Annotated in this window: 104 protein-coding genes, 5 tRNA genes and 1 pseudogene (2 of these 110 only partly in view); 54 read left to right on the top strand and 56 right to left on the bottom strand. The window is 25.5% G+C overall.

From position 1 onward, the window contains the following. On the bottom strand, positions 1-536 hold the start of the coding sequence (locus tag H0H59_RS01095; protein ID WP_185862324.1) for an anthranilate synthase component I family protein. It extends 874 nt beyond the left edge of the window; 536 of the gene's 1,410 nt are visible here — the first part of the coding sequence; the start codon lies at positions 534-536; its stop codon lies off the left edge, out of view. Positions 537-723: 187 nt separating this feature from the next. Here H0H59_RS01095 and H0H59_RS01100 point away from each other — a divergent pair, with 187 nt between their 5' ends. From H0H59_RS01100 to H0H59_RS01145, 10 genes are read left to right on the top strand one after another with little or no spacing between them, the layout of a single operon-like run. Continuing rightward, positions 724-2,514, top strand: coding sequence for a putative porin (locus tag H0H59_RS01100; RefSeq protein WP_185862325.1), 1,791 nt, complete (start codon positions 724-726; stop codon positions 2,512-2,514). A 28-nt stretch (positions 2,515-2,542) separates the two neighbouring features. Beyond that, positions 2,543-3,238 (top strand): glycoside hydrolase family 73 protein, encoded by a 696-nt coding sequence (locus H0H59_RS01105; protein ID WP_185862326.1) that lies wholly within the window; start codon positions 2,543-2,545, stop codon positions 3,236-3,238. Between the two features lie 25 nt (positions 3,239-3,263). After that, positions 3,264-3,677, top strand: a complete 414-nt coding sequence (gcvH, locus tag H0H59_RS01110; RefSeq protein ID WP_185862327.1) for a glycine cleavage system protein GcvH — start codon at positions 3,264-3,266, stop codon at positions 3,675-3,677. Positions 3,678-3,690: 13 nt separating this feature from the next. Further along, positions 3,691-5,919 (top strand): heavy metal translocating P-type ATPase, encoded by a 2,229-nt coding sequence (locus H0H59_RS01115; RefSeq protein ID WP_185862328.1) that lies wholly within the window; start codon positions 3,691-3,693, stop codon positions 5,917-5,919. Positions 5,920-5,935: 16 nt separating this feature from the next. Beyond that, on the top strand, positions 5,936-6,085 hold the full coding sequence (ccoS, locus tag H0H59_RS01120; protein ID WP_185862329.1) for a cbb3-type cytochrome oxidase assembly protein CcoS: 150 nt from the start codon (positions 5,936-5,938) through the stop codon (positions 6,083-6,085). Between the two features lie 13 nt (positions 6,086-6,098). Beyond that, positions 6,099-8,288, top strand: coding sequence for a cytochrome-c oxidase, cbb3-type subunit II (ccoO, locus tag H0H59_RS01125; RefSeq protein ID WP_185862330.1), 2,190 nt, complete (start codon positions 6,099-6,101; stop codon positions 8,286-8,288). A 6-nt stretch (positions 8,289-8,294) separates the two neighbouring features. Beyond that, a complete protein-coding gene (locus H0H59_RS01130; RefSeq protein ID WP_185862331.1) occupies positions 8,295-8,462 on the top strand; it encodes a CcoQ/FixQ family Cbb3-type cytochrome c oxidase assembly chaperone in 168 nt (55 codons plus the stop codon). Between the two features lie 14 nt (positions 8,463-8,476). Further along, on the top strand, positions 8,477-9,361 hold the full coding sequence (locus H0H59_RS01135; RefSeq protein WP_185862332.1) for a cbb3-type cytochrome c oxidase N-terminal domain-containing protein: 885 nt from the start codon (positions 8,477-8,479) through the stop codon (positions 9,359-9,361). 38 nt (positions 9,362-9,399) lie between these two features. Beyond that, on the top strand, positions 9,400-9,849 hold the full coding sequence (locus H0H59_RS01140) for a FixH family protein (protein WP_185862333.1): 450 nt from the start codon (positions 9,400-9,402) through the stop codon (positions 9,847-9,849). 40 nt (positions 9,850-9,889) lie between these two features. Beyond that, positions 9,890-12,169, top strand: a complete 2,280-nt coding sequence (locus tag H0H59_RS01145) for an NADP-dependent malic enzyme (protein WP_185862334.1) — start codon at positions 9,890-9,892, stop codon at positions 12,167-12,169. Here H0H59_RS01145 and murI read toward each other — a convergent pair. The 7 genes from murI to H0H59_RS01180 all read right to left on the bottom strand — a co-directional run bounded on the left by murI (position 12,156) and on the right by H0H59_RS01180 (position 17,037). Next, on the bottom strand, positions 12,156-12,968 hold the full coding sequence (gene murI, locus H0H59_RS01150; RefSeq protein WP_185862335.1) for a glutamate racemase: 813 nt from the start codon (positions 12,966-12,968) through the stop codon (positions 12,156-12,158). The two genes, H0H59_RS01145 and murI, sit on opposite strands and share 14 nt — an antisense overlap. A 76-nt stretch (positions 12,969-13,044) precedes the next feature. After that, positions 13,045-13,284, bottom strand: coding sequence for a 30S ribosomal protein S20 (gene rpsT / locus H0H59_RS01155; protein ID WP_185862336.1), 240 nt, complete (start codon positions 13,282-13,284; stop codon positions 13,045-13,047). Positions 13,285-13,312: 28 nt separating this feature from the next. Beyond that, positions 13,313-13,384 (bottom strand) — tRNA-Glu (locus H0H59_RS01160). Between the two features lie 234 nt (positions 13,385-13,618). Next, positions 13,619-14,860: a 3-phosphoshikimate 1-carboxyvinyltransferase gene (locus tag H0H59_RS01165; RefSeq protein ID WP_185862337.1), complete on the bottom strand. Its 1,242-nt coding sequence runs from the start codon at positions 14,858-14,860 to the stop codon at positions 13,619-13,621. Between the two features lie 3 nt (positions 14,861-14,863). Next, positions 14,864-15,193 (bottom strand): nucleotide pyrophosphohydrolase, encoded by a 330-nt coding sequence (locus tag H0H59_RS01170; RefSeq protein ID WP_185862338.1) that lies wholly within the window; start codon positions 15,191-15,193, stop codon positions 14,864-14,866. A gap of 3 nt (positions 15,194-15,196) precedes the next feature. After that, on the bottom strand, positions 15,197-16,162 hold the full coding sequence (locus H0H59_RS01175) for a transketolase family protein (protein WP_185862339.1): 966 nt from the start codon (positions 16,160-16,162) through the stop codon (positions 15,197-15,199). An 8-nt stretch (positions 16,163-16,170) separates the two neighbouring features. Then, positions 16,171-17,037, bottom strand: a complete 867-nt coding sequence (locus tag H0H59_RS01180) for a transketolase (RefSeq protein ID WP_185862340.1) — start codon at positions 17,035-17,037, stop codon at positions 16,171-16,173. A gap of 82 nt (positions 17,038-17,119) precedes the next feature. Between H0H59_RS01180 and smpB the strand changes: the two genes are divergently transcribed. Both smpB and H0H59_RS01190 read left to right on the top strand, forming a co-directional pair. Next, on the top strand, positions 17,120-17,560 hold the full coding sequence (gene smpB, locus H0H59_RS01185) for an SsrA-binding protein SmpB (protein ID WP_185862341.1): 441 nt from the start codon (positions 17,120-17,122) through the stop codon (positions 17,558-17,560). Between the two features lie 48 nt (positions 17,561-17,608). Next, positions 17,609-18,832, top strand: coding sequence for an OmpA family protein (locus tag H0H59_RS01190; protein ID WP_185862342.1), 1,224 nt, complete (start codon positions 17,609-17,611; stop codon positions 18,830-18,832). A gap of 32 nt (positions 18,833-18,864) precedes the next feature. Here the strand turns inward: H0H59_RS01190 and tatC are convergent, their stop codons facing one another. Beyond that, positions 18,865-19,665, bottom strand: coding sequence for a twin-arginine translocase subunit TatC (gene tatC / locus H0H59_RS01195; RefSeq protein ID WP_185862343.1), 801 nt, complete (start codon positions 19,663-19,665; stop codon positions 18,865-18,867). A gap of 70 nt (positions 19,666-19,735) precedes the next feature. Between tatC and H0H59_RS01200 the strand changes: the two genes are divergently transcribed. Continuing rightward, positions 19,736-20,746, top strand: coding sequence for a redox-regulated ATPase YchF (locus tag H0H59_RS01200; protein WP_185862344.1), 1,011 nt, complete (start codon positions 19,736-19,738; stop codon positions 20,744-20,746). Here the strand turns inward: H0H59_RS01200 and H0H59_RS01205 are convergent. Both H0H59_RS01205 and dapF read right to left on the bottom strand, forming a co-directional pair. Further along, entirely contained in the window at positions 20,736-21,806 is a 1,071-nt protein-coding gene (locus tag H0H59_RS01205) for a zinc-binding metallopeptidase family protein (protein ID WP_185862345.1), read from the bottom strand. The genes H0H59_RS01200 and H0H59_RS01205 overlap by 11 nt on opposite strands. Before the next feature lie 11 nt (positions 21,807-21,817). Then, a complete protein-coding gene (dapF, locus tag H0H59_RS01210) occupies positions 21,818-22,612 on the bottom strand; it encodes a diaminopimelate epimerase (protein ID WP_185862414.1) in 795 nt (264 codons plus the stop codon). A gap of 97 nt (positions 22,613-22,709) precedes the next feature. Here dapF and H0H59_RS01215 point away from each other — a divergent pair, with 97 nt between their 5' ends. Next, entirely contained in the window at positions 22,710-24,215 is a 1,506-nt protein-coding gene (locus H0H59_RS01215) for a Do family serine endopeptidase (protein ID WP_185862346.1), read from the top strand. Here the strand turns inward: H0H59_RS01215 and H0H59_RS03095 are convergent. The 3 genes from H0H59_RS03095 to tgt are packed head-to-tail and all read right to left on the bottom strand — an operon-like array spanning position 24,212 to position 26,417. After that, the gene (locus tag H0H59_RS03095; RefSeq protein ID WP_317167924.1) at positions 24,212-24,841 is read right to left on the bottom strand and encodes an LptF/LptG family permease; all 630 of its coding nucleotides are present in this window, start codon (positions 24,839-24,841) and stop codon (positions 24,212-24,214) included. The genes H0H59_RS01215 and H0H59_RS03095 overlap by 4 nt on opposite strands. Positions 24,842-24,879: 38 nt before the next feature. After that, on the bottom strand, positions 24,880-25,296 hold the full coding sequence (locus tag H0H59_RS03100) for an LptF/LptG family permease (protein ID WP_262887141.1): 417 nt from the start codon (positions 25,294-25,296) through the stop codon (positions 24,880-24,882). Further along, positions 25,293-26,417: a tRNA guanosine(34) transglycosylase Tgt gene (gene tgt, locus H0H59_RS01225; protein ID WP_185862347.1), complete on the bottom strand. Its 1,125-nt coding sequence runs from the start codon at positions 26,415-26,417 to the stop codon at positions 25,293-25,295. Before tgt ends, H0H59_RS03100 begins: the two co-directional genes overlap by 4 nt. Positions 26,418-26,497: 80 nt before the next feature. Between tgt and rsmH the strand changes: the two genes are divergently transcribed. The 14 genes from rsmH to hisS are packed head-to-tail and all read left to right on the top strand — an operon-like array spanning position 26,498 to position 42,274. After that, complete coding sequence (rsmH, locus tag H0H59_RS01230) at positions 26,498-27,412, top strand: 16S rRNA (cytosine(1402)-N(4))-methyltransferase RsmH (RefSeq protein ID WP_185862348.1); 915 nt, start codon at positions 26,498-26,500, stop codon at positions 27,410-27,412. Then, on the top strand, positions 27,409-27,738 hold the full coding sequence (locus tag H0H59_RS01235; RefSeq protein ID WP_185862349.1) for an FtsL-like putative cell division protein: 330 nt from the start codon (positions 27,409-27,411) through the stop codon (positions 27,736-27,738). Before rsmH ends, H0H59_RS01235 begins: the two co-directional genes overlap by 4 nt. Before the next feature lie 6 nt (positions 27,739-27,744). Next, the gene (locus tag H0H59_RS01240; protein WP_185862350.1) at positions 27,745-29,715 is read left to right on the top strand and encodes a penicillin-binding protein; all 1,971 of its coding nucleotides are present in this window, start codon (positions 27,745-27,747) and stop codon (positions 29,713-29,715) included. Then, positions 29,712-31,193 carry a UDP-N-acetylmuramoyl-L-alanyl-D-glutamate--2,6-diaminopimelate ligase gene (locus H0H59_RS01245; protein ID WP_185862351.1) on the top strand — a complete coding sequence of 494 codons (1,482 nt, stop codon included), beginning with the start codon at positions 29,712-29,714 and terminating at the stop codon, positions 31,191-31,193. Before H0H59_RS01240 ends, H0H59_RS01245 begins: the two co-directional genes overlap by 4 nt. Position 31,194: 1 nt before the next feature. Further along, on the top strand, positions 31,195-32,379 hold the full coding sequence (gene mraY, locus H0H59_RS01250; RefSeq protein ID WP_185862352.1) for a phospho-N-acetylmuramoyl-pentapeptide-transferase: 1,185 nt from the start codon (positions 31,195-31,197) through the stop codon (positions 32,377-32,379). Positions 32,380-32,383: 4 nt separating this feature from the next. Next, positions 32,384-32,857, top strand: a complete 474-nt coding sequence (locus H0H59_RS03110) for a Mur ligase family protein (RefSeq protein ID WP_317167920.1) — start codon at positions 32,384-32,386, stop codon at positions 32,855-32,857. Positions 32,858-32,859: 2 nt separating this feature from the next. Next, complete coding sequence (gene murD / locus H0H59_RS01255; protein WP_317167921.1) at positions 32,860-33,762, top strand: UDP-N-acetylmuramoyl-L-alanine--D-glutamate ligase; 903 nt, start codon at positions 32,860-32,862, stop codon at positions 33,760-33,762. Continuing rightward, positions 33,737-34,930 (top strand): FtsW/RodA/SpoVE family cell cycle protein, encoded by a 1,194-nt coding sequence (locus H0H59_RS01260; protein WP_185862353.1) that lies wholly within the window; start codon positions 33,737-33,739, stop codon positions 34,928-34,930. The genes murD and H0H59_RS01260 overlap by 26 nt, the downstream gene beginning before the upstream one ends. Beyond that, positions 34,920-36,026 carry an undecaprenyldiphospho-muramoylpentapeptide beta-N-acetylglucosaminyltransferase gene (murG, locus tag H0H59_RS01265; RefSeq protein ID WP_185862354.1) on the top strand — a complete coding sequence of 369 codons (1,107 nt, stop codon included), beginning with the start codon at positions 34,920-34,922 and terminating at the stop codon, positions 36,024-36,026. The genes H0H59_RS01260 and murG overlap by 11 nt, the downstream gene beginning before the upstream one ends. Further along, positions 36,026-37,396: a UDP-N-acetylmuramate--L-alanine ligase gene (murC, locus tag H0H59_RS01270; RefSeq protein WP_185862355.1), complete on the top strand. Its 1,371-nt coding sequence runs from the start codon at positions 36,026-36,028 to the stop codon at positions 37,394-37,396. The genes murG and murC overlap by 1 nt, the downstream gene beginning before the upstream one ends. A gap of 58 nt (positions 37,397-37,454) precedes the next feature. Further along, positions 37,455-38,132: a cell division protein FtsQ/DivIB gene (locus H0H59_RS01275; protein ID WP_238785033.1), complete on the top strand. Its 678-nt coding sequence runs from the start codon at positions 37,455-37,457 to the stop codon at positions 38,130-38,132. Positions 38,133-38,136: 4 nt separating this feature from the next. Continuing rightward, positions 38,137-39,513: a cell division protein FtsA gene (gene ftsA, locus H0H59_RS01280; RefSeq protein ID WP_185862357.1), complete on the top strand. Its 1,377-nt coding sequence runs from the start codon at positions 38,137-38,139 to the stop codon at positions 39,511-39,513. After that, on the top strand, positions 39,513-40,829 hold the full coding sequence (ftsZ, locus tag H0H59_RS01285; protein ID WP_185862358.1) for a cell division protein FtsZ: 1,317 nt from the start codon (positions 39,513-39,515) through the stop codon (positions 40,827-40,829). Before ftsA ends, ftsZ begins: the two co-directional genes overlap by 1 nt. Before the next feature lie 32 nt (positions 40,830-40,861). Then, complete coding sequence (hisS, locus tag H0H59_RS01290) at positions 40,862-42,274, top strand: histidine--tRNA ligase (RefSeq protein WP_185862415.1); 1,413 nt, start codon at positions 40,862-40,864, stop codon at positions 42,272-42,274. On the opposite strand, the gene pnuC is transcribed toward hisS, so the two are convergent. Beyond that, positions 42,275-42,904 carry a nicotinamide riboside transporter PnuC gene (gene pnuC, locus H0H59_RS01295; RefSeq protein ID WP_185862416.1) on the bottom strand — a complete coding sequence of 210 codons (630 nt, stop codon included), beginning with the start codon at positions 42,902-42,904 and terminating at the stop codon, positions 42,275-42,277. It lies immediately after the preceding gene. Positions 42,905-42,909: 5 nt separating this feature from the next. Further along, positions 42,910-43,506: a 4'-phosphopantetheinyl transferase family protein gene (locus H0H59_RS01300; RefSeq protein WP_238785034.1), complete on the bottom strand. Its 597-nt coding sequence runs from the start codon at positions 43,504-43,506 to the stop codon at positions 42,910-42,912. A gap of 98 nt (positions 43,507-43,604) precedes the next feature. Between H0H59_RS01300 and H0H59_RS01305 the strand changes: the two genes are divergently transcribed. Continuing rightward, complete coding sequence (locus tag H0H59_RS01305; RefSeq protein ID WP_185862360.1) at positions 43,605-44,624, top strand: Mrp/NBP35 family ATP-binding protein; 1,020 nt, start codon at positions 43,605-43,607, stop codon at positions 44,622-44,624. On the opposite strand, the gene H0H59_RS01310 is transcribed toward H0H59_RS01305, so the two are convergent. Then, positions 44,625-45,419, bottom strand: coding sequence for a purine-nucleoside phosphorylase (locus tag H0H59_RS01310; RefSeq protein ID WP_185862361.1), 795 nt, complete (start codon positions 45,417-45,419; stop codon positions 44,625-44,627). A gap of 96 nt (positions 45,420-45,515) precedes the next feature. Beyond that, positions 45,516-46,538 (bottom strand): UDP-N-acetylmuramate dehydrogenase, encoded by a 1,023-nt coding sequence (gene murB, locus H0H59_RS01315; protein ID WP_185862362.1) that lies wholly within the window; start codon positions 46,536-46,538, stop codon positions 45,516-45,518. A gap of 51 nt (positions 46,539-46,589) precedes the next feature. Here murB and H0H59_RS01320 point away from each other — a divergent pair, with 51 nt between their 5' ends. After that, positions 46,590-46,895, top strand: coding sequence for a YtxH domain-containing protein (locus tag H0H59_RS01320; protein WP_238785035.1), 306 nt, complete (start codon positions 46,590-46,592; stop codon positions 46,893-46,895). 374 nt (positions 46,896-47,269) lie between these two features. Next, positions 47,270-48,028 (top strand): 23S rRNA (guanosine(2251)-2'-O)-methyltransferase RlmB, encoded by a 759-nt coding sequence (gene rlmB, locus H0H59_RS01325; RefSeq protein WP_185862363.1) that lies wholly within the window; start codon positions 47,270-47,272, stop codon positions 48,026-48,028. On the opposite strand, the gene pheS is transcribed toward rlmB, so the two are convergent. Then, complete coding sequence (gene pheS / locus H0H59_RS01330; protein ID WP_185862364.1) at positions 48,012-48,989, bottom strand: phenylalanine--tRNA ligase subunit alpha; 978 nt, start codon at positions 48,987-48,989, stop codon at positions 48,012-48,014. The two genes, rlmB and pheS, sit on opposite strands and share 17 nt — an antisense overlap. 2 nt (positions 48,990-48,991) lie before the next feature. Continuing rightward, positions 48,992-49,354, bottom strand: coding sequence for a hypothetical protein (locus H0H59_RS01335; protein ID WP_185862365.1), 363 nt, complete (start codon positions 49,352-49,354; stop codon positions 48,992-48,994). 14 nt (positions 49,355-49,368) lie between these two features. Between H0H59_RS01335 and H0H59_RS01340 the strand changes: the two genes are divergently transcribed. Continuing rightward, positions 49,369-49,887 (top strand): CvpA family protein, encoded by a 519-nt coding sequence (locus tag H0H59_RS01340; protein WP_185862366.1) that lies wholly within the window; start codon positions 49,369-49,371, stop codon positions 49,885-49,887. Beyond that, complete coding sequence (locus H0H59_RS01345) at positions 49,884-50,873, top strand: long-chain-fatty-acid--protein ligase (RefSeq protein WP_185862367.1); 990 nt, start codon at positions 49,884-49,886, stop codon at positions 50,871-50,873. The genes H0H59_RS01340 and H0H59_RS01345 overlap by 4 nt, the downstream gene beginning before the upstream one ends. Here H0H59_RS01345 and H0H59_RS01350 read toward each other — a convergent pair. From H0H59_RS01350 to der, 3 genes are read right to left on the bottom strand one after another with little or no spacing between them, the layout of a single operon-like run. After that, on the bottom strand, positions 50,870-53,164 hold the full coding sequence (locus tag H0H59_RS01350; RefSeq protein ID WP_185862368.1) for an inorganic phosphate transporter: 2,295 nt from the start codon (positions 53,162-53,164) through the stop codon (positions 50,870-50,872). The two genes, H0H59_RS01345 and H0H59_RS01350, sit on opposite strands and share 4 nt — an antisense overlap. A 26-nt stretch (positions 53,165-53,190) precedes the next feature. Next, on the bottom strand, positions 53,191-53,778 hold the full coding sequence (ruvA, locus tag H0H59_RS01355; RefSeq protein WP_185862369.1) for a Holliday junction branch migration protein RuvA: 588 nt from the start codon (positions 53,776-53,778) through the stop codon (positions 53,191-53,193). A 55-nt stretch (positions 53,779-53,833) separates the two neighbouring features. Continuing rightward, complete coding sequence (gene der, locus H0H59_RS01360; protein ID WP_185862370.1) at positions 53,834-55,168, bottom strand: ribosome biogenesis GTPase Der; 1,335 nt, start codon at positions 55,166-55,168, stop codon at positions 53,834-53,836. A 95-nt stretch (positions 55,169-55,263) separates the two neighbouring features. Here der and trmD point away from each other — a divergent pair, with 95 nt between their 5' ends. Continuing rightward, positions 55,264-55,932 carry a tRNA (guanosine(37)-N1)-methyltransferase TrmD gene (gene trmD, locus H0H59_RS01365; RefSeq protein WP_185862371.1) on the top strand — a complete coding sequence of 223 codons (669 nt, stop codon included), beginning with the start codon at positions 55,264-55,266 and terminating at the stop codon, positions 55,930-55,932. Here the strand turns inward: trmD and argH are convergent. Further along, on the bottom strand, positions 55,910-57,298 hold the full coding sequence (argH, locus tag H0H59_RS01370; RefSeq protein WP_185862372.1) for an argininosuccinate lyase: 1,389 nt from the start codon (positions 57,296-57,298) through the stop codon (positions 55,910-55,912). The two genes, trmD and argH, sit on opposite strands and share 23 nt — an antisense overlap. 94 nt (positions 57,299-57,392) lie before the next feature. Here argH and gyrB point away from each other — a divergent pair, with 94 nt between their 5' ends. Genes gyrB through truB form a run of 3 tightly spaced genes read left to right on the top strand, consistent with a single transcriptional unit; the run spans position 57,393 to position 60,810 of the window. Further along, entirely contained in the window at positions 57,393-59,321 is a 1,929-nt protein-coding gene (gene gyrB, locus H0H59_RS01375; RefSeq protein WP_185862373.1) for a DNA topoisomerase (ATP-hydrolyzing) subunit B, read from the top strand. A gap of 6 nt (positions 59,322-59,327) precedes the next feature. Further along, positions 59,328-60,113 carry an undecaprenyl-diphosphate phosphatase gene (locus H0H59_RS01380; protein ID WP_185862374.1) on the top strand — a complete coding sequence of 262 codons (786 nt, stop codon included), beginning with the start codon at positions 59,328-59,330 and terminating at the stop codon, positions 60,111-60,113. Further along, on the top strand, positions 60,100-60,810 hold the full coding sequence (truB, locus tag H0H59_RS01385; protein WP_185862375.1) for a tRNA pseudouridine(55) synthase TruB: 711 nt from the start codon (positions 60,100-60,102) through the stop codon (positions 60,808-60,810). Before H0H59_RS01380 ends, truB begins: the two co-directional genes overlap by 14 nt. Here the strand turns inward: truB and rpsP are convergent. Further along, positions 60,807-61,145, bottom strand: a complete 339-nt coding sequence (gene rpsP / locus H0H59_RS01390; RefSeq protein ID WP_185862376.1) for a 30S ribosomal protein S16 — start codon at positions 61,143-61,145, stop codon at positions 60,807-60,809. The genes truB and rpsP overlap by 4 nt on opposite strands. A gap of 130 nt (positions 61,146-61,275) precedes the next feature. Here rpsP and H0H59_RS01395 point away from each other — a divergent pair. The 4 genes from H0H59_RS01395 to H0H59_RS01410 all read left to right on the top strand — a co-directional run bounded on the left by H0H59_RS01395 (position 61,276) and on the right by H0H59_RS01410 (position 63,942). Further along, positions 61,276-61,346, top strand: a tRNA-Gln gene (locus H0H59_RS01395). Positions 61,347-61,383: 37 nt separating this feature from the next. Then, positions 61,384-62,781, top strand: coding sequence for a dicarboxylate/amino acid:cation symporter (locus H0H59_RS01400; protein ID WP_185862377.1), 1,398 nt, complete (start codon positions 61,384-61,386; stop codon positions 62,779-62,781). A 7-nt stretch (positions 62,782-62,788) separates the two neighbouring features. Then, a complete protein-coding gene (locus H0H59_RS01405; RefSeq protein ID WP_185862378.1) occupies positions 62,789-63,841 on the top strand; it encodes a diphosphomevalonate/mevalonate 3,5-bisphosphate decarboxylase family protein in 1,053 nt (350 codons plus the stop codon). A 26-nt stretch (positions 63,842-63,867) separates the two neighbouring features. Further along, a tRNA-His gene (locus tag H0H59_RS01410) sits at positions 63,868-63,942 on the top strand. Between the two features lie 9 nt (positions 63,943-63,951). Here H0H59_RS01410 and H0H59_RS01415 read toward each other — a convergent pair. After that, complete coding sequence (locus tag H0H59_RS01415) at positions 63,952-65,139, bottom strand: pyridoxal phosphate-dependent aminotransferase (protein WP_185862379.1); 1,188 nt, start codon at positions 65,137-65,139, stop codon at positions 63,952-63,954. 83 nt (positions 65,140-65,222) lie between these two features. On the opposite strand from H0H59_RS01415, the gene rsmG reads away from it, so the two are divergent. Both rsmG and H0H59_RS01425 read left to right on the top strand, forming a co-directional pair. After that, positions 65,223-65,843 carry a 16S rRNA (guanine(527)-N(7))-methyltransferase RsmG gene (gene rsmG, locus H0H59_RS01420; RefSeq protein ID WP_185862380.1) on the top strand — a complete coding sequence of 207 codons (621 nt, stop codon included), beginning with the start codon at positions 65,223-65,225 and terminating at the stop codon, positions 65,841-65,843. Positions 65,844-65,848: 5 nt separating this feature from the next. Next, positions 65,849-66,808, top strand: coding sequence for an amidohydrolase family protein (locus H0H59_RS01425; protein ID WP_185862381.1), 960 nt, complete (start codon positions 65,849-65,851; stop codon positions 66,806-66,808). A gap of 1 nt (position 66,809) precedes the next feature. On the opposite strand, the gene lysS is transcribed toward H0H59_RS01425, so the two are convergent. Then, on the bottom strand, positions 66,810-68,309 hold the full coding sequence (gene lysS, locus H0H59_RS01430; RefSeq protein WP_185862382.1) for a lysine--tRNA ligase: 1,500 nt from the start codon (positions 68,307-68,309) through the stop codon (positions 66,810-66,812). Positions 68,310-68,340: 31 nt separating this feature from the next. Between lysS and lipB the strand changes: the two genes are divergently transcribed. Further along, positions 68,341-69,054 (top strand): lipoyl(octanoyl) transferase LipB, encoded by a 714-nt coding sequence (gene lipB, locus H0H59_RS01435; RefSeq protein ID WP_185862383.1) that lies wholly within the window; start codon positions 68,341-68,343, stop codon positions 69,052-69,054. Positions 69,055-69,059: 5 nt separating this feature from the next. Here lipB and mtaB read toward each other — a convergent pair whose 3' ends face one another. The 10 genes from mtaB to H0H59_RS01485 all read right to left on the bottom strand — a co-directional run bounded on the left by mtaB (position 69,060) and on the right by H0H59_RS01485 (position 79,652). Continuing rightward, on the bottom strand, positions 69,060-70,397 hold the full coding sequence (gene mtaB / locus H0H59_RS01440; protein WP_185862384.1) for a tRNA (N(6)-L-threonylcarbamoyladenosine(37)-C(2))-methylthiotransferase MtaB: 1,338 nt from the start codon (positions 70,395-70,397) through the stop codon (positions 69,060-69,062). Between the two features lie 13 nt (positions 70,398-70,410). Then, entirely contained in the window at positions 70,411-71,055 is a 645-nt protein-coding gene (locus tag H0H59_RS01445; protein ID WP_185862385.1) for a peroxiredoxin, read from the bottom strand. 78 nt (positions 71,056-71,133) lie between these two features. Further along, entirely contained in the window at positions 71,134-72,948 is a 1,815-nt protein-coding gene (gene dnaG, locus H0H59_RS01450) for a DNA primase (RefSeq protein ID WP_185862386.1), read from the bottom strand. 23 nt (positions 72,949-72,971) lie between these two features. Beyond that, positions 72,972-73,619: a ribulose-phosphate 3-epimerase gene (rpe, locus tag H0H59_RS01455; RefSeq protein ID WP_185862387.1), complete on the bottom strand. Its 648-nt coding sequence runs from the start codon at positions 73,617-73,619 to the stop codon at positions 72,972-72,974. A 5-nt stretch (positions 73,620-73,624) separates the two neighbouring features. Further along, positions 73,625-74,434 (bottom strand): enoyl-ACP reductase FabI, encoded by an 810-nt coding sequence (locus H0H59_RS01460; protein WP_185862388.1) that lies wholly within the window; start codon positions 74,432-74,434, stop codon positions 73,625-73,627. Positions 74,435-74,440: 6 nt separating this feature from the next. Further along, positions 74,441-75,697, bottom strand: coding sequence for a methionine adenosyltransferase (gene metK, locus H0H59_RS01465; protein WP_185862389.1), 1,257 nt, complete (start codon positions 75,695-75,697; stop codon positions 74,441-74,443). A gap of 30 nt (positions 75,698-75,727) precedes the next feature. Next, on the bottom strand, positions 75,728-76,801 hold the full coding sequence (locus H0H59_RS01470; protein WP_185862390.1) for a bifunctional 3-deoxy-7-phosphoheptulonate synthase/chorismate mutase type II: 1,074 nt from the start codon (positions 76,799-76,801) through the stop codon (positions 75,728-75,730). A 15-nt stretch (positions 76,802-76,816) separates the two neighbouring features. Continuing rightward, on the bottom strand, positions 76,817-77,665 hold the full coding sequence (locus tag H0H59_RS01475; protein ID WP_185862391.1) for a prephenate dehydrogenase: 849 nt from the start codon (positions 77,663-77,665) through the stop codon (positions 76,817-76,819). Next, positions 77,662-78,816: a pyridoxal phosphate-dependent aminotransferase gene (locus H0H59_RS01480; protein ID WP_185862392.1), complete on the bottom strand. Its 1,155-nt coding sequence runs from the start codon at positions 78,814-78,816 to the stop codon at positions 77,662-77,664. Before H0H59_RS01480 ends, H0H59_RS01475 begins: the two co-directional genes overlap by 4 nt. Next, positions 78,816-79,652: a prephenate dehydratase gene (locus H0H59_RS01485; RefSeq protein ID WP_185862393.1), complete on the bottom strand. Its 837-nt coding sequence runs from the start codon at positions 79,650-79,652 to the stop codon at positions 78,816-78,818. The genes H0H59_RS01480 and H0H59_RS01485 overlap by 1 nt, the downstream gene beginning before the upstream one ends. Before the next feature lie 251 nt (positions 79,653-79,903). On the opposite strand from H0H59_RS01485, the gene H0H59_RS01490 reads away from it, so the two are divergent. After that, positions 79,904-81,238, top strand: a complete 1,335-nt coding sequence (locus H0H59_RS01490; RefSeq protein WP_185862418.1) for an Nramp family divalent metal transporter — start codon at positions 79,904-79,906, stop codon at positions 81,236-81,238. Here H0H59_RS01490 and rplI read toward each other — a convergent pair. Genes rplI through mnmE form a run of 5 tightly spaced genes read right to left on the bottom strand, consistent with a single transcriptional unit; the run spans position 81,231 to position 85,298 of the window. Beyond that, entirely contained in the window at positions 81,231-81,683 is a 453-nt protein-coding gene (gene rplI, locus H0H59_RS01495; RefSeq protein WP_185861886.1) for a 50S ribosomal protein L9, read from the bottom strand. The genes H0H59_RS01490 and rplI overlap by 8 nt on opposite strands. Before the next feature lie 3 nt (positions 81,684-81,686). Further along, positions 81,687-81,989, bottom strand: a complete 303-nt coding sequence (rpsR, locus tag H0H59_RS01500) for a 30S ribosomal protein S18 (RefSeq protein ID WP_185861887.1) — start codon at positions 81,987-81,989, stop codon at positions 81,687-81,689. Positions 81,990-81,991: 2 nt separating this feature from the next. Then, the gene (gene rpsF / locus H0H59_RS01505; RefSeq protein WP_185861888.1) at positions 81,992-82,336 is read right to left on the bottom strand and encodes a 30S ribosomal protein S6; all 345 of its coding nucleotides are present in this window, start codon (positions 82,334-82,336) and stop codon (positions 81,992-81,994) included. 60 nt (positions 82,337-82,396) lie between these two features. Continuing rightward, on the bottom strand, positions 82,397-83,902 hold the full coding sequence (gene gltX / locus H0H59_RS01510) for a glutamate--tRNA ligase (protein WP_185861889.1): 1,506 nt from the start codon (positions 83,900-83,902) through the stop codon (positions 82,397-82,399). A 13-nt stretch (positions 83,903-83,915) separates the two neighbouring features. After that, positions 83,916-85,298 carry a tRNA uridine-5-carboxymethylaminomethyl(34) synthesis GTPase MnmE gene (gene mnmE, locus H0H59_RS01515; RefSeq protein ID WP_185861890.1) on the bottom strand — a complete coding sequence of 461 codons (1,383 nt, stop codon included), beginning with the start codon at positions 85,296-85,298 and terminating at the stop codon, positions 83,916-83,918. Between the two features lie 73 nt (positions 85,299-85,371). Between mnmE and H0H59_RS01520 the strand changes: the two genes are divergently transcribed. The 5 genes from H0H59_RS01520 (at position 85,372) to H0H59_RS01540 (ending at position 92,201) form a co-directional block, all read left to right on the top strand. Next, positions 85,372-86,268, top strand: coding sequence for a N5-glutamine methyltransferase family protein (locus H0H59_RS01520; RefSeq protein ID WP_185861891.1), 897 nt, complete (start codon positions 85,372-85,374; stop codon positions 86,266-86,268). Between the two features lie 6 nt (positions 86,269-86,274). Continuing rightward, on the top strand, positions 86,275-88,284 hold the full coding sequence (gene ligA, locus H0H59_RS01525) for an NAD-dependent DNA ligase LigA (RefSeq protein ID WP_185861892.1): 2,010 nt from the start codon (positions 86,275-86,277) through the stop codon (positions 88,282-88,284). Positions 88,285-88,438: 154 nt separating this feature from the next. Then, entirely contained in the window at positions 88,439-90,841 is a 2,403-nt protein-coding gene (gene lon, locus H0H59_RS01530) for an endopeptidase La (protein ID WP_185861893.1), read from the top strand. A 29-nt stretch (positions 90,842-90,870) separates the two neighbouring features. Further along, positions 90,871-92,109: a diaminopimelate decarboxylase gene (gene lysA / locus H0H59_RS01535; protein ID WP_394798653.1), complete on the top strand. Its 1,239-nt coding sequence runs from the start codon at positions 90,871-90,873 to the stop codon at positions 92,107-92,109. Between the two features lie 7 nt (positions 92,110-92,116). Further along, positions 92,117-92,201, top strand: a tRNA-Ser gene (locus H0H59_RS01540). A gap of 6 nt (positions 92,202-92,207) precedes the next feature. Here H0H59_RS01540 and metG read toward each other — a convergent pair. Further along, positions 92,208-93,890 carry a methionine--tRNA ligase gene (gene metG, locus H0H59_RS01545; RefSeq protein ID WP_185861894.1) on the bottom strand — a complete coding sequence of 561 codons (1,683 nt, stop codon included), beginning with the start codon at positions 93,888-93,890 and terminating at the stop codon, positions 92,208-92,210. Positions 93,891-93,918: 28 nt separating this feature from the next. Between metG and H0H59_RS01550 the strand changes: the two genes are divergently transcribed. Further along, a complete protein-coding gene (locus H0H59_RS01550; RefSeq protein ID WP_185861895.1) occupies positions 93,919-94,812 on the top strand; it encodes a 5'-3' exonuclease in 894 nt (297 codons plus the stop codon). On the opposite strand, the pseudogene nadD reads toward H0H59_RS01550, so the two are convergent. Beyond that, a pseudogene (gene nadD / locus H0H59_RS01555) lies at positions 94,809-95,401 on the bottom strand (nicotinate (nicotinamide) nucleotide adenylyltransferase). The gene H0H59_RS01550 and the pseudogene nadD sit on opposite strands and share 4 nt — an antisense overlap. Before the next feature lie 64 nt (positions 95,402-95,465). Continuing rightward, a complete protein-coding gene (locus H0H59_RS01560) occupies positions 95,466-96,575 on the bottom strand; it encodes a porin (RefSeq protein WP_185861896.1) in 1,110 nt (369 codons plus the stop codon). Between the two features lie 90 nt (positions 96,576-96,665). On the opposite strand from H0H59_RS01560, the gene H0H59_RS01565 reads away from it, so the two are divergent. From H0H59_RS01565 to ribB, 3 genes are read left to right on the top strand one after another with little or no spacing between them, the layout of a single operon-like run. Beyond that, positions 96,666-98,540 carry a DNA translocase FtsK 4TM domain-containing protein gene (locus H0H59_RS01565; RefSeq protein WP_185861897.1) on the top strand — a complete coding sequence of 625 codons (1,875 nt, stop codon included), beginning with the start codon at positions 96,666-96,668 and terminating at the stop codon, positions 98,538-98,540. Next, a complete protein-coding gene (locus H0H59_RS01570) occupies positions 98,540-99,661 on the top strand; it encodes an LptF/LptG family permease (RefSeq protein ID WP_317167908.1) in 1,122 nt (373 codons plus the stop codon). Before H0H59_RS01565 ends, H0H59_RS01570 begins: the two co-directional genes overlap by 1 nt. Before the next feature lie 10 nt (positions 99,662-99,671). Beyond that, positions 99,672-100,295, top strand: coding sequence for a 3,4-dihydroxy-2-butanone-4-phosphate synthase (ribB, locus tag H0H59_RS01575; protein WP_185861899.1), 624 nt, complete (start codon positions 99,672-99,674; stop codon positions 100,293-100,295). Positions 100,296-100,312: 17 nt separating this feature from the next. On the opposite strand, the gene H0H59_RS01580 is transcribed toward ribB, so the two are convergent. The 11 genes from H0H59_RS01580 to dnaE all read right to left on the bottom strand — a co-directional run. Beyond that, positions 100,313-100,386 (bottom strand) — tRNA-Asp (locus tag H0H59_RS01580). A 9-nt stretch (positions 100,387-100,395) separates the two neighbouring features. Further along, the gene (trxA, locus tag H0H59_RS01585; RefSeq protein ID WP_185861900.1) at positions 100,396-100,716 is read right to left on the bottom strand and encodes a thioredoxin; all 321 of its coding nucleotides are present in this window, start codon (positions 100,714-100,716) and stop codon (positions 100,396-100,398) included. Between the two features lie 66 nt (positions 100,717-100,782). Next, positions 100,783-101,862: a M20 family metallo-hydrolase gene (locus H0H59_RS01590; protein ID WP_185861901.1), complete on the bottom strand. Its 1,080-nt coding sequence runs from the start codon at positions 101,860-101,862 to the stop codon at positions 100,783-100,785. Continuing rightward, positions 101,853-102,638, bottom strand: coding sequence for an acetylglutamate kinase (gene argB, locus H0H59_RS01595; protein WP_185861902.1), 786 nt, complete (start codon positions 102,636-102,638; stop codon positions 101,853-101,855). The genes H0H59_RS01590 and argB overlap by 10 nt, the downstream gene beginning before the upstream one ends. Then, on the bottom strand, positions 102,635-103,591 hold the full coding sequence (locus tag H0H59_RS01600) for an N-acetylornithine carbamoyltransferase (RefSeq protein ID WP_185861903.1): 957 nt from the start codon (positions 103,589-103,591) through the stop codon (positions 102,635-102,637). Before H0H59_RS01600 ends, argB begins: the two co-directional genes overlap by 4 nt. A 12-nt stretch (positions 103,592-103,603) precedes the next feature. Continuing rightward, positions 103,604-106,843 (bottom strand): carbamoyl-phosphate synthase (glutamine-hydrolyzing) large subunit, encoded by a 3,240-nt coding sequence (carB, locus tag H0H59_RS01605; RefSeq protein WP_185861904.1) that lies wholly within the window; start codon positions 106,841-106,843, stop codon positions 103,604-103,606. Between the two features lie 18 nt (positions 106,844-106,861). Further along, positions 106,862-107,959 carry a glutamine-hydrolyzing carbamoyl-phosphate synthase small subunit gene (gene carA, locus H0H59_RS01610; RefSeq protein ID WP_185861905.1) on the bottom strand — a complete coding sequence of 366 codons (1,098 nt, stop codon included), beginning with the start codon at positions 107,957-107,959 and terminating at the stop codon, positions 106,862-106,864. Continuing rightward, positions 107,949-109,100 carry an aspartate aminotransferase family protein gene (locus H0H59_RS01615; RefSeq protein ID WP_185861906.1) on the bottom strand — a complete coding sequence of 384 codons (1,152 nt, stop codon included), beginning with the start codon at positions 109,098-109,100 and terminating at the stop codon, positions 107,949-107,951. Before H0H59_RS01615 ends, carA begins: the two co-directional genes overlap by 11 nt. A gap of 11 nt (positions 109,101-109,111) precedes the next feature. Then, positions 109,112-110,092: an N-acetyl-gamma-glutamyl-phosphate reductase gene (gene argC / locus H0H59_RS01620; RefSeq protein ID WP_185861907.1), complete on the bottom strand. Its 981-nt coding sequence runs from the start codon at positions 110,090-110,092 to the stop codon at positions 109,112-109,114. Beyond that, the gene (locus tag H0H59_RS01625; RefSeq protein WP_185861908.1) at positions 110,089-111,846 is read right to left on the bottom strand and encodes an argininosuccinate synthase domain-containing protein; all 1,758 of its coding nucleotides are present in this window, start codon (positions 111,844-111,846) and stop codon (positions 110,089-110,091) included. Before H0H59_RS01625 ends, argC begins: the two co-directional genes overlap by 4 nt. Before the next feature lie 153 nt (positions 111,847-111,999). Further along, positions 112,000-115,343: the 3' portion of a DNA polymerase III subunit alpha gene (dnaE, locus tag H0H59_RS01630; protein ID WP_185861909.1), read on the bottom strand. Its footprint extends 961 nt past the window's final position; the window shows 3,344 of its 4,305 coding nt (coding positions 962-4,305); its start codon lies off the right edge, out of view; its stop codon occupies positions 112,000-112,002.

Consider the following 115,343-nt stretch of genomic DNA (forward strand, 5'->3'; position numbering starts at 1 on the left):
TCTATTAAATCATCTATATTAGTTTTTTTTTGAATATTATTAAATTGATGTTCAATTAAATACATTTTATTATAAAAATGATGAAATACAATTAAATTTTGATAAAAACCAAGTCGTATTTTTGGAATATTATATATTTTTTTAATTGGAACGTTAAATTTAATATTTTCAAAATATTGAATACTATCATAAGATATATATCCATATAAACCAGAATAGAAAATAGAAGTATTTTCATTTTTAAATTTTGTAAAAAAATCCTCAATTAAAATCTGAAGATCTAATCTATCATTTATAAATATGTGTTTATGAACACAATTTGGATATGATATTTTTAATACATTTTTACTTAGAATAAGTTCTGAAATTGGATTAATACAAAGAATAGAAAAATGATTTTTTGAAATTTGAGAATCAGAAAATTCTAATAATAATATATTTGGAAATATATCTCTTAATTTTAAATATAATTCTATTGGTGTAGTACTATCAGCCAAAATTTTTTTCTGAATAGTTCTAAAACTAAATTTAAACATGGCTTATGGTATTTTTATATGATAAAAAAAAGGACATCATAAAGACAAGCCTCATAAATATTGCTGGTACAACATCTACCTTAATTTAAAAGAATACCATTTACTTATAGAAATGACACTTACCTTATACAAATATAAATAAATTTTCATATCTATAGTGCAATTTATAATTCAATTATATATATATATGAAAATATTCATTCTTGTTTTTTTACTTTATATATTCCCTTATAATAAAAAAGAAATTATAGATATATCAAAAAAAAATTCTATAGAAGAATACCATCCTATTGATCAGGATTACAAATTTTGGACAGAAAAAAAAAACTTTAAAAAAACTTTTTTAGATACAAAATCGTTTTCTATAAAAAAATATTATTCTCATAATTTTTTTAAACATGACGATTTTGGTTCATTTTATAGTAATGGGCAAAATTTATTTATTCCTATAAATACGGAAAAAATATCTCTTTTTTCTAAAAAAATGTTTCTTTTTAAAGATCCTTTCTTTTCTTGTGAAAAAATACAATATTTTGATGTTAAAACTCCTACTTCAGAAATTTTTTATTCCAAAAATTCTTTTAAAGAAAAAATATCAGGATTTTTTTTTTCTCAAAGTCCAAATGAAAATACCAATTATTCTATAGAATATAGAAATCTTAATCATAAAAATGAACCTAATTTTGAAAAAAATCAAAAAATTTTTTTAACTACTTTTAGTTATCAAGATAAAGATAATTATTCATATAAATTATGGGGACATTATATTTTACAAAAATTCGATCTTAAAGAAGAAATCATAAAAAAATGGAACATTAGGAAAAATATTTTTTTTGATAAAAAAAAATTTATTTATAATAGATTTTATATAAATTTTATTCAAAAAATTAAAGAAAATAGGAATAAATCGTTTTTTTTAAAAACCTACATAGAATATGAAAAATATTCCAAAGATCATTTAATATATTATAAAAAAAATAAAATAAATCATTTTCATTTGAAAAATGGTTTATTTTTAATTTTTAATCAAAAAAAATTTAATTTAGAAATAGGATCTATTTTAGATAAAATCTATTATGAATTATTTTCTATTAATGAATATAATACAAAAATAATTCCTAAAAATAAGTATATAAAAAACTTCTCTATAGAAACAAAAATAAATTATCCTATTAATAACATTTTTAAATTTCATTCAAACGTTAAATGGATGATGGATAATTTTAAAAAACCTACTTCTTTACAAGGAAAGATTATTTTAAACACATTCTTTTTATCTAAAATAAATTTTTTAACTCAATTAAAAATTTATAAAAATACTATTAATAGTGATTTTATTCCTATTTATCTTTTATTAAAAAATAAAGATTGTTATAACAATCAACGAAAAAATATGCTTCTTTTTAATAAAGAACAAACAATAGATTTTTCTTTATTTTACGATAAAAATTATCATATTTCTTTTTTTATATCTAGACTAGATCATGTATTTCAAAATAAAACAGAAGAAATGGAAAAATTTTTATATCGTAAATCCCTTAAACTATACAGTTTAAAATTGACAACAATACATGATATATGGAAATTTCAATTACACAATACTTTTTTATATCAAAAAAATAATTCTGATCCGTTTATTTTTCCTATTCCAAATTTTTTATCAAGAAATACAATCTCTTATAAGGATAATTATTTTAATAAAGCTTTATCTATGCAAACAGGTTTTTCTATTCATTATTTTAGCAATTTTTATTATAAAAAAATTAATTATCCATTTGATTTACATTCTTTTTCTTCTGAAAAAGAATGTTTCCCAAATAAAATTGGAGGAAATCCTTTTATAGATTATTTCTTAAATTTAAAAATATATAAAACTGTATTCTATTTAAGCATTCAAAATATAGGATTAAATTATATTTCAAAAAATAATAAAGAATTATTTATTAAAATTGGATTTTTATGGAATCTTTTTACTTAAAAAAAAAATAAACATATAATTCATACAAATGAAAAATTTTTTTTATTTTATATTATTCTTTTTTATTATTCTATTTTTTTCTTATTCAGAAGATATAAAAAATAAGGAAAATAAAATAGAAAAAGAAAATGTAATAGAATATATTAAGAAATATGCTGTTTTTGCTATTGAAGAAATGGAAAAATTTGGAATACCAGCTAGTATTAAATTAGGACAAGGAATTTTAGAATCTTCTAGTGGAAACAGTTCTTTATCCAAAGCTACGAATAATCATTTTGGAATTAAATGTGGGAAAAATTGGATAGGAGATATTTATTACCATGATGATGATCTACCACAAGAATGTTTTCGAAAATATAATACTGTACAAGAATCTTTTCATGATCATTCTAAATTTTTACAACAACCACGTTATTATAGATTATTTTTATTAAAAAAAAATGATTATCAATCTTGGGCTACAGAGTTACAGAAAGCAGGATATGCTACATCCTTTAATTATGCAGATTTGTTGATAAATAAGATCGAAAAACATTTTTTATGGAAATTTGATGAAGAAATTTCTTGTGGAATAGAAGAACGAATAAAATTATATTTAACCTATATTATGCAATATAAAAAGAAAGATTCTTTTTTTGATAAAAAAAAACGTTTTATTTATCAAATTTTTCTTTTTTTTAAAAAAAAATTAACCTATTCTAAAACAAAAATTCATCATTTTTAATTTAAAAATTTATTACGAAATATATATGAACTCTAATCATTTAAGGTATAGTAAAAATCATGAATGGATTGGATTAAAAATCCAAAATGAAATACAAAATAAAAAAGCTTATGTTGGAATTACTAATTTTGCTAAAAAGGAGTTAGGTGATATTATTTATCTAGATATAGAAGATACTATTATAGGAAAAATAATAAAAAAAGGAGAAATATTTGGAACAATAGAAGCGGTAAAAACAGTTTCCGATTTATTCATGCCTGTTTCAGGGTGTATACTTGAAATTAATAAAAAATTATTATCCAAACCAGAACAAATAAATAAAGATTCTTATAATAAAGGGTGGATGATTATAATAGAAATTTTATATATAAAAGAATATAAAAAGTTAATGTCTTTAGAAGAGTATAATAAATACATACAGAATCCCCCCATAAAATAAAGAAAAATACAATATGAGAAAGCATGATATTTTTTATTACCTTGATGATAAAAAAGTTGCAGAAAAAATAATTGATTTTAATCATAAAAATATTACGACTGTTCGTTTTTTAATACCTTCTATCCATTGTAGTTCTTGTGTTTTTATTTTGGAAAATTTATCTAAAATTCATAAAAATATTTTTGATTCTACTGTTGATTTTTCGAATAAAAAAATTAGTATAACATTTAATAATGTAGAATTTAAACTAAGTGATTTAGCGATTATGCTTGATAAAATGGGATATAGACCTGATGTAAATTTTGAATCAATAGAAAATAATCAAAAAAACACATTTGATAGAAAATTAATAGGGAAATTGGCAATTTCTTTTTTTTGTTTTGGAAATATTATGCTTTTAGCTATTCCAGAATATGTTGGAGCTTATAAAGATACATGGTATCTAGATCATAGAAATTTTTTTCGTTATCTCATGTTCATTTTATCTTTACCAGTCGTAATATTTTCTTTTGTTGATCATGTTAAATATGCCGTTTTAGGATTAAAAAAATATATTTTCAATATGGATATTCCTATTTCTATTGGGATATTTGTTCTTTTTTTTTGGAGTTCTTATGAAATTTTTTTTGATTTAGGTTCTGGATATTTTGATAGTCTTTCTAGTTTTTCTTTATTTTTATTGATAAGCAGAATATTGCAAATTCATACTCATAATAAAATTTTTTCTTTCAACAAAAATTATAAATCTTTCTATCCAATTTTAATTAAAAAAATACACAATAATAAAAAAGAAGAAAATATTTTACTTTCTTCTTTAAAAAAAGGAGATATGATTTTAATTAGAAATGAGGAAATCATTCCTGCCGATTCTATCTTGATAGAAGGAAATGCTATACTAGATAATAGTTTTATTACAGGGGAATCCTATTTAATAAACAAAAAAGTAGGAGAACGTATTTATGCTGGGTCTAAACAAAAAGGACAAGCTATTTTAATAAAAATTATTAAAAGTGTGGATCATAGTTATTTAAGTTTATTGTGGAATAAAAATAAATCTAAAAATTATTCTAAAAACTATTTAAATTCAATCTATACTAGATTCAGTAAATATTTTACTCCTACAATTTTGATGATTTCTATAATAACTGGAATGTACTGGTATTTTATAAAAAATGATATACAAAAAATATTTCAGACCACTTTTTCAGTTTTAATTATTACTTGTCCTTGTGCTTTAGTTCTTTCTACTCCATTGATATTTGGAAATATCATACGATTTTTTTCTAAAAAAGGTTTTTATATAAAAGATATTTTCACAATGGAAAGAATTTCTTCCATAAAAACTTTAATTTTTGATAAAACTGGTACCATAACGGATATAGATAAAGAAAAAATATGTTTTGTGGGAAATATTGAATATGAGGAAAAAAAAATTATAGCTTCTTTATTAAAAAATTCAAGTCATCCTTTAAGTCAAAAAATATTATCAGAATTATCTATAAAAAATTTTTATTCTATAGAAAATTTTAAGGAAATAATAGGGGAAGGGGTAGAAGGAGTGATTCAAAATATGCCAGTTAAAATAGGATCTACAAAATACTTAGGAATTAAAACCATAAAAAAAAATGAAAAAAATAAAACAAAAGTTTCTATTTCTATAAATAATAAATTTATAGGATATTTTTTATTTAGAAATTATTATCGTGAAGGAATAGAAAAAATATTTAAAGATTTAAAAAAATATAAAATAATTATTCTTTCTGGAGATCATAATAAATTGGAAGAAAAATATTTAAAATCTATTTTACCAAAATTCAGTAAGGTTATTTTTAATCAAAGTCCAGAAGATAAACTCAATTATGTTAAAGAACTACAAAAAAAAGGAGAAAAAATTATGATGTTTGGAGATGGAATTAATGATTGTGCCGCATTAAATCAAAGTGATGTAGGAATCGCTGTATCTGAATATACTACGAGTTTTTTCCCAAGTTGTGATGCTTTTTTGCAATCTAATTGTTTGAATAAAATTTTCTTTTTTTTGAAAATATCCAAAATATCTATAAAATTAGTGTTAATCAATTTTATGATTAGTTTATTTTATAATAGTGTAGGAATTGTGTTTGCTATTACAGGAAATTTAAGACCTTTTATCGCAGCTATTTTAATGCCTTTAAGTTCTTTATCTGTTATTTTTTTTTCTATTGTATCTACTTGGATAATTTCACGAAGATTAATATTTTAATATAAATTTTTTATTTATGGATATATTAATTATAATGATATTATCTAGTATTTCTTTAGGGGCTATTTTTCTTATATTTTTTTTAATTGGTCTTTATAATGGACAATTTGATGATTATGAATCTCCTAAGATTAGAATTTTAGTCGATGATATGGAAAAAAATTAATAATGATTTTCTGATGAAATTAAAAACATATTATTATAATAATCGTATTGTAAAAGCTTTTTTATACGCTACGATATTTTGGGCACTTATGGCATTTATAGCTGGATTATTTATTGCCTTATTATTATTTTATCCTGAACTTCCTGAATTTATTTTTAGAAGTAGACTTCAGTATTCTCAAGGAATCATGGGATTTGGACGATGGAGAATGTTACATACAAATACTGCTGTTTTTGCTTTTGTAGGAAATATAATTTTTACAGGGTATTACTATGCTTTGCAACGTTTATTAAAAACGAGAATTTTTAGTGATATTCTTAGTTGGATTCATTTTTGGGGATGGCAAATATTTATTCTTTCTACTTGGATTACTTTTTTGTTAGGAATAAATACAAGTAAAGAATATGCGGAACATGAATGGCCTATAGATATAGGAATTTTTTTTATTTGGATTATTTATGGAATTAATATGATAGGGAGTATTTTAAAAAGAAGAATTAAACATTTGTATGTCAGTATTTGGTTTTTATTAGGAACATGGGTTGCTGTAGCTATGTTACATTTATTTAACAATCTTGAATTACCTATATCTCTTTTATCTTTTAAAAGCTATTCTATATATGCTGGTGTACAAGATGCTTTAATGCAATGGTGGTATGGACATAATGCTGTTGCTTTTATTTTGACTACCCCTATATTAGGATTAATGTATTATTTTGTTCCAAAAGCATCTAATCAACCTATTTTTTCTTATAAACTTTCTATTATTCATTTTTGGTCCTTAATTTTCATATATATTTGGGCAGGCCCTCATCATTTAATGTATACATCGCTTCCTAATTGGGCTCAAATGTTGGGGACTATTTTTTCTATCATGTTGATCGCTCCTTCTTGGGGGGGGATGTTGAATGGATTGCTAACCTTAAGAGGATCTTGGGATCAAATGAAAACAAATCCTATTTTAAAATTTTTTGTAGTAGGAATCATTTGTTATGGTATGGCAACTTTTGAAGGACCTATGTTAGCTACTAAAACTCTTAATTCTATAGGTCATTTTACTGATTGGGTAATAGCTCATGTTCATTTGGGAACTTTAGGATGGAATGGTTTTATGGCTTTTGGAATTATGTATTGGTTGACTCAAAAAATATGGAATACAAAATTGTATTCTATATCATTAGCTAATATACATTTTTGGTTAGGGGTTTTAGGGATTGTATTATACATTTTTCCCATGTATTTTGGATCTATATTACAATCTGGAATGTGGAAAAAATTTAATCCAGATGGGACTTTAACTTATAAAAATTTTTTAGACTCTGTTTTATCTATTATTCCATTTTATAAAATAAGATTTATAGGTGGAATAATTTACTTTTTAGGTTTTGTTTTAATGATTTTTAATATTATTAAAACAATAAAAATGGGGTATTCATTTAATAATGAAGAATTTAAATGTAATCCATTTTATAGGGATGAAAAAGAAAAAAATGAAAAATTTCATAGTTGGTTAGAAAAAAAACCAATACAATTAACAATTCTTTCTTTTATAGCGGTAGCTATTGGAGGTTTTATAGAAATAATTCCTACTTTAGTAATTAAATCTAATATTCCTACTATTCATAGTGTTAAACCTTATAAAGCTTTAGAATTAGAAGGTAGAGATTTATTTGTTAGAGAAGGATGTAACGCATGTCATAGTGCACAAATTCGTCCGTTTAGAGATGAAGTTGTTCGTTATGGAGAATATTCTAAAGCTGGAGAATTTGTCTATGATCATCCATTTCTTTGGGGTTCTAAACGAACAGGACCAGATTTGGCTAGAGAAGGAGGTAAAAATCCTAATTCTTGGCACTATAATCATATGTATAATCCTCGTACTACTTCACCTGGATCTATTATGCCAAGATATCCTTGGCTTATTTATAATAAATTAGATAGATCTAATACAGAAAAAAAATTGAAAGCAATGGTAAAATTAGGAGTTCCATATACTTTGGAATATATAAAAAATGTAAATAAAGAAATGGATAGTCAAGCAAGTAAAATTGTATTTGATATTTATAAGGAATATCCTAATTTAAAGATAGAAATAGATCAACAAAAAAAAGTAGAAAATAAAAAATTTGTTCCTTTAGAAAAAAGAGAAATTATAGCTCTTATTGCTTATTTACAACGCTTAGGAACAGATATTAAATCTTAAATATGAATGATAAGTTTTTTTAAACAATATTTTACAGAAGAAAAAAATGTAGGATTTTTTCAATCTTTTATGTTAATTTTATTTTTATTAGTTTTCTTTTTAATTTTATTTTTTGTGTATTCAAAACCTAAAAAATATTATAAAGAAATAAGTTTAATTCCTTTAGAAGAATAAAAAAATAAAAGATAATGAGATCTAAAATTCCTTCTTTTATTATGATTCCTTCTTCTTTATCTGTTATAATATTTATGTTTTATGTATTTTTTAGAAGTTATAATTATATATCTTATTTAACCCATCCTATCACTGTATCTTTTTTTATTATAATTACGATATTATTGTGTATTTTGGAATGTGTTAATAATTTGATTTTTAAAGAAAAATTACAATTTCTTACAGAAGAAGAAAAAAGGAAAATTTTTGAAGAAAACGAAGGAAATTATTTTTATAGGTTTTATAGATTTATATTTCATAATCCTAAAAAAATGAATAATGGAGTAAAAAAAATAGATCATGGATTTGATGGAATTATAGAATTAGATAATAAATTACCAATGTGGTGGGTTCATCTTTTTTATCTTACAATTGTTTTTTCCGTAATTTATTTTTTTTCTTATTTATTCATGGATTTTTCTAATCCCTATAAAGAATATAATATAGCTTACAAAAATCAGTTGAAAAAAATAGAAATTTTTGAGAAAAATACTCCACAAGCAACTATAGAAAATGCTGTCTTTAATAAAAATTTAATTAATAGTGGAAAAACTCTTTTTGTGGAAAATTGTGCTACTTGTCATCAATCGGATGGAAGTGGAAATATAGGTCCTAATTTAACAGATGATTATTGGATAAATATAAAAGAAAAGGATTTATTTAAAAATATATTCTCTATAATATGGAATGGGAGCGATAATAATCCTACTATGCGTGATTTTGGAAAATCAGGAGAAATTAAAGGAAACGATATTGAAAAAATATCTAGCTATGTATATTTTATAAATCAATATTCTAAAAAACCTTTAACATATAAAGGGGCTCAAGGTAAAAAAATAATAGAATGGAGAAAAATATAATTTTTTTTATAAAGTTGGGATCATGTAAAATTTGAATTATGAAAATAAAATTCAATTGGGATACCGGAATTGTATTATCTTTATTTATTTTTGTAATCTTTATTCTTTATATTGCCTTTTTTTTCCCCCATGCAGAAAGCCAACTCGTATCAGATAGATATTATGAAGAAGAAATGAAATATCAGGATATTATAAATGAGAAAAAAAATGTATTAACACTACCTAAAAAAATAAAAGTTACCATTTTATCTTCTGGTATAAAAATTATATTTCCTCCTATTAATGATAATATTAATGGATTTTTTATTTTATTTAGATCTTCTTCTAAAGATTTAGACATAAGACGATCTTTTAAAATATTGAAATATTCAAATAAAATATTGTTTATTTCTAAAAATTTTTTAAAAAAAGGATATTATAAAATTATAATTAGATGGGTATCAGATAAAAAATATTTTTTTGAAAAAAATATTTTTTGGGAAAAATAACATTTTTTTTTTCTGTTTTCAGAATTCATAAATTAATATTATGAGAAAAAATATAAGTAATTTTCGTGAAGAATCTTTAAATTATCACAGTCAATTCCCTTCCGGAAAAATACAAATAACCCCTACAAAAAAATATAGTAGTCAAAGAGATTTATCTCTTGCTTATTCTCCAGGTGTTGCAGAACCTTGTAAGGAAATAGCTCGTTATTCTAACGAAGTATATAAATATACATCTAAAGGAAATCTTGTTGCAGTTATTACTAATGGATCAGCTGTATTAGGTCTTGGAGATATTGGGGCATTAGCTTCTAAACCTGTTATGGAAGGTAAAGCTCTTTTATTTAAAATATTTTCTGGAATTGATGTTTTTGATATAGAAATAGACGAATCTGATCCAGAAAAGTTTATAGAAATAGTAAAAGCGATTGCTCCTACTTTTGGAGGGATAAATCTAGAAGATATCAAAGCCCCAGAAGCTTTTAAAATAGAAAAAAGACTTAAAAAAGAGTTAAATATTCCTGTAATGCATGATGATCAACATGGAACTGCTATTATTTCTGGTGCTGCATTACTTAATGCTATTACCTGTGTTGGTAAAAAAATTAATAAAATAAAAATGGTTGTTAATGGAGCAGGTGCTGCTGCAATTTCTTGTACAAGAACATATAAGAAACTTGGCGTTAAATCTGAAAATATTCTTATGTTTGATAGTAAGGGTTTATTACATACTTCCAGAACAGATTTAAATAAAGAAAAAAAAGAATTTGCTGTGAGTACTTATAAAATTAAAAAATTGGAACAAGCTATTAAAAATGCGGATGTATTCATTGGGTTATCTATAGGGGGAATATTAACAGCTGATATGTTAAAAAGTATGTCTAAAGATCCGATTGTATTTGCTATGGCTAATCCTGATCCAGAAATAGATTACAATCTAGCAATAAAAGTACGTCCAGATATTATTATGGCTACTGGAAGGAGTGATTATCCAAATCAAGTAAATAATGTTTTAGGATTCCCTTATATTTTTAGAGGAGCACTAGATGTTCATGCTCATGTTATTAATGATCAAATGAAACTTGCAGCTGTATATGCTATAGCCTCTTTAGCAAAAGAACCTGTTCCAGAACAGGTAAATATTGTTTATAATAAAAAAAATATTTCTTTTGGAAAAGAATATATTATACCAAAACCTTTTGACAATCGTTTGATTACTCGTGTATCCCCTGCAGTAGCTCAAGCGGCTATGGATTCTGGAGTAGCAAAAAATCCTATTTCCGATTGGAAAATTTATAAAGAAAAGTTACTTGATAGAATGGGATATGAAAGTAAAATACTTAGAATGATTCAAAATAGAGCACGTACAAATCCTAAAAAAGTTGTTTTTTGTAATGGAGAAGAATACGAAATTCTTAAATCTGTTCAAATTCTTCATGAAGAAGGAATTGTTTCTGTTCCTGTTGTTTTAGGAAATGAAGATAGAATAAAACATTTAATTAATGAAAATAATTTAAACGTTGAATTAGAAATTATAGATCCAGAAAAAGAAGAAAATATAAAAAAAGTAGAATATTTTGCTAAAATTCTTTGGAAAAGAAGAAATAGAAAAGGCTTGACATTATATGATTCAAAAATACGTATGCGAACTAATGATCATTTTGGAGCTATGATGGTAGATCAAGGAGAAGCAGATGCAGTTATAACAGGATATTCACGAAGTTTTTCATTAAGTTTGCGGCCTATGTTAGAAGTAATTGGAAAAGAAAATTCTGTTAAAAAAATAGCGGGAATGATGATTTTATTAACTAAAAGAGGCCCTCTATTTTTAGCAGATACGGCAGTAATTCCAGATCCTACAAGTGAAGAATTAGCTAGAATAGCTCTTATGGCTTCTCATGTAGTGAGAGGATTTGACATTGAACCGCATATAGCTATGTTATCTTTTCAAAATTTTTCATCAAATTCCAAAACATCTTCTAAGGTATCTAAAACCGTAGCTTTTTTACATAAAAAATATCCAGATCTAATAGTAGATGGAGAATTACAACCTGATTTTGCTTTAAATGAATTTTTATTAGCTAATAAATTTCCTTTCTCTAAACTTGTTCAAAAAAGAGCAAATATTTTTATTTTTCCAAATCTAGAATCAGGAAATTTAACTTATAAATTTATTAGAGGATTAGGAAATGTTCAAACTATTGGTCCTGTTATGTTAGGTATGCGAAAACCAGCACATGTTATGCAAATGCAATCTAATATAGAAGAAATAGTGAATTTAGCTACTTTATCTGTAATAGATGCACAAATTAGAACAAATTAAAAACATGTGTTTTAATCAATGCTTTTTTTCCGAAAATAATTCGAACTTTTTTTTCAAAAAAAGTAGGAAGATAACTAGATGTATAAAAAATAGGGAACTTTTTATAGGGGGAATGAAGACACAATAATTTTTTTTCATTTAATTTTTTTTTTATTTCTTCCACTACTATTTTTTGTATATCAATTAAATGAACTTGTCCATGATAAAAATTTTCTATTTGTTGTTTCAAAAATAAATAATGAGTACAAGCCAGTAATAGCGTATCTATTGATTTAAAATAATTTAAATAATTTTTTATCAAAAAATTTATTTTTTTTATTTCAAAACCTTTTTCAATAATGGGAGCTAATAAAGGAGTAGATATTTGAATTACATCTAAATGATGATGATATTTTTTTATTTTTTTTATATAAAAATTGGAACGTATGGTAGCAGGTGTAGCGATGATCCCTATTTTTTTGGAAGAAAACAAAATTTTATTTTTTACTATAGGATCTATAACATTAAATATTAATATTTTTTTATGAAATTTTTTATAAATTACATCTAAAGCATTAGATGATATAGAATTACATGCAATTACTAAAGCTTTACATTTTTTTTTATAAAGAAAAGAAGCTATTTTTATAGAATTTTTTATAATAAAATTTTTAGATTTTTCTCCGTAAGGCATATTTTTAGTATCTCCAAAATAGATAAAATATTCATTAGGCATCTGTATTTTTATTTCTTTAGCGATAATAAGGCCGCCAATACCAGAATCAAATATTCCTATTGGAGATAATCTACTTATTTTCATAATTAAAAAAAATATAGATAAAACGATTTTTTATGGTAAAAAAAAGATAAAAAAAATTAATCTATAAACTAAAAAATTAATTTAAAAATAATTTTTTACTTAATTTTTTTTTAAATCTAGCAGCTTTATTCACATGTATAATATTTTTTTTTGCTAGTTTATCTATCATAGAAATTACAATAGGATACTGTTCCTTATTTTTATTATTTAATAATTTTTTGATAGCTGTTTTTGTACTTTTACATACATATTTATTACGTACCCGTCTGGTATAGTTTTGTCTAATTCTTTTTAGAGAAGATAAATGATTAGCCATAAAAATAATGATTATAGTATAGAATTAATAGCCCATAGGGGAATCGAACCCCTCTTTCCAGGATGAAAACCTGACGTCCTAACCAATAGACGAATGGGCCTTCAATCAAATAATTAGAAATACAAATTATATTTTTTTTATATTTAATACAAGTATTTTATTTACATTTATTATCCTCTTTTATTATTAGTCTTTTTTTTTAAAAAAACAGAATTATACAAGTACTATATCTTTACTAAAGATAGATATATGGTAAAAAAAATAGAAATATATTGTGCTTAAAAATGTTTTATTTTATAAAAAAAAATATTTTTACCTAAAAATCTAAAAAGTATTATTTATTTTCAATTGAAAACCCTAAAAATTTTAAGTCTTTCCAAAAATTAGGATATGATTTTTCTACAACATTAGGGTCTTCTATTTGTAACGAAGAACATAATCCCCATGGGGAAAAAGACATGGCCATTCTATGATCCTGATACGTTTTTATCCTTATATTGGTTTTTATACTTTTATAAAAATCTATTATTTCTAAATAAGAGTCCGTTATTTTTGTTATAACCCCTAATTTTAATAGTTCTTTTTTTAATGCTTGCAATCTATCTGTCTCTTTAATTTTTAACGTTTCTAATCCTTTTAAACTACATTTTATACCAAGAGCAGCACAAGTTACAACAATAGTTTGTGCAATATCTGGAGTTTTATTTAAATCCAATTCAATAAATTTTGGAAAAATAAAATTTAATTTTTTTTTTAATGTTATTACATTTTTATTAAAAACGGTAGTTATTCCAAAACATCTATCGTAGATACTAGCAATTTCTCTATCTCCTTGTAAACTATTATTGTTATATGAACATAAAGTAATGTCGCTTTTTTTTGCTATAACTGACATAGAATAATAATAAGATGCTGAACTCCAATCGGATTCTATAAAAAAATATTTTTTAACCTTATCTTTAACCGGATAAATTTGTATAATTTTTCCTTTCCAATCAGCTTTTATTCCTGCTAAGGTTAATAAATCAAAAGTCATTTTTATGTATGGAATAGATGTAATGTTCCCTTTAAGATAAATTTTAAGTCCCATTTTAAATTGACTAGCTATTAACATTAAAGAACTAATATACTGACTGCTAATTTTTGCATCTATATCTATTTTCCCTCCTAAAATTTTTTTGCCAAAAATTTTTATTGGTGGATAACCCTCTTTTTCCAAATAAAAAATTTTTCCACCTAACTCTCTTAAAGCTTTTACAAGTACATAAATGGGTCTTTCTTTCATCCTATATGATCCTGTTAATACGATTTCTTTTCCATTTTGTATTGATAAATAAGAAGTTAAAAAACGCATAGCAGTTCCAGCATGATGAATATCTAATATACTAGAAGTACTAGTTAAACTTTTTTTTAATACCTCTGTATCTTCACAATTAGAAATATTTTCAATATGAATATCATCTTTATAAATAGCCTTTAAAATTAAAAGACGATTAGATATACTTTTAGATCCCGTAATAGATATAGAACCTGATAAAAAACTTTGTTTTTTATAAATATTAATGTAAGAAGACATATATTATTTTAATTTTTCATTTTCATGGTGTCTTCCATGATCCCTTATTTCCTTTTTTTTCAATTTTTTATGAAAGGATTTTTCCAAATCAATTCCAGTTTGATTTGCTAAACAAACTAAAACAAACAAAACATCTGATAACTCTTCTCCAAGATCTTCATTTTTTTTTAAATTTTTTTGTTTCGATTGTTCTCCATAATTTCTAGCAATAATTCTAGAAACTTCCCCTACTTCTTCTGACAAAAGAATAGTGTTAGTTAATACATTAAAATAACGAATACCATGATGAATAATCCAATTATGAACTAATTTTTGTATATTTTTTATTTCCAAAATTTATTGATTTTTCTTTTTTAATAAAAGTAGAACATGATTTATAATAGAATCATAATCTATTTTATATTTTTTTAAAAGTTCCATAGGTTTTCCGCTTTCACCAAAAACATCATTTACAGCTACTAAACTTTGAGGAATAAAACATTTTTTAGTAGTAAGTATTCTTGCTATACTCTCCCCTAATCCTCCCAAATAATTGTGTTCTTCTGCAGTAACAATACATTTTGTTTTATTAACAGACTTAAAAATAGTTTCTTCATCTAATGGTTTAATTGTATGAATATTAATAACTTCACATTCTATTCTTTTTTTTTCATACAAAATTTTAGATGCTACTAACGATTCCCATACTAAATGTCCTGTGCTAACAATGGTAACATCTTTTCCCTCTGTTAAAACAACAGCTTTTCCTATTTCAAATATTTGGTTTTCATTTGTAAAATTAGCTACTGCAGGACGACCAAATCGCAAATATACTGGACCAAAATAATTAGATATAGCTAAAGTAGCGGCATAAGTTTGATTATAATCACAAGTATTAATAACAGTCATTCCAGGTAACATTTTCATCATGCCAATATCTTCTAAACTTTGATGTGTAGCTCCATCTTCTCCTAGAGTTAATCCAGAATGAGACGCACATATTTTTACGTTTTTATAAGAATATGCAATTGATTGACGTATTTGATCGTATACACGAGATGTAGCAAAGTTAGCAAATGTTCCAGCAAATGGAATATATTTCCCAATGCTAAGTCCAGCTGCTATACCAATCATATTTGCTTCTGCTATTCCTATTTGAAAAAATCTTTCTGGAAATTCCTTAGAAAAGGTATTCATAAATAAAGAGCTAGTAAGATCCGCACATAATGCTACTATTTTTTTATTTTTTTTACCTAAAAAAGATAAAGCTTCCCCAAATCCAGCTCTAGTTTCTTTTAGTCCTTTATTTTTATATTGTTTCATAAATTTTTCTATTTTAATGGATAATCTCCTAAAAAAGTTTCTGGTAGTTGACATAACGCTTTTTCTAATTCTTCTTTATTAGGATATTTTCCATGCCATGTATTATTTCCTACCATAAAATCAACTCCATATCCCATTTTAGTATATAGTATAATTAAAACGGGTTTTTTTTTACCAGTTTCATTTTTAGCCTTTTTTAAAACATCAATAACTTTTTCAATTTTGTTTCCTTCTAATTCTTCTATAACTTCCCAATCAAAGGATTCAAATTTTTTTTTTAAATTTCCAAGAGGCAATACTTCATCTGTAGTTCCATCTATTTGTTGTCCATTATAATCTACAGTTGCTATATAATTATCTATTTTTCTAGCACCTGCATATAAAACGGCTTCCCAAATTTGTCCTTCATTTAATTCTCCATCTCCATGTAAACTATAAATAATGCTATTCCATTCTTTATTTAATTTTTTTGATAAAGCAGCGCCAATAGATACAGACATTCCTTGTCCTAAGGATCCAGAAGAAATTCGTATTCCAGGTAGTTTAGTATGTACAGATGGATGTCCTTGTAAACGAGAATTTAATTTTCTAAAAGTAGATAATTCTTTAATAGGAAAAAAACCAGAATGAGCCAATATACTATAATAAACAGGTGAAATATGCCCATTAGATAGAAAAAAAAGGTCTTCTCCTTTACCATCCATGGAAAATTTATTTGGATTATAATGCATTATTTTTTTATATAAAGCCACAAAATATTCTGTACATCCCAAAGATCCACCAGGATGTCCAGATTTTGCTTCATAAACCATACGAAGAATATCTCTTCTTACTTGAACACATAAATCCTTTAAATAACGTACCTTCACATTCATATTAAAATTTAAATTTTAAAATTTTTTTTGTATATTTTTTATTAATTATATCACAAATATCTCACAAAAGTAATAATTAATTATGAGTATTCTAAATAGAAAGGCTAGATTTCAATATCATTTTATAGAACATTATATGGCTGGAATACAATTATTTGGAACAGAAGTAAAATCTATTAGACAAAATAAAGTAAATATTATGGATAGTTTTTGCCAAATAAAAAATGGAGAATTGTATTCTATAAATATGTACATAGCTGAATACAAATTTGGAACAAACTGGAATCATTCAATTAGAAGAGAAAGAAAATTATTATTAAAAAAAAAAGAATTAATAAAAATATATAAAAAATTGAAAAATACAGGGTTAACTATTATTCCCATAGAATTATTTTTTAATGATAAAGGATATGTTAAACTAAGAATAGTTTTAGCAAAGGGTAAAAAAATATACGATAAACGTGAATTTTTGCGTAAAAAAGATTTTACTAGGGAAGTAAAACACTCGAAATTATTTTATTAATTAAATCAAATATTTATATTTGTTTAGATTCAAAGAAATTATAGTTTTATGAAAAACGTCAATTTTTTTATTATTGCTTTATTCGCTTTTTTTTCATCTGTCTTCTCTCAAGATTCTAAAGAAAGATGGTTTGTCCGAATTGGAGCACATGATATTAATTATTTTCCTATAACATCTCCTTTTAAAGGTTTTTTTCTTAAAAAGAATAATAGTTTTAATCCTATCATATCTAATATAGAATTAGAACATAACATAAAAAAACATATAGGTTTATATTTAGATGCATCATTAGGAATGGTGGACAATAACAGATGGAGAATAGGAAATGCTTTTTTTGTTAAATTGAGTCATGGGGTAAATTTATATATTTTTCCACATTACAAAATAGATCCCTATATAAGATTGGGAGCAGGGTTTCACAAATTTAATGGATACAAAGAAAGAGAGTTGAGAATAGCCGAAACAAAGTATTTTAAAACGAATAAAAATAATTTTTTTGTATTGGACGGAGGATTAGGTTTAAATTTGTGGATAGTTTCTAATTTTGGAATTAATTTACAAAGTACTTATAATCAAGTCTTTGCTTACCAAACAAAAGATTATTTGAATTTTTGGAAACATAATATCGGTATGATTTTTCGTTTTGGTAATTTAAAATTTTTAGAAAATAACGTTAAAAATAACGTTAAAAATAAAAAAATAGTAGAAATAGATCAAGATCATGCTTCTTTTCCTTTAATAAAAGAAAAAGAAGATAAAAATTTTCAGGAAAACAAAATTTGTTGTCAAGAAGATTTAGATCATGATGGAGTTTTGGATAAAGAAGATTTATGTCCAAATCTATTTGGATTAAAAAAATTTAAAGGTTGTCCTGATACAGATTCAGATAATGTTCCAGATAATGAAGATAAATGCCCTAAAAAATTTGGTAAAAAAGAAAATCAAGGATGTCCTGATGTTATTTTTAGCCCTATTTTATTTGATAGTGGAAAATTTTCATTATCTTATCGTTCTTTGGTAATTATTGATGAGATTGCTGAAATAATAATAAATAATTTTACTAATTTTAAATTTTATATAGATGGATTTACAGATTTTAATGGAAAATCCTCTAAAGTTTTGTCTCTAAAAAGAGCCAACGCCGTATTTGAAGCTTTAATTTATAGAGGAGTAGATCCTACTAGGATAGTAATTAGAGGATTAGGAGTAGGTAAAAAAAAGGGTAAAGGGAAAGGTAAAGGAAGACGTGTTGAAATTACAATACGTAAATAATGAATCATGAATAATAAAAAAACCTCTTGAAATCAAGAGGTTTTTTTATTTACATAAAAAGATATGTATATACTCACTTGATAAAGTATAAGCAGAGGAATTAAAACGATTATTGTACTTAAAATATCTCCAGGTGTAATAGCAGAAGCTATAATTAACAGAATCATAAAAGCATGTTTTCTGTATTTTTTTAAAAAAAAATAGGAAATTAATTCCATTTTAGTAAGAAAAAATATGAAGAATGGAAATAAAAAAAGAATCCCCATAGATAGTACAGAATGTATGATCAAAGATATGTAATCAGATAAATCAAATATATTTTTCGGAATATGACTTATTTTAAAAGAATATCCAAAATGAATTAGAAACGGACATAATATAAAATAACCAAATAAAACTCCTAATATAAATAAAATAGACCCCATTAAAAGTATTCCTACAGAATATTTTTTTTCTTTATCTGAAAGAGCAGGTTTTATGAATTTCCAAAATTCATAAAAAACATAAGGAAAAGATAAAATGAATCCTCCTATAAAACAAGTCCACATATAAATATGAAATTGTCCAAATATTTGTCTATTTTGTATCTCTAAATTTTGTGAAAAAAAAGATACAGAATTTAAATGAACACCTAAAAAAGTATTTGTTAATTTATAAAATATACGATAAGTAATGAAATCCGTTTTTGACGGACCAAAAATAATACAATCAAAAATAATATTTTTATTATTCATTAAAATAATCATTGCAATTATAATTGCACAAAAACAATGAATTATATGTTTTCTAAGTTCTTCAATATGTTTCCAAAACGGCATTTTATTTTCGTCCATCTATATATAATAATATTTTTTTTGATAAAAAATTGTAATTTTTATTGAATATTTTAAAAATTTCATATAAATGAAATGTGGAATTATTGGTCTTCCAAATACAGGAAAATCAACATTTTTTAACCTTATTTCTAATTCTAAAGCTTTATCAAAAAATTTTCCTTTTTGCACCATAGAACCTAATTATGGAGTAACAAAAGTTATAGATCCAAGGCTATACAAACTAAAAAAAATCATTAATCCAATAAAAATTATTCCATATAAAATAAAAATAGTAGATATAGCTGGATTAATTAAAGGATCACATAAAGGAGATGGATTAGGAAATAAATTTTTATCTCATATTCGTGAAACAAATGTCATGATTCATATGATACGTTTATTTAACGACATCAGTGTTCTTCACATAGAAGGATCTATCAATCCTATTAGAGACAAAGAAATTATTGACATAGAATTACAATTAAAAGATTTAGAAACAATAGAAAAAAGATTAGAAAAAATAACTAAAAAAAATAAAACGAATAAATCTATAAATATACTGAAACAAGTTTTTTCCTTTTTAAAAAAAGGAAAAAATATTAGAATGTATCCATTTAAAGATGATGAAGAAAAACATATAAAGGATTTACAGTTACTAACTATTAAACCTGTTATTTATGTATGTAATATAGATAATGAATTGAATGAGGAGATACATTTACATATAAAAAATATGAAAAAAATAGTAGAAACGGAGAATTCTACTTTGGTAGTTTTATCGTTGAAAAAAAATTGCTATGGTATTGATAAAGTTCTTCAAAAAGCTTATAGCTTATTAAAATTACAAAGTTTTTTTACGGTAGGAAAAGAAGAGATACGAGCTTGGTCTATTCCAAATCCATGTACCGCTTATGAAGCTGCTTCCGTAATTCATACAGATTTAAAAAAAGGATTTATAAAAGCAGAAATTATTCATTATAATGATTTTATAAAATATGGATCAGAAGAAAAAGTAAAAAAAGCGGGAAAATTTTTATGGGCAGGAAAAAATTATTTAATTCAAGATGGAGACATCATTTATTTTAGATTCAAAAAATAGAGTTATTAATTTCTTGTAAAGTTTCAAAAATTAATAAGATAGCTCTTTCTACATCTTTTTTATGAACCATTTCTACTGTTGTATGCATGTATTTAAGAGGAATGGATATTAAAGCAGACGATACTCCTTTATTCGAATAAGCAAAAGCATCTGTATCTGTTCCCGTAGATTTAGATGAAACTAAACGTTGAAAACGTATTTTTTTACTATTAGCAGTATGAATAATAAGTTCTCTAATATTTTTTTGTATCGAAGGAGCGTATCCAATTACAGGTCCTAACCCACATTTAACATCACCTTGTATTTTTTTATCAATCATAGGACTATAAGTATGATGTGTTACATCCGTAACAATTGCCATATTCGGTTGTATAGTTTTAGAAATCATTTTAGCTCCTTTTAATCCTACTTCTTCTTGAACTGAATTAACTATATATAATCCAAATTTTAAATTTACACCATTTTCCATAATCATTTTCGCAACTTCTGCTATTATAAACCCTCCAATTTTATTATCTAATGCTCTAGCTACAAAATAATTGTTATTCATTATCAAAAATTTATCAGAATAAGTAATAACACAACCTACATGAACCCCTATATTTATAGCTTCAATTTTACTAGAAACACCAATATCCACAAATATATTATCTACATTAGGAGATTTTTCTTCTGAAGATTTTCTTGTATGAATAGCTGGCCATCCAAATACTCCATGTACAAATCCTTTTTTTGTATGAATAATGACTCTTTTAGATGGAGCAATTTGATGATCTGATCCTCCATTACGAGATACATATATAATACCATCTTCAGTTATATAATTAACATACCAAGATATCTCATCAACATGAGCTTCAATAATTAATTTATATGAAGAATTAGGATTGATTATAGCTACAGCTGTCCCATATAAATCCGTTTGAATTTTTTTTACATAAGAACTAATGTAGTTCATCCATATTTTTTGTCCTTCACTTTCGTCTCCTGTTGGAGAGTACCCATTTAGATATTTTTCAAGAAATTTCAAAGAATCACTGGTAATTGAATAATTATTCATTTTTTTTTATTCTAATTTTTAATAAAAATATTTCCTTGAAATATAAATTCTACAGGGCCAGTTAAATAAATATCTTTATACTCTTTTTTTATTTTTCTAAATGAAACCCATAATTTTCCTCCTTTAGTTTTAACTAAAATTTTTCTTATTTTACTAGAAATTTTATCCGTTTGACATGCGGCAATAACAGAAGCAGTCACACCTGTTCCACAAGATAAAGTTTCTTTTTCCACACCTCTTTCATAAGTACGAACTTGTAAAATATTATTTTCAAGTATTTCTACAAAATTAACATTTACTCCTTTTTTTAAATATATATTTTGAAATCTAATTTTTCTACCTTCTTTATCTACATTCATTTCGTTTATGTTTTCTACAAAAACTATATGATGAGGAGAACCCGTATTTAAAAAAACATGTTTTGGATGAATTTCTATTTCATTTACATCTAGTAAATTAATGGAAACTAAATTTTTTGTTTTTATATATCCATCATGATATCCATCTATAGCTCTAAAATGAATTTTATTTTCTTTGTATATACCTAATTTTTTGGAAAAAAAAATAGCACATCTTCCTCCATTTCCACACATCGTACTTTCTTTCCCATCGGAATTGTAATATTTCATATAAAAATCACTTTTATAATCATCTTTAATAAAAATAATTCCATCTGCTCCAATTCCAAAATGCCTATTACATAATTTTTTAAATAAAAAAGAATCTTCCTTAACTATTTTACCCCTAGAATCTATTAATATAAAATCATTTCCTGTTCCATGATATTTAAAAAAACTCATATTCATAAACAACGAAGTTAACATTATTTTTTAAATAAAATTATGAACACTTGAGCACTTATCTATTCTATTCTATATATTTGTAGAGAGTAATAATCAAAATATGAAGAGAATAGTTTTTTATATGATTTTTAGCAGTTTAATAAGTTCAATTATAACCATTGCTGCATATAAACAATACACGAAAGAAGAACCTTTATTTTTTCCATATACATCATCTTCTTCTCCTAAAACAAAACTTACTTCATCTGATTCTTCCTCATTGGTTAGTTCTGCTGGACTACCTGATTTTACAAGAGTAGTAAAAAAAACAATACATGCAGTAGTTAATGTGAAAAACTATTCAAAAAAATATAGTAGTCAATTTGATCCATTTGATTTATTTTTTGGATTTCCTGATGATTTCGGAAATAGAGGAAAAAAACCTCAAAAAAATGACTTGCCTGGACTTCATGGATCAGGAGTAATAATCTCTCCTGATGGATATATAGTTACCAATAACCATGTCATAAAAGATGCAGAAAAAATTGAAATTTCTCTCAGCGATCAAAAAACTTATCGAGCTAAATTAATAGGGACAGATCCAAGCACGGATATAGCATTATTGAAAATAAGTGAAAAAAATTTACCTTTTATTTATTTTTCTGATTCTAATAAAGTGCAGGTAGGAGAATGGGTTTTGGCTATAGGAAATCCTTTTGATTTAAACTCTACTGTTACAGCAGGGATAATAAGTGCAAAAAATAGAAGTTTAGGAATATTAAGAGGAGAAACACAATCCTCTATTGAATCTTTTTTTCAAACAGATGCAGCAGTGAATCCTGGAAATAGTGGAGGAGCTTTAGTAAATACTAATGGAGAATTAATTGGAATTAATACTGCTATCTCTTCAGCTTCAGGAAATTTTATAGGATATAGTTTCGCTGCTCCTTCTAATTTAGTAGCAAAAGTAGTACAGGATATAAAAAAATACGGTACGGTACAACGTGCATATTTAGGAATTAGAGGGATGGATCTTTCTAAGATAGAATATTTAAAAGCTTATAATAAGGAAACACATCAAAGTATAAAACAACAACAAGGGTTTTTAATAGGAGAAGTATTTAATAAAAGTGGAGCTTCAGATGCAGGTCTTAAAAAAGGAGATATAATAAAAAACATAGACGGGACACCAATACAAAATATTGCAGATTTATCATTTATTGTAGGAACAAAACATCCAGGAGATAAAGTAAAAGTGAATATAATCCGTAACGGAAATAAAAAAACTTTTAACGTTACTTTAAAAGATATGCAAGGAAGAACAAAAATAAGAACTAGGGAGGAAATTTCTCCATCTGAATTGTTAGGTGGGACATTTGAATCACTTAACCAAGAATGTAAAAAATATTTTGGTATTGATTATGGAATTAGAATAAAAGAAATAAAAACAGGTCGTTTAAGTACTATAGGTATGGAAGAAGGAGATATTATTTTATCCATTAATGGAGAAAAAATGAGAAAACCTAATGATGTAGATCGCGTTTTAAAAAAATATTCTGGAGATGTCACCATAAAATCTATTAAACAAAATGGACAAGTATATATAGCAGGATTTGAAATGAATTAATATGTACTTCTCTTCCAATAAAAAAACCATGTAATGATTCCAAAAATCACATTAGGTAACCAAACAGATAAATAAGAAGGGATATAATTTTTAGTAGAGTATATTTTTGCAATTTCTATGAAAAAAATATAAAAAAAAGCTAATATAAACCCTATAATAATATTATAACCTATTTCTCCTTTTTTTATTTTTGAAGAGATAGATAACCCTAAAATAGTAAATATAAAAGTGGAAAAAGGTAAACTTGTTCTTTGATGATATTCATTTAAATATATATTTACATTTCTTTTTTTTCTTTCCATATCAATAAACTTTTTAAGTTCAGAAATATTCATAGTTTCTGCTATGTATTCTTCAGGTAAAAATTCTTCCGGAGTTATTGGAATTTTTTTTATTTTGTAAACTCCTCTAATAACAAAATCATGATTTTTTTTTATTGTAGTTTCTATGTAATCATATAAAATGTATATTCTATTTTTTTGGGACCAAAAAATATTTTTAGATTTTAAAATATATATTAATTGATTCCTATCAAATTTTTGATATACACATTCTTTTCCTATATTTTTTTTTTTTGAGAAATTTCGAATAAAAATATATTCATTATTTGAAATTTTAGTGCTAATCGGTTGATTTTTTTCGTATTTTTTTTTATATTTTGAACTTAATAAATATTTATAATGAAATTCATTTTTTTTTTATTAGCTATAGGTAAAAAATAATAATTTATTAATAACGCTACAATTCCTATTATAAAAGCTGATATCAAATAAGGAATGGCTAATCTTTTAAAACTAATGCCGCTTGATAAAATAGCCGTAATTTCTGAATTTTTTGTTAATTTAGATGTTAAAAAAATAACAGATAAAAAAACGGTAATAGGAGAAAAAGTATTAGCTAACCATATGGACCAAAAGGGATAATAAAAAATTAAAGCCTCTTTAATTGATCCTTGATTATTTTCCAAACGATGCATACGTTGAGAAATGTCAATAACAACAGATAGTAATAACAATGATATAGTAATAAATAAAAAAGTACCGAGAATATTACGAATAATATAACGATCTAAAATTTTCATAAGCGTTCTTTTAATAAAGGAATTACCGATTTTTTCCAAGAAAAAAAATTATTATTCAAAATATGAATTCTTGCTTCTTTAATTAAATTAGAGTAAAAATAAAGGTTATGGATAGATGCAATTTCTTTTGCTAAATTCTCTTTGGATAAAAAAAGATGTCTTACATAAGATTTACTATACAATTTATCTACAAAAGAATTTCCTAATTCATCTAAACAAGAAAAATCTTTCTTCCATTTTTTATTTTTTATATTTATTATACCTTTCCATGTAAAAAACATTCCATGACGTCCATTTCTTGTAGGAATAACGCAATCGAACATGTCTATACCAAGAGAAATTCCTTCTAAAATATCTACAGGATTCCCTACTCCCATTAAATATCTAGGTTTTTTTTTAGGTAAAATATCTGTTAATAAATCAGTAATATTGTATGTTTTTTCTTTATTTTCTCCTAAACTTAATCCACCTATAGCATAACCATCAGCTTCTAACAATGAAATTTCTTCTGCAGAAGATTTTCTTAAATCTGGATAAATACTTCCTTGTATAATAGGAAAAAAACTTTGCTTATAATTATATTTTTCTGGATTATTTTGTAAATAAAAAAAACATTTTTTTAACCAACGGTGTGTTTTCATTATAGATTTTTTAGCCTCTTTATGGCTACAGGGGAAAGGAGGACAATCGTCAAAAGCCATCATAATATCTCCGCCTATGAACCTTTGAATTTCCATTGATCTCTCTGGAGAAAAAAAATGATAGGATCCATTTATTATAGATTGAAATAAAACTCCATTTTCCGTGATTTTATTCAATTTTCTCATAGAAAAAATTTGAAAACCTCCACTATCTGTTAATATAGACTCATTCCAATTCATAAAAGAATGAATTCCTCCTGCCTGATATAATATTTCAATTCCTGGTTGTAAATGTAAATGATAAGTATTACCAAGAATAATTTTTGAAATTTTATGTAGTTCATGTATAGGAACTGATTTTACATAACCTTTTGAAGCAACTGGCATAAAAATAGGAGTTTTTATTTTACCATGATCTGTTTCTATAATTCCTGCTCTTGCTTTAGAAAATCTATCCGTTTTTATCAAATAAAATTTCATTTTAAAAAAAATTTTTTTTTAAAAAATTATAACGATATATGTATGCAACATATCGTTATAAAGCATAATTTCGTAAAAAAATGGATTTTAAACATCATTTTTCCCATCATAAGCCAGTTTTATTAAAAGAAAGCATAAAAAATTTAATCACAGATAAAAATGGTATTTATGTAGATGCAACATTTGGTGGAGGAGGACATTCTTATGCTATTCTAAAAAAATTAAATAAAGGAGCTACTTTAATAGCTTTAGATCAGGATAAAGAATCCATAAAAAGAAATTTTATTAAAGATAAACGTTTTCATCTATTTCACAATAATTTTATTCATATACGAGATATTTTGAATAAAAATCGTATAGAAAAAGTATCAGGAATATTAGCGGATTTAGGTATTTCATCTTTACAAATAGATAATCCTACAAGAGGATTCTCTAATCAATTTAACTGTATTTTAGACATGAGAATGAATCAAGAATCTTCTTATTCTGCTCAAAATGTACTGAATGAATGTTCTAAAAAAGAGTTATTTCATATATTTCATGAATATGGAGAATTTAAAAATGCAAAAAAAATTGCGGAAAAAATATTAAAAAAGCGTTTTAAAAAAAATATTACTACGACTTTAGATTTAATTAGTCTTTTTATAATTAAGGGTTCTTTTAAAAAAAGAAAAAGGTTTTTAGCTAGACTATTCCAGTCTATACGAATAAAAGTTAATAATGAAATTAATATTTTCAAGAATCTTTTATTGGAATCTTCTAAAATGATTCTACCAGGAGGTAGAATAGCTGTTATTTCATATCATTCAATAGAAGATAGAATTGCAAAATATTTTTTTAAAAAGGGAATTTTAATAAATAAAATGAATTTTGAAATTCTTCCATTTAGAATGATACATAAGAAAGTAATTAAACCAACCCTTAAAGAAATAATAAATAATCCTAGATCCAGAAGCGCTAGATTAAGAATCGCAGAAAAAGTAAATAAAAAATGAAAACATATATAAAAGATATCCTGAAAGGAAAATTTTTAGTAAAAAAAAATGCTTATCGCAATTGGTATTTTATTGTTTTTCTTACTGTATTATCTTTAATAAGCATTACTAGTTCACATATGATGGACAGAAAAATTAGAAAAATAACTAAAATTAGTGAAGAAATAAAAGAACTAAGATCTGAATATGTAGATATACATAGTCAATGTATGCAAATGCAATTGGGATCTTTTCTCAAAAAAAAATTAGTTAATGGGTTAAAACATTTAGAGGAACCTCCATATGAATTAATTTTAGAAAAAAAACAAGAGATGGATCCAATATAATAAAAAATGAAACGAAAAAGATATATTTTATTATATAAATCTTACTTAATTGGTTTTTTATTCATCTTTATTTCAGCACTAATTATTTTCAATTTATTCTATATTCAAAATGATTCAGAAGGATATAAAAAATCTGTTATAGAAAAAACGATTAGAATCAATTTAATTAAGGCTAAACGTGGAAAAATTTTTGCATCAGATAGTAGTATTTTAGCTATGTCTGTCGTAAGACATGATATTCACATTGATTTTAGATCTATATCTGAAAAATTATTTCAAAAAAATATTCACTCTTTATGTAATTCATTGGAATTTTTATTTAAAAAACCAAAATTTTTTTTCTATAAAAAATTTCAATACGAAAAAAAAAGGGGGAATAGATATTTTTTGCTAGCAAAAAATTTAGATTATCCACATTTCAAAATATTACGGAATTTACCCATTTTCAATAAAGGACAAATACGGGGAGGTTTTATTGTAGAAAAAAAAATATGCAGAGTTCATACATTAGAAAATATTGGGAAAAGAACATTAGGATATGATGATCATAGAGGAAAAGTAGGATTAGAAGGAGCTTTCAGTAAATATTTGAAAGGAAAAAATGGAAAAAGATTAGAACAACGTATCAGTTATAAAATATGGAAACCATTAAAATCAGGAAATGAAATAGATCCAGAAGATGGAAAAGACGTTTATTCTACTATAGATATATATTTACAAGATATAGCCTATCATGCATTACTTCAAGAATTATATATCTCTCAAGCAGATCATGGATGTGTTATTCTTATGGATGTAAAAAGTGGAGAAATTCCTGCTATGATAAATCTGGAAAAAACAAAAAAAAATACTTACGAGGATTTAAGGAATTTTTCAGTATGGGAAGGAAGTGAACCAGGATCAACTTTCAAAACCATGTCTATTCTGGCGGCTTTAGAAGATAAAAAAATAGATATTAATATGATTGTCAATATAAAAGGTGGAGTAATGGAATTAAGAGGAAAAAAAATACGTGATAGTCATTATAGTGGATATGTAGAAATGAATCCAAAAAAAATTTTAGAATTATCTTCAAATGTAGGAATTGCAAAAATTATTTATGATAATTATAAAAAAAATCCGGAAAAATTCATAAAACACTTATGTGATTGGAAATTAGATAAAAAAATAGGAATAGATATTCCAGGAGAAAGTATCCCCTTTATCCCAAAACCTGGAAAAAAAAATTGGAGTAGCATTACATTACCATGGATTACTTTTGGATATAACATTAAACTGACTCCTTTGCAAATACTTACTTTTTATAATGCTATAGCGAACAAAGGAAAAATGATTAAACCTTTATTTATTAGAGAAATAAAACATCATGGTAAAAGTATAAAAAAATATACAAAACCTATTGTAATGAATTCTTCAATAGCTGAAAAATCCTCTATAATAAAAATTCAAAATATGTTAGAAGGAGTTGTAAAAAATGGAACAGCTAAAAAATATTATAATACAGAATATCCCTATGCAGGAAAAACTGGAACTACACAGTTAAATTATTGGATAAAAGGGGCTACAGTATCTTATAATAGTTCTTTTGTAGGATATTTTCCTGCTAAAAATCCAAAATATTCTTGTATTGTAGTTATTTCAAAACCAAAAAAAGGATATTACGGAATTGAAGTAGCAGTTCCTGTATTTGACAAAATTGCTAAATCCATCTATCCAAGAATAGGAAAAAAAATAATAAAAAAAATAAAAAGTAAAGAAAATTGGATAAAAAAAATTATAAAATCAAAAACATTTTTGTTTGACAAATGGATAATGCCTAATGTAATATCCGTACCAGGAAAGGAAATTATCCCTATACTAGAAAATAGAGGGTTTAATGTACGATATAAAGGAATAGGTAAAGTTATTACTCAATCAGTAAAACCAGGGAATAAATTGAAAAAAAATCAGATTATATTTCTGAAATTAGAAGAATGAAAAAAATATTAAAAAATATTATAAAAAAAGTACATGTATTAAAAATAATAGAAAAAAATATTTTTAAATTTGTAGAAGGAATTTCTATGGATTCTAAAATCATTCAACCTAACATGATTTTTGTGGCCAAAAAAGGAAAAATTACAGATGGACACAAATTTATTATAGAAGCTATACAAAACGGAGCTACTACTATAGTTTGTGAAAAAGAACCCTTTCACATTGATAAACATATCACTTATATACTTGTTCCAGATTCTATAGAAGCTTTAGGAATTATAACCTCTAATTTTTATGATAATCCTACAAAAAAAATAAAATTAATAGGAATTACTGGAACAAATGGAAAAACCTCTGTAGCTACTATACTTCATCAATTATTCTCTAGAATGGGAGAAAAAAACATTCTTATTTCTACTTTGGGAATAAAAATATTATCTAAAAAATATCCTACAATTCATACAACCCCTAATATTATTGAAATTAACAAATATTTAAATTTATCAATTAAAAAAGGATGTAAATATGCTTTTATGGAAGTTAGCTCACATGGAATACATCAAAAAAGGATTGCAGGATTATTATTTAAAGGAGGAGTTTTAACTAATATAACACATGATCACTTAGATTATCATGGGTCTTTTGATCATTATTTATCTACAAAAAGGTTTTTTTTTGAAAATTTATCTAAAAAAGCTTTTGCATTGATAAATGATGATGATAAAAATGCGCATAAAATAATAAAAAATATTTTAGCTAAAACTTATTTTTATGGTTTTAAAAAAAATGCAAATTTCAAAATTAATATTTTGAAAAAAAACATTCATGGGAATCAATTATTAATTGATGGTCATAAAATTTTTACTAATTTAATTGGAAAATTTAATGTTTATAATCTATTAGCAAGCTACGCTACTGCTATTTTACTAGGAAAAAGGAAAAGTGATATTATTAAAAAAATAAAAAATATAAAAACTATAAAAGGACGTTTTGAACAATTTGTATCCAATTCAGGTATTCGTATCATTGTAGATTATGCTCATAATCCAGATGGAATAAAAACTGTTTTAAATACTATAAAAGGAATCAAGAAAAATGATGAAAAATTAATTTGTATTATAGGTTGTGGAGGAAATAGAGATATAAAAAAACGTTCTTTAATGGGAAAAATTGTTTATGAAACGTGTGATATATCTATTTTTACATCCGACAATCCTAGAGAAGAAGATGTAGAAAAAATCTTAATTGATATGAAAAATTTTAAATCATATCTAAAAAAAGAATCTATGTTTACTGTTGTAAACAGAAAAAAAGCTATTCAAACCGCAATTAAAATTGCAAAAAAAAAAGATATTATTCTTATTGCTGGAAAAGGACATGAAACTTTTCAAGAAATAAAAGGAATGCGTTATCCTTTTAATGATATGAAAATAGCTAAAAATTTTTTTAAAAAAAAACTTACGATACAAATGAAATAAAATGATCATTGCTCATTTTTTTGAATACTTAATTTATATCTTCTTTTTTATCAATATAAATTCTGTTTTTTTCAGAGCTATGATAGCTTTTTTTTTATCGTTTTTTATAGCTTTGTTTTTTTATAAAAAAATTATATGTTGGAATCAAAAAAAAAGCATAATAGGAGAACATATACGTGAACTTGGAATTGTTGGAGAAAAAAAAAAAGAAGGAACTCCCACAATGGGAGGAATTATAATTATATTTTCTACATTAATTTCTACAATACTTTTTTCTTCTTTAAAGAACATATATGTCATTATGTTGATTATTACAACATTATGTTTTGGATGTCTTGGATTTATAGATGATTATATTAAAATAAAATATAATAAAAAAGGACTTAGTATGATAGTAAAAATATTAGTTCAGTTTTTATTAGGACTTTTTATTGGATATACTATGTATTTTAATACTTCTATTAAAAAAATAGATTCACACTTTTTTGCTAAAAAAGAAAATAAAGAACATGGATTCAAAACTACTATTCCTATTTTTCATAAGAATGAATTTGACTATTCTTGTATTTTAAGTTGGTATAACAAAGAATGGAAAAAATATGCATGGATTGTTTTTATACCTATAGTTATGATAATTATAACATTTTTATCCAATGGATCTAATTTAACTGATGGTATAGACGGATTATCAGCTGGAATTTCTTCTATTATTTTTGCAACTTTATCTTTATTATCTATTATTTCCAGTAATAAAATATATTCATCGCATCTTAATTTTATATATATTCCTAATATAGAAGAAATTATCATATTCTCTTTTTCGTTTTTAGGAACTTTGATAAGTTTTCTTTGGTATAATACCTATCCTGCTCAGATTTTTATGGGGGATACTGGAAGCTTAACTATAGGAGGGGTTATAGCTACATTATCTATTATTAATAGAAAAGAATTGACATTGCCTATTCTAGGTGGAATTTTTTTTATAGAAAATATTTCTGTTATAATACAAGTATTATATTTTAGATATTCTAAAAAAAAATATGGCATAGGAAAAAGAATTTTTATCATGGCTCCTTTGCATCATCATTTTCAAAAATTAGGATATCATGAAAATAAAATTTTTAATCGTTTTATCATCATACAAATGATGCTTTCTATGTTAGTATTTATTTTATTAATTATATAAAAAAATGAAAAAAAAATTTATAGTAGTATTGGGAGGAGGAGAAAGTGGAATAGGAGCCGCTATGTTAGCTAAAAAAAATGGATTAAAAACATTTTTATCTGATTCTAAAATGATTATAAAAAAATATAAAAAAATTTTAATAAAAAATAAAATTTCTTTTGAAGAAAATGGGCATACAGAAAACATCATTTCTAAAAAAGCGATAAAAGTGATAAAAAGTCCTGGAATTTCTAGAAAAAGTTCTTTTATAAAAAAAATTGATTCTATAGGAATTCCTATAGAATCAGAATTAGAATTTGGAAAAAGTTATTTAGATAACTCCTATATCATAGGAATTACAGGAAGTAATGGAAAAACAACAACAAGTTCCATTATTTATAAAATTCTTAAAAAAAAAGGAATGAATGTAGGAATAGCAGGAAATATTGGACGTAGTTTTTCTAAAGAAGTTATAAAAAAAAAGATATTTATGTATTAGAAGTGAGTAATTTTCAATTGGATGATTGTTCCAATTTTCGTTTAAATATTGCAGTATTATTAAATATTACAAAAGATCATTTAAATAGATATGATAACTTTGAAAATTACATTTATTCTAAATTTAAAATAGCAATTTTTCAAAAAAAGAAAGATATTTTTATTTATAATTATGATGACCCTATCATAAAAAATGGATTGAAAAAGTATCCTATTCTATCTAATTGTATTCCTTTTTCTATAAAGGAAGAATTACATATTGGTGCTTACATTAGAGGAGATAAAATATTTATTAAAAATAAAAAAAATAAAGAAATATATTTTATAAATGTGAAAGATATTCCTTTAATAGGAGATCATAATCTATATAATGTGATGGCTTCATTAATTATATCTGAAATATTTAACGTTAAAAAAAAATCAATAATTTCCATACTATCAAAATTAAAACCTATAGAACATCGTATGGAGAAAATACAAAATATAAATGGAGTACAATTCATTAACGATTCTAAAGCCACTAATGTAAATGCTGTTTTTTATGCATTAAAAAGTATAAATCCCCCTATTATATGGATAGCAGGGGGAGAAGATAAAGGAAATGATTATATAGAATTAATTTCTTTGGTTAAAGAAAAAGTAAAAGCTATAATTTTTTTAGGAAAAAATAATAAAAAAATTAATAATTTTTTTAAAAATATAATTGATATTATTTTTGTAACAAACAGTATAAAAAAGGCTGTTTATATGGCTTATCTTTTATCTTCTTATGGAGATCATATTTTATTATCTCCTGCTTGTTCTAGCTTTGATCTTTTTAAGGATTATAAGGAAAGAGGAAATAAATTTAAACAAGAAGTAAGAAAACTTTCCAATAAATATGATAAAAATAGATATTATTTTTAATAGATATATCAAAGGAGATAAATATTTATGGGCTTTTATCTCTTTATTAGCTATATTTTCTTTTTTACCAGTATATTCCGCTAGTACTAATTTAGTTAGTACATATGGAGGAACAAATACAGTTTTTAGTTATTTATTTAAACATGCTATTTTTTTATTAGTTGGGTTTTGCATTCTTTTTTTTACTCAATTTATAGATTATAAATATTTTTACCGTATGTCTACACTTTCCATACCTGTAGTGTTCATTTTATTAGTGTTTACTATAACTCAGGGAAAAGAATTATATGGAGTAAATGCTTCTCGTTGGTTACATATTCCCATTATTAATATATCTTTTCAAACTTCCAGTATCGCTGGATTAGTACTTTTTATTTATTGTGCTAGATATTTGGCTCAACAAAATAAAAAAAAAATTAATTTAATAAATTCTTTTTTCCCTTTGTTATTTCCTATTTTCTTTATTATTGGCCTTATTTTTCCTGCTAATGGATCTACTGCCGCTATTGTTTTTATTTCCGTTTTAATTTTACTTTTTATAGGAGGATATCCATTAACAGGGATAATGGCAGTTTTTTTTATGGGGATTTTATTTGCAGGAATATACATTTATTCAGTCATAAAATGGGGGGATAAAAATCCTATGAATAGGGTTTATACATGGAAAAGTCGTATAGAAAAATTTTTGGATAATGAATCGGAAGAAAGTTATCAAATGAAACAATCTAAAATGGCTATTGTTTTAGGAAATAAATTTGGTCGTGGTCCTGGAAAAAGTGTTTTCAAAGCTTTTCTTCCACAATCTTCTTCAGATTTTATTTATGCTATTATAATAGAAGAATATGGATCTGTTGGAGGAATCATTCTTTTATTTATTTATTTACTCATTCTGCTTAGAGTAATGGTCATAGCTACGAAAGTAAAAAATTATTTTTGTTCTTTGTTGGTACTTGCGGTTGGTTTACCTATTATTAATCAAGCACTCATTAATATGGGAATAGCTGTAGGTTTATTTCCAGTAACAGGGCAAACTTTACCACTAATTAGTGCTGGAGGGACTTCTATGTGGGTTACTTTTTTTAGTTTTGGTATAATATTAAGTGTTAGTAGAATGATATATGAAAATTCTACAAACACAAGTAAAATTATAATTAATCATGAGCAATGATATTTTTCCTAGAATAATTATTGGTAGTGGAGGAACCGGAGGACACATATATACTGGAATAGCCATTGCAGAAGAACTAAAAAAACAAATTCCAAAAACCAATATTTTATTTATTGGATCTAAAAATCATATGGAGATGCAAGAAATTCCTAAATTTGGATATTCTATTAAAGAAGTTTGTATTTCAGGTGGAAAGAATAGATTTTTTTCTATAGCAGGCTTTATTTTATCTATACAACTAATATATAGTTTTTTTTTAGCAAATAAAATTATTAAAAATTTTTCTCCAGATATCGTTATTGGAACAGGAGGATTTGTAAGTTTCCCTACTTTATATGCTGCAAAAAAAAATAAAATACCTATTTTGATTCAAGAACAGAATTCTTTTCCTGGATTAACCAATAGAATATTTTCTCGTTATGCTAAAAAAATTTGTATTGCTTATGAACAAGCAAAAAAATATTTTCCAGAAAAAAAAACTATTATAACCGGAAATCCAGTTCGATCTGAAATATTACAAAAATTACCTAGTAAAGAAAAAGCTTGTATTCATTTAGGATTAAAAGTAGAAAAACCTATTATTTTATCTATAGGTGGAAGTCAAGGCTCCAATAGTATAAATAATGTTTGGATAAAAGGGTTAAAAAAATTAATACAATTAGATATGCAACTTATTTGGCAAATTGGAAAATTTGATATTCATAAAATAAAAAAAAATAAAATGTCTCATCATTCTAATTTTATTTTAATGGATTATATTGAAAATTTACCGATATGTTATGCTGCAGCAGATATCATTGTATCTAGAGCTGGAGCTTTAACTATATCGGAAATATCTTTAATAGGAAAACCATATATATTAATTCCTTTTCCTTGGTCTTCAGACGATCATCAAAATAAAAATGCTAAAATATTAGAAGAAAAAGAGGCTGCTTTAATTATTAAAAATGAGGAAATAGAGCAAAAATTGGTGGATTCAACTATTGAATTAATGAATAATTCAAATATGAAAAAAAAAATGAGTAAAAATATATTGCAATTAGGAAAACCTAAAGCAACAAACGATATTGTAAACGAGATTTTACAAATTATTTGATGAACTTAAACCAAATTGATTATTTTTATTTCATTGGAATAGGAGGAATGGGTATGAGTTCACTCGCTAGATATTTTCATTCTATGGGTAAAATTGTTTATGGTCATGATAAAAATAGAACTTTGTTGACTACAAAATTAGAAGAAGAGGGAATATCCATTAATTATCATGATAGTGTAGAAATATTACCAAAATGGGTTTTATCTAAACGATGTTTAATTGTATATACTCCAGCTATTACTAATTATCATAAACAATGGTTATTTTTAAAAAAAAATGGTAAAAATATTAAAAAACGTTCTCAAGTATTAGCTTTAATTACAGAAAATGAAATTTGCATAGCTATAGGTGGGACTCATGGAAAAACAACCACTTGCACTTTACTAGGACACATTTTATATCATTCAGGAATTTCTATGACTGCTTTTTTAGGAGGCATATCTGAGAATTATCAATCTAATATAATATTGAATGGAAGAAAAATTTTCTTGGTAGAAGCAGACGAATTTGACCATTCTTTTTTATATCTTTCTCCTAATATCGCATGTATTACGTCTTTGGACCAAGATCATGTTGATACTTATCCAAAAAAAGAAACTTTAAAAAAGGCTTATGTAGCTTTTTCAAATAGAATAAAAAAACCATATAAAAAAATATTTCTTTGTAAAGAAGAGTCTTTTTTATCAAAAAACGCTATATATTATTCTGTTATAGAAAAAGCAAATTATTATTCAAATCATCTTTTTATAAAAAAAAATAAATGGTATTTTGATTTTCACACTCCTACAGAAACATGGAAATATTTACCATTACCTATTCCAGGTATACATAATTTAAAAAACGTTACAGCAGCATTAGCTATATCTGATTATTTAAAAATTAATAAAGAAAAAGTAAAAAAAGCTTTATTTTTATTTAAAGGAATAAAAAGAAGATACACCATCCATTATAATAAAAAAAAAATCTATTATATAGATGATTATGCACATCATCCTACAGAAATTAATGCATTGATTCATACTGTTAGAGAATGTTTTCCAAATAAAAAAATATTGGGAATTTTTCAACCCCATTTATTTAGTAGAACTAAATTTTTTGAAGAAAATTTTGCAAAAAGTTTAGAAAAGCTTGACATTTTAATTTTATTAGATATTTATCCATCTAGAGAATTATCCATAAATGGAATTAATTCTGATAGTTTATTCAAAAAAATAAAAATGAGTTCTAAAAATAAAGAAAGATCTACTATATCCAAAGTTTTAGAAAAAATTGAAAAAAAACATTTTGATATTATTCTTACAATGGGAGCTGGGGATATAGATACCTTAATCATTCCTATCAAAAAATGGTTGTATAAACGATATGGATAAATAAATGAAAAATAGTAAAACATCCTTTATCCTTATTTTATTATTATATCTAATTTGTATGATATCGTTTTTTTATTTTTCTCAAAAAATACATAAAAATAGAATTTTAAAAAAGTTCAATCTAATCATAGATCCCTTATCCAAAGATCATTTTATAAATGAAAAAATTATTAAAAATATTCTTTTTTATAAAAAAAAAGATAAAATTGAAAAAAAACTTGGGCAATTATGTATATTTATAATGGAAAAAAAATTAAATAATTATCCTTTTATAAAAAAATCTGAGGTGTTTCTTAGTGTCGATGGAACCCTTAATATTAAAATTTGGCAAAAAGAACCCATTTTAAGAATAAAAAATGGAAATAAAGAATATTATCTTACTAAAGATGCGGAAAATTTAAAACTTTCTTCATTTTATTCCTCAAAAGTTATTTTAGCAAAAGGAACTTTTTCTAAAGAAGAAAAAAAACACTTAGTGAATTTAGTACAATTTATAAATTGTGATGAATTATTCAAAAACCAAATTATTAGCATAAAAAAAAATAATAAAAATTCATTTTTTTTAATTCCAAAAATAGGAAATCATCATATTATATTAGGAAATATAAATAATTTTAAAAAAAAATTGAATAAATTAAAAGCATTTTATAAGCAGTACCTAAATAAAATAGATATTAATCAATATCAAAGTATTGATTTACAATATAAAGACCAAGTAGTCGCAAAAAAAAGATAAGTCTATGGAATATCAAGATATAGCTATAGGTCTTGATGTGGGGACCACGAAAATTGTAGCTATGGTAGGAAGGAGAAATGAATATAATAAAATTGAGATTTTAGGCATAGGTAGATCTAAAAGTATAGGGGTGCATATAGGTGTTGTAAATAATATAACTCAAACCATTGAAGCCATTCGTGAAGCAGTATCTGAAGCGGAACATAGTTCTGGTTTAAAAATAAAAGAAGTTATTGTTGGAATAGCAGGACAACATATTAGAAGTCTACAACATAATGATTATATTACCAGATTAGATTTTGAAAATGTAATAAATCAAAAAGATATACAAAAATTAATAGATCAAGTTCATAAACTTGTTATGCTTCCAGGAGAAGAGATAATTCATGTTCTTCCACAAGAATATAAAGTAGATAGTCAAGCAGAAATAGGAGAACCAATAGGTATGTATGGAAGTCGTTTAGAAGCAAATTTTCATGTAGTAGTAGGACAAATTTCTTCTATTCGTAATATTGGAAGATGTGTAAAAGCAGCAGGATTGAATTTAGCTGGAATGACTTTAGAGCCTTTAGCCTCTGCAGAGGCTGTATTAAGTATAGAAGAAAGAGAAGCTGGGGTAGCTTTAGTGGATATAGGAGGAGGAACCACGGATATTGCTATATTTAAAGATAATATTATTCGTCACACAGCCGTAATTCCTTTTGGAGGTAACGTTATAACTGAAAATATAAAAACAGATTGTTTAATTATTGAACGACAAGCAGAATTATTAAAAATAAAATTTGGATCTACATGGCCTGGGGAGAACAAAGAAACAGAAATTGTTTGTATACCTGGATTAAGAGGTCGTGACCCTAAAGAAATTTCTTTGAAACATCTTTCCAAAATTATTCATACACGAGTATGTGAAATTTTGGAACAAGTAAATGTGGAAATAAAAAATTATGGGAATGAAGAACAAAAAAAAAGACTCATAGCAGGATTAGTTATGACAGGAGGAGGTTCTCAATTAAAACATATTCGTCCTTTAACAGAATATATGACTGGTATGGATATTCGTATAGGTTATTCTAATGAACACATTTCAGGAGAGAAAAACGGTATTATAAGTAATCCAGAATATGCAACGTCTATAGGATTAGTTATTAAAGGTCTTGATGATAAAAAAAAATATCTTTGTACAACAGATATGGTACAAAAACATGATGAAAATCATACTTCTGAATTTTTTTCTACAAAATTTTATAATAAAAATCGTAAATCAAATTATGAGGAAAATTCGGACCATTCTTTAAAAAAGAAAAAAAATAAAACAAAATCAAAATCTTTTCTTGAAATTTGGGCAGATAAGTTCCGTAAAATATTGAATGATACAGAATAATGAAAAAAGAAGATTTTATACAAAAAAAAGAAAACGTTCAGTTTGGATTTACTAAAAATCGTTCAGCTGCAATAAAAGTAATTGGAGTAGGAGGAGGAGGAAGTAATGCTTTAAGTCATATGTTTGAGCAAGGAATTACTGGTGTAGATTTTATAGCATGTAATACGGATGCGCAAGCCTTAAATAATAACCAAGTACCTGTAAAAATTCAATTAGGAGCTTCTATTACAGAAGGTTTAGGTGCTGGAGCTGATCCAGAAGTAGGAGAAAAGGCAGCGTTAGAAAGTTTGGAAGAAATAAAAAGTATTCTAGATTCTAATACAAAAATGACCTTTATTACAGCAGGAATGGGTGGGGGAACTGGAACCGGCGCCGCTCCAATTATTGCAGGAATTTCTAAAGAAAAGGGAATTTTAACTGTAGGTATCGTTACAATTCCATTTCATTTTGAAGGAAAAATGAGATTAGAACAAGCTCAAAAAGGAATTGAAGCATTAAGAAAAAATGTGGATTCTCTCATTGTTATTAATAACGATAAATTAAGAGAATTATATGGAAATCTAGGATTTAAAGCTGGTTTTGCTAAAGCTGATGAAGTTTTAACCACTGCAGCTAAGGGAATAGCAGAAGTGATTACTCACCATTATAAACAAAATATAGATTTAAGAGATACGAGAACCGTTCTTAAAGAAAGTGGAACAGCTGTTATGGGTTCTGCTATTTCTGTTGGAGAAAATAGAGCAAAGGAAGCTGTTGTACAAGCTTTGGATTCTCCATTATTGAATGATAATAAGATTACGGGAGCTAAGAATGTTCTTTTGCTTATTGTTTCAGGAAGAATAGAAATTACTATAGATGAAATAGGAATAATAAGTGATTATATACAAGCCGAAGCAGGAAATAATGCAAATATTATTATGGGTATAGGAGAAGACGAAAGTTTGGAAGAAAGTATTTCAGTTACTATTGTAGCTACAGGTTTTCCTACGGAAGTGCAGAGAGCCATTAATCATGAAGAAAAAAAAATATTTCATAGGTTGGAAGAACCTTATGAACAAAGATTAACCAAAATAGAAGAAATTCATTCTTATTCTAAACGAATAGATCCTATAAAAAAAAACTATTCAATACCTTATAAAAAAAATAAAGAAAATTTTTCAAATAAAAGCATTTTCGATCAAGCTATTAATTACAATTTTTCCAAAAAACATAAATATATGTTAGAAGATAGTTTAAATCTTCCTATTTCATACAATAAAAATGAAAAAATATTCAAAAAGCGTATTCGTAAAAAAGAAAATAATAAAAATGAGTAGTTAAATGATTTTTAAAATTTTTTAATATTTTGATTATCCATGCTAATATTCCCAAAGGGACCAGGGATTTTTCATCGATAGAGATTCGTAAACGAAATTATTTAATTCAAACTATTAGAAATAAATTTGAACTATTTGGGTTTTATCCTATAGAAACCCCTTCTATTGAAAATATTTCGACTCTTATTGGTAAATATGGGAAAGAAGGAGATTATTTAATGTTTAAATTACTTCATTCAGGTCATTTTTTAAAAAAAAGAATTTCAGATTTTTTAAAAAAAATCAATAATAAGGAAAAAATTGTTGATATAGAAAAATTTTTAACGGAACATCTATCTAATAAAGCTCTTAGATATGATTTAACGGTTCCTTTTGTACGTTATGTAGTCATGCATAAAAATGAAATAATTTTTCCTTTTAAAAGATATCAAATTCAACCTGTATGGCGTGCAGATAAACCTCAAAAAGGAAGATTTAGAGAATTTTATCAATGTGATGCCGATATCATTTCATACTCTTGGTCTTTATGGAAAGAAATAGAATTGATTCAACTTTGTGACGAAATTTTTACAAAATTAAATTTTCCTATCATTATCTATATTAACCATAGGGATATATTAGAAGGATTAGTTGAAATTTATGGGATAGAAAATAATTTATGGAAAGATTTTACTACATCTTTAGATAAATGGAATAAAATTGGACGAGATCTAGTTAAAAAAGAAATGTTACAAAAAGGTATTTCATCTAAATCATTTGAAAAAATAGCATTTTTTTTCGATATGAAAGAAAATTTTTATAAAAAAGAGAAATATTTAACGGGAGCCTTTCAATATTCTAAAAAAGGGAAAAAAGGGATCAAAGACCTTAGTTTTATTTATAAAAATATAAATAAGATTTCTTTACAAAATACAAAATTGGAATGGAATATTTCTTTAGCCAGAGGAATGAATTATTATACAGGTACAATATTAGAGATTGTTCCATTTAATAATAATGGTTCTAATAATTCAATTTCTATTGGTGGAGGAGGAAGGTATGATCAATTAGCTAATTTATTTGGAATAAAAAATATTTCTGGAGTAGGAGTTTCTTTAGGTTTAGATAGAATATATTTAGCTATGGAAAAAAAAAATTTATTTCAACCTATTTCTAATTATCCTTCAAAGGTGTTGTTTATAAATTTTGGAGATGAAGAGGTATTGTATGCATATCAAATGATAAAATTTTTGAGAAAAAAAGGAATTTCTACTCAGTTATATCCTAATGCGGTTAAAATAGGAAAACAATTTAGATATGCTAATGATAACAATATTCCATTTACTATTAGTATAGGAAAAAATGAAATAAAAAAAAATAAAATAAGAGTAAAAGATCTTCAAAAAAGAACAGAAAAAGAATACGATCATATACATGATGTAGTGAATCACTTCATGAAAAAATAGTTATAAAATTTTATTTATTGCTTTTTTTTTCCAAATAAAAAATCCTACTATAGCCAATAAAACAAGAATGATAAATAAAATTCCTGTTAATATAAAACCTTTAAAAAAATAAAGAGGAACGGAAATGATGTTTCCTACGATCCAAAATATCCAATTTTCTACTTTTTTTATAGCCATTTGATACATTCCAGAAAAATAAATCCCCGTTGTAAACACGTCCATCCAATCATAATAGGATTGTAATTTTCCATAAAAAATATAAACTATAATACTGAAAATACAGGTGAATAAGAACAAAATAGTAGTATAAAAATAATCTTTTTTATTGCAAAAAGTGATAGGCTTTTTTTTATCCTTTTTATCCTTTTTATATAACCATATATACCATCCATAAAAGCTCATACCAGTGTAATATAAGTTAATAATAAAATCACCATAAATAGAAGTAATAAAAGTTAAATAACTATATATTATAGTACTTACTATTCCTATTGGATATACCCATATATTATTTTTTTGAGCAAAAAAAACACTACATATTGTCAATATTACAGCTGTAAATTCTAAAATTATATGAAAAAAACTCCTATTATAATAAGGATATAAAAAAATATTTATCCAATCACTCATCATATTCATTTGTCTATAATATAAACTAAGTAATGTTCTTCTATTTTTCTATAAAAAGCATAAAATCTCTTGCTATAGGATTTTTTAATAATCCAGCATGATATACAAGAATCTTTTTTAATGCAAAAAGGAGAAACTTTATAATGATCTAAAAAACTATATAAAATTCCACCTTCTAGTTTATATAAACTTTCTTTAATTCCCCATATAATATGCAAATAATCTTCTTCATAATTTGGATTAATAAAAATAGATTCATCATCTCTAATAAATTTTTTTTTTATTTTAACTATTTTATTATTTTTTCGTAATTTTTCTATGTCTATTCCTATTTTATAATAGCTTATAGCTATGGCTATTTTTTCAAAAGAATGACTTAAGGAAATATATTTTTCTTCAGGGAAAAAAAAAGGTTTTTTTTTTTCATTATAAAAAATATTCATTTTAATGCCTATATATCTAAGAACATAACGTATTCCTAAAAACTCTCTTTTACGTTTTTCTGATAAAGAAAGAAAAAAAATTTTTTCTTTATCGGAAAGAATGAGCTTTTCTGAAAACATAGTTTCATAAAAATTTTTCCATATAAAAACTATAATCATAGTATGAATATTATGAAATTTATAGACACAAAAATCCATACTATTTTTTTTATAATTTTTTTTGAAATTTAGCCATTTTTTTTTGTACTATTGTGTTTATGATACTAAAAAAAAAGATTGAAGAAGCATTAAAAAATGTTTTTATTATCGATAATAAAAATATTATAGAGTCTGGTTTTGTAAAAAAAATAGATTTTTTAAATCAGAAAATAATAATCTATTTGAATTTATCCAATCCAACTATGCATTTTAAAAAAAAACTAATAAAAGATATAAACCATTCTATAAAAAATAAAAATATTTTATATCCAATATGCATAAAAATAGAAATGAAATCAAATACAAAAATAAAAAAAACTATCATAAAAAACATCATAGCTGTAGCTTCTGGAAAGGGAGGAGTAGGAAAATCAACAATAGCAACTAATATAGCTGTATCATTAGTTCTAATGGGGTTTAATGTAGGATTATTAGATGCTGATATTTATGGACCTTCTATTCCATTAATGTTTAATATTGAAGATGAGAACATTCAAACCATTATACATAAAAATGGTATTATGAATCCTATTATTCGTTATGGTGTTAAAATTCTATCTATAGGTTTTTTTATAAAAAATGGACAGGCTATTGTTTGGAGAGGCCCCATGGTTACTAAAGTATTGAGACAATTTATGCACGAAACAGATTGGGGAGAATTAGATTTTTTAATTGTAGATTTACCACCAGGAACAGGTGATATACATTTATCTCTTTTGCAAGAAATTTCATTTAAAGGAATTATTTTAGTAAGTACATCTCAAAAAATAGCATTGTCGGATGTGAATAGGGCTGTAGGAATGTTTCGTATTAAATCTATTTATGTTCCAATACTTGGAATTATAGAAAATATGTCTTACTTTCTTACAAAAGAAAGTAAAGATAAATGCTATCTATTTGGAATAGATGGAGTAAAAAATTTTTCCAAAAAAATGGATATTTTTTTTCTTGGAAAAATTCCTTTTTTACAAAAAATACGAGAAAATTCAGATTTAGGAATTCCTGTTGTTTTAGAAAACGAAAACATTAAAAATATTTTTATAAAAATTACTAAAAATATAATAACTAAACTCCCCTAGTTATAGACAAAGTTTTATAAAATCTTTTATTATTAATATTAGAAGAGATATAGATTTTTCCGTTTTATGAACAAATGACTTCATAAAATAATCGTGATTATTAATCTTTATTTCATTTACCCCCATGAAAATAATGGATATGGCAAATACTCGTAGATTCATACATCTAGCTTTTATAACGTATTTTATAATATTCATACCAACACAGTCACCACCCATAGATCGTATCATTGCGTATTCTGCATCTGTTTTATAATTATAATAGGGAGAAGCAACATATATTCCTTTCTGGATAATGATATTATGATTCATGGCTATATTTTCTGCAATTTCTATCATTTTTTTATCATATGGTTCCGTAATTTTGAAAAATATATTTTTTATAAATTCTGTTTTATTAGGACTTTCTGGAAAAAAATTGATATGATCTTTAACAAACATAACATCTCCCATTTTGTAGTTTGGATTCACCCCTCCAGAAATATTAATCAAAATTAATTTATCTATTCCTATATTTTTACACAAAACAATAGGAAAATAGTTTGTCCTATTTTTCTCATAAAAAGGTTCTATTAAAAAAACTACATTTTTACCTTCTATTTTACCAAATAGAAATTTTCCATTCAATTCTTTTTTAGAAAAAAAAGGTATTTCTTCATAAGAAATGCATATAGGATTTTGTATCTCCTCTATAAGTTTATCAAATAGATTTCCTAATAATAAAATTCCGAAATCAGGTTTTTCTTTAATTTTGTTTTGTATGTATTGTTTTGATTTTTCTAAAATAATAGTCATTTACGTAAATTAAAGTTTTTATCAAATGATCCTACCTAAACATTTAGGAAAAATGATGTTTTATGGTATTTTTTTTATCATTTGATTCATGTTTATTTATCGTATGATATTTACTTCTCGTGATAAAAAAATACCGAATTTTTTTTTTATGGATCGTGTTATTTTTTTAGAAAAATAATAGATATCCATTCCATTAGCTTCTCCATAGTTTACTAAAATAATAGGTTGTTTTTCATATACTCCTACATTTCCAATTTTTTTCCCTTTCCATCCTATGTTTTCAATTAATGAGCTAGCAGATAGTTTTATTTTTTCATTAGAAATATCATAACCCACAATAGTGGGATATTTATGTTTTAGTTTTTTAAAATATAAAATTCCTACTATAGGATTCATAAAAAAACTACCAGCATTTCCAATTTTTTTTGGATTTGGAAGTTTTCTATATCTAATATTAAAAATAGCCTTACTTAAATTTTGAATAGTAGGTTTTTTAATATTCATATTTTTTAATTCTTTTTTAATTTCTACATATAGAGTATTCAATTTTTTATATTTTTTTTTTAAAATAAAATAAACAGATAAAATAATAAATTTATTAATGTAATGAGGATGCTTAAAAAAAGAATAACGATATGTAAGTTTACATTCTTCACGTGTAAAATATCTTATTTTTCTATTATACATTTCATATACTTGTACTTTTACTAAAGTATCTTTTACTTCTACTCCATATGCTCCAATATTTTGAATTGGAGCAGCTCCAACTGTACCAGGAATACATGATAAATTTTCTAACCCACTAAATCCTTTTTTTATTGTCCATTTTACGAATTCATTCCAATTTTCTCCAGCAAAAGCTTGAACAATGACTTTATTATCATTTTCTTTTATTACTTTTTTACCCCTAATTCCCATTTTTATGACTAATGCAGGATAATAATTTTTTAAAAAAAGAATATTACTTCCATTTCCTAAAAAAATTTTTGGGATCTCTGGATATAGATCAAAAGTTTTTTTAACTTCTTCTATACTTTTCACTTCTATAAAATAACGAGCATAAACATTTATTCCAAATGTATTTAATTTTTTGAGAGAAAAATTTTTTTTAATTAACATGTTAAAAATATTTCATAAATACACAAATACAATTTTGTGCGTAAATATTGTATGATTAAATTTATCCGTAAAAATATAAAATTGTTATTCTTTATGAAAAAAGGTGGAAGTTTTTTTTGGGGAGTCATTCTAGGAACCATGGCTGGTTTAATAGTAGGAATTTTGTTAGCTCCAAGAAAAGAGGAAAAAATAAAAAATATACTAGGAAAGAAAACAGAAGTGCTAAGAGATAATTTTCATAAAATTAGTAAAAAAATTGGGGAAAAAGTACATAAAATTAAATCAGACTTTGAAGAAAAATGGAAAAAAAAGAAAATAGATAAAATGGATCAAGTAGAAGATGAATTGGGAACTTAATAAATTTTTATTTTTTTTATGTTCATTAACTTTCTATTTATTAGAAACTTTATCCATAGAAAATGGTGTATTTTAAAAAATGAAATAATTAGAGTATTAATTTTCATTATGACAGAGATTTTGTTTAATTTTTTTATGTTGATATTTTGCATTATTATTTTTTTTTTAGTAAGTCTTTCTTTATGTTTTTTTCTTTCCTTTTATTTTGAAAATTATGTTATAGGATTTGGAATTCTAACTATTTTATATTTTTTTATTTTCCTTTTTATCTTTTTTTTATGTGGAAATATAACACGATTTTTTATAAAAAATTTATTAAATAAATCTATTATTAAAATTTTTGATAAAAATAAAAAGAATTAGAATTATGGATTATGAAAAAATTAGAAATTGTTTATGGAATACATCCATTGATAGAAGCTATTATAGCTAAAAAAACCATTAGTAAACTTTTTTTTCAAAAAGGATTGAGACAAGTATCCAATGCATACAAAAAATTAATAAGTCTTTCCAAAAAAGAGAATATTCCCATTAAAACTGTTTCAAAACAAAAATTTGATCAAATTAAAAATAAAAATCATCAAGGAGTTTTTGCGATTCTTTCTCCTATAGAAACTTATCATATAGAAGATTTACTTCCTATATTTTATGAAAAAGGTAGAAATCCACTTTTGATTATTCTAGATCGTATTACAGATGTAAGAAATTTTGGATCTATCATACGTACTGCTGCATGTGCAGAAGTAGATGCTATTATTATTCCAAAAAAAAATACAGCAATAATTGGATCTGATTCTATAAAAACTTCTTCAGGGGCTTTATTTAAAGTTCCAATATGTAAAGAAAAAAATATAAAGAAAACGATAGAATTTTTAATAAACTCTGGGGTAAAAATTGTTTCTGCTACTGAAAAATCCGATATATCTTTGTATAATGTTGATTTTTCCGGACCAACAGCTTTAATTCTAGGAAATGAAGAAAAAGGAATTTTTTCTAAATATTTAGAAATTTCCTACGAAAAAGCAAAAATACCAGTTAGAGGAATTTCTTCTTTAAATGTCTCTGTAGCTTGTGGAGTTATTTTATATGAAGTTTTTAGACAAAGAAAATATCATTCTAAAACTCACTTTTAAATTGTCTTAAAAAACGTACGTCATTATCAAAATACATACGTATATCTTTTATATTATAAATTATTAGAGATAAACGTTCTATGCCTAATCCAAAAGCAAATCCAGAATAAATTTCTGAATCAATATCTACGTTTTTCAAAACTTTTGGATCTATCATTCCACAACCCATAATTTCTAACCATCCACTATTATAATATATATCTACTTCAGCACTAGGTTCTGTAAATGGAAAATAAGAAGGACGAAATCTTATTCTTGCTTTTCCAAAAAAAGAAGTGATTAAATAATGAATTGTTTGTTTTAAATCGGAAAAGGAAACTTTTTTATCTATATAAAATCCTTCTGCTTGATGAAACATGAAATTTGAATGTGATGAAATAGTTTCATTTCTATATACTTTTCCTATAGATAAAACACGAAAAGGCGGACGATGTTTTTTCATATATCGTATTTGCACAGAAGATGTATGTGTACGCAATAAAATATCTGGATTTTTTTGCAAAAAAAATGTATCCTGCATATCTCTAGATGGATGATAAATAGGAATATTTAAAGCTGTAAAATTATGCCAATCATCCTCTATTTCAGTTCCATCTACATAAGTAAATCCTATTTTTATAAAAATGTCTATCATTCTATTCTGAATAATAGATAGAGGATGAATGGATCCTATTTTTATAGATTTTCCAGGTATAGTAGGATCGTATTTTATAATTTTTTCATTTGTAATGTCATTTTTGTAATTAAAAATTTTTTTTTGAACTTCTTTTTTTAAATCATTAATAATTTTTCCAAAAATTTTTCTTTTATGAAGAGAAATTTTTTTTAATTCTTGAAATAAAATTGTTAAAACTCCCTTTTTTTTTCCTAAAAATTTAATTCTGAATGTTTCTAAATCATCATATGTTTTCATATGATAACATTTTATTTCTTCTTTTATTTTATCTATTTTTTTATCCATACTTATTCAATAATATTTTCTTCACTCATATAACGAATAATAGCCTTTTTAATTAAAAATAATTGTTTTTCCTTATTAAAAGGTATCTGTGTTTTTAATGTGTAATGAGGCCATCCATCCTTGTCAATTCCAGTTAAAAAATAATAACCAAAAGGAACTAATATTCTACATATTGCAATATGTAGAATATTTATTTGATCTTCTCTATTAAAAAATATATTTTTACCTTTTCCAAGTTCTTGAATTCCTATTAGGTAAATAATTCCAATAATATCAATTTGTCCTTTTATGGAAAAATTATTTCGTATATATAACATTACTTTATTCCAGTTTATATGAAATTCTTTCATAAATTCTTTTTCCATTTTAGTGTAGTAGTATGTTAGTGTTAGATATAATTATTATCATTCTAGTTTTATATGGTGGATATCATGGGTATCAAAAAGGGTTAATATCTCAATTTTTTGTATTTATGATATTTTTTATCCTTATTTCTAAAGGAATCTATATATATCATTTTATATCAGAACTTTTAAAAAAAGTAATAAACAAGGAATCTTATTTATTGACAACAGTTTATTCTCTAATTATTTCATTTTTTTCTATAATTATTGTTTCTTTTTTATCTAAAAAAATAATAGAATTTATTATCATGATGACATGTATGAAACCTATGGATAGATTGTGTGGTATCATATTAGGCATGATAAAATATTTTTTTTATTTATCAATATGTATTTTTTTATTAAAAGAAGCAAATAAAAAAATAGATATAATTCCTTATAATTTTTTTCAAAATTCCTTTGAAAAAGAATTTCAATTTTTTTTCTATAGAAAAGGATCTTTATTAAACAAATTGAAAGAATTATATTTTTATTTTCAAATTCTATTTTTATGAATTTTAAAAAAAAGATTTTTTCTATATTATCAAAAAAGGAATTCGAAAATTTAACATTGGATATATTTCATTATCAAATAGATAACAATAAAATTTATAGAAATTATCTTAAATCATTAAAAGTGAATCCATTGGAAATAAAAAATATTTCTGAAATTCCTTTTTTACCTATTTCTTTTTTTAAAACACATAGAATTTGGAGCAGTAAAAAAAGTCTTCCAGACTTAGTTTTCATCAGTAGCGGAACGAAAGGAATAAAAAGCAAACATTATGCAGATTTAAGTGTTTACATGAAAAGTATTCAAATGGGATTTGAATTTTTTTATGGGTCAATAAAAAAATTCAAATTTTTAGGATTTTTACCTTTTGATAGAAAAGATTCTTCTTTAATTTATATGGTAAAATATTTTATACAAAAAACCTATAAAAATGGAAGCTATTTTTTTTCTTTATCAGAAAAAAAAAAAATAAACATGATTTTTGAAAAAAATGATAAAAATATTTTCATTTTTGGGCTTAGTTTTTATTTATTAGATTTTATTGATAAATATAATCATATAGAACAAAAACAAAATATATTTCAAAAAAAAGTGATAATTATGGAAACTGGAGGAATGAAGGGAAAAAGAAAAGAAATAATTAGAGAAGAATTACACCAAATTTTAAAAAAATTTTTTTGTGTAAAGGAAATTCACTCGGAATATGGAATGACAGAATTGCTTTCTCAAGCATATGCAAAAAAAAATGGTATTTTTAGATGTCCTCCTTGGATGAAGATATATATTCGTGACCCAGAAGATCCTTTTCTACATATAGAAAATAATAATATAGGAGGTATTGATATTATCGATTTATCTAATTACTTATCTTGTCCTTTTATTTCTACAGAAGATATAGGAAGAAAAATAAATGACGAAGAATTCGAAGTTTTAGGAAGAATGGATTTTTCAGAGATACGAGGATGCAATTTAATGAACATTAACTAAAAAGCGATAAAAGACGTATCTTTTTTTGATGATATATGGGATAATCCATCGTGATACAATAGAATGAGATCTTCTATATTTTTTGTTATTTTTTTTGATTGTAAAAGAAGATCCAACATCAAAAAAGTGTTTTTTGTTCCATATTTATTATGAAGAATCCCCATTACCTGTTGATTCATTTGTTCTTCTATTTTTTTGAAAATTTTATTTTGAATTGTACAAGGAAATTGAATATGTTTACAATTTTTATCTATTGTTATTTTTTTTATAATGTTGAAATGTTCCATCATCATGTGTTCAAGTGTTAGTAGATTTTTCTTTTGTTTATATTTTAAAGGATTATGGCTATTAATCACATGAAATAATGTATTATTCGTAATAATATCTGATGATTCAATGATCTCTTTAGTTTTGTTGTATATATGTAAATAAAGTATTCCAGAAATAGGTTCATTATTTTTCGTTTTTCTAATAACTCTAATTAAAGAATTATGTATAATTGCAAAACTTTTTTTCACTAAAAAAAAATTATTTCTACTATATTGAAGAGTTTTTAAATTTTCTTTAGTAATTCCTTCTATACTATTTTTATAAATACTTTCTATGTATTCAAATATAGGTTTTAAAAGATCAAAGGTTTTGTTTAAAGTAGTTTCTAAAGTCATATTTACTATACCAAGAAATGGTTTTTTTTCTTTTATTTTTTTATGTTGTATTTTATGATAGTTTTTATAACTTTTGTAAAAAACAAATAAAACTAAAAAAATAAGAAAAAATAAAGCCCATGCTTTAAAAAAGTATAAAAAAGCAGCCGTAATTCCTGCCATAGTAAAGGCTATTAATCCTGTTAAAAACCATCCTCTGATAACTTTTAAAACCCCTGAAACTCTATAAACAGCACTTTCTCTGTCCCAAGCTCTATCGGAAAGAGAAGTTCCCATAGATACCATAAAAGTGACAAAAGTAGTAGATAATGGTAATTTTTTAACCGTAGCTATAGATATTAATATGCTGGATATGGTTAAATTTGCAGAAGCTCTAACTAGATCAAAAGCTATGCTTTCTTCTGTTTTTTTTTGCTTAAAGTTTTTTTCTATTTTTACCATAAGTCTTTTAGGAAATAATTTAAAAAAATTATTTCCTAATAATAAAAAAAATCGAACAATTGCCCTAGAAAAAGAATTCGATAAAAATTTCTCTGTTCCTTCATTTTGCCTACTTAAATTAATTTCTGTTCTCGTGATATTTTTTGTTTTTTTGGAAAACCAAAGAGTGAATATCATAATCATACCTGCAAAAATCAAAACTAAAGATGGAACCTTTACATTTTCAGATAAATTTCTCATATTGAATCTTTCAGCTGGTGGACTTCCCGCTTCTTTCCATATATTATAAGATTGTATTCCAGCTATAGGAATTCCAATAAAATTTACTAAATCATTTCCTGCAAAAGCCATAGCTAAAGAAAAAGTCCCATATAACACTACAAATTTCAAGATATTATATCCGAACGAAACAAATATTTTTGCTATAATAGTCCATGTTGAAAATAAAATAAGCAAAAAAATAAAAAAATTATGGTGAATTTTTTTTAGAAAATTGAATAAGGGAAATACTGTTAATTGATCATCAATAAATCCTTGTAAAGTACTATGAAGCCCTCTTACAATAAGAAAATAAGTCATACTGCTCAATGAAATAGCAGTCCATATGACTCCTACATTTTTTAATCTACTCTCATATTCAAAACTGAAAAAATAACGAATAAAATAGTGAATAAAAGCACCGGAAGTAAAAGAAATTATAATAGATAAAAAAATACCGATACTAATAGTAAATGTTTTTTCTGCTTTAATGTATAGAGTTAAATGATGAAAGGGCTCATTATTTAATGGAGAAGTCATTTTGATCACAGCTATACTAAAAGCTCCACCTAATAAGCAAAAAACCATAGATACTGTAGTAGAAGTTGGTAATCCTAAAGTGTTAAAAACATCCAGCAAAATGATGTCTGATATCATAACTGCTAAAAAAATAAAAATAATATCTGAAAAATAAAAATAAGAAGGATCAAAAACTCCTTTTCTTGCTACTTCCATCATTCCACTAGATAAAAAAGCTCCTAATAAAATGCCTAAACTAGCAAAAAACATGATAGTTCTACGAGAAGCTACTTTAGATCCAATAGCAGAATTTAGGAAATTAACGGCATCATTAATCAGACCAACAATAAGATCAAATATTGATAATAAAAAAAGAACCACTATAATTGAGGGATAAAAAAATTTCATAATAATTGTAAATAATTTTTATGATTTTACAATTTTTTCAAAGATTCTTTAATGAGATTTTCTACAGAAAATTCTGGATGTTCATCCAAAATATTATCCAAAACTTTTTTAGATTCTTTAGGAGAAAATCCAAGAACGACCAAAGCGCTTAAAGCTTCTTTTTTTATAGGTGTATTTTCCAAAAATTTTACGTTTTTTCCTTTTTTAAGATTAGTAATTTTATCTTTTAGTTCAATAATAATTCTTTTAGCTGTTTTTGTACCAATACCTTTTACTTGATTAAAAACTTTTATATCTTCTTTATATATAGATTGTTCTATTTCATATGGAGTAAGTGAAGATAATAACATTATAGCAGTACTTGGGCCAATTCCATTTACGGATATCAAATAAGAAAAGATTTTTCTTTCTATTTTTTCAAAAAAACCATACAAAATATGTTGATTTTCTTTTATAAAAAAATAAGTATGTAGACATATATCTTTACCTTCTTCTTCTAATAAAGAGGAATAGGTATATGAAGATATATGAATCTTATACCCTACTCCATGACAATCTATAATTAAATAAGATTGATTTTTTTCTATTAACTTTCCTCTTAAATGTGTGATCACTGGATTATCAAAAAAAGTAGATTAATAATAAATAGATACAAGTTCTGCTATAATATTATTTTTTTCTAAAAAATATTTGTATTGGCACCCCTATAAAATCAAAGTGATAACGAATCTTATTTTCAATAAATCTTCTATAAGATTCTTTTATGTATTGAGGAAAATTAGAAAAAAAAATAAATTTTGGCGTTCCTGAGGGAATCTGAGTACAATATTTTATAGTGATTAACTTATTTTTTTTATTCTTTATAGAAGTAGGAGGATTTTTTTTAAAAATTGGCAACATAATTTTATTTAAAATATTCGTTTTTAATCTGTTTTTACGGTATTGAAAAACCTGATCAGCTATGGGAATAATATTATGTATTCCATATTTATTTTTAGAAGATATAAAAAGAATGGGAACATTATAAAATGGATATATTTTTTTTCTAATAAACAATTCGTAATTTTTTTGCATATTATTATGAATATTATGAAATAAATCCCATTTATTAATAAGAATTATAATTCCTTTCTGATTTTTTTTTACTAATCTAAAAATGTTCATATCCTGTTTTTCCCATCCCTGAACAGCATCTACCATTAAAAGACAAACATCCGTGGACTCTATCGTTTTTAACGTTCTCATAGTAGAATAAAATTCAATATTTTCTCTTATTTTTGATTTTTTTCTTACTCCAGGGGTATCAATTAAAATACATTCATATCCCCATTTTTCGTATAAAACATCTAAACTATCTCTTGTTGTTCCTGAAATATTCGTTACAATATGATGGTTTTTATCTAGAAAAGAGTTAATCAATGTAGATTTTCCTACATTTGGACGGCCTATTACCGAAAAACGAGGAAGAAATTCTTTTTCTACAATGGATTTTTTTTTTAAAAAAAAATTTTTTTTGAATATTTCTATTAATTTATCTAGTAATTCTCCTGTTCCACTCCCATTTATAGATGATAAATAATAATAGTTTACAAATCCTAAACGAAAAAAATCTGTATCAGAATATGTATATTTTACGTCATCTACCTTATTCACTACTAATAAAACTATTTTATGACATTTTCTTAGTATTTTAGCTATTTCTTGATCTGTATCTAATATCCCCATTTTTATATCTACTAAAAATAAAATAACATCAGCTTCTTTGATAGCCATCAAAATATGGTTTTTTATTTCTTTTTCAAGTACATCATTTTTTGACATAGTAAAACCACCTGTATCCAAGACAGAGAATTTTACTCCATTCCATTCTGAATTTCCATAAATACGATCTCTTGTTATTCCACTTTTAGCATGTACAATAGCTTTTCTTCTTCCTACAAGACGATTAAATAAAGTAGATTTTCCTACATTTGGACGGCCTACTATGGATACAACATAATTCATTTTGATAAATTATTCACAAAGGTAGAATTTTTTCATTAGTTTCATTACTAGATTCTTAGTTTATTAGTCAAAGTGTATATTACTAAAAAAAAATAATGCGTATAGATATTATTAGTATAGTTCCTAAAATTCTTCATAGCCCTTTTTCAAATTCTATTATTAAAAGAGCCATAGAGAAAAGATTGATTGATATTTATGTTCATGACTTACGTAAATATGGATTAGGTAAATGGAAAAAAGTAGACGATTATCCTTATGGAGGTGGATCCGGAATGGTTATTCGTATAGAACCTGTATATCAATGTTTTTACAAATTATTATCGGAAAGATATTATGATGAAAAAATTTTTATGACTCCTGATGGAAAGCTTTTTTCACAAAAAAATGCTAAAGCTTTAGCTTTTAAAAAAAATATTATCATTCTTTGTGGACGTTATAAAGGAATTGATCAGAGAATTCGAGACCACTTAATTACCAAAGAAATATCTATTGGGAATTACATTTTATCTGGAGGAGAATTAGCAGCGGCTGTAGTGGTAGAATCTATAGTTAGATTATTACCTGGAGTAATAAAAAATCAAAATTCCATTCTTACGGATTCTTTTCAAAAAAAAGAATCCGTAATAGCTCCTCCTGTTTATACTCGTCCAGTCGTTTATAAAGGATGGAGTGTTCCAGAAATACTTTTATCTGGACATCATAAAAAAATAAAAGATTGGTTTCATAAAAAATCCATACAATTTAAAAAAAAATTGGATTCTTAGAGGATGCATCAAAATTAATTTGACTATAAATTAAACGTTTTATAACTTTTTCTATTTTATCAAAGTCAAATTCTTTTATCACGTTTTGCATCAAATTTTTAATTTGTGTATTACATAAATTTCCTATGCTTCCTTCATGAGAATAAAAGCTTTTTTTAAAAGGTTTGAAACATCCATTTTGGATATCTTTACCTACTTTTTTATAAGCTTCTCTAAAAGAATATCCTTCTTCAATAACAAGCTTATTAACTGCTTCTACACTGAATAAATATTCATATTTATCCTCCTGAATAATATCCTTTTTCACTATGATATGATTCAACATATACTTAAACATAGAAAAACATTTTTTTATCTCTTCAAAAATAGGAATAAATCTTTCTTTAATTATTTGAAAATCTCTATGATATCCGGAACATAAATTAGAAGAAATCAAAGAAATTTCATTAGGCAATGAAGTCATTCTATTACATTTAGCTCGTATCATCTCAAAAACATCTGGATTTTTTTTGTGAGGCATTATGCTAGATCCGGTAGTTAGAGAATCAGGAAAACTAATAAAATTGAAATTTTTACTTAAATATAAACAAATATCTTGTGCCATTTTACTTAAAGTTCTTGCTAAAGAAGCAATAGATTCTGAAACTATTCTTTCCATTTTTCCACGTGCCATTTGAGCATATACCACATTATAATTCAAATCATCGAATCCCAATAAATATGTTGTCATTTTTCTATTTAAAGGTAAAGAAGATCCGTATCCAGCAGCGGACCCTAAAGGGTTTTTGTTTACAATTCTGTATGCAGTACGAATCAATAGAAAATCATCTATTAAACTTTCTGCATATGCAGCAAACCAAAGTCCAAAAGAAGAAGGCATAGCAATTTGATAATGAGTATATCCAGGCATTAATATATTTTTATATTGTTCACTTAATCTTAATAATAAATCAAAAAAAGAATAACTTATTGATACTATTTCTTTGATTTCTGTTCTAATAAAAAGTTTCAAATCTAACAAAATTTGATCATTCCTGGATCTACCACTATGGATTTTTTTTCCAACTTCTCCTAAACGATTGGTTAACAAAAATTCTATTTGAGAATGAATGTCTTCTATTCCTTCATTTATTTTAAAATTATTTTTTAAAATTTCGTTTACATAAATATTACGTAACTCATAAATTAAAATTTTTAAATCTTTTTTATTTAATAATCCAATACTTTTTAACATTATGACATGAGCTATGGTTCCTATCACATCATGTGGTGCTAAAAGTAAATCTATTTTAGAATCTTTATCTGAAGTAAAATTTTCTATTTTTTTATTGAAACTACAATTCGTTTTTTTATCCCAAATTTTCACGCAATAACATTTTTATATTTTTTCTACTATCTTTGATCGAATATAAAACTATAAATTTTTATGTAAAAAAGAAAAATTTATAATAAAATTAATTATGAGTAAACAACATCATATTACAAAAGATTACACAGCAGATAGTATTCAATCTCTTGAAGGGATAGAACATATAAGATTAAGACCTTCAATGTATATTGGAGATATAGGAATTAGGGGGTTACATCATTTAGTATCCGAAGTTATAGATAATTCAGTAGATGAAGCCTTAGCAGGTTTTTGCAATAAAATATGGGTTACTATTCAAAAAAATGGATTTATCACTATACTTGACAATGGTCGTGGAATTCCAATAGAAATTCATAAAAAAGAAGGTAAATCAGCTTTAGAAGTAGTTATGACTAAAATTGGGGCAGGGGGTAAATTTGATAAAAATTCTTATAAAGTTTCTGGAGGATTACACGGAGTCGGTCTTTCCTGTGTCAATGCTTTGTCTAAAAAACTTATAGTTACAATTTATCGCAACGGAAAAGTTTATGAACAGGAGTATTTAAAAGGAAAAGCCCTTTATCCTGTAAAATTTTTAGGAAAAACTAATATGCAAGGAACTAAGATTAATTATCTTGCTGATTATTCTATTTTTAATTCTATTACATATAATTATGAAATTTTAGCCAATAGATTGAAAGAATTATCTTTTTTAAATAAAGGGTTGTATTTATTTTTAAAAGACGAAAGAAATAACATAAAAGAATATTTTTTTTCTAAAAATGGATTAAAAGAATATCTTCCTATTTTAGATAAAAATAAGGAATTTTTAACTAAAGATGTTATTTTTATTGAAGGAGAGAAAGACAATACGATTGTAGAAGTAGCAATGCAATACAATACTTCTTTTAAAGAGAAGATTTATTCTTATGTTAACAATATAAATACTTATGAAGGAGGAACTCATCTTTCTGGATTTAGAAGGGCATTAACAAGAACATTAAAAAAATATGCCGATGTATATGGAATTTTATCAAAAGATAAAGTAGAGTTTACTGGTGATGATTTTAGAGAAGGAATTACAGCCATTATATCTGTTAGAGTAATGGAACCTCAATTTGAAGGACAAACTAAGACAAAATTAAGTAATCACGAAGTGGGAGGAATTGTAGATAAAATTGTGGGAGAAATGTTGAACAGTTATTTAGAAGAACACCCTAGTGATAGAAAAAAAATTATTGATAAAGTCATATTAGCAGCTAAAGCACGTCAAGCTGCTAAAAAAGCACGTGAATTAATACAAAAAAAAAATCCCATATACAATAGTATTTTACCTGGAAAATTAGCGGATTGTTCTTTAAATAATCCAGAAAACTGTGAAATTTATTTGGTAGAAGGAGATTCTGCTGGAGGAACTGCTAAACAAGGTAGAGATAGAAATTTTCAAGCTATTTTACCTTTACGAGGTAAAATACTAAATGTAGAAAAAGCTATGCAATATAAAATATTTGAAAATGAGGAAATAAAAAATATATTCACATCTTTAGGAGTTTTTATTGATACAGAAGAAAATAAAGAAATTTTAAATATAAAAAAACTTAGATACAATAAAATTATTATTATGACCGACGCGGATATAGATGGAAGTCATATTTCTACTTTGATTTTAACATTATTTTTTCGTTATATGAACCCATTAATAGAAAAAGGACACATTTATATTGCTACACCACCACTTTATTTAATTAGAAAAGGAAATCATTATAGATATGCTTGGAGTGATAAAGAAAGAGAAAATATTATCAATCAATTAGGAGGAAGAAAATATGTCTATATACAACGTTATAAAGGATTAGGAGAGATGAATGCTGAACAACTTTGGGAAACAACAATGAATCCAAAAAATAGAACTTTACGTAAGGTCAATATAGAAAATTATTCTGAAGCAGACAACATATTCTCCATTCTTATGGGAGATGAAGTTCCCCCACGTAGAAATTTCATAGAAAAAAATGCGATACATGCAAAAATTGATGTTTAGATATATATGAATTATATTCAATCAATCCTATTAGGGATTATTGAAGGAATTACAGAGTTGTTTCCTATTTCTTCTACAGGTCACATGATACTTGCGGCTTCCATGATGGGAATTTTAGAAGATAAAATAACGAATTTATTTCTTATTTCTGTTCAGCTTGGTGCCGTTTTATCGGTAGTTTTTTTGTATAGAAATAAGTTTTTTTTAAAAAAATGGAATTTTTATATAAAAATTTTTTTGGCTATTTTACCTGTAGGTATTTTTGGTTTTTTTTTTAACAAAATAACCAATTTTTTATTTCATCCACTTGTAGTTTCTCTATCTCTTTTAACAGGAGGATTCGTAATTTTGAAAGTAGAAAATTTTTATGAAAAAAATTTTAAAAAAAAAAGAAACAAAATTACTTATTTAAAAGCTTTTATTGTTGGATTATTTCAATGTTTGTCTTTGATCCCAGGAGTATCTAGAAGTGCTACTACCATTGTTGCTTGTATGCTACAAAATGTTAATAGAAAAAAAACTATAGAATTTTCTTTTTTTTTATCTATTCCTGTTATTGGAATCGCTACATGTAAAAAATTATTTGACTATTATTTTCAATTAAATTCTTTTACATATCAAGATATAGAATTATTATTTTTAGGCAATATAGTAGCTTTCATAACTGGAATGATAACCATACGATATTTTTTTAAATTTTTAAAAAATTTTAAAATATTTGGATATTATAGAATAATATTAGGATTTTTTATTATTATACATTATTTTATTAAACCTATTGAAAAATTTTAAAAAAAATATATTAGAATTCCAGAATGGAAAAATATTATTAATAGATAAACCGTGGGGATGGACTTCTTTTCAAATTGTTAAAAAAATTAAAAATTATATAGGAAATTTAAAAATAGGACATGCGGGGACTTTAGACCCTCTTGCAACAGGTTTATTGATAGTACTTACAGGAAAATATACTAAAAAAGTAGATGATATTCAAAATTATAAAAAAACTTATACAGGTATTATAAAATTAGGCTGTGAAACCTTATCTTTTGATTCAGAAACAGAAGAATATAATTTTTCTTCCATTTCGCACATAACCCCTAAAATTATTATAAAAATATCTAAAAAATTTATGGGAGAAATAGATCAATTTCCTCCCTATTTTTCTGCCTTAAAAATAAAAGGGAAAAGATACTATGAGTATGCTAGAAAAGGGGAAAAAATAGATTCTATTAAATATAGACGTGTAAAAATTTATCAATTTAATATCCTAAAAATAGGAATTCCCTATATAAAATTTTTTATAGAATGTGGAAAAGGGACTTATATAAGATCTGTAGCCCGAGATTTTGGAAAAGCCCTAAAAAGCGGAGCTTATCTACTTTCTTTAAGAAGAGAACGTATAGGAAATTTTTCTATAAAAAGTTTTTCTGATTCTAATCTAGAGTTTTCAACAAAATTAGAATTTCCATGTTATTTACTAAATTAAATTTTATATTTTTTGTACCAAAAATAGAATTTTTTCTGATATTCTTCATCCGTAAAAACTCCCTTTTTTACTCCTTTTAATAAATGTTTTTTGAGTAATACACCGTTTTTAGAAAAAATGGATTTTACAGTATTTGTAGGTTGTGCTCCTTTCATTAACCAAGATACCGCATTTTCCATTTTTAATACAGTTGAAGGAGGATCCGTATGAGGATTATAAGTTCCTAGTTTTTCAATAAATTTACCATCTCGTGGAGCACGAGAGTCAGCTACAACTATATGATAAATAGGTCTATGTTTTTTTCCAATTTTTTTTAAACGTATTTTAACAGACATAATTTTATTAATTAAAATAATAAATAAAAAACCTTTATGGCAATAAAAAAGGTTTTTGAGTAACGTAACCTAAATTTAGACATAATTATAATGTTTTTGAAAAAAAATGGTATATATTTACATTTTTCATAGACCCGTTGTGTAACGGTAGCACAGCAGATTTTGGTTCTGTTAGTTGGGGTTCGAGTCCCTACGGGTCTGTTACCTAATATTTTTTATATATGTTGAATTTTACAAAATGAGTATTGGAATGAAAATAAAAAAAGAAAAAGTTTTATTAATAGCTTTTTTAAGTGTTTTAGCATATGTATTTATTCATTTATCTAAATCCTTTTTAGGATTGGATCAATTTACTCTTTCTATATTAAGATGCTTCGTCATCTCTATTTTCATATTGTATACCTTTCTTAAAAAAGATTTAACTACTTGGATTTTATTATCCATTATCATAGGAATAGAAATGGGATTAGATATCCCAAAAATTGCTGTTGAACTAAGGTTTTTATCTCAAATATTTTTGAGGTTGATAAAAACCATTATTGCTCCAATATTATTTTCTACTCTAGTAGTTGGTATAGCAAGTCATTCTAATATTAAACAATTAGGAAGCATGGGATGGAAATCATTACTATATTTTGAAGTAGTGACCACTTTAGCTTTGTTCATCGGTCTTATTGCTATTAATGTATCCCAAGCTGGAGTAGGTATAGTGATGCCTTCAGGAATAACGGAACAACAATTGCCAAAAGTAGAACATAGAACTTGGCAAAATACGATACTTCATGTATTTCCTGAAAATTTTATAAAATCCATATATCATGGAGATGTCTTACCTATAGTGGTATTTTCAGTTATATTCGGTATATCTATGGTATTTTTGGAAGAAAAAAAACGAAGTCCTATATTACTATTTGCAGATAGTCTTTCAGAAATCATGTTTAAATTTACTAAAATTATCATGTATTTTGCTCCTATAGGAGTAGGATCTGCCATCGCTTATACAGTAGGACATATGGGGTTAGATATTTTATATAACCTATTTCAGTTATTATTGACTCTTTATATTGCTCTATTTATATTTTTGATAGTTATTTTATTTCCTATTCTTTTATGGATAAAAGTACCTTTAAGAGGTTTTATAAAAGCATTAACTGAACCTGTATCACTTGCGTTTGCTACTACAAGTTCAGAATCTGCCTTACCACTACTTATGGAAAATTTAGAAAAATTAGGGGTTCCAAGAAAAATTATTGCTTTTGTTATTCCTACAGGTTATAGCTTTAACTTAGATGGAACTACTCTATATTTGTCTTTAGCTACTGTTTTTGTAGCACAAGCATCTGGTATTCCTTTGAGTTTTAGTCAACAAATATTTATAGGATTGACTTTAATTTTAACTAGTAAAGGAGTAGCCGGAGTTCCTAGAGCATCTTTAGTCATTCTTTTAGCTACTGTTGCTTCTTTTGGTTTGCCAACTTGGCCTATATTAGCTATTATCGGTATAGATGAATTAATGGATATGGCTCGCACTACTGTCAATGTAATAGGAAATGGATTAGCTAGTTGTGTAATTGCTCGTTCTGAGGGAGAATTTGACGATAAAAAAATGTTAGATTATATAAAAAATGATTTGTAATTAACTTTTGAAAAGTTTTTTTTTTAAAAAAAAAAAATATTCTATAGATTCAAATGGAGTTATCACAAGAAAGAGTCATTCCAATATAGCTTTAATTAAATATTGGGGGAAACATAAAAATAAAATTCAAATACCATCGAATTCTTCTATTAGTTATTCTCTAGGAGAAGTATATACGGTAACACGATTATCATATGAAATAAAAAAAAGAAATTTCTCTCTAAGAGTTTTTTTTTCAGGAAAAGAGAAAACTAGTTTTATTCCAAAAATTTTGGAATTTTTTCATAGAATTTCATTTTATTGTTCTTATTTACGAGATTTTAATTTTATTATAGAAACCTATAATACTTTTCCACATAGCAGTGGAATAGCTTCTTCTGCTTCTTCCATGAGTTCTTTAGCATTATGCATCATGGAAATAGAAAAAAAATTAGTTTCTTCTTTAAAAAAAGATTTTTTATTAAAAAAAGCTTCTTTTTTAGCAAGATTAGGTTCCGGAAGTGCTTGCAGATCTATTTATCCTGGCCTTGTTGTTTGGGGAAGTCATCAATCCATAAAAGGAAGTAATAATCTTTATGCTATTCAATATCCATATAAAATACACCCCATTTTTACAAAAATGGTAGATACTATTTTAATAATAGATGAAACACCTAAAAAAATATTGAGTTCTAAAGGTCATCAGTTAATGAAGAACCATCCTTATGCTAAGGAAAGATTTAAAAATGCTAATAAAAATATGGATAGACTTATATCTATATTAAAAATAGGAGATTTACAAGAATTTGGAAAATTAATAGAACATGAAGCTTTGACACTTCACGCCATGATCATGACCTCTCGTCCCTATTTTATATGGATGAAGCCAAATACTCTTAACGTTCTTCATAACGTATGGGATTTCAGAATGCAAAGTAAAAAAAATATCTATTTTACACTAGATGCAGGTGCCAATGTTCATCTTTTATATCCTATACAAGAAAAAAAATACATTATAAAATGGATATACAGCGATCTTTTTTTTTATTGTAAAAAAATTATTGAAAGTTTTTGTTTATAGAATTAATTATCTTTGTTTTGATTTTGGTGGACGTAGCTCAGTTGGTTTAGAGCATCAGATTGTGGTTCTGAGGGTCGCCGGTTCGAATCCGGTCGTCCACCCAATTTTTGTTAATTTAATGCCTTTTTTATTCTTTTGAAAGCTTCTATAATTTTATCTTCTGATGAGGCATAAGAAATACGTAAACATTCATGATCCCCAAAAGCACTTCCACTCACTGTAGCTACTTGAGTTTTTTCAAGTAGAAATTCAGAAAAATCATCCGCATTTTTAATCATTTTTCCATCCAATTTTTTTCCAAAAAAATATGAAATTTTTGGAAAAACATAAAAAGCCCCATTTGGTTTATTCAATTGAAACCCATTGATTTCTGTTATCATAGACAAAACTAAATTTCTTCTTTTTCTAAACTCTTGTATCATATATTCTATTTTACTTGGATCGGCTTTTAATGCGGCAATAGCAGCTCTCTGTGCAATAGAATTGGAACAAGATGTCATCTGTCCCTGTATTTTATCACAAGATTTAGCGATCCATTCTGGAGCTCCAATATATCCAATTCTCCAACCCGTCATTGAAAATGCTTTAGATAGACCATTAAGTGTGATGACTTGATTATGAATATCAGAAAAAATTGCAATACTAGTATGTTTATCAGAGTAACAAATATGTTCATAAATCTCATCAGAAATAATCATGATTTCTGGATATTTTTTAAAAATTTCTGCTAAATATTTTAATTCTTCATAAGAATAAACACTTCCTGTAGGATTACAAGGAGTACTGAAAATAAATAATTTCGTTTTAGATGTAATAGCTTTTTCTAACTGTTCTGGATTAATCTTAAAATTGTTATTCATGGTTGTTGGGACGACAACAGGATACGATTCACATAATTTTACCATTTGTAAATAACTAACCCAATAAGGAGCGGGAATAATGACTTCATCATTTTTATTAAGCAAAGATAAAAGAACATTCATGATAGCTTGTTTTGCTCCAGTAGAAACTACAATTTGAGAAGGGGTATATTTTAAATGATTATCACGGTATAATTTTTGGCATATTACTTTACGAAGTTCTAAATATCCGGAGACGGGAGTATAATAATGATACCCTTCATCTATAGCTTTTTTAGCAGCATATAATACAAAATCAGGAGGTAAAAAGTCGGGTTCTCCCAAACTCAAGTTTATTATATCATAACCTTTATTTTTTAAATCTCTGGCTTTAGCTGACATAGCTATGGTTTGCGAATAAGATATATTTTTTAATCTATGGGACAATCTATTTTTCATATATATGAATATATAATTTGAAATGATTACAAATCTAAATAAATTTTACTATAAATTTATTTATCCGAATATTGGGATTCACTATGAAATTAATTAAAAAATATTTTCCATTTTTATTGGATCAACAAATATATAAGTTGTATTATTTAAAAAATTTATATGCGTATTGGAATGCATATGTGAATCTAATTTCTAGAAAAACATTCCACGATTTTTATCAACAACATGTACTTTTTTGTTTAGGAATAGCTAAAGTATTTTATTTTTTCCCTGGATCATGTGTCATGGATTTAGGTACAGGAGGAGGTTTTCCTGGAATTCCTTTATCCATAGTTTTTCCGAATACTGAATTTATATTAGTAGATTCTATTAAAAAAAAAATTAAAATTATAGAACAAATCATATATGATCTTCATTTAAAAAATGCACATCCTATTTGTATACGTGCAGAAAAATTAGAAAATAAATTTGATTTTGTGGTTACTAGAGCTGTAACAAAAATAGATATAATACATAATTGGATAAAAAATAAATTTAAATGCAAATCTACCTATAAAATTAAAAATGGAGCTTTATATTTAAAAGGAGGAAATATTTCTGAGGAAATAAAAAAATTTCCTCATGCAATAATATATCCTTTAAAGCATTATTTTAAAGAACCATTTTTTATAACTAAAAAAGTTGTTTGGATTTCCAATATTTAATAAAAATGAATCCTAAAAAAATTTTTATAGAAAAAGTAAAACAAAAAGGCGGATGGGTAAATGCTCATGCTCATTTAGATAGAGCTTATACTCTAACAAAAAAAAATTTCAAATATTCTTATTATTCTCTGAATAAAAAATGGTATCTGGTAGATGAAATGAAACGTTTAGCTACAGAAGAGGATATTTATATACGTATGGAAAAAGCTTTAGAATATTTTTTAATACAAGGAACACAAGCTTTGTGCACATTTATTGATGTAGATGAAATTATTGAAGATCGTGCTTTAAAAGCCGCTAAAAAGCTTAGAAATAATTATGAAAATTCAATCCATATTTGTTTTGCCAATCAAGTTCTTAAAGGAGTGTTGGATAAAAAATCCAAATATTGGTTTGATAAATCCGTAGAATTTGTAGATATTATTGGTGGATTGCCCGCTAAAGATTATGGTAAAGAAGATGAACATTTAGATATTTTATTAAAAACAGCTAAAAAAAATGGAAAAATAGTACATGTACATGTAGATCAATTTAATACTAGCGAAGAAAAAGAAACTGAAAAACTAGCAATAAAAACTATTGAACATGGAATGCAAGGAAAAGTAGTAGCTATACATAGTATTTCTTTAGCTGCACATGCTAGAGCTTATCGTTATAAGATATACCAATTGATTAAGAAAGCTAATTTAAAGGTAATATCTTGTCCCATTGCTTGGATTGATCATACAAGAAGTGAACGTTTTACTCCTAGCCATAATTCTATCACTCCAGTGGATGAAATGGTTCCTGAAGGGATCATAGTGGCTTTTGGAACAGATAATATTTGTGACATATACAAACCTTTTTCTGATGGAAATCTATGGATAGAATTACGTGTAATGTTGGAAGCTTGTCATTATTATGATATAGATCATTTGGTTAAAATTGCTACAATAAACGGATTAAAAGTGTTAGGATTAAAATAACTTATTTTTTTCCTCCTTTTTCTGGACGCATTTGTGGAAAAAGTAAAACTTCTTGAATAGAATTTTTTTTAGTAAGTAACATTACTAAACGATCTATTCCAATTCCAATACCTGCAGTAGGAGGCATTCCAAATTCCAAAGCACGTATAAAATCTTTATCAATAGACATTGATTCATTAGACATTGATTCATTTTTTGTATTTTTAAACTTCATTTGTTTTCGTAAACGATCTAATTGATCTATAGGATCATTAAGTTCTGAATAAGCATTCGCAATTTCTTGTCCATTTATAATAAGTTCAAAACGTTCTGATAAATTTTTTTCATTACGATGTTTTTTTGTTAAAGGACTCATTTCTATAGGATAATCAATAATAAAAGTAGGATTTATGTAATTTTTTTCGCATTTTTCTTCAAAAATGTTCTCAATAAGTTTAGCTTTACTCATTTTTAAATTTTCTTCTATATGCAATTTTTTACAAACTTTTCTTAATTCCTCTTTTTCCATTTTTTTCAGATTAAATCCGGTGTATTTTTTAATAGAATCCAATATAGGGATACGGGGAAAAGGAGTTTTAAAATTAATATTTTCTTTTTTTTGAAATTTATTAAAGATGCACTTCATTAGTTTTTCTGTAAAATTCATCATCCAGTAATAGTCTTTATAAGCGACATAAAGTTCTAGTACCGTAAATTCTGGATTATGAATACGGTCCATACCCTCATTTCTGAAATTTCTAGAAAATTCATATACTCCGTTAAACCCCCCAATTATAAGTCTTTTCAAATAAAGCTCATTAGCTATACGTAAATACAATGGAATTCCAAGAGTGTTGTGATAGGTTTCAAAAGGACGAGCTATAGCTCCCCCAGGAATGGATTGTAGAATAGGAGTATCTACTTCTAAATAACCTTTATCATCCAAAAAATTTCTTATTTTCTGTATGATCCGAGTCCGTTTTATAAAAATTTCTTTGATATGATCATTTACTATAAGATCTACATAACGCATGCGATAACGTAGTTCTGTATTGGAAAAAGCATCATATATTTTTTTATTTTTATCCATTTTTACTTGTGGTAATGGTCGAATAGATTTGGATAATAAAGTTAATTTATGAACATGTATCGTCATTTCATTCATTTTTGTCTTAAATAAAAAACCTTTAACTCCAATAATATCTCCGATATCTATAAGTTTTTTTAAAAAAATATTGTAAGTATCCTCTTTTCCCATTTTATCAGAGTATAAATGATACTTTGTAAAGTATATTTGCATACAACCCGTATGATCTTTTATTTCTCCAAAAGAAGCTTTTCCTAAAAGACGCAAACGCATTAAACGTCCGGCTATGCTGATAGTTTCTTTTTCTATAAAATTTTTTTGTATATTATAAATAGTACTAGTAACTTTATATTCATTTGAAGGATAAGGATTTATACCTAATGATTTTAGTTTATCTAGTTTTTTTATTCGTATAATTTGTTGTTCGGATAACATAGACTGATGATTATAGAATTTTTTAAAAAATATGAAAAAAAAAATACTTTTTTTCGAAGATTTAGGAAAAAAAGAATATAAAGAAACTTGGGAATATCAGAAAAGATTATTTTATGATATAATACAAAAAAAAGTAAATAATATCTCTTATCAAAAAGCAGGATATTTTCTATTTGTAGAGCATCCACATGTATATACTATAGGTAAAAATGGAAAAAAAAATAAACATTTATTGGTAACATCAGATTTTTTAAAAAAAATTAATGCGACCTTTTATCAAACAGATAGAGGAGGTGATATCACTTACCATGGACCTGGACAGTTAATAGGATATCCCATTTTAAATATGGATTATTTTTTTACGGATATTCATAAATACCTTCGTCTTTTAGAAGAAGTTATTATACATTTTTTATGGAAAAATTATGGGATAAAGGGGGAACGAAAAAAAGGAAAAACAGGAGTATGGTTTCATAATAATGTTGTAGAAAAATCAAGAAAAATATGTGCAATAGGAATTAAAATTAGCCGTTGGGTAACAATGCATGGATTTGCTTTAAATGTAAATACAGATTTACGGTATTTTGATCATATTATTCCTTGTGGAATTTACAATCAAGAAGTTACTTCTTTAAAAAAAGAATTAAAAAAAAATGATATATCTTTTAAAGAGGTTAAACAAATGGTAAAAAAATCTTTTCAAGAAATTTTTGATGTAGAATTCATGCCAATTACTAAAAAGTAATTAAATTAATTTATGGGTTCGGCTATCATAATTCCATCTATATCTACTTTTTTAATCAATACATCTTGTAATGTGTTTATATAATAAGTAGCATTGTATGAATTCAATGGGATCTTAGTTCTAATATAATTTTCTGTATATCCATACAAATATTCGTTATCTGTAGAATTTTTTTCGAATAAAACGGTTTTTTTAGTATGAATTTGTTTTTCACAAAAAAAGCGATATTTTTTGTTTGAAAGAACTCTAAAAATTTTATTACGTTTACATTGTATTTTTTTAGATACATGTTCCTGTATTGTGATTGATTTTGTATTTGGTCTAGCAGAATAGGTAAATATGTGTAGAGATGAAATTTCTAAATTTTTTAAAAAATGATAAGTTTCCAAAAAATGTTGATGTGTTTCTCCAGGAAACCCAACAATAATATCTGAACCTATATAAGCATCTGGTATTAAATATCGTATTTTTTTTACTTTTTCTTTATAAAGTTCTCGTCTATAACGTCTATGCATTTTTCCCAATATATAGTTGCTTCCAGATTGTAAAGGAATATGAAAATGAGGGACAAAATGTTTGCTTTTAGACATAAATTCAATACACTCATTTTTCAATAAATTAGGTTCTATAGAGGATAAACGTATTCTTACTTTTTCTTTTATTTGATCAATAGCTTGTATTAAATCAAAAAATGTATATAAACGATCACTTTTTCCATATATTTTATTTCCATAGTCTCCAATATTAACACCTGTTAACACTATCTCTTTCACCCCTTTTTGAAAAAGATCCCTAATATTTTTTAATATATTTTCTATACTATCAGAACGAGAAAATCCTCTGGATATGGGTATAATGCAATAACTGCACTTATAATCACATCCATCCTGTATTTTTAAAAAAGAACGAGTTCTATCTCCAACTGAAAATGATGGAAAATAAGTATTATTTGTCTTTGTATTTGAAAAAATTTTTGTATAAAATTTTTTTTTAAAAAACCATTCTTTATTAATATAATCGATGATCTTAAATTTTTCGTTATTACCTAAAACTAGATCAACTCCAATAATAGAAGAAATTTCTTTAGGATTAAATTGAGCATAACATCCTATTGCTATAATAAAAGCTTGTGAATTTTTCCTCATAGCAGAACGTACTATGTACTTAAATTCAAGTTCTGCATTTTTTGTTACAGAACAACTATTAATTACATAAATATCTGCAGAGCTATGGAAAGGGACATGTTGATAAAATAAATTCGTAAATTGTCTTGCTATAGTTGAGGTTTCGGCGTAATTAAGTTTACACCCCATTGTATAAAATGCTACTTTTTTTTTCAACATTTTTTAGTAAGTATCATATAGAATCTGATCCACTTTTATAATAATTTACAATGCCACTATGACTAGCCTTTATCGCTTTTTTTCCTTTTTTCCAATTTGCTGGACACACTTCTCCACTTTTTTCATAATATTGAAGAGCATCTATCATACGAAAAGCTTCATGTACATTTCTACCTAAAGGAAAGTCATTTATTAAAAGATGTCGGATAATCCCTTTTTTATCTATTAAAAATAAACCTCTGTAAGCAATAAGTTCTCCCGTAGCTTTCCATTCTTCATGATTATTGCAAATCCAATTTCCAGATAAAACTCCATAATTATGAGATATAGTTTTATTAATGTCAGAAACAATAGGATAAGTGACTCCATATATGCCCCCTTTTTCTTTTGGCATTTGTAACCAAGCCCAATGAGATTGTTCTGTATCCGTAGATACAGCAATAATTTGTACATTTCTCATTTCAAAATCCTTAATTTTTTCTTGAAAAGCATATATTTCTGTGGGACATACAAAAGTAAAATCTTTAGGATAGAAAAAAAGTAAAACATACTTTCTTCCATTAAATTGTTCTAAAGTAAAATTTTGTACAATATCTTTTCCATTTAAGACCGCACTAGACGTAAAATTAGGTGCTTTTTTTGAAATTAATGTATTCATTTTTCATAGTTTGTATACACGAATTTACCAAAAAATTATTAGGAATAAAAAATAATTTTTGCATATAAAATGCTATAATCACACATATCTATGTAACTTTTTATTAAGTTCATTTTTTATATTTGTTAAATGCATGATTTTTTTTAGGAAAGCTTTTCTATCATCATCTTTATGATGATGATAGATTTCTTCTTTAATCAATTTTGAAATTAATAAACATCTAAATCTCAATAAAATATCAATTACATATTTATCTATTTTATTTCCTTTATAGGAAACTTGTATCCCTTTTTTATCCCATTTGGATAATGAATAAAATTTTTTGTTTTTTTTATACCAAAACTTGGAATCACCTTGTAAACAAATTTGATCAAAAATATCTTGATTTTCTTTCAAAGAAAAACGTAAATTATAAGATTTAAAATCATGTAAAATTTTTTCGATAACCGTTGTATTGTATTTTTTTATTATTCTCTTCCCATGATTTAAAATAAATTGAATCAATTTTTCTTCCAGAAAAAGAAGTGTGTTTTTGTTTTTTTTTTCTGAAAAAAACGTTTTATCTTTAGACCTAAGTTTTTTTTCATTTTTTTTGTTAATTCTTTCCAATTCAGAAATTAGAACTTTTTTACTAATTTTTAGGATTTTGGAAGCTTCTTGTAAGTATAATTCCTTTTTAAGAATATGGGATATTTTTGAAATACTATTCAAAATACTTAAAACAAAAAATGATTTTTTAATGGGATCATCTTGATGGAATTTTTCATATATTTTTTGTTTGAAAGAAACAAAATTATAACTATTTTTTGCTAAAAAATCTCTTAGGTTAGATAGGGAATATTTTTTAGATATAGAATCTGGATCTTCTTCTTTAGAAATCAATAATATGCGTAAATTTATTTCTTGTTCCAGCATCATATTAATTCCTCTTAAAGAAGCCTTAATTCCAGAACGATCTCCATCATAAAAAAGAACAATATTTTTTGTAAATTTTTTTATCAATAGGATTTGATCTACGGTTAGTGAAATTCCAGAAGAAGAAACTACATTTTTTATACCAGATTGATATAAAGAAATAACATCTGTATATCCTTCCACTAAATAACAAAGATCTTCTTTTAGAATGTTTTTTTTAGCTTGGAATAATCCATATAAAATTTTACTTTTTTGAAAAATTCCGCTTTCGGATGAATTCATATATTTTGTATAACATGAATAACTAGAATCAATATCCCTACCACCAAAACCGATAACCTTTCCTAATAGATTATGTATTGGAAACATCACACGTTTACGGAAACAATCAAAAAAATTATTATATTTTTTTACTACAGTAAAACCCGATTTTTTTAAATCCCATATTTGAAATCCTTTTTTTAAGGCTGTTTCTGTAAATAAATTCCAAGAAATAGGGGCATAGCCTAATTCAAATTTATTAATTATTTTCATATTAAAGCCTCTTTTTTGAATTAAATAATTGAATCCATTTTTTTGTCCTTCTTTGGTAAAGAACAATTTATTTATGAAAAAACGTTTTGCATAATCTTGTATTAAGTATAATTTTTCATATTCTTCATGGTCTATTTTTCTAAAAAATTTTTCTGTATGATCAATCTTTATATCATATTTCTTAGCAAGAAAACACAATGATTCTACATAAGAAAAATGTTCATGTTCCATAAGAAAAGTTATAATATTACCACCTTTTCCAGAACTGAAATCTTTCCATATTTTTTTTGTAGGAGAAACAACAAGAGAAGGTGTTTTTTCATTAGAAAAAGGACTTAGTCCTCTATAATTTATCCCACTTTTTTTTAATTTTACAAAATATCCAATAACATCTTCTATACAAGAAGTAGAAAGTATTTTTTTTATAGTTTCTTTAGAAATCATATTATTTTAATTTCATATTTATTTCATAATTTCATTCTATGAATCATTTTTTTTGGATTAGAATTAGAAAAAATAGTAGTTCCTGCTACTAATATATCTGCTCCATTTTTGAATAGTGAAGAAGCATTTTCTAAATTAATTCCTCCATCTACTTCTATGAGTGCAGAAGAATCTTTTTGTAAGATTAAATCTTTAGTATCTTCTAATTTTTGATAGGTTTGTCTAATAAACTTTTGTCCGCTATAACCAGGATTTACACTCATTAATAAAACAAAATCTATATGTTTAATAACATCTCGTAAAAGAAAAATTGGAGTATGCGGATTAACAGCTACACCTACCTTCATCCCATATTCTTTAATAGAAAAAATAGTTTTATTTAAATGAATACAAGCTTCATAATGAATATGTAAATGATCGGCTCCACAAGCTTTAAATTGTTCTATATAGTGTTCTGGGTGGAGAATCATCAAATGTACATCCATAGGCTTATTTGCATATTTTTTAACATATTTTGTAAACAAGGATCCAAAAGAAATATTAGAAACAAAAGAGGAATCCATAATATCAATATGGAACCAATCTGCTTCACTTTCATTCAGCATTTCTATATCACGATATAAAAAAGCTAAATTTGCTGAAAGTAAGGATGGAGCTATAATTTTTTTCATATTTATTAGGAATTTGATGAAATCATAGCTTCACTAATTCCAGTATTAGAAAAACCTCCATCATGATACAAATTTTGCATCGTTACTTTTCTTGTTAAATCTGAAAAAAGTGTAATGATATAGTTAGCACAATCTTGTGCAGAAGCGTTTCCTAACGGAGATATTTTTTCTGAAAAAATAAGAAACTTATTAAACCCTTTAATGGTTTTTGCTGCTCGTGTGATACTAGGAGATTGTGAAACGGTATTAACCCTTACCTTTTCTTTTATCCCCCAATGATAACCAAAATTACGTGTAATACTCTCTAAATATGATTTATAATCCGACATATCCCCATAATGTGGAAAACTTCGTTGAGAAGCAATATATGTAAGGGCTACAATAGAACCCCATTTATTCATCGCTTTTTTTTTCCAAGCTGTTTGCATTATCTTATGATAAGATACAGCAGATATTTCCCATCCTTTTCTTAAAAATTCATAATTTATAGTGGTATAAGTCAATCCTTTTCGTATATTCATAGACATAGCTATAGAATGTAATAAAAAATCTATTTTTCCTCCAAAATGATCTAATGTTTTTTCAAATAAAATATTAAGATCAGAGATGGAAGTAGCATCTGCTGGAATTACCAGAGATTTAGTTTTTTTAGATAATTCATGAATTTTTCCAATTCTTAAAGAGGCAGGGGTATTGGTTAATACAAAAGATGCTTTTTCTTCATAAGCTCGTTCTGCTACCTTCCAAGCAATAGAATTTTCATCCAAAGCACCAAATATAATTCCTTTTTTTCCCTTCAATAGATTGTAAGACATTAATCCCTATTTTTTTAATTTAAAAATGTCCTTTATGACAGGTAAATAGTCCAATTTTTCCCATGTAAAAAGTTCTACTTTTTGTTTTTTTTTATTACCTTCTATATCCAAAAAAGATTTATATACTTTTTTTGTAGTTTTTCCCATATGTCCATACACAGATGTTTCTTCATACATAGGTTGACGCAATTTTAATCTTTTTTCTATAGCATAAGGACGTAAATCAAAAATTTTATTTATATTCAACACAATATTTTCACTATCAATCTTTGATTTACCATAAGTATTTACAAAAATACAAATTGGTTCTGCAATACCTACAGCATAGGATATTTGTATCAATAATTCATCTGAAATTCCTGCTGCAACAAGGTTTTTAGCTATATGTCTAGCGGCATAAGCTCCAGATCTATCCATCTTAGATGGATCTTTTCCAGAAAAAGCTCCTCCTCCATGAGCGCCCTTTCCTCCATAAGTATCCACTATAATCTTTCTTCCGGTAAGACCAGTATCTCCATGAGGTCCTCCAGTGACAAATTTTCCTGTAGAATTAATGTAATATTTTGTTCTATCCGTAAATAATTTTTTTATATCTTTTGATAAAAAATTATTTTTAACTCTTGGAATAAGAATATTTATAATATCCTGAACAATACGTTTATGCATTCTTTTTTTTGTATCAAATTCATCATGTTGAGTTGAAATAACTACAGCGTGAATATGCACTGGAACATTTGTATCCGAATATTCTAAAGTAACTTGCGATTTTGCATCTGGACGTAAATAAGTCATTTTTTCTCCTTCACTTCGAATAGATGAAAGTTCTCTTAATATATGATGTGATATTTCTAATGCTAAAGGCATATAATTTTCAGTCTCTTTTACAGCATAACCAAATACTATACCTTGATCTCCAGATCCTTGTTCTTCTTTTTTTGATTTTTGTATCCCCTCAAATAGATCCAAAGACTGTTCTTGAATAGAAGAAAGAACTCCACAAGAATCTGCATTGAATCTATATTCATTTTTTGTATATCCTATTCTTCTAAGGACATTACGAGCTATTTTTTGAACATTTACCCAAGTTTTAGAATGTACTTCTCCAGCTAATATAATTTGGCCAGTGGTTACTAAAGTTTCTATAGCTACTTTAGCATCTGAATCATACGCTAAAAAATGATCTAATATAGAGTCCGATATTTGGTCTGCTATTTTATCAGGATGACCTTCTGAAACCGATTCGCTGGTAAATAAATAAGCCATTTTTTAGAACTGAGCTTTATAATTTTTCTATTACCTGATTTGATTTTGAATTTTAATAGACTCTTCATGCAACAGTTTGAAAACTCCTTTAAGTAATTCTTCAGAAATTCCTAAATTTTTTCCTAAATTAATAGATTTATCCATAATATTTTTTAATCTAGTTGGTTGATAAATAGCTATATTTGAAGATTTTTTTAAAACTCCTAATTTTTTGGAAATGTTCATTCTTTCTGCTAAAAGAGCAATAATATTTTCATCTAGTTCATCAATTAAAATTCTGAAAGAATTTAAATCTCTTTTACTTTTTGTATAACATTTTTTTATATATGTTAATTCTTTTAACATTTCCAACAGTTTTTCCGGAGTTATTTGTTGTTGAGCATCACTCCAAGCATGATCAGGATCACAATGACTTTCTATCATTAATCCTTCATATTGAAAATGATAAGCTTTTTTTGCTATATCCAAAATCCCTTCTTTATTCCCGCAAATATGTGAAGGATCACATATTATAGGTATCCTAGGAAGGATCCTCCTAAAATTGCACAAAAGATTCCAATTAGGTTGATTTCTATATTTTGAGTTTTTATAGGTATAAAAGCCACGGTGTATCACTCCTAATTTCCTAATTCCTTTACCCAATAAACGTTCTAAAGCACCCATCCATAATTCTATATCAGGATGAATCGGGTTTTTAACCAAAATAATTTTATTATTTTCTCCTTCTAGAGCATCCGCTATTTCTTGAATAGTAAAAGGACTAGCTGTACTTCTAGCACCGATCCAAAGAACATCAATTTCAAAAGAAATAGCGAGTTTAACGTGTTCTGCATTAGCTACTTCTGTAGCAACCATTAATCCCGTATTTTTCTTTACCTTATGAAGCCATTCAAGTCCTTTTTTTCCAATTCCCTCAAAATTATTTGGTTTTGTCCTAGGTTTCCATATTCCTGCTCTAAATACTTGAACATAGGAAGGATTTAACCTTTTTGCTGTTTCTAATATTTGTTGTTCGTTTTCTGCACTACAAGGACCAGATATGATTAAAGGTTTATTACACTTATCAATCCATGATCTGTCTATACTATTATTCAGTTTTTCCATCACAATACGTTTAATTTACACATATTTTTTATCTTTTATATCGTTAGCTTTTTTCATATATTTATCTATATCATGAAATTTTTTGTTAATTAAATAATTACGAAAAACTTCTAAATGATCAATATAAAAATCTATAGCTTGAATCATATTTTCTCTATTAGAAATAAAAATAGGTAACCACGTTTCAGGCTTACTTTTCGCTAAACGTGTAGTTGAATCTAATCCACTCCCCATCATATTATTAAAAATTTTTTCTTCATTTTTAAATTTTTTTAAAACTGTCCTAGCTAAAGCAAAGGAAATTACATGAGGTAAATGAGATATATAAGCAATATATAAATCATGTTCTTTAGAAGTCATATAAATCATACGCATTGCCATAATAGAATATATTTTTGTAGCGATAGACATAGCATCTGGAGCACTAAGTTCTGAGTCACAAATAATGCAATTTTTTTTATAAAAAAGATCAGAATTAGCATAAATAGGTCCAGAATTTTCAATTCCTGCTATCGGATGTGTAGCTACAAAACGACTTCTTTTTGGATGAGAGGAAACCTTATTACAAATATCATATTTAGTAGATCCAGTATCTAAAATAACTGAATCTTTTCCTATTTCATTAAGAATACTTGGAAGTATTTTTTCTATTCCATCTACGGGAATAGATAAAATAATTACTGAAGATTGCATAATAAGATCCTGCAAAGGAATTATTTCGTCTACAATTCCAAGTTTTATAGCATGTAAAGCGTTTTCCTCATTAGAGTCTGTTCCTATAAATTTATCTACAAAATTTAATTTTCGCAATCCTAAACCAATAGATCCACCGATTAACCCTAATCCTATAATTCCAATATTCATGAAATAATTCTATTTTTTGCTTGCTCCAAAATTTTTACTGGACAACACATAGAAAATCTTACATATCCTTTTCCATTATTACCAAATACTCTACCGGGGGTAATAAATATGTGATATTTTTTTAGAAACTTGTCGGACCATATATGATCATTTTTTTCTGAACCAGTTATTTTTGCCCAAACAAATATTCCAGAACTTTTTTTATTAAATTTTAAATTTAGATAATCACATATTTCCCATATAATGTTTCTACGTATAATATATTCTATATTAAGTTTTTCAAACCATTTAGACCCATGATTCATAGCTTCTATAGCTCCAATTTGTATGGGATAATACATACCAGAATCCATTTGACTTTTTACTTTTAGTATATTTTGAATAAATTCTTTTTTTCCTATTATCATTCCAACACGCCATCCAGGCATATTGTAACTTTTACTTAAAGAATTTAATTCTAAGGCTATATCTTTGGCCCCTTTTATATTAAATATACTTAAAGGACGATTACTGTTCAATATGAAACTGTAAGGGTTGTCATACACAAGTAAAATACGGTTTTTTTTCGCAAAAAAAACAATTTCTTCTAATTTTTCAAAAGTTATGGGTGCACCCGTTGGCATGTGAGGATAATTAATCCACATAATTTTCACTCTAGATAGATTTTTATTCTCTAATAATTTAATATTAGGAGTCCAATTTTCATCTTCATAAAGATCATAATAAATAATTAATGATTCTAAAAGTTTTGATATAGAGGAATATGTAGGATATCCAGGATTTGGAATTAATACCTTATCACCTTTGTCTAAATAAGACATGCTTATATGCATAATACCTTCCTTAGATCCCATTAATGGCAAAATCTCATTTTTAGGATCTACATATACTTGATACATTTTTTCATACCAATTCGAAATGGAATCACGTAATTTTTCTATTCCTATATAGCTTTGATAAGTATTAGCATGCTTGAGTTCTGACGCTTTTTTCATTTTATGTATAACTCCAATTGGTGGAAGAATATCTGGATTACCAATTCCTAAATTAATGACTTTCATACCCTTTTTTTCAAAAAGATGAATTTCCTTCATTTTTTTTGAAAAAAAGTACTCCGATACTTTATGCATTTTTTTTGCAGCTACAATCATTAGGATATAATTCTACCATTTTTATATTCTCCCATAATAGATAATTTATGAAGACAGGGAATTTTTTGTATGCGTTTTTTCATTTTTTCATAATCTTTTATCTTGTTGAAGATAATATCCACATAAAAGGAATACTCCCAAGGTATTTGTATTATAGGAATAGATTGTATTTTAGTCATATTTATACCAAGACTAGATATCATACTCAATATTTTAGATAAACTACCAGTAGTATGAAATATTTTGAATCTTAGTGAAGCTTTATTGAAATAATCATTTTCTTCTTTATAAGAATTTTTAATAATAAAAAATCTAGTAAAATTACTTGTAATAGTTTGTATATTTTTGGAAATTATTTCTAATCCATATTCTTTAGCAGCATTTTCAGATGCTATCGCGGCTACCCCTTTTTTTTTGCATATGGAAATATATTTAGCTGCAGCAGCTGTATCTGAATATTCGGATATTTTTATGTAAGGATGTGCATCTATGAATAATTCACATTGTAATATAGCCATAGGATGAGAATAAATCTCCTTTATATCTTCTATATATTGTCCTGGGGTAGACATTAAATGATGTTGTATAGGCATATATACTTCTCCCACTATTTTCAAATTATATTCAGATAAAAGACTGTAATTAGTTAATATTGTACCTGCTATCGTATTTTCTATAGCCATTACCCCAATATCTACATTAGATTTTGCTACAGAAATAGCCAACTCTCTAAAAGAAGAACATTCCATCAACTTATAATTACATCCTTCAAAATATCTAGAAACGGCTGCATGATGAAAACACCCCTTCACACCTTGTATCGCTATTTTTTTCATAAAAAAAAAGAAAAATTAAATCCCTTTAAAAACTATAAGTTTTCATTATAAATAAAGTAAATAATATTAAACAAATATAAAAATTTATTCTATTTTATGCAATTTATTCTATTTTATATAATTTATTTTATTTTCTTTTATGAAAAAAATTCTATTTTTTATAAATTTTTTTTAATTATCATGAAATAGATTTTACTATGAATCTACAACAAAAAGATGAAAACGGTTACCTTTATATTTTTTACTATTTTATGCAAAAAAAAAAATATTCTATAGGATGGAGGAATGAAAACAAGCATCCTTCTCTTTCTGAAGTTTTTTCTTCCGTTTCTGTTCCTAAACAAAAAGGAATATGGAGAAAACTTTTTGCTTTTACTGGTCCAGGACTATTAATTGCTGTAGGTTATATGGATCCAGGAAATTGGGCAACAGATATTGCTGGAGGAGCAAAATTTGGTTATATGCTTTTATCCGTTATTTTTATATCCAATTTTTTTGCTATTATTTTGCAACATTTATCTCTAAAATTAGGAATTGTTTGTGAAAGAGATTTAGCACAAGCATGTAGGGATCATTATCCACCCTTTATTAGTTTTATTTTGTGGATTTTATGTGAAATAGCTATTTCTGCTTGTGACTTAGCTGAAATTATTGGTTCTGTGTTAGCCTTAAAACTGCTTTTTGGCATTCCTATTACATGGGGTGTATTAATTACAGTTATTGATGTTTTTATCATTTTATTTTTTCAAAAAAAAGGGTTTAGATATATTGAAAGTGTGGTAGCAGCCTTAATATTTACAATTTTAGTTTGTTTTAGTTTTGAAATTATTAATTCAAAACCTGAAATTTTTCCCATATTAAAAGGAATTATTCCTAACCCTGAAATCATTAAAAATTCGCATTCTTTTTATATATCTATCGGAATATTAGGAGCTACTGTAATGCCTCACAATCTTTATCTTCATTCAAGCATTATACAAACCAGAGATTATCCACGCACTATAGAAGGAAAAAAAATGGCTATAAAATATGCTACTATAGACAGTACTTTATCTTTATCCTTAGCTTTTTTTATAAATGCAGCTATATTAATTATATCTGCAGCAACTTTTCATAAAGTTGGACTTACAGAAGTAGCAGATATTATGGATGCACACAAACTTTTAACTCCTATCCTAGGTTCTAGTCTTGCTGGAATTTTTTTTGCATTAGCTTTACTAGCATCAGGACAGAATTCCACATTAACTGGAACACTAGCTGGACAGATAGTCATGGAAGGGTTTCTAAATATAAAATTTAAACCTTGGATAAGAAGATTAATAACGAGACTTATCGCTATTGTTCCAGCTATGATAGCCTCTATTATTTATGGAGAAAAAGGAACAGCTGAATTACTAATAATTAGTCAAATAATTTTATCAATACAATTAAGTTTCGCTATTGTTCCATTAGTTTATTTTACAGGAGATTCTTATAAAATGGGCCCATTTGTAAATGGCCCAATTTTAAATATATCAGCTTGGTTAATCACTATAATAGTAGTATTACTAAATTTATTTTTATTATATGATACTTTTATTAGCTAGAAGCTAATACTTCAAAATTGAACAAAAACTCGCGTTTTCTATGCAAACGTATACTCGCTTGATGTTTTCCTATTGTTTTAATGACTTTATTTCCAGGAATTCTGATAAATTTTTTATCTATAGAAATTCCTTCTTTATTCAAAATTTTCATAAGTTCTTTATTATTAATAGAACCAAATAACTTACCTCCTTTACCTACCTTCGCTTGTATTTTAATAGTTAATTTTTTTAATTTTTCTTCTATTTTTTTTGATTTTTCAATTAAAAAATTTTCTTTTTTAGTGCGTTGCTTCAATGTTTCATGAATACTTTTTATGGTACCAGGTAATGCTAAAATAGCATACCCCTTAGGAATTAGATAATTTCTAGCATAACCTGGTGGAACATCTAATTCATCGTATTGAAACCCCAAATTTTCTACGTCTTTTTTTAAAATAATTTTCATTTTTTATCTTAAATCATCTGTTACAAAAGGTAAAAGTCCAATTTGTCTACATCTCTTTATAGCCGCATTTAATTTATTTTGATTTTTTTGTAAAGTTCCTGTTATTCTACGTGGCAAAATTTTACCTTGTGCATTCAGAAATTTTATTAAAAATATCGGGTCTTTATAATCTATATATTTAATATTTCTTTGTTCAAAATAACAATATTTTTTTTCTACTTTTGTTTCTATTTTAATAGGAGATAAGTATCTTAAATCACTCTCTACTAATTGTTTTGTCTGTTTATGGGGTTCTTCTAATATCATCGTTATTCATCTTTTTTTAATAATTTATTTCTTCTTCTTTCTGCATATTTTATTCCATATTTATTTAATTTTACAGTTAAAAAACGTAGAATACGTTCATCTTGTCTTAATTTCAATTCTAAATCAGATACGAAATTAGAATGTAACAAAAATTCAAATAAATGATAACAACCGCTTTGTTTTTTTTGAATAGGATAAGCTAGTTTTTTCAACCCCCAATGTTCCTGATAAACTATTTTTCCTTTTTTTTGCATAAGATAATTTTCATATTCTTTTACCGTTTCTTTTGCTTGATCATCAGATAATATAGGAGTTATTATCATGATATTTTCATAATGTTTAAGCATTTAATTTTTTTTACGAAAATGTAAATCTATATTTTTATGTTCTTTTTTCAAAAAAACATTCTAAATTTTTTCTTTTATTTGATTGATCAATTTTTCTATACGTCGTATACTTTCTTCTTTTCCTAACATTTCCAAAATAATGAAAATATCAATTCCTCTTAGTATCCCTACCAAAGCCAAGCGTAACAATTGCATAATTTTTTGTTTGTTTGTTGTAAACAATAATTTCAAATTTACAGATGTAAATTTATCTGCATAATATAACAATATTTTTGCATTATCTAATTTAGATATGGCATTTTTATTACATATTTCATGGAAAAAATGATCTTCATAAGAACTAGGAGAAATAAAAAAATAAAAAGAATGTTCCCATATTTCATGAATGAAATGTATACGATCAATCGTTAGATGGATAATTTTCCATAAATAGTCTTTATCTTTTTTGTCAATGGAACGTTTTTTTATTTCTTCGCAAAGAAATGCAAATATTTCTTCTTTTTTTTTATTTAAATATTTTTTATTGAACCAATTTGCTTTTTTTACATCAAAAAAAACACCAGATTTATTTATTTTTTCTAAAGAAAAAAAATTGATTAATTCTTGTAAAGAAAAAATTTCCCTTTTAATTCCAGGATTCCATCCTAATAAAGCTAACATATTTACAAATGCTTCTGGAAAATAACCCAACTCCCTATATCCAGGTATAATGATTTTAGTATCTGGAACTTTCCATTGTATAGGAAATATAGGAAAATCTAAATTTGCATTTCTTTTGCTAATTTTTCCTTTTCCATTATGTCTTAAAATTAAAGGTAAATGTGCAAAATTAGGGGGGGTCCAACCAAATGACTTATATAATAATATATGCAAGGACATAGATGGAAGCCATTCTTCCCCTCTTAGAACATGAGTAATTTTCATGATATGATCGTCAATAGTATTAGCTAAATGATAAGTAGCAACTCCATCTGATTTTAACAATATCTTATCGTCTAAGTGATCTGTATCAACTATTATATTTCCACGTATGATATCATACATATTCAATTTTTCTCCAGGTTGTATTTTAAATCGAATCACATAGGAAGAACCAGATCGCAATTTATCATGTAATTGTTTTTTCGTCATAGTTAAAGAATTGTTCAGTTTCATTCTAATTTTATAATTATAAGAAAAAGATCCCCCACTATCGTGATATTCCTTTCTTTTTCTATCAAGATCTTTATCTGTATCAAAAGCATAATATGCATCACCTTTTTCTAACAATTTATTTATATAAATACGATAAATATTTATTCTTTTAGATTGATAATAAGGGGAATAAGGGCCTCCATAACCTACTCCTTCATCCGGCTCTATGTTACACCATTTTAATGTTTCCAGAATATATAATTCAGAATTAGAAACCCATCTTTTTCTATCGGTATCTTCCATTCTAAGAATAAACGTTCCGCCATGTTTTTTAGCAAAAAGATAATTATATAATGCGGTTCGTATGCCACCTAAATGAAGTGGTCCTGTTGGACTAGGAGCAAAACGAACTCTTACAAAATTTTGTGACATAACTAAATGAATCTTATTTACCAATACAAAATTTGGAGAAAATATTTTTTAGAATATCTTCACTTGTTATTTCTCCCGTAATCTCTCCTAAATAACGCAATGCTTCTTTAATATATATAGAAACTAAATCTTCTGAAAGCCCTTTATGTAAAGCATCATCAGCTAATAAAACCTCTTTTAATGATAGTTGCAAAGCTTCATAATGTCTGTTTTGTGTAACTACTATTTTTTTTTCTTTTAATTTTTTAAGAAATAAATGACTCAAAGTATTGAGTACTCCTTTTACTTCATGATTATTTTTTGCAGAAATTTCAAAAAAATAAGAAACCTTTGATTTTATATGATCATAATCATGTAAAAGTGAGATATCGGACTTATTTGCTACTATAAAAATGTTTTTTAGTGGATACTTATTGTGAATATTTTTAATATCACTAATAATCTTTTCTTGTTTTTCTTTAGAAGAATCAAAAATATATAATATAACTTGAGCCTCTTCTATTTTTTCCATGGTCTTTTCAACTCCCATCATTTCTATGGGATCTTTAGTTTTTCTAATTCCAGCTGTATCCCAAAAATTAAAAAGAATCCCATTTAAAATAATTTTACCTTCCACACAGTCTCTAGTAGTACCTTCGATATGAGATATAATAGAACGGTCTTCCTGAATTACCTGATTGAAAAAAGTAGATTTTCCAACATTGGATTCTCCAATAATAACCACATAAACTCCTTTCTTTATAGCATTTCCCAAAGAAAATGATTCAATTAAATTTTTTAAAATTTCTTCTAATTTTTGTAAAAATAAAAAAAGCTCTGATCTATTAGCAAATAGAAGATGATCTTCAGAAAAATCCAATTCTAGTTCTAGTAAAGATGCAAAATATAACAATTTTTTTCTTAAATCCTTAATAGTATTAGATAATGTTCCTTTTATTTGTTGTAAAGAGATTTCATGATAGGTTTTATTTTCAGATGAAATAAGGTCCGCGATAGCTTCAGCTTGTGATAAATCAACTTTTTTATTTAAAAAAGCACGAAATGTAAATTCTCCAGGACGGGCTAATCGTGTTCCTTTTCTAATTAACAATTGCAAAATTTGTTGTTGTATATAATAAGATCCATGACAAGATATCTCTATCATATTTTCTCCAGTATAAGAAAAAGGAGATTTGAAAATAGAAACTAATACTTGATCTAATAAATTATTATTTTCAATAATATATCCTAAATGAATCGTATGTGTTGATTGATTTTCCAGTTTTTTTCCAGTTTTCATGGGAAAAAAAATATTTTCAACAGTAGATATGGAATTTTTTCCAGAAATACGAATAACAGATATAGCACTGACCCCAATAGGAGTTGCTAAAGCAACAATGGTATCGTCATCTAACATTAATTATATTATGATTTTTTTATTAAATTAAATATTTTTTTTAATTCGCATGATTAAAATTTAATTTTATCATATGGGGGATTTGGACAAATTTTACCGTTTATTTAAAAAAACTCTTCAAGATTTATATACAGAACCTAAAGAGTTAAAAAGTATCTTTTTTTTACTTACTACTCATTTTTTGAAATGTGATAAAACAACTATATTATTAAAATTAAGTAGAAAAGAAAAAATTAATTTTCTTATTTACGAAAAATTAATAAAAAAATTATGGGAATTGAAAAAAAATAGACCCATACAATATGTAATTGGAAAGGCATACTTTTTTGATATGGAATTCATAGTAAATGAAAAAGTATTCATTCCAAGACAAGAAACGGAAGAACTGGTATACTGGATCCTACAAAAGGATCATAATAATAAAAATGATAATTTCGTTCAAATATTTGATATTGGAACAGGAAGTGGATGTATTAGTATTACCTTAAAAAAGAAAAAACCTGAAATAGGATTTATTCATGCAATTGATTCAGAGCATAAAGCTCTTTACATAGCTCGTAAGAATGCAAAATTACATGATGTAGATATTTCATTCAAAAGAGTGGATATTTTTAGAAATTGGATTCCTATATACAAAATGAACGAAAATTCTGTAAGCATTATCGTAAGTAATCCTCCTTATATTAGACTATCTGAAAAAAAATTACTACATCCAAATATTATTCAATACGAACCTATTAAAGCTTTATTCGTTTCTGATGAGGATCCTTTGATTTTTTATAAAAAAATTTCTTTTTGGATAAAAAAAAAATTTACTGGAATAGTTTATGTTTATTTTGAAATAAACCAATTTATGTATTTAGATATTATTGAATTTTTAAAAAAAATAGGGTTTCTAAATATAGAAATAAGAAAAGATTTTCAAGGTTTTTTTCGAATGATTAGTGCCGTATATTACGTCAATAAATAACTATCTATGGATAAAAATATAAAAAATAAAATATCTAAACTAAGAAAAGAATTATCAAAATATAATTATACATATTATAATTTGGATACTTCAGACATATCCGATTATCATTTTGATAAAAAATTAAAAAAATTGTCTTTTTTAGAAAAAAAATATCCTGAATTTTATGACCCTAATTCTCCAACAAAAAAAATAGGAGCAGAGGGGAATAAACCTAATACAACAGTTTTTTATAAGTATAAAATGTATTCTATTCAAAATACTTATTCTAAAAAAGAATTAATAATTTGGAAAAAAAAAATAAGTAAATCAATTCATTCTTTATCCTTCGTCTGCGAATTAAAATATGATGGAGTATCCATCAATTTAATTTATCAAAATGGTTTATTAACAAATGCTATCACTCGTGGAAATGGAGAAAAAGGAGAAAATGTAACAGACAATATAAGAACTATAAAATATATTCCCATTAAATTAAAAGGAAGTAGCTGCAGTTATCCTTCGTATCTTGAAATACGTGGAGAAATTTTTCTTCCTATAAAAAATTTTATAGAAATAAATAAAAAACGTATAAAAAATGGACAAAAACCTTATGCAAATCCAAGAAATACAGCGAGTGGAACACTTCAAACTAATGATCAGAAAGAAGTCCGTAAAAGAGATTTATTTTGTATAGCATTTCATGTAATAGGAAAAAATTTGCCTTTTAACACACAATATGAAGCTATAAAATACATAAAAAATTGGGGATTTAAAGTACCAAAAATTCCAGAAACAGCACGTTTTTGTAATAACATGGAAGAAGTATTCCATTTCATAGACTTTTGGAAGTTATGGAAATATAAACTTCCCTACCATACAGATGGTATAGTTATTAAAGTAAATGAATTCAAAAAACAATCTATTTTAGGATTCACCAATAAATATCCACGGTGGGCCATTGCCTACAAGTTTAAACAAAAATTGTCTGAAACAAAATTATTAAATATTACATTTCAAATAGGACGTACTGGAATAATTACTCCTGTTGCTAATGTAGATCCTATTTCAATTTCTGGTACAACAGTAAGAAGAGTAGCACTTTATAATGACAGTTTTATACAAAAAATGGGAATTCATTATGGAGACTCCCTTCTATTAGAAAAAGGAGGCAGTATTATCCCAAAAGTAACAAAAATAAATATAAAAAAAAGATTGAGTAAAGCCTTTCCTGTCTTATTTTTAAAAAAATGCCCATCATGCAATAGCATTTTAGAAAAAAAGAATGAATTATTTTATTGTAACAATCCAAACTGTTATTCTATAATAATAGAAAAAATAAAACATTTTGTAAGTGAAAAGGCTATGGATATACAAAATATTGGTAATAAAATAATTACAAAACTATACAAAAAAGGTTTTTTATGTAATTTTTATGATTTATATGAATTGAAAAAAGAAGATTTACTTCAAATAGATGGAGTAAAAGATAAATTGGCAGAAAACATTATAAATAATATAAAAAAATCAAAAAAAAATTCCTATCATAGAGTATTGTATGCTTTAGGAATTCGTCATGTAGGAGAATATATTTCAAAAAAATTAACAGAATACTTTTTGGATATACATTCTTTAATGCATGCAAATTACGATCATTTAATTTCTATTTCAGGTATAGGAAAAAAAATTACAAAAAGCGTAATCACTCATTTTTCATCTAAGGAAAATCAACACATAGTTAAAATGTTGATAAAATATGGATTACATTTTTATTTTATTAAAAAATATTCTTTTTCTTCTATTGAAAAAAAATCTTTTGTATTTACAGGAAAACTATCTAGTATGACTAGAAACAAAGCTAAATCTATAGTAGAAAATTTAGGGGGAAGAGTATATAATGCTGTTAATAATCAAATTAATTTCATAGTAGTTGGAAAAAATTTTGGATCAAAATTAAAAAAAAGTATGGAAAAAAATCATGTAAAAATTTTAACAGAAAATCTTTTTTTGGATATGCTTAAAAAAGCAAAAAAATAAAAAATTTTTTAACGATTGTTATAATAAATTCAAAAGAAAAATAGTCTGTATCGATGGTTTTGTATTTCATATAGAAAACAGTATATTTAATTTTGAAGTGGTGATAATTCTTATATGAATTCATACATCATTGAAGTAAGAAATCTATTTTTTTATGTTACTAAAAAATATATTTACAGAATCTGGATTTGAGTCTGAAGCTGAGTTTATACCCTTAATGAGTCAAGATGAAGAAGATCAGTTACTTAAAGGTGATATTCCTGAACAATTATGTATTTTAACAGTCAGAAATATGGTTTTGTATTCTGGAATTGTTTTTCCAATTATAGCTGGAAAAAGTAGATCCATCCAATTGTTACAAGATGCTTATGGATTAGATAAAACAGTTGGAGTATTAACACAAAAGAATTCTGGAATAGAAAATCTTAGTGAAAAAGATTTGTATTCTATTGGAACGGTTGCTAAAATATTGAAATTATTAAAAATGCCTGATGGCAATACAACTGTTATTTTGCAGGGGAAAAGAAGATTCAAAGTAAATCGTTTTATTCAAAACGATCCATATTTTAAAGCAGAAATTATAGCTTTAGAAGAAAACAAACCTTCTTGTAAAGATAAAGAATACCTTGCATTGGTAGAATCTATAAAAGAAATCGCTATAAAAATTATTCAGGATAACCCAAATATACCATCAGAAGCAAGCATTGCTATTCGCAATATAGAAAGTCCTTCTTTCTTAATAAACTTTGTAGCAGCTAATATGAATTTAGCTACTAAAGATAAACAAAAATTGTTAGAATACGATGATTTAAAAAAAAGAGCGATGGAAACATTGCGATTTTTAAATGTTGAACATCAACAAATTAAATTAAAAAACGATATTCAATCCCGTGTTCGTAGTGACATGGATCAGCAACAAAGAGAATATTTTTTGCATCAACAAATTAAAGCGATACAAGAAGAATTAGGAGATATTTCTTATGAAAAAGAAATTGATGACATGCGTGTTAAAGCTTCCAAAAAAAAATGGCCAAAAGAAGCAAAAAAACAGTTTGATAGAGAATTGCTAAAAATGCAAAGAACTAATCCTCAAATGCCAGAATATACGGTTCAGAGAAATTATCTAGAATTGATGATTGATCTTCCTTGGGGAAGATATTCAAAAGATAGTTTCGATTTAGAATATGCACAAAAAATATTAGAGAGAGATCACTATGGATTAGAAAAAGTAAAAGAGCGTATTATAGAATATTTAGCTGTTTTAAAATTAAGAGGAGATATGCGTTCTCCTATTCTATGCTTTTATGGACCACCTGGAGTAGGAAAAACTTCTTTAGGAAGATCTATAGCCACTGCACTGAAAAGAAAATATGTGCGTATTTCTTTAGGTGGATTACATGATGAGTCGGAAATACGTGGACACAGAAGAACTTATATAGGTGCTATGCCTGGTAGACTTTTACAATCTATACGAAAAGTAGGAACTTCAAATCCTGTTTTTGTTATTGACGAAATTGATAAAATGGGTTTAGGAACAAATGGGGATCCTTCTTCTGCCATGTTAGAAGTTTTAGATCCAGAACAAAATACCTCATTTTACGATAATTTTTTAGAAATGGGTTATGATTTATCAAAAGTATTGTTTATTGCTACAGCAAATACACTTTCTCATATACAACCAGCTCTCATAGATAGAATGGAGATCATAGAAATGAATGGATATACGGTAGAAGAAAAAACACAAATTGTAAAAAAACACATACTTCCTAAACAATTAAAAGATAATGGATTAAAAAAATATGAATTGAAACTTGGGACAAAGCAAATAGAAAAAGTCATTGAAAGTTATACCAGAGAATCTGGATTAAGAACTCTGGAAAAGCATATAGCTAAATTAGCACGTTATGTAGCCAAGCATATTGCTATGAATAAAAAATATGTAAAACATTTAAGTATTGAAAAAATAGAAAAAATTCTTGGTATTCCAAATGATCCAAATCGTTATGAAGAAAATAATGTTCCAGGTGTAGTAACCGGATTAGCATGGACTAATTTTGGAGGAGATATTTTATATATTGAATCCAGTTTATCTAAGGGAAAAGGAAATTTAAGTATTACTGGTAATTTAGGAGAGGTTATGAAAGAATCTGCTACAATTGCTTTGCAGTATATTAAAGCTCATTATAAAGAATTTAACATAGATCCTATCATGTTGGAAGAAAAAAATATACATGTTCATGTTCCTGAAGGAGCAGTGCCTAAAGATGGTCCATCTGCAGGAATTACTATGTTAACATCCTTAGTATCAAGTTTTACAAAAAAAAAAATAAGACCTAATTTAGCGATGACAGGAGAAATAACTCTAAGAGGAAAAGTTCTTCCTGTAGGTGGAATTAAAGAAAAAATTTTAGCAGCTAAACGTGCTAATATTAAAGAAATTATTCTTTCACAGGATAATAAAAAAGATGTAGAAGAAATTAAACCGGAACATTTAAAAGGATTAACCTTTGATTATGTTATAAATATGAATGATGTGATTCATTTAGCTTTATTGTAAAAAAGTTTTTGATCCTATTTTTAGTTAATATGATGAATGAATTAGAAAATATAAATGAGACAGTTCATAGAGAACACTTAATAAAATTAGCAAAAAAGTACGGAACTCCACTTTATATATATGATTTTTTTAAAATAAAAAAACAATATATGAAGATGAAAAATGCTTTTAGTGGAATCAAAAATTTAATCATTAATTACGCTTGTAAAGCTAATACAAATTTGAATATATTGAAATTTTTACAAAAATTGGGAAGTGGATTGGATACAGTATCTATACAGGAAGTAGAGCTAGGATTAAAAGCTGGTTTTAAGCCTAAAAAAATTATATTCACACCTAATTGTGTTTCCATTCAAGAAATAAAAAAAGCCGTTGGTTTTGGAGTTAGAATTACCCTAGATAATCTATCCATTTTAGAACAGTTTGGAGAAAATTACTCAGATTATTCTGTAGGAATAAGAATAAATCCGCATATTATGGCAGGAGGTAATTTAAAAATTTCAGTTGGACATATTGATTCAAAATTTGGCATTTCTTACTATCAAATTCCTCATATGAAAAGAATATTAAAAAATACAGGACTAAAAATAGAAGGATTTCATATGCATACAGGATCTGATATATCAAATATTAAAACATTTTTAGAAGTATCGAAAGTATTGTTTCAAACTGCTATAGATTTTAAAAATCTTGATTATATTGATTTTGGTAGTGGGTTTAAAGTTCCATATACTAAAAATGATATAAAAACAGATCTTACTTCCTTAAGTAATTATATTACAGAAAAATTTAAAAAATTTTGTAAAAATTACGGAAATAAAATGACTTTGATTTTTGAACCAGGTAAATTTTTGGTGAGTGAATCTGGATATTTTTTAGTTCATGTAAATGTAATAAAACATACGACTTCTACTGTATTTGCTGGAGTAGATTCAGGTTTTAATCATTTCCTTCGTCCTATGTTTTATGATGCTTATCACTGTATTGAAAATATTTCTAATCCAAATGGTCGTTTTCGTTTTTATACTGTGGTAGGGTATATTTGCGAATCAGATACTTTTGGTTTGAACCGGAAAATTAAAGAAATCCGTGAGGGAGACATTTTGTGCATAAAAAATGCGGGAGCTTACTGTTTTTCTATGTCCTCGAATTATAATTCTCGTTATAGACCTGCTGAGGTAATGATTTTGAATGGAAAAGATTTTCTAATAAGAAAAAGAGAAACTATGCAAGATATTATAAGAAATATAGTGGAAATAAACATGTAAATTGAATGGAGAGATGGCAGAGTGGTTAATTGCGTCGGTCTTGAAAACCGTTGAGGAAAATACCTCCGGGGGTTCGAATCCCTCTCTCTCCGCTATTCTTAAAGTATTTTTTCCAATTTTTTTATTTGTTTTTGAATACTTTCATTAGTTATTTTTTTAAATAAAAAAGTGTATTGTCCTAATAAATGCCCTGGACATAATATTTTTTCAATATTTTTTATTTTTTTCCAAAAAAATGTTTTTAAACGAAGCATATTTAACAATTTTTTAGAAGTATGTGGAAGAAAGGGTTCTGCTAATAAAGCTAACATTGCAACAATTTGCAAAGAAACATAAAGAATGGTATCTATCCGTTTTTTTTCTTTTTTTTTCCAAGGTTCTTCTTCTGTTAAGTATTTGTTCCCAAGTCTAGCTAAATCCATAAAACATGTTAAAGATTCTCTGAATTTATAGGATTCAATAAAATACCCTATATGTTCTGGATAATTTTTTATTTTATTTAAAATATTTTTATCCTTTATAGATAAAATTCCAGGATGAGGAACAATGCCATTATTGTACTTTTTAACTAAAGTTAAACTTCTATTTACGAAATTTCCTAATATAGCAACCAATTCAGTATTATTTTTTCTTTGAAAGTCTTTCCAATTAAAATTATTGTCTTTTTTTTCTGGCATATTAGCTATGAGAATGTAACGAAGTGTATCCTGTTGATTTGGAAAATCTTCTAAATATTCATGTACCCACACAGCCCAGTTTTTAGAAGTAGATATTTTTTTATTTTCTAAATTTAAAAATTCATTAGCCAATATTTGATTCGGTAAAATATATCCACTATTATATGATTTAAGTATAATTGGAAAAATTATGCTATGAAAAACAATATTATCTTTTCCTATAAACTGAATTAATTTGGTATTTTTATCCTTCCAATAAGGTTTCCAATCTATTTTTTTTCGTTTAGACCATTCTATGGTAGAAGAAATATATCCTATAGGTGCTTCAAACCACACATACAAAACTTTTCCTTTTTCTTGTGTTATAGGAACAGGAACTCCCCAATTCAAATCTCTCGTTATAGCACGAGGTTTTAATCCTTGATCTAACCAAGACTTTGCTTGTCCATATACATTAACTTTCCAATCTTTTTTATGACTAATTAAAATCCATTTTTCTAAAAATTTTTGATATTGATTCAAAGGGAAATACCAATGTTTAGTTTTTTTTAAAACTGGAAAACTTCCACTTATAGTAGATTTTGGATGTATTAATTCTTCAGCAATTAAAGAACTACCACAATTTTCGCATTGATCTCCATAAGCATCGCTTTTATTGCAATGTGGACATGTACCGGATATGTACCTATCCGGTAAAAATTGTTTAGTTTCTTCATCGTAAAATTGTTCAGATACTTTTTCAAAAATTTTTTTTTTTTCATGAAGTTTTTTAAAAAAAGAAGTAGAAATTTCGTAATGAATTTTTTTTGAGGTTCTGGAATAATTATCAAACTGTATCCCAAAATTAGTAAAACAATCTTTAATCATGTAATGATACTTATTTACTATTTCTTTAGGAGTTTTTTTTTCTTTTTTAGCTTGCATTGCAATAGGTACTCCATGTTCATCCGATCCACATATAAAAATAACATCTCTATTTTTTTGTCTAAGATAACGAACAAAAACATCTGCAGGTAAATAAACTCCTGCTAAGTGACCTATATGAATTGGTCCATTTGCATATGGTAAAGCAGCAGTTACTGTATATTTATTTGATTTTTTCATTTTTCATATTAAAATTGCAAATTGATATATGACTAAAAAATTATTTTTAATTGATGCATATCCTATTATTTATCAGAGTTTTTATGCTTTTATAAAGAATCCTCTTTTTACTTCCAAAGGACTAAACACTTCTCCTATCATAAATTTTACGTATTTATTGATAAACACATTAAATGATGAAAAGCCATCTTATATGGCTACTATTTTTGATACAAAAAAAGAAATTTCTTTTAGAAAAAAAGAATATTACAAATATAAAGCACATAGAAAAAAAACACCAGAAGCTATTTGCATGGCTATTCCTTATATTAAAAAAATTTTAAAAACCTTTCAAATTTATTATTTATATGCTAAAAATGGATATGAAGCCGATGATTTGATCGGAACCATAGCTAAACAAGCAGAAAATAAAGGATATCTCATTTATATAATTACTTTGGACAAAGATTTTTTTCAATTGATCACAGAAAATATTAAAGTTTATATTCCACCTTTTAAAGGAAAAACAAAAAGAATATTAGGAATAGAGGATATAAAAAAAAAATTTGGAGTAAAACATCCAAAACAAGTTATAGATTTATGGAGTATGATGGGAGATCCTTCTGATAATATCCCAGGATTACCAGGAATAGGAGAGAAAAACGCTATAAAATTTATTAAAAAATATGGAAGTATTGAAAATTTTTTAAATTCACCTCATGATCTTAACGATAAAATAAAAAAAAATATTGAAAAAAATAAATATTTAGGTCTTTTATACAAAAAATTAATTACTATTGTTACTAATATTCCCCTTTTTTATTTTCATGAGGAAAAATTCCATATCAAGAAACCAAATTGGCATTCCATAAAAAAAGTATTCGAAGAACTGCAATTTATAAGATTATTAAAAAAAGCTCATCAATATTATAATAAATATTAATTTTTATTTTTTCTATAAAACTTATACTTTTTCATATAATTCCAAACTTCTGGATGAAGCATAGGTTTCATATTTTTTCCTTCTCGAATCGCATTTCTAATTAAAGAAGAAGATATTTCAATAATTGGAGCTTTCAAAAAAATTATATTATCCTTATTATGTTTAAAAAAAGGAACAGAATTGAAAAAATTACCAATTCTAGGATAAACAAAAATATCATATTTATTTAAAATAATTTTATAATTTTTCCATTTTTTTAAAGAAAAAAAAGAATCTTTTCCCAAAAGAATAGAGAATCTATTCCTAGGATATTTTTTTTTTATATTATACAATGTATGAATTGTATAAGAAGGAAAAGATCCAGATTCAATATTATACAAAACACTCATTTTTTCATAACCATAAACAGCAATTTTAACCATTTCCATACGGTGTTCATAATCTAAAAGATTTTTTTTTTTAATGGATTTTGTGGAGATACAACAAACCAAACATGATCCATGTCTAAAAATTCTGTAATATGATTAGCAATGATTGTATGTCCTAAATGTATGGGATTAAATGATCCAAAATAAAGTACTATTTTCATATTTCATATCAATACATAAAAAATAAAAAAATACCGAGGATATATCTCGATATTTTTTTATTTTTTAAATGATCTTAACACGATAACTAAATCCTAAAATAATAAAATGATTATTCTTATTTTCTTTTTTAATCTTATCTAAATTGTAGTTAGATCTTTGATTTTGATAGACAAAATGAAAACTAAGATCTTCATTTTTTATTGGAAGAAATTCTATACCACCATAATAAGTATATGCTTTTTTAAATAATTTATTTTCACCTAAAATATCATTTATTCCTTTTTTAGAGGTTCCCATTTCATATACTCCTTTTGCAATAAAATTCCATTTTGGAATAAAATTGTATTTCAATTTTACTAAATAAGTTCCATATTTTACAGAAGCAGTATTATGATAATCGTTATTACATTCCCGTAATATTTTTGTTATATCCCCATTTCTTTCTATATCTTCATCACTTAATATATAATCTGCTTCTATAGAAAAAGGTTTCAAATATAATTTACTACCTAAAGCTAGTAATTTCCAAAATTTTTTATTTTCTTTTTCTTGAAAAATAGAATAAGACCATCTGTTTTGTATTATTTTATTAAAACTCCAATTCCAATTCACAGAATAGCCCATAGGATGATTCACTTTATTTTCTTCCTTATTATTTGTATTTGAACTAGTAATGCTATTTACAATTTGAAATTGTAATTCATGATTTTTTATTGGAAGATAAATAAAATTGAATCCAACAGGATTCTCCTTATTTTTGTATACATCCGTATACCTATATGCGGATTCATAGAAACTATTAGCATATTCCATACTTCCGAAAGAAGCAGGTTGTTTTCCTATTAAAAAATAAAGTTTATCATTCCACTTATATTTTAAATAAGCTAAATCAAGCATTTTATTTGTTTGATTCAATTTTTTTGCAAAAGAATAACTTATTTTTTCATTTGCCTTTCCTCTCACTTCTAAATTTAAATAGTCTTCATTAAAACGAGAACCTTCAAAAAATTCTTTTTTTACTATAGAATTCATACTATTCGTAAAATCTATAAATATGTTCAAATGAGTATTTTCATTTTTTGTTTTTTTTTCTTTTATTATTTCTGATTCTGAATGGCTATGAAAAGGATAAAAAAATAAAAGAATAAGGAAAATAATTTTTGTTTTTTTCATTTTTTTATTTTATTATTATATTACAATATAATAAATTTTTATAAAAAAAGTTTAAAAAAAATTAAATTTCTTTTTCAGAACTACTTTTTTATGTACAAAAAAATTTCAAAAAAAAAAATAATAAACGAAAATAAAATTATAAAAACCATTTTTGGATTTTTTTTACTAGGAAATAGCCTTTTTTTATTTTTAAGTTTTTTTTCTTTTTTTTTTCATTGGAAAAATGATCAAAGTCAACTATCAAAAATTTTTGATAAAGAAATTATAGCAGAAAATTTACTTGGAAAAATAGGTTCTGCTATATCTCATTATTTTATTCACTCTGGAATAGGAATTAGTGCTTTTTTTATTCCTATACTGTTATTTTTAACAGGATTAAAAATTCTTTTTACAAAAAAAAAATTTCTTAATAATTTCTATAAATCAACAATATATAAATTTATATTTTTCAGTATATGGCTTCCAATAACTTTACATCTTATGATTCCTGATGAAGGAATTCTCTGTGGAGTTTTTGGATTTGAAATAGGTAATTTATTGATTCATTTATTTGGAAAAGTAGGATTATATATACTTATTTTGACTAGTATTATTTTTTACTTTATCATTACTTTTCGTATCAACACTCCAAACATAAAAAATGGGATACAAAAAAAAATACAATACTTTGACAAAAAAACGGATACAATATGCAAAATTGGTAATTTTATTTTAAATAAAAAAATCGTAAAAATTCCATTTAAAAAAGTATATAATACTGATACTAAAAATATTATACGTTCTATTTTTTCTAATTATAATAAAAAGGAAGATTTAACTTTTATTGACATAGATTTGGAATCTAGTAAAAAAAAAATAGTTCAAATCCTTAACTATTATAAAATAGAAGTATGTAAAATTAAAGCTATTATAGGTCCTACCATCACTTTATATGAAATATATCCTAAGATTGGGACTAGGATTTCAAAAATAAATAACTTAAAAAATGAGATTGCCTTAAATTTATCCGCTATATCTATAAGAATTATAGCTCCCATTCCTGGAAAAGGATCTATTGGTATAGAAATACCTAATAATCAACGCTATATAGTTGATATGAAAGACATTCTTTTTTCAAAAGAAAGTGATAAAAAGAGTCATCAAATGGAGTTACCGATTTCTTTAGGAAAAACAGTATTTAATGAAATTTTTATTATAGATTTAACTAAAATGCCTCATTTGCTTATAGCAGGATCAACTGGTCAAGGTAAATCTGTAGGATTAAATATGATGATTATTTTCTTGTTATATCAAAAAAATCCAAAAGATATTAAATTTATTTTAATCGATCCCAAAAAAGTAGAATTGTCTATATACAAAAAAATTTCAAAATCTTATTTTGCTACATTACCTAATTCCATAAAACCCATCATTACCAATTTACATGAAGTAAAAAATATATTAAATTCTTTATGCAAAGAAATGGATAAAAGATATGCTATTTTAGAGAAATATAAGGTAAGAAATATTAAAGAATATAATGTATATAATAAAAAAAAATATCATTTACCTTATATCATACTAATAATTGATGAGTTTGCAGATTTAAGTTTTTCTTTTAAAAAAGAAATAGAAATATATATAACTAGGCTTGCACAACTGGCTAGGGCTGTTGGTATTCATTTGATTATAGCAACACAACGTCCATCAGTTGATGTCATTACTGGATTGATAAAATCCAATTTTACTGCAAGAATTGCATTTAGAGTAAGTTCTAAAATAGATTCTAGAACTATATTAGATTGTACAGGAGCTGAACAATTGATAGGAAAAGGAGATCTTCTATTTTCTAATAAAAATGAATTGATACGATTACAATGTCCCTTTATGAATTTATCCGATATTAAAAAAATCGTTGATTTTTATGGAAAAAATAATCAAAAAAATGAATATTTTTTACTTCCTGAACCGGATATCGATACATGATGAAAAAACTTGATTTATACATGATTCGTTTATTTATAGCTCCTTTTTTAATGATTTTTTCCACAATATTTATCGTTTTTATGATTCAATTTTTTTGGAGTAAAATAGATGAATTGACTGGAAAAAATATTGATATTTTAATAATACTAAAATTTATCTTTTACTTTGGTATATCTATTATTCCATTAGTAACTCCTATTACTCTATTATTGAGTTCTATCATGATTTTTGGAGAAATATCAGAAAATCAAGAGCTTTTAGCTATAAAATCTTCTGGAATATCTCTTTTTCGTGTCATGAAACCTATTTTAGGTATAACCATTATTTTATCCATTGGATTGTATTTTTTTTCAGATTTTGTCATTCCAAAAGCAAAAATTAAAGCTAAAAAATTAGGATATAAAATATCATTAGCTCATCCCTATTTAAAATTAAAGGAAGGAATTTTTGTCAATTTTTTACCAGATTGTTTCATACAAATAGACAAAAAATATAATAATGAACTACATAATATATTTATTTTTTTTTATGAAAAAAATTCACTTGTAAATACGATTCGTTCTCAAAGAGGAACTATTATGACAAATAATAATGGATCTATTCAATTGAAATTAATTAATGGGATATTGTATAGTGAAAATAATACTAACGTACCCAATGAATCCTCCTATCAAATTGTAAAATTTGATACTTTAATTCAAAATTTGAACATTCCTTTAGAGGAAAAAATAAAATACTATTACGATAAACCCCTTGATACAAAAAATCTGATTGAAAAAATTGACTTTTTAAAACATCAGAAAAAAATTATTCTAAAAAAAAAAATATACTTATACAAGCTCCAATTAGAATTGCAAAAAAAATTAACATTTCCAATATCATGCATTATCATGTTTCTTACTGGAGCTCCATTAGGAGCTATAATTAGAAAAGGAGGAATAGGTTATCCAACTATTATAGCACTGATTATATTTATCATTTATTATATTTTGCTTACACTAACTCAAAATAAAGTAGAAAAAGCTGAAATATGTCCATGGATAGGAGCATGGATTCCTAATTTTATTTTTTTTCCAATAAGTATATGGATGACTTATAAAACTGTAATGGATGATTTTTAAATAAAAAAATATGGATAAAAATTTAAATGGAATTGAAGAGGCCATACAGGATATTAAAAATGGAAAAATGATTATCATAGTTGATGATAAAAATCGTGAAAATGAAGGAGATTTTATGGTAGCTGCTGAAAAAATAACCCCTAAAATTGTAAATTTTCTCATTACTCATGGTAGAGGATTAGTTTGTGTTCCCTTAACAGAAGAAAAATGTGATCAATTAGAACTTAAAATGATGGTAAAAAATAACACAGATCCTAAAAAAACGGCTTTTACTGTATCCGTAGATTTACGAGGCGATGGTGTTAGCACTGGAATTTCCGTTTCAGATAGAGCAAAAACTATTCTTGCCCTAGTAAACGAAGTTAAGCCAGAAGCATTTAACAAACCAGGTCACATTTTTCCTCTTAGAGCAAAAAAAGGAGGTGTTTTAGAAAGACCTGGACATACAGAAGCTGCTATTGATATAACTAAAATGGCTGGATGCATACCTGTAGCAGTAGTGGTAGAAATATTGAATAAAAACGGATCTATGGCACGTTTATCACAATTGATTAAAATATCTAAAAAATTTCATATAAAAATTATCTCCATAGAGAATATAATAAAATATAAAAAAAAAACAATGATCCAATGATAATGGATTATATCATGCGGTCTGGACGGGATTTGAACCCGCGACCCCATGCGTGACAGGCATGTATTCTAACCAACTGAACTACCAGACCAAAAAATACCTATTTAATTAAAGCGTCTAATTTTTTTTTAATTTCCTCCTTAGAAGTAATTCCAATATGCATATCTTTTTTTTCTCCATTTTTAAAAAAAATAATAGTAGGAATACTACGTATTCCATATTTAGAAGAAGTTTTTGGATTTTTATCCACATTTAATTTCATAACTAATGCTTTTGTATGATATTCAGTAAATATCTCTTCTAATAAAATAGACAAAGCTCTACATGGAGAACACCATGGTGCCCAAAAATCTACCAAAATAGGTTTATCAGATTTAGAAACTAACTTTTCAAAGTTATCATCGTTTATTTCTTGTAACATACTTTTTTACATTTAAAAAGAACATATTAAAAATAACATAACAAATTTACTTTTTTTGTTTTAAATTCAAAAGTGAAAGTTTTTTAATAAACAGATATAAATATCTATTCCTTCCATTATTTCTGAAATAAAAACGTATTCATTAGGCGTATGAGAACGTACACTATCTCCTACACCCATTTTAATTGTAGAAAATGGCATTATACTTTGATCTGATAAAGTTGGGGATCCATAAGTTTTTTTACCTATCAATTTAGCCTTTAAAACAATGGGATGCATGGGATCAATAAAAGAATAATTTAAATGATAAGAACGTGGTTTTATTTTAGAATTAATTTTTTTTCTTATTATTTCAATCAATTCCTCATTTTTATATAATTCATTGGTTCGAATATCTATGACAAAAGAACAAAAATCAGGTATTACATTATGTTGCATTCCCCCTTGGATTTGAGTGACATTTAAGGTAGTAAAACCTAATAATTCCGATTTTTTATTAAAAAAAAACTTTCTTAAATATTCTATGTCTTTTGTCGCTATATAAATAGCATTGATTCCTATATCTCTCGCAGAATGTCCAGTTTTTCCTTCCGCTATGCAATCCAATACTATTAATCCTTTTTCAGCAATAGCTACTTGCATTTTTGTAGGTTCTCCTACAATTCCTAAATCTATATATCCCAATTCCGGCAAAATTGCTCTAACGCCTAAAGATCCAGATATTTCCTCTTCTGCAGTAATAGAAAGAATTAATTTGTAAGGTAATTCAGATAAACTACTTAAATATATAAAAGTAGATATTAATGAAACAACGGAAGCTCCTGCATCATTACTCCCTAATCCGATTATTTTATTTTCTTTTTTTATAGCAGTAAAAGGATTGTTAATCCAATTTTTTCCTGGTTTTACCGTATCATGATGAGAATTTAATAATATAGTTCGTATATTTTTTTTTTTAGAAAAATTAGTATTTTCAGTCCATATATTGTTAAACTTTCTTTTTACATAAAATCCATATTGATGAAGATAATCTTCTATAATAAAAGAGGCCTTTTTTTCTTGTTTAGATATAGAAGGGGTATTGATTAATTTAATAAGAAGTTCTATAGCTTCTTTCTTTAGAACTTGCAAATTTACTACAGACATAAAATAGTCTTATGATTAAGATCATTTAAATAGTTAGGAAGTCCTATACTTACCTTAGATACTCCATTTTTTAATGCAAAAAAAGCATTTTCCAATTTAGGTATCATACCATTTTTTATTATGGTATGATTTTTTTTTATTTTTTGAAATAAATGAAAATTTATTTTCTTAAAATAAGATTCAGAATCCTGTATATCTCGTAAAACTCCTTTTTTTTCAAAACAAAAATGTAACTCTATTTCACTATCCTTTTCCCTTGCTAAGGATATAGCTATATAGGCTGCTATTGTATCTGCATTTGTGTTTAGTAAATTTCCTATTCCATTATGAGTGATAGAACAAAATACAGGAATTATATTTTTTTTTAATAAAAATTTTATTAAATGTGTATTAACACTTTTACTGTTTACATCTCCTACATATCCATAATCAATATTTGTTTTATCCCGTAAATATGATTGAATACAATTTCCATCTGCACCACATAAACCTAAAGCATTACAATGATAAGATTGTAATATAGCTACAATATTTTTATTTATCATCCCTGCATAAGTCATCACAACTATATCCAAAGTTTCTTTATCTGTTATTCTTCTACCTTGTATCATTTTTTGGTTTATGCCCATTTTATTTAAAATAAAGTCTGCTTTTTTTCCTCCTCCATGAATCAATATTTTATATCCTTGTAGTTTACTAAAATATTCCAAAGAAGAACGAATAACCTTTTGGTCATTAATTAAATGACCTCCAATTTTTACTATATGTATTTTCATAATAAAGATTGTATAATTTTTAAAAAAATTATTTGCGAAGCGTAAATTCTATTTTCTGCTTGTTGCAATACAATGGAATATTTACTGTCTAAAACCGCATCTTCCACTACAACATTTCTTCTGACAGGTAAACAGTGCATAAATTTAGCCTTATTGGTTAGTTTCATTTTATTTTCAGTAATCATCCAATCATAATTGGTACAAAATATTTTTCCATAATCTAAATAACTACTCCAATTTTTAGCATAAATAAAATCTGCATTTATAAATGCTTCATTTTGGTTATATGTAGTATAAATTCCATTAGAAAATTTTTTATGAAGATCGTATCTTTCTGGACACGTTATAGTGAAATCTATTTTATCTATTTTGGATATCCATTGAGAAAAAGAATTTGCTACAGAATGAGGCAATGGATTTATATGAGGAGCCCAACTTAATACTACTTTACATCGTTTTCTAAACAAAGATGTATATTCTGCAATAGTCATTACATCTGCTAAAGACTGCAAAGGATGCAAAGTAGCACTTTCCATATTTACTACTGGTACTCTAGAATATTTTAATATTTTATTAAAAATAACTTCTTTATAATCATAATTTTTATCGAAAAGATTCGGAAAAGTTCTTACTGCAAGAATATCACAATATATACTCATTACAGAAATAGCTTCTTTAATATGTTCTTGTGTCATTTTCATCACACTTCCATCATTCATTTCAATTTTCCAAGAATCCTTATGAATGTCTAATATCCAAGTATTACATCCTAAGTTAAAAGCTGCTTTTTGACAACTAATTCTTGTACGTAAACTAGGATTAAAAAAAACCAATCCTATTGTTTTATTTTTTCCAATATGTTGAAATTCATATGGATTTTTTTTTAAAAAAATAGCTTCTTTAATAATATCATATACGCTAATTACATCTTCAACGCTAAAAAATTTTTTCATAAACTTATTCATTTATATATATTCATTCCAAGCTTTTATCAATAATTGGTCCATAGATAAATTACAAAATGCTTGTATAAAAGCTTTTGCTAAACGTGCATTAGTAAGTAGAGGGATATTAAAATCTACGGCATAACGTCTTATAGCATAATCATTATCCAACTCTGATTTACTTAAATTTTTTGGAATATTAATAATCAGATCCAATTTTCTATTTTGTATTAATTCAAGAACATTTGAATATTTTTTTACATTAGGCCAATGAACTCTTATGGAAGGAATTCCATTATTGGATAAAAAATGATTGGTTCCTTCTGTAGCAAATAAAATATATCCTTTTCTATGCAAAAGTTTTACAACCTCTAAAAGATCTAATTTAGATACAATAGGTCCTCCAGATATCAATATATTTTTTTTTGGTATGGTATAACCAACAGAAAGCATGGATTTTAAAAGAGCTTCATCGAAAGTATTTCCTAAACATCCTACTTCTCCTGTAGAAGACATATCTACTCCCAAAATAGGATCTGCATCTTGTAAACGAGAAAAAGAAAATTGGGAAGCTTTTACTCCTAAAAAATTTGTAATAAAAAAATTAGGTTCTATTTGATTTTTTTTCTTTCCAAGAATAACTTGAGTAGCTAATTCTATCATATTAAAATGAGATACTTTTGATACAAAAGGAAAACTCCTGGAGGCTCTCAAATTGCATTCAATGACTTTTACTTCATTATCTTTAGATAAAAATTGAATATTAAAAGGACCAGATATATTAAAATATTTGGATATTTTTTTAGATATACGAATGATTTCCTTTAATGTAGATAAATATATATTATGTGGAGGATATACCAAAGTAGCATCTCCAGAATGTACCCCTGCAAACTCTACATGTTCTGATATAGCATAATACAAAATTTTTCCACTTTGAGAAACTGCATCTAATTCAATTTCTTTTGCATTTCTTATAAATTCTGTAATTACCAATGGATATTCAGGAGAGATAGATATTTTTTCACTAAGATAATGTTGTAATTCCTCTTTATTAGAAATTACATTCATATCCGCACCTGAAAGAACATATGATGGTCTAACTAATATGGGAAAATCTACTTCTTTTACAAATTTATAAATAGTATCAAAATCGGATAATTCTTTCCATCTAGGTTGTCCAATTTTTAAATAATCCATTGCATTAGAAAATTTGTATCTATTTTCTACTTTATCTATGGAAATAGGAGAAGTTCCTAATATTTTTACTTTTTTTTCATAAAGTTTAAAAACTAAATTATTAGGTATTTGTCCTCCCATGGATACAATTGTTCCTTTTGGTTCTTCTAGTTCAATAATATCTAATACACGTTCTAAAGTCAACTCTTCGAAGTATAATCTATCACATACATCAAAATCAGTGCTAACAGTTTCCGGATTATAATTAATCATTATTGATCTATAAGATTCTTTTTTAATAGTATTTAATGCATTTACACAACACCAATCAAATTCTACACTACTTCCAATTCTATAAACACCAGATCCTAGAGTTATGACCGATTTTTCATCTTTTTCATAAATAATATCATGTTGAATAGCATGATAGGTTAAATATAAATAATTTGTAAATGCAGGATATTCAGAAGCTAAAGTATCAATTTGCCTAACATATGGAATTATATTTTTTTCTTTTCTATATTCTCTTATTTCTTGTTCTAAATGAGAAATTATGTTGTATTGATTATTTTTTTTGTAAAAAAAAATACTAGCTATTTGCATATCAGAAAAGCCTTCTTTTTTCGCTTTTATTAATAATTCATCCGGAATCTCTCTCCAATTATCAAAATGATCTATCTTTTTTTTTGTTTGAAAAATATTATCAAGTTGGTATAAAAACCATGGATCTATCTTTGTTAAATCATGTATTTCTTTTATAGAAACCCCTTCTTCTAAAGCTTTTTCTAAAAATAAAATTCTTTGATCTGTAGGTTTTTTTAAAGATTCTTTTAACAGTCTAGTAGATCCAAATTTTTTTTTATTTATGTTTATGTTGATGAACCCCTGCATTCCTATATCTAACATACGAATACCTTTTTGTAAGGATTCTTCAAAAGACCCTCCAATAGCCATAACTTCTCCTACACTTTTCATGCTACTTCCAATTTTATTAGAAACTCCATAAAATTTCTTTAAATCCCATCTAGGAATTTTGCATACCACATAATCCAATGCAGGTTCAAAAAAAGCAGAAGTATTTTTGGTTACATAATTTTTTAATTCATGTAAGCCGTATCCTAAAGATAATTTAGCAGCAACAAAAGCTAAAGGATAACCTGTTGCTTTAGAAGCAAGAGCACTTGAACGAGAAAGACGTGCATTAACTTCAATAACACGATAATCTTCTGAATTAGGAGATAATGCAAATTGAACGTTACATTCTCCAATTATATTAAAATTTCTTGCAATATATATAGCTAATTTTCGTAAATTATAATATTCAGAATTGGTTAAAGTCTGCGAGGGTGCTACGACAATACTTTCTCCTGTATGAATTCCTATAGGATCAAAATTTTCCATATTGCATACAGCAATACAATTATCGAAATTATCTCTAACTATTTCATATTCAATTTCTTTCCAACCTTCTAAATATTCTTCTATAATAATTTGAGAGGAATAAGAAAAAGCCTTCTTTACTATTTTTTTTAAATCATTAATATTTTTAGCAAAACCACTTCCTAAACCTCCTAGGGTATAAGCAGATCTAATTATAATAGGAAATCCTATTTCTAAAGAATAGGAAACTGCATCATCCATAGAATGCCCTATAAAACTTTTTGCCGTTTTTATGTTAAGTTTAGTCAACTTATTTCGAAATAAATTTCTATCCTCACTGTTAATAATAGATTTTATAGGGGTCCCTAAAATTTTTATTTTATATTTTTCTATAATTCCTTCTTTAAAAAGCTGAATTCCACAATTTAATGCAGTTTGTCCACCAAAAGACAATAAAATTCCTTTTGGCTTTTCCTTTTCTATAACACTTACAATAAAAAACAATGTCAAAGGAAGAAAATAAACTTTATCAGCAATTTCTTTCGAAGTTTGAACAGTAGCAATATTTGGATTTATCAAAATTGTATAAATTCCTTCTTCTTTAAGAGCTTTTAATGCTTGTGTTCCAGAATAATCAAATTCCCCGGCTTCTCCTATTTTTAACGCGCCTGATCCAAGGATAAGTACTTTGTCTATTTTCATACTCATTTTGGTAAATTTTTATTTACTTCTAACAATTGAATTAATAAAAAAATCAAATAAAAATTCGGTATCCATAGGTCCACTTGAAGCTTCTGGATGAAACTGTACTGAAAAGAAAGGTTTATAATCATGAATAATACCTTCACAAGTATCATCATTTAAATTTTTAAAAAATATTTTCCATTCTTTAGAAATATTTTTGGCATTCAAAACGTATCCATGGTTTTGTGATGTAATAAAACTTTTTCCTGTTTTTAATAATAAAACTGGTTGATTATGACCTCTATGCGCATATTTTAATTTATAAGTATCTCCTCCTGCAGCTATTCCCAATAGTTGATTTCCCAAACATATTCCAAATATAGGTCGTTTTTGATTGAGAGCTATACGAATGTAATGTATAGGTTTTTCATAAATTTTAGGATTTCCAGGTCCATTAGAAAGAACCAATCCATCATATTCTTCACTTGTAAAATCATAATTCCATGGGACTCTTATAATAGTGCAATCTCTTCGTAAAAGACAACGTAAAATATTATTTTTTAAACCAAAGTCTACAAGTAATATTTTGTATTTTCCATTTCCATATATGATTTTTTCATGAATAGATACTTTTTCAGAAAGATTGTACTGGTTAGGATCATAAAAAGGAAGATTTTCATTTTCCATTAAAATTTTACCTAACATAGATCCTCCCATTTTTCTAAGTTTTTTTGCCAAAAATCTGGTATCTATACCGTACAATCCAGGAATTCCATTTTGATACAACCAATCTGATAAGGATAGACTCATATTCCAATGATATGGACGATTAGAATAATAAGAAATAATAAGTCCGGATATTTGAATACTATTGGATTCATAAAATTCAGAAATGGATTCTTTACAAGAAAAAGGAGATGGAATTCCGTAATTACCTATGATAGGATAGGTATAAGTCAATATTTGACCACTATAAGAGGGATCTGTTATACTTTCTGTATAACCGGTCATAGCTGTATTAAATACAACCTCTCCAGAAGAAGAGACTGGGGCCCCAAAATGATAAGCTTCATACCTAGTTTCATCTTCCAATATAAGGATTGCCTTTTTTCTTATTTTTTTATTATTTTCCATTTTTTTTATATAAATACGCTAAGGCATTTTTTAATTTTTTTAAAAATAGTTTTATATGATTGACATTAATATTCAATGGAGGAAGTAATCGTAAAACATATGGATTGTTAGATGTGCCAATAAATACTTTCTCTTTATAAATTAAAATATTTTTCAAATCCTGAATAGGAAAATTAAATTCTATTCCTAGCATGAGCCCCCTTCCCCTTATATTTTTTATTTCAGGAATAAAACATAATTCTTGTAACAGTATTTTTCCCATATTTTTTGCATTTTCAATTAAATTTTCTTTTTGTATAATTTCCAATACAGCAATTCCAGCGGCACAAGCTAAATGATTTCCACCAAATGTAGTTCCTAACATTCCATAATATGGTTTAAATTTAGGATGTATTAAAACTCCTCCTATAGGAAATCCGTTCCCCATACCTTTAGCTACAGTTACTAAATCGGGTTGTATAGAATATAATTGATGAGAAAAAAAATATCCTGTTCTTCCATATCCACTTTGTACCTCATCAATAATCAATATAGTATCGTATTTTTTGCAAAGATCCCTAACTTTACAAAAAAAATCAAAACCTGGATCTATAATTCCAGATATTCCTTGTATTCCTTCAGTAATTAAAGCACAAATATCTTTTTCTTTTAATTTTTTTTCTAAAAAATCAATATTTTTATAGTCTATAAATATAGTTTCATGTTGAGCATTGAAAGGAGATAACAATTTATAGTTATCCGTAACCGATAGACTTCCACTTGTTCTACCATGAAAAGAACCCTTAAAAGCAATTACCTTTTTTTTTCCAGTATGAAAAGAAGCTATCTTCAATGCATTTTCATTTGCCTCTGCTCCAGAATTACATATAAATAAAGAATAATCTTCATATCCTGAAATTTTACCAAGTAGATAAGCCAATCTATTTTTTTTAGAAAAAAAAACACTATTAGAATAATAGGATATTTTATTAATTTGTTCGGTTAAAACTTTTACATAGTATGGATGCGAATGGCCAATGGAAATAACAGCGTGTCCCCCATAAAAATCTAAATACATATTTCCATGTAAATCAAAAACATAACAGCCCATGCTTTTACTTAATTCTATATTTAGAATAGGATAAACGTCAAATAATTTCATTTTTTTTTTGATTAAAAACGAACGGATTTTAATTTTAAACCACAAGTTTCATCAAAATTAAATATAAGATTCATATTTTGTATGGCTTGACCAGAAGCTCCTTTTATAAGATTATCTATAATACTTATAATAATCAGTTGATCCTTATCTTTAATAAGATATAAAATACATTTATTTGTGTTTATCACTTGTTTAACATCGATATTAATGTCAGAAATATTTACAAATGGATGATTTTTATAAAATGCTTTATATATTTCTTTATTTTTTTCCAAAGAAAAAATAGAATAAGTATATATAGTCGTTATAATTCCTCTAGAAAAATTTCCTCTATAAGGTACAAAATAAACTTTAGAAGAAAAATTATTTTGTACTTGATGAATAGTTTGTTCAATTTCCTGTAAATGCTGGTGTTGAAAAATTTTATAAGCAGAAATATTATTATTTCTCCAACTAAAATGGTTAGTGTCACTATGGGATCTTCCAGATCCTGTAGAACCAGTTATAGCACTAATATGAATATCTTTTTTTAATAATTTATTTTTAGCTAATGGTAAAATAGCTAATAAAATTGCTGTTGCAAAACATCCAGGATTGGCTATATTATTCGATTTTTTTATTAATTCTTTTTGTAATTCTGGCAATCCATAGATAAAATTTCTTTTGTTAAAAATGGATTGAGTCATGATCCTAAAATCTTGACTAAGATCAATTACTTTAGTATTGTTGGATATATTATTCAATTCTTTTCTAGATTGTCCATGTCCAGAACAAAAAAATACTATATCAATTTCTTTGCTTACATCACTGGTAAACTTTATCCGATCTATTTCTCCTTCTCCTAATAGATCTTGATGAATTAAATGAATAAATTTTCCTGTATGGCTTCTGCTAACTATATTTTTAATCTTTATTTTTGGATGATGAATCATTAATCTAATTAATTCTCCAGCAGTGTATCCACTCCCTCCTATAATCCCTATTTGAATCATTCTTCTTTTTTATTTAAATTATGATACATTTTCATTTGATTACTCAAAATTTTTGTAAAACCCTTAACATCTTCTGCAGTCCAAGCATAATTCATTTCCCCATATTCAGCCATATTAGAAGATGCCATTAAATCATATTTAGATTTAATTCCTACTAAATGAAATCTATAAGGATATAGAATGAGATTTACAGTACCAGTTAATCTTTTTTGTGTGCTATTGAGAAATTTTTCTATATCACGCATGACTGGATCTAAATATTGAGCTTCATGAAGCAACATCCCATACCAATTAGACAATTGTTCTTTCCAATAAAGTTGCCATTTTGTAAGAATATGCTTCTCCAATAAATGATGAGCTTTGATAATAATAATTGCAGCTGAGGCTTCAAATGCAACTCTACCTTTAATTCCTAAAATAGTATCTCCTATATGAATTCCTCTTCCTATAGCAAATTTTGAAGCTATTTTTTCAATTTTTATTATATTTTTTATAGCATTTCCTTTTTTTTGATTTACACTTACCAATTCTCCTTTTTCAAATTCTAATTCTAATTTTTCACTTTTTTTTCTACTTAATTTCGTTGGATAGGCTTTTTCTGGAAAATCATGATAAGAAGTAAGAGTTTCTTTTCCTCCTATACTAGTCCCCCAAATTCCTTTATTAATAGAATATTTAGCTTTATCCCAACAAATAGATATTCCTTGATTTATCAAATATTCAATCTCTTCTTTTCTAGATATTTTTCTATCTCTTATAGGAGATAAAGTTATTTTTTCTGGACAAATAATTTGAAAAGCTATATCAAATCTAATTTGATCATTTCCAGCCCCGGTACTTCCATGAGCAATTGCTTTCGCTTGAATAGAAGTTGCATATTGTGCTATTTTTATAGCCTGAAAAATTCTTTCTGAACTTGCTGAAAGTGGATAAGTATTATTTTTAAGAATATTCCCGAATATAAGATATTTTATACAATTATGATAGTATTCTTCTATAGCATCAATAGTCCTATGTGATTGGGATCCAATACTTAAAGCTCTATTTTTAATTTTTTTTAACTCATCTTTATTAAATCCTCCTGTATTAATAATCACTGTATGAACTTCGTATCGTTCCTGTATGAGGTATTTTAAACAATAAGAGGTATCTAACCCTCCACTATAAGCTAAAACTATTTTGTCTCCTGTAGACAAATAATTTATGTTTTTTTTACTTTTATTTTTCGTATTCGGATTATATAAAAGACCTGTACATAAACACATTTTTCTTTGATTTCTGGTTAGAATATCAAAATTTGCACAACTTTTACATCCTTTCCAAAATTCTTCTGATTGAGTAAGTTCACTAAAAGCAACAGGCTTAAAACCTAGTTCTGTATTTATTTTAATAACTGGATTACTAGTAGTAATACTAAAAATTTTAGAATTGGGAAATTTTTTTTTGGAAAGTTTAAATATTTCAATTTTAATAATTTTTGCCAATCCTTGTTTTCTAAATTCAGGGAAAACAATCAATCCAGAGTTTACAACAAATTCTTTATTTTGAAAAATATCAAGATAGCTAAATCCAGCTAATTTTTCATCACAAAAAGCAATTATTGCATTTCCATGAATCATTATTGATTTAATATACTCTGGATCTTTTTTAGCTATTCCAGTTCCTCTTTTTTTTGCTGATTCTTTAATTATTTTACAAATTAAGGAAGCATATTTTGTATCCTTTTCATGAGATACTCTAACTTTTATTTTCATCTTTATCAGAACCCAATAAACGTATTGTATCGATCTTTTGTAGTAAGTATAATGAATGAATGATGCTTCATATATTTTACTGTTACTTTCTATACGTATCTACAAATTTAATAAAGTCTTTTAAATTAATTTTAGTATTTTAATTAATGAGTTTTAATTTAAAAAAAAATCTAATCCTTTTATTTTTTCTAATTCTTTTAAAAAATTTGAATTAATATTAATTCCATATTTTTTAGATTCAAAATTTAAAAAAATTCTATTTTCCTTATCATAAAGAACAATATTCAGTTTTTTATTTCCTATTTGTTGAGAAAAAAGTTTTTCTATTTTAGAAATAATTATGCTATTTAAGTCATTAATATTAATTTTTACTGTTAATTTATGTACCAATTTTTTTAGAACATTTTTCAAATTTTCCATATGCAAAATGTTTATTTTATAATATTTTGATTTATCAATATCAATATATAAATACAACAAACTATTATTAAATAAAAGTGGTTCAAATTTTAAATATTGTTGTCCATAAATTCTAAATTCTTTGGAAGAATTATAATCTTCTAATAAAAAAATACCATATTTTATACCACTTTTTATATATGTTTTTTTTTCTATTTTAGACAAAATTCCACATATATGAATTTTTTTACCTAAAAAAATAGATTCCTTTTTATTTAATTGGGTTAAAGATATATTTGTAAAATATTTCATTTCATAATAATAATCATCTAAAGGATGTGAAGAAGCATAAATACCTAACACTTCTTTTTCTTTAGATAATTTATATGTATTACTCCATCCCTCGCATTCCATAATGACTGGTCTATATTCCTCAAAATTTTTATTTTTAGATTTTTGTAATTTTGATCCAAATCGAATTATCTTCTCTAAGATGCTAAATTTATCATTATCATCAACATAAAAATATTGCTCTCTATGTACATGAAAACAATCTAAAGATCCGGATAAAATTAAATTTTCTAAAATTTTTTTATTAACAATACGTAAATCAATCCTTTTTACCAAATCAAAAATAGAGGTAAATGGTCCATTTTTTTCTCTTTCTATAAGAATTATTCTTACAGCATTTTCTCCAACTCCTTTTATTCCAGCAAGACCAAACCGAATACTATTATGATCCGTTACTTTAAAATAAGAATCACTTTCATTTATATCTGGACTAATAACAAGTATATTCATTCGTTTACATTCCTCTATGAAAAAAGTAAGTTGTTTCATATTATGCATATGATTACTTAACACAGAAGCCATATATTCATATGAATAATGTGCTTTCAAATAAGCAGTTTGAAAAGCTATATATGCATAACATGTGGCATGAGATTTATTAAAAGCATAACAAGAAAAATATTCCCAATCTTTCCATATTTTTTTTAATACATTTTTAGAATACCCTTTATTTATAGCTTTTTCAATAAATTGATTTCTCATTTTATTTAGTAATTCTTTTTGCTTTTTTCCCATAGCTATTCTAAGAAAATCAGCATCTCCTTTACTTAATCCAGCTATTTTTTGTGCTATTAACATTACCTGTTCTTGATATATTGTAATTCCATAAGTTTCTTTTAAAAATTCCTCCATTTCTGGTAAATCATAGCTTATAGCTTCTTTTCCATGTTTTCTGGATATAAAATTAGGAATATATTGCAAAGGACCAGGTCTATACAAAGCAGTCATCGCTATTAAATCATCAAATTTATCAGGTTTTAACTGACGTAAATATTTTTGCATACCAGGAGATTCATATTGAAAAACGGCTACAGTTTCTCCTTTTTGAAAAAGACAATAAGTTTTTTCATCTTCTAGAGGAAATGAAAATTCTCTAATTGAATTCATATTTTTACGTCTTTTTTTTATAAGATTTATTGCATCTTTAATGATCGTAAGAGTTTTTAATCCAAGAAAATCCATTTTTAACAGTCCTGCATGTTCTACTACATGATTATCAAATTGCGTAAGCAAAAAATCGGATTCTTTTGACACGCAAACTGGAATATATTCTTTTATATCATATGGACTTATTATGATTCCACAAGCATGTATTCCTGTACTTCTGATAGTACCTTCTAAAATTTTTGCTTTCTGTAAAACTTCTCCTTCTAAGGAATTTTTATTTTTTGCTATATCCCTCAGTTTTAGTATATTTTTCATTTCTTCTTGACTAACTTTAGTTAGTGGTTTTTTTTCTGAAAAAATAGTTTTTAATGATACAAAATTGGGGACCATTTTTGCTAAAAAATCTGTTTTTTTTAAAGATAAATCTAATACACGACCAGTATCCCTAATTGATGATTTAGCTCCCATTGTAGCATATGTAATAATTTGTGCAACTTGTTGTTTTCCATATTTTTGAACTACCCATTCAATAATTTTTTCACGTCCTCTATCATCAAAATCAATATCAATATCTGGTAAAGAAATCCTATCTGGATTTAAAAATCGTTCGAAAAGTAAATGGTATTTTATTGGATCTATATTAGTTATTCCTATACAATAAGCTACAACAGATCCTGCTACTGATCCTCTACCAGGGCCTACTGAAATATTCATTTTTCTAGCTTTATCAATAAAATTATGAACAATAAGAAAATAACCAGGATATCCAATTTTTTCTATTGTTTTTAATTCAAAAATAATTCTTTCTTGTATTTTTTTTGTCAAATTTTTATAACGTTCTTTAGCTCCTTCATAAGTAATTTTTCTTAAAAAACGATTTTCTCCTCTATTTCCTCCATCTATTTTATCCATAGGATCTTCAAAAGATTTTGGAATTTGAAATTTTGGAAGCAATATTTTGTGTGAAAGATGATAAGATTCAATTTTATTAATCAATTCCTCTAAAAAATCAAAAGATTCTGGAAGATCAGAAAATATTTTTTTCATTTCTTCTGTGCTTTTAAAATAAAATTCATTATTCGGTAACCCAAATCTATTCCCTTTCCCTTTTCCTATAGGAGTTGATTGTTTCTCTCCATTTTTAACACAAAGCAAAATATCATGTGCATTGGATTCTTTTTTATCTAAAAAAAAAGTATTATTTTGTATAATATATTTTACATGATATTTTTTAGAAAACTTTAGCAATATATCATTAACATGATCTTCTTCTTCTAATCCATGACGTAATAATTCTATGTAAAAATCATCTCCAAAAAGTTCTTTCCACCATAAAAAAATTTTTTCTGCTTTTTTTTCTCCATAATTCAGTATTGTATATGGAATTTCTGCATTTAGATCTCCAGTAAGAGCAATTAAATTATCCTTGTATTTTTCAATTAACTTTTTTCCTATTCTAGGTATTCCAGCATACAATCCTTCTGTAAAACCAAGTGAGCAAAGTTTTGCCAGGTTATGATAACCTTTTTTATTTTTAGATAAAAAAACTTGTTGATATCGTTTATCAGGTTCATTTTTTGTAAATTTTTTTTGTAAATAATTTTCTGAAATAAAAACTTCACAACCAATGATACCTTTAA

It is taken from the genome of Blattabacterium cuenoti, from assembly GCF_014251715.1.
GTDB lineage: Bacteria > Bacteroidota > Bacteroidia > Flavobacteriales > Blattabacteriaceae > Blattabacterium > Blattabacterium cuenoti_M.

Bases quoted from the DNA above. Each gene is read 5' to 3' on its own strand.
- H0H59_RS01100 (WP_185862325.1), top strand. From the start codon at position 724: ATGAAAATATTCATTCTTGTTTTTTTACTTTATATATTCCCTTATAAT.
- H0H59_RS01105 (WP_185862326.1), top strand. From the start codon at position 2,543: ATGAAAAATTTTTTTTATTTTATATTATTCTTTTTTATTATTCTATTT.
- gcvH (WP_185862327.1), top strand. From the start codon at position 3,264: ATGAACTCTAATCATTTAAGGTATAGTAAAAATCATGAATGGATTGGA.
- H0H59_RS01115 (WP_185862328.1), top strand. From the start codon at position 3,691: ATGAGAAAGCATGATATTTTTTATTACCTTGATGATAAAAAAGTTGCA.
- ccoS (WP_185862329.1), top strand. From the start codon at position 5,936: ATGGATATATTAATTATAATGATATTATCTAGTATTTCTTTAGGGGCT.
- ccoO (WP_185862330.1), top strand. From the start codon at position 6,099: ATGAAATTAAAAACATATTATTATAATAATCGTATTGTAAAAGCTTTT.
- H0H59_RS01130 (WP_185862331.1), top strand. From the start codon at position 8,295: ATGATAAGTTTTTTTAAACAATATTTTACAGAAGAAAAAAATGTAGGA.
- H0H59_RS01135 (WP_185862332.1), top strand. From the start codon at position 8,477: ATGAGATCTAAAATTCCTTCTTTTATTATGATTCCTTCTTCTTTATCT.
- H0H59_RS01140 (WP_185862333.1), top strand. From the start codon at position 9,400: ATGAAAATAAAATTCAATTGGGATACCGGAATTGTATTATCTTTATTT.
- H0H59_RS01145 (WP_185862334.1), top strand. From the start codon at position 9,890: ATGAGAAAAAATATAAGTAATTTTCGTGAAGAATCTTTAAATTATCAC.
- murI (WP_185862335.1), bottom strand. From the start codon at position 12,968: ATGAAAATAAGTAGATTATCTCCAATAGGAATATTTGATTCTGGTATT.
- rpsT (WP_185862336.1), bottom strand. From the start codon at position 13,284: ATGGCTAATCATTTATCTTCTCTAAAAAGAATTAGACAAAACTATACC.
- H0H59_RS01165 (WP_185862337.1), bottom strand. From the start codon at position 14,860: ATGTCTTCTTACATTAATATTTATAAAAAACAAAGTTTTTTATCAGGT.
- H0H59_RS01175 (WP_185862339.1), bottom strand. From the start codon at position 16,162: ATGAAACAATATAAAAATAAAGGACTAAAAGAAACTAGAGCTGGATTT.
- H0H59_RS01180 (WP_185862340.1), bottom strand. From the start codon at position 17,037: ATGAATGTGAAGGTACGTTATTTAAAGGATTTATGTGTTCAAGTAAGA.
- smpB (WP_185862341.1), top strand. From the start codon at position 17,120: ATGAGTATTCTAAATAGAAAGGCTAGATTTCAATATCATTTTATAGAA.
- H0H59_RS01190 (WP_185862342.1), top strand. From the start codon at position 17,609: ATGAAAAACGTCAATTTTTTTATTATTGCTTTATTCGCTTTTTTTTCA.
- tatC (WP_185862343.1), bottom strand. From the start codon at position 19,665: ATGGACGAAAATAAAATGCCGTTTTGGAAACATATTGAAGAACTTAGA.
- H0H59_RS01200 (WP_185862344.1), top strand. From the start codon at position 19,736: ATGAAATGTGGAATTATTGGTCTTCCAAATACAGGAAAATCAACATTT.
- H0H59_RS01205 (WP_185862345.1), bottom strand. From the start codon at position 21,806: ATGAATAATTATTCAATTACCAGTGATTCTTTGAAATTTCTTGAAAAA.
- dapF (WP_185862414.1), bottom strand. From the start codon at position 22,612: ATGAATATGAGTTTTTTTAAATATCATGGAACAGGAAATGATTTTATA.
- H0H59_RS01215 (WP_185862346.1), top strand. From the start codon at position 22,710: ATGAAGAGAATAGTTTTTTATATGATTTTTAGCAGTTTAATAAGTTCA.
- H0H59_RS03100 (WP_262887141.1), bottom strand. From the start codon at position 25,296: ATGAAAATTTTAGATCGTTATATTATTCGTAATATTCTCGGTACTTTT.
- tgt (WP_185862347.1), bottom strand. From the start codon at position 26,417: ATGAAATTTTATTTGATAAAAACGGATAGATTTTCTAAAGCAAGAGCA.
- rsmH (WP_185862348.1), top strand. From the start codon at position 26,498: ATGGATTTTAAACATCATTTTTCCCATCATAAGCCAGTTTTATTAAAA.
- H0H59_RS01235 (WP_185862349.1), top strand. From the start codon at position 27,409: ATGAAAACATATATAAAAGATATCCTGAAAGGAAAATTTTTAGTAAAA.
- H0H59_RS01240 (WP_185862350.1), top strand. From the start codon at position 27,745: ATGAAACGAAAAAGATATATTTTATTATATAAATCTTACTTAATTGGT.
- H0H59_RS01245 (WP_185862351.1), top strand. From the start codon at position 29,712: ATGAAAAAAATATTAAAAAATATTATAAAAAAAGTACATGTATTAAAA.
- mraY (WP_185862352.1), top strand. From the start codon at position 31,195: ATGATCATTGCTCATTTTTTTGAATACTTAATTTATATCTTCTTTTTT.
- H0H59_RS03110 (WP_317167920.1), top strand. From the start codon at position 32,384: ATGAAAAAAAAATTTATAGTAGTATTGGGAGGAGGAGAAAGTGGAATA.
- H0H59_RS01260 (WP_185862353.1), top strand. From the start codon at position 33,737: ATGATAAAAATAGATATTATTTTTAATAGATATATCAAAGGAGATAAA.
- murG (WP_185862354.1), top strand. From the start codon at position 34,920: ATGAGCAATGATATTTTTCCTAGAATAATTATTGGTAGTGGAGGAACC.
- murC (WP_185862355.1), top strand. From the start codon at position 36,026: ATGAACTTAAACCAAATTGATTATTTTTATTTCATTGGAATAGGAGGA.
- H0H59_RS01275 (WP_238785033.1), top strand. From the start codon at position 37,455: ATGATATCGTTTTTTTATTTTTCTCAAAAAATACATAAAAATAGAATT.
- ftsA (WP_185862357.1), top strand. From the start codon at position 38,137: ATGGAATATCAAGATATAGCTATAGGTCTTGATGTGGGGACCACGAAA.
- ftsZ (WP_185862358.1), top strand. From the start codon at position 39,513: ATGAAAAAAGAAGATTTTATACAAAAAAAAGAAAACGTTCAGTTTGGA.
- pnuC (WP_185862416.1), bottom strand. From the start codon at position 42,904: ATGAGTGATTGGATAAATATTTTTTTATATCCTTATTATAATAGGAGT.
- H0H59_RS01300 (WP_238785034.1), bottom strand. From the start codon at position 43,506: ATGATTATAGTTTTTATATGGAAAAATTTTTATGAAACTATGTTTTCA.
- H0H59_RS01305 (WP_185862360.1), top strand. From the start codon at position 43,605: ATGATACTAAAAAAAAAGATTGAAGAAGCATTAAAAAATGTTTTTATT.
- H0H59_RS01310 (WP_185862361.1), bottom strand. From the start codon at position 45,419: ATGACTATTATTTTAGAAAAATCAAAACAATACATACAAAACAAAATT.
- murB (WP_185862362.1), bottom strand. From the start codon at position 46,538: ATGTTAATTAAAAAAAATTTTTCTCTCAAAAAATTAAATACATTTGGA.
- H0H59_RS01320 (WP_238785035.1), top strand. From the start codon at position 46,590: ATGATTAAATTTATCCGTAAAAATATAAAATTGTTATTCTTTATGAAA.
- rlmB (WP_185862363.1), top strand. From the start codon at position 47,270: ATGAAAAAATTAGAAATTGTTTATGGAATACATCCATTGATAGAAGCT.
- pheS (WP_185862364.1), bottom strand. From the start codon at position 48,989: ATGGATAAAAAAATAGATAAAATAAAAGAAGAAATAAAATGTTATCAT.
- H0H59_RS01335 (WP_185862365.1), bottom strand. From the start codon at position 49,354: ATGGAAAAAGAATTTATGAAAGAATTTCATATAAACTGGAATAAAGTA.
- H0H59_RS01340 (WP_185862366.1), top strand. From the start codon at position 49,369: ATGTTAGTGTTAGATATAATTATTATCATTCTAGTTTTATATGGTGGA.
- H0H59_RS01345 (WP_185862367.1), top strand. From the start codon at position 49,884: ATGAATTTTAAAAAAAAGATTTTTTCTATATTATCAAAAAAGGAATTC.
- H0H59_RS01350 (WP_185862368.1), bottom strand. From the start codon at position 53,164: ATGAAATTTTTTTATCCCTCAATTATAGTGGTTCTTTTTTTATTATCA.
- der (WP_185862370.1), bottom strand. From the start codon at position 55,168: ATGAATTATGTTGTATCCATAGTAGGCCGTCCAAATGTAGGAAAATCT.
- trmD (WP_185862371.1), top strand. From the start codon at position 55,264: ATGCGTATAGATATTATTAGTATAGTTCCTAAAATTCTTCATAGCCCT.
- gyrB (WP_185862373.1), top strand. From the start codon at position 57,393: ATGAGTAAACAACATCATATTACAAAAGATTACACAGCAGATAGTATT.
- H0H59_RS01380 (WP_185862374.1), top strand. From the start codon at position 59,328: ATGAATTATATTCAATCAATCCTATTAGGGATTATTGAAGGAATTACA.
- rpsP (WP_185862376.1), bottom strand. From the start codon at position 61,145: ATGTCTGTTAAAATACGTTTAAAAAAAATTGGAAAAAAACATAGACCT.
- H0H59_RS01400 (WP_185862377.1), top strand. From the start codon at position 61,384: ATGAGTATTGGAATGAAAATAAAAAAAGAAAAAGTTTTATTAATAGCT.
- H0H59_RS01415 (WP_185862379.1), bottom strand. From the start codon at position 65,139: ATGAAAAATAGATTGTCCCATAGATTAAAAAATATATCTTATTCGCAA.
- rsmG (WP_185862380.1), top strand. From the start codon at position 65,223: ATGAAATTAATTAAAAAATATTTTCCATTTTTATTGGATCAACAAATA.
- H0H59_RS01425 (WP_185862381.1), top strand. From the start codon at position 65,849: ATGAATCCTAAAAAAATTTTTATAGAAAAAGTAAAACAAAAAGGCGGA.
- lysS (WP_185862382.1), bottom strand. From the start codon at position 68,309: ATGTTATCCGAACAACAAATTATACGAATAAAAAAACTAGATAAACTA.
- lipB (WP_185862383.1), top strand. From the start codon at position 68,341: ATGAAAAAAAAAATACTTTTTTTCGAAGATTTAGGAAAAAAAGAATAT.
- mtaB (WP_185862384.1), bottom strand. From the start codon at position 70,397: ATGTTGAAAAAAAAAGTAGCATTTTATACAATGGGGTGTAAACTTAAT.
- H0H59_RS01445 (WP_185862385.1), bottom strand. From the start codon at position 71,055: ATGAATACATTAATTTCAAAAAAAGCACCTAATTTTACGTCTAGTGCG.
- dnaG (WP_185862386.1), bottom strand. From the start codon at position 72,948: ATGATTTCTAAAGAAACTATAAAAAAAATACTTTCTACTTCTTGTATA.
- rpe (WP_185862387.1), bottom strand. From the start codon at position 73,619: ATGAAAAAAATTATAGCTCCATCCTTACTTTCAGCAAATTTAGCTTTT.
- H0H59_RS01460 (WP_185862388.1), bottom strand. From the start codon at position 74,434: ATGTCTTACAATCTATTGAAGGGAAAAAAAGGAATTATATTTGGTGCT.
- metK (WP_185862389.1), bottom strand. From the start codon at position 75,697: ATGGCTTATTTATTTACCAGCGAATCGGTTTCAGAAGGTCATCCTGAT.
- H0H59_RS01470 (WP_185862390.1), bottom strand. From the start codon at position 76,801: ATGGAAAAACTGAATAATAGTATAGACAGATCATGGATTGATAAGTGT.
- H0H59_RS01475 (WP_185862391.1), bottom strand. From the start codon at position 77,665: ATGAATATTGGAATTATAGGATTAGGGTTAATCGGTGGATCTATTGGT.
- H0H59_RS01480 (WP_185862392.1), bottom strand. From the start codon at position 78,816: ATGATTGTAGCTGCAAAAAAAATGCATAAAGTATCGGAGTACTTTTTT.
- H0H59_RS01485 (WP_185862393.1), bottom strand. From the start codon at position 79,652: ATGAAAAAAATAGCGATACAAGGTGTGAAGGGGTGTTTTCATCATGCA.
- H0H59_RS01490 (WP_185862418.1), top strand. From the start codon at position 79,904: ATGCAAAAAAAAAAATATTCTATAGGATGGAGGAATGAAAACAAGCAT.
- rplI (WP_185861886.1), bottom strand. From the start codon at position 81,683: ATGAAAATTATTTTAAAAAAAGACGTAGAAAATTTGGGGTTTCAATAC.
- rpsR (WP_185861887.1), bottom strand. From the start codon at position 81,989: ATGATATTAGAAGAACCCCATAAACAGACAAAACAATTAGTAGAGAGT.
- rpsF (WP_185861888.1), bottom strand. From the start codon at position 82,336: ATGCTTAAACATTATGAAAATATCATGATAATAACTCCTATATTATCT.
- gltX (WP_185861889.1), bottom strand. From the start codon at position 83,902: ATGTCACAAAATTTTGTAAGAGTTCGTTTTGCTCCTAGTCCAACAGGA.
- mnmE (WP_185861890.1), bottom strand. From the start codon at position 85,298: ATGTTAGATGACGATACCATTGTTGCTTTAGCAACTCCTATTGGGGTC.
- H0H59_RS01520 (WP_185861891.1), top strand. From the start codon at position 85,372: ATGGGGGATTTGGACAAATTTTACCGTTTATTTAAAAAAACTCTTCAA.
- ligA (WP_185861892.1), top strand. From the start codon at position 86,275: ATGGATAAAAATATAAAAAATAAAATATCTAAACTAAGAAAAGAATTA.
- lon (WP_185861893.1), top strand. From the start codon at position 88,439: ATGTTACTAAAAAATATATTTACAGAATCTGGATTTGAGTCTGAAGCT.
- lysA (WP_394798653.1), top strand. From the start codon at position 90,871: ATGATGAATGAATTAGAAAATATAAATGAGACAGTTCATAGAGAACAC.
- metG (WP_185861894.1), bottom strand. From the start codon at position 93,890: ATGAAAAAATCAAATAAATATACAGTAACTGCTGCTTTACCATATGCA.
- H0H59_RS01550 (WP_185861895.1), top strand. From the start codon at position 93,919: ATGACTAAAAAATTATTTTTAATTGATGCATATCCTATTATTTATCAG.
- H0H59_RS01560 (WP_185861896.1), bottom strand. From the start codon at position 96,575: ATGAAAAAAACAAAAATTATTTTCCTTATTCTTTTATTTTTTTATCCT.
- H0H59_RS01565 (WP_185861897.1), top strand. From the start codon at position 96,666: ATGTACAAAAAAATTTCAAAAAAAAAAATAATAAACGAAAATAAAATT.
- H0H59_RS01570 (WP_317167908.1), top strand. From the start codon at position 98,540: ATGAAAAAACTTGATTTATACATGATTCGTTTATTTATAGCTCCTTTT.
- ribB (WP_185861899.1), top strand. From the start codon at position 99,672: ATGGATAAAAATTTAAATGGAATTGAAGAGGCCATACAGGATATTAAA.
- trxA (WP_185861900.1), bottom strand. From the start codon at position 100,716: ATGTTACAAGAAATAAACGATGATAACTTTGAAAAGTTAGTTTCTAAA.
- H0H59_RS01590 (WP_185861901.1), bottom strand. From the start codon at position 101,862: ATGTCTGTAGTAAATTTGCAAGTTCTAAAGAAAGAAGCTATAGAACTT.
- argB (WP_185861902.1), bottom strand. From the start codon at position 102,638: ATGAAAATACATATAGTAAAAATTGGAGGTCATTTAATTAATGACCAA.
- H0H59_RS01600 (WP_185861903.1), bottom strand. From the start codon at position 103,591: ATGAAAAAATTTTTTAGCGTTGAAGATGTAATTAGCGTATATGATATT.
- carB (WP_185861904.1), bottom strand. From the start codon at position 106,843: ATGAAAATAGACAAAGTACTTATCCTTGGATCAGGCGCGTTAAAAATA.
- carA (WP_185861905.1), bottom strand. From the start codon at position 107,959: ATGGAAAATAATAAAAAAATAAGAAAAAAGGCAATCCTTATATTGGAA.
- H0H59_RS01615 (WP_185861906.1), bottom strand. From the start codon at position 109,100: ATGAAATTATTTGACGTTTATCCTATTCTAAATATAGAATTAAGTAAA.
- argC (WP_185861907.1), bottom strand. From the start codon at position 110,092: ATGATTCAAATAGGGATTATAGGAGGGAGTGGATACACTGCTGGAGAA.
- H0H59_RS01625 (WP_185861908.1), bottom strand. From the start codon at position 111,846: ATGAAAATAAAAGTTAGAGTATCTCATGAAAAGGATACAAAATATGCT.